The 114,155-nt window shown below is 58.5% G+C and carries 107 protein-coding genes, 1 tRNA gene, 1 other RNA gene and 1 pseudogene (1 of these 110 cut by a window edge); 74 read left to right on the forward strand and 36 right to left on the reverse strand.

All coding sequences use genetic code 11. The features are described 5' to 3' along the window. Positions 1–701 carry the 3' portion of a cache domain-containing protein gene (locus ACB040_RS06290; RefSeq protein WP_371153644.1) on the forward strand. 1,402 nt of this gene lie to the left of the window's left edge, so 701 of the gene's 2,103 nt are visible here — the last part of the coding sequence; its start codon lies off the left edge, out of view; it ends in the stop codon at positions 699–701. Between the two features lie 80 nt (positions 702–781). On the opposite strand, the gene ACB040_RS06295 is transcribed toward ACB040_RS06290, so the two are convergent. Beyond that, on the reverse strand, positions 782–1,648 hold the full coding sequence (locus ACB040_RS06295; RefSeq protein ID WP_371153777.1) for a substrate-binding domain-containing protein: 867 nt from the start codon (positions 1,646–1,648) through the stop codon (positions 782–784). Between the two features lie 15 nt (positions 1,649–1,663). Next, entirely contained in the window at positions 1,664–2,521 is an 858-nt protein-coding gene (locus ACB040_RS06300) for a formate dehydrogenase accessory sulfurtransferase FdhD (protein ID WP_371153646.1), read from the reverse strand. A gap of 292 nt (positions 2,522–2,813) precedes the next feature. Here ACB040_RS06300 and ACB040_RS06305 point away from each other — a divergent pair, with 292 nt between their 5' ends. The 10 genes from ACB040_RS06305 (at position 2,814) to ACB040_RS06350 (ending at position 13,522) form a co-directional block, all read left to right on the forward strand. Beyond that, complete coding sequence (locus ACB040_RS06305) at positions 2,814–4,094, forward strand: hypothetical protein (protein ID WP_371153648.1); 1,281 nt, start codon at positions 2,814–2,816, stop codon at positions 4,092–4,094. Positions 4,095–4,494: 400 nt separating this feature from the next. Continuing rightward, entirely contained in the window at positions 4,495–5,061 is a 567-nt protein-coding gene (locus ACB040_RS06310; protein ID WP_371153650.1) for a DUF3305 domain-containing protein, read from the forward strand. Beyond that, the gene (locus ACB040_RS06315; protein ID WP_371153652.1) at positions 5,054–5,653 is read left to right on the forward strand and encodes a DUF3306 domain-containing protein; all 600 of its coding nucleotides are present in this window, start codon (positions 5,054–5,056) and stop codon (positions 5,651–5,653) included. The genes ACB040_RS06310 and ACB040_RS06315 overlap by 8 nt, the downstream gene beginning before the upstream one ends. 103 nt (positions 5,654–5,756) lie before the next feature. Then, positions 5,757–7,520: a 4Fe-4S dicluster domain-containing protein gene (locus ACB040_RS06320; RefSeq protein WP_371153654.1), complete on the forward strand. Its 1,764-nt coding sequence runs from the start codon at positions 5,757–5,759 to the stop codon at positions 7,518–7,520. A gap of 10 nt (positions 7,521–7,530) precedes the next feature. Further along, positions 7,531–8,148 (forward strand): molecular chaperone, encoded by a 618-nt coding sequence (locus ACB040_RS06325; RefSeq protein WP_076491393.1) that lies wholly within the window; start codon positions 7,531–7,533, stop codon positions 8,146–8,148. Positions 8,149–8,249: 101 nt separating this feature from the next. Beyond that, entirely contained in the window at positions 8,250–8,453 is a 204-nt protein-coding gene (locus tag ACB040_RS06330) for a transcriptional initiation protein Tat (RefSeq protein WP_005347650.1), read from the forward strand. Positions 8,454–8,476: 23 nt separating this feature from the next. Then, complete coding sequence (locus tag ACB040_RS06335) at positions 8,477–11,353, forward strand: formate dehydrogenase subunit alpha (protein ID WP_042082515.1); 2,877 nt, start codon at positions 8,477–8,479, stop codon at positions 11,351–11,353. 4 nt (positions 11,354–11,357) lie between these two features. Then, positions 11,358–11,984 carry a formate dehydrogenase FDH3 subunit beta gene (gene fdh3B, locus ACB040_RS06340; RefSeq protein WP_005334799.1) on the forward strand — a complete coding sequence of 209 codons (627 nt, stop codon included), beginning with the start codon at positions 11,358–11,360 and terminating at the stop codon, positions 11,982–11,984. Further along, complete coding sequence (locus ACB040_RS06345) at positions 11,981–12,952, forward strand: formate dehydrogenase subunit gamma (protein ID WP_005334792.1); 972 nt, start codon at positions 11,981–11,983, stop codon at positions 12,950–12,952. Before fdh3B ends, ACB040_RS06345 begins: the two co-directional genes overlap by 4 nt. A 159-nt stretch (positions 12,953–13,111) precedes the next feature. After that, the gene (locus ACB040_RS06350) at positions 13,112–13,522 is read left to right on the forward strand and encodes a DNA breaking-rejoining protein (RefSeq protein WP_234920528.1); all 411 of its coding nucleotides are present in this window, start codon (positions 13,112–13,114) and stop codon (positions 13,520–13,522) included. Positions 13,523–13,609: 87 nt separating this feature from the next. Here the strand turns inward: ACB040_RS06350 and ACB040_RS06355 are convergent, their stop codons facing one another. Continuing rightward, positions 13,610–14,374: a substrate-binding periplasmic protein gene (locus ACB040_RS06355; RefSeq protein WP_371153658.1), complete on the reverse strand. Its 765-nt coding sequence runs from the start codon at positions 14,372–14,374 to the stop codon at positions 13,610–13,612. A 274-nt stretch (positions 14,375–14,648) separates the two neighbouring features. Here ACB040_RS06355 and ACB040_RS06360 point away from each other — a divergent pair, with 274 nt between their 5' ends. After that, on the forward strand, positions 14,649–16,364 hold the full coding sequence (locus ACB040_RS06360) for an NAD-dependent malic enzyme (protein ID WP_075114855.1): 1,716 nt from the start codon (positions 14,649–14,651) through the stop codon (positions 16,362–16,364). 87 nt (positions 16,365–16,451) lie between these two features. Here the strand turns inward: ACB040_RS06360 and ACB040_RS06365 are convergent, their stop codons facing one another. Further along, positions 16,452–16,793: an RT0821/Lpp0805 family surface protein gene (locus ACB040_RS06365; RefSeq protein ID WP_040065365.1), complete on the reverse strand. Its 342-nt coding sequence runs from the start codon at positions 16,791–16,793 to the stop codon at positions 16,452–16,454. Continuing rightward, a complete protein-coding gene (locus tag ACB040_RS06370) occupies positions 16,790–18,100 on the reverse strand; it encodes a hypothetical protein (RefSeq protein WP_371164848.1) in 1,311 nt (436 codons plus the stop codon). The genes ACB040_RS06365 and ACB040_RS06370 overlap by 4 nt, the downstream gene beginning before the upstream one ends. Before the next feature lie 305 nt (positions 18,101–18,405). Between ACB040_RS06370 and ACB040_RS06375 the strand changes: the two genes are divergently transcribed. The 5 genes from ACB040_RS06375 to ACB040_RS06395 all read left to right on the forward strand — a co-directional run bounded on the left by ACB040_RS06375 (position 18,406) and on the right by ACB040_RS06395 (position 24,215). After that, positions 18,406–19,644: a uracil-xanthine permease family protein gene (locus ACB040_RS06375; protein WP_005334784.1), complete on the forward strand. Its 1,239-nt coding sequence runs from the start codon at positions 18,406–18,408 to the stop codon at positions 19,642–19,644. 551 nt (positions 19,645–20,195) lie between these two features. Further along, positions 20,196–20,927, forward strand: a complete 732-nt coding sequence (locus ACB040_RS06380) for an ABC transporter substrate-binding protein (protein WP_005334783.1) — start codon at positions 20,196–20,198, stop codon at positions 20,925–20,927. Positions 20,928–20,991: 64 nt separating this feature from the next. Continuing rightward, entirely contained in the window at positions 20,992–22,518 is a 1,527-nt protein-coding gene (locus ACB040_RS06385; RefSeq protein WP_103422401.1) for a methyl-accepting chemotaxis protein, read from the forward strand. A 376-nt stretch (positions 22,519–22,894) separates the two neighbouring features. Continuing rightward, positions 22,895–23,686, forward strand: coding sequence for a winged helix-turn-helix domain-containing protein (locus tag ACB040_RS06390; protein WP_338772189.1), 792 nt, complete (start codon positions 22,895–22,897; stop codon positions 23,684–23,686). Between the two features lie 10 nt (positions 23,687–23,696). Further along, the gene (locus tag ACB040_RS06395; RefSeq protein ID WP_267528227.1) at positions 23,697–24,215 is read left to right on the forward strand and encodes a hypothetical protein; all 519 of its coding nucleotides are present in this window, start codon (positions 23,697–23,699) and stop codon (positions 24,213–24,215) included. On the opposite strand, the gene ACB040_RS06400 is transcribed toward ACB040_RS06395, so the two are convergent. Next, positions 24,205–24,624, reverse strand: a complete 420-nt coding sequence (locus ACB040_RS06400; protein ID WP_338772188.1) for a GNAT family N-acetyltransferase — start codon at positions 24,622–24,624, stop codon at positions 24,205–24,207. The genes ACB040_RS06395 and ACB040_RS06400 overlap by 11 nt on opposite strands. Before the next feature lie 160 nt (positions 24,625–24,784). Between ACB040_RS06400 and ACB040_RS06405 the strand changes: the two genes are divergently transcribed. Continuing rightward, positions 24,785–25,285 carry an SRPBCC domain-containing protein gene (locus ACB040_RS06405; protein WP_139741077.1) on the forward strand — a complete coding sequence of 167 codons (501 nt, stop codon included), beginning with the start codon at positions 24,785–24,787 and terminating at the stop codon, positions 25,283–25,285. A gap of 206 nt (positions 25,286–25,491) precedes the next feature. Here the strand turns inward: ACB040_RS06405 and glk are convergent. Next, positions 25,492–26,463, reverse strand: a pseudogene (glk, locus tag ACB040_RS06410) (glucokinase); the annotation flags it as partial. 344 nt (positions 26,464–26,807) lie between these two features. On the opposite strand from glk, the gene ACB040_RS06415 reads away from it, so the two are divergent. The 3 genes from ACB040_RS06415 to ACB040_RS06425 all read left to right on the forward strand — a co-directional run bounded on the left by ACB040_RS06415 (position 26,808) and on the right by ACB040_RS06425 (position 30,267). Continuing rightward, on the forward strand, positions 26,808–27,665 hold the full coding sequence (locus ACB040_RS06415) for a MurR/RpiR family transcriptional regulator (RefSeq protein WP_005347620.1): 858 nt from the start codon (positions 26,808–26,810) through the stop codon (positions 27,663–27,665). A 163-nt stretch (positions 27,666–27,828) separates the two neighbouring features. After that, positions 27,829–29,268: a pyruvate kinase gene (gene pyk, locus ACB040_RS06420; protein WP_021229874.1), complete on the forward strand. Its 1,440-nt coding sequence runs from the start codon at positions 27,829–27,831 to the stop codon at positions 29,266–29,268. A 213-nt stretch (positions 29,269–29,481) separates the two neighbouring features. Continuing rightward, entirely contained in the window at positions 29,482–30,267 is a 786-nt protein-coding gene (locus ACB040_RS06425; RefSeq protein ID WP_371153665.1) for a hypothetical protein, read from the forward strand. A 91-nt stretch (positions 30,268–30,358) separates the two neighbouring features. On the opposite strand, the gene ACB040_RS06430 is transcribed toward ACB040_RS06425, so the two are convergent. Further along, positions 30,359–32,110, reverse strand: a complete 1,752-nt coding sequence (locus ACB040_RS06430) for an amidohydrolase (RefSeq protein ID WP_371153667.1) — start codon at positions 32,108–32,110, stop codon at positions 30,359–30,361. 66 nt (positions 32,111–32,176) lie between these two features. Beyond that, complete coding sequence (locus ACB040_RS06435) at positions 32,177–33,088, reverse strand: GyrI-like domain-containing protein (protein ID WP_371153669.1); 912 nt, start codon at positions 33,086–33,088, stop codon at positions 32,177–32,179. A 154-nt stretch (positions 33,089–33,242) separates the two neighbouring features. Here ACB040_RS06435 and fliE point away from each other — a divergent pair, with 154 nt between their 5' ends. From fliE to ACB040_RS06630, 39 genes are all read left to right on the forward strand, one after another. Further along, positions 33,243–33,560 (forward strand): flagellar hook-basal body complex protein FliE, encoded by a 318-nt coding sequence (fliE, locus tag ACB040_RS06440; protein ID WP_005362062.1) that lies wholly within the window; start codon positions 33,243–33,245, stop codon positions 33,558–33,560. A gap of 62 nt (positions 33,561–33,622) precedes the next feature. Further along, on the forward strand, positions 33,623–35,332 hold the full coding sequence (fliF, locus tag ACB040_RS06445) for a flagellar basal-body MS-ring/collar protein FliF (RefSeq protein WP_005334750.1): 1,710 nt from the start codon (positions 33,623–33,625) through the stop codon (positions 35,330–35,332). Beyond that, complete coding sequence (gene fliG, locus ACB040_RS06450) at positions 35,325–36,386, forward strand: flagellar motor switch protein FliG (protein ID WP_005334749.1); 1,062 nt, start codon at positions 35,325–35,327, stop codon at positions 36,384–36,386. Before fliF ends, fliG begins: the two co-directional genes overlap by 8 nt. 68 nt (positions 36,387–36,454) lie before the next feature. Beyond that, entirely contained in the window at positions 36,455–37,279 is an 825-nt protein-coding gene (gene fliH, locus ACB040_RS06455) for a flagellar assembly protein FliH (protein WP_338772181.1), read from the forward strand. 52 nt (positions 37,280–37,331) lie between these two features. Further along, positions 37,332–38,663: a flagellar protein export ATPase FliI gene (gene fliI / locus ACB040_RS06460; RefSeq protein WP_005334747.1), complete on the forward strand. Its 1,332-nt coding sequence runs from the start codon at positions 37,332–37,334 to the stop codon at positions 38,661–38,663. A gap of 27 nt (positions 38,664–38,690) precedes the next feature. Next, complete coding sequence (fliJ, locus tag ACB040_RS06465; RefSeq protein ID WP_005334746.1) at positions 38,691–39,131, forward strand: flagellar export protein FliJ; 441 nt, start codon at positions 38,691–38,693, stop codon at positions 39,129–39,131. 67 nt (positions 39,132–39,198) lie between these two features. Further along, complete coding sequence (locus ACB040_RS06470) at positions 39,199–41,127, forward strand: flagellar hook-length control protein FliK (RefSeq protein ID WP_338772178.1); 1,929 nt, start codon at positions 39,199–39,201, stop codon at positions 41,125–41,127. A 57-nt stretch (positions 41,128–41,184) separates the two neighbouring features. Then, positions 41,185–41,700, forward strand: a complete 516-nt coding sequence (gene fliL, locus ACB040_RS06475; RefSeq protein WP_042054463.1) for a flagellar basal body-associated protein FliL — start codon at positions 41,185–41,187, stop codon at positions 41,698–41,700. Between the two features lie 7 nt (positions 41,701–41,707). Next, positions 41,708–42,778 carry a flagellar motor switch protein FliM gene (fliM, locus tag ACB040_RS06480; RefSeq protein ID WP_005334736.1) on the forward strand — a complete coding sequence of 357 codons (1,071 nt, stop codon included), beginning with the start codon at positions 41,708–41,710 and terminating at the stop codon, positions 42,776–42,778. A 49-nt stretch (positions 42,779–42,827) separates the two neighbouring features. Next, on the forward strand, positions 42,828–43,220 hold the full coding sequence (gene fliN / locus ACB040_RS06485) for a flagellar motor switch protein FliN (RefSeq protein ID WP_005298791.1): 393 nt from the start codon (positions 42,828–42,830) through the stop codon (positions 43,218–43,220). Further along, complete coding sequence (gene fliO, locus ACB040_RS06490; RefSeq protein WP_005362049.1) at positions 43,217–43,597, forward strand: flagellar biosynthetic protein FliO; 381 nt, start codon at positions 43,217–43,219, stop codon at positions 43,595–43,597. The genes fliN and fliO overlap by 4 nt, the downstream gene beginning before the upstream one ends. After that, positions 43,584–44,357: a flagellar type III secretion system pore protein FliP gene (gene fliP, locus ACB040_RS06495; protein ID WP_064340920.1), complete on the forward strand. Its 774-nt coding sequence runs from the start codon at positions 43,584–43,586 to the stop codon at positions 44,355–44,357. Before fliO ends, fliP begins: the two co-directional genes overlap by 14 nt. Positions 44,358–44,382: 25 nt before the next feature. Beyond that, positions 44,383–44,652, forward strand: a complete 270-nt coding sequence (fliQ, locus tag ACB040_RS06500) for a flagellar biosynthesis protein FliQ (protein ID WP_110302523.1) — start codon at positions 44,383–44,385, stop codon at positions 44,650–44,652. Beyond that, the gene (gene fliR / locus ACB040_RS06505) at positions 44,649–45,446 is read left to right on the forward strand and encodes a flagellar biosynthetic protein FliR (protein ID WP_224969678.1); all 798 of its coding nucleotides are present in this window, start codon (positions 44,649–44,651) and stop codon (positions 45,444–45,446) included. The genes fliQ and fliR overlap by 4 nt, the downstream gene beginning before the upstream one ends. Then, entirely contained in the window at positions 45,439–46,569 is a 1,131-nt protein-coding gene (gene flhB / locus ACB040_RS06510) for a flagellar biosynthesis protein FlhB (RefSeq protein ID WP_110302522.1), read from the forward strand. The genes fliR and flhB overlap by 8 nt, the downstream gene beginning before the upstream one ends. A gap of 107 nt (positions 46,570–46,676) precedes the next feature. After that, a complete protein-coding gene (gene flhA, locus ACB040_RS06515; protein ID WP_005353675.1) occupies positions 46,677–48,779 on the forward strand; it encodes a flagellar biosynthesis protein FlhA in 2,103 nt (700 codons plus the stop codon). A 16-nt stretch (positions 48,780–48,795) separates the two neighbouring features. After that, positions 48,796–50,220, forward strand: a complete 1,425-nt coding sequence (gene flhF / locus ACB040_RS06520) for a flagellar biosynthesis protein FlhF (protein WP_371153676.1) — start codon at positions 48,796–48,798, stop codon at positions 50,218–50,220. Positions 50,221–50,254: 34 nt separating this feature from the next. Continuing rightward, a complete protein-coding gene (locus tag ACB040_RS06525) occupies positions 50,255–51,097 on the forward strand; it encodes a MinD/ParA family protein (protein WP_370510289.1) in 843 nt (280 codons plus the stop codon). Continuing rightward, positions 51,090–51,809 (forward strand): RNA polymerase sigma factor FliA, encoded by a 720-nt coding sequence (locus tag ACB040_RS06530; RefSeq protein WP_019444723.1) that lies wholly within the window; start codon positions 51,090–51,092, stop codon positions 51,807–51,809. Before ACB040_RS06525 ends, ACB040_RS06530 begins: the two co-directional genes overlap by 8 nt. A gap of 111 nt (positions 51,810–51,920) precedes the next feature. Further along, a complete protein-coding gene (gene cheY, locus ACB040_RS06535) occupies positions 51,921–52,304 on the forward strand; it encodes a chemotaxis response regulator CheY (protein WP_013723552.1) in 384 nt (127 codons plus the stop codon). 12 nt (positions 52,305–52,316) lie between these two features. Further along, positions 52,317–53,057, forward strand: coding sequence for a protein phosphatase CheZ (locus ACB040_RS06540; RefSeq protein ID WP_005353668.1), 741 nt, complete (start codon positions 52,317–52,319; stop codon positions 53,055–53,057). An 11-nt stretch (positions 53,058–53,068) separates the two neighbouring features. After that, positions 53,069–55,243 carry a chemotaxis protein CheA gene (locus tag ACB040_RS06545; protein WP_338772174.1) on the forward strand — a complete coding sequence of 725 codons (2,175 nt, stop codon included), beginning with the start codon at positions 53,069–53,071 and terminating at the stop codon, positions 55,241–55,243. 32 nt (positions 55,244–55,275) lie between these two features. Beyond that, positions 55,276–56,391 (forward strand): chemotaxis response regulator protein-glutamate methylesterase, encoded by a 1,116-nt coding sequence (locus tag ACB040_RS06550; RefSeq protein WP_338772173.1) that lies wholly within the window; start codon positions 55,276–55,278, stop codon positions 56,389–56,391. Positions 56,392–56,393: 2 nt separating this feature from the next. Next, positions 56,394–57,131, forward strand: coding sequence for a flagellar motor protein (locus ACB040_RS06555; protein ID WP_005343988.1), 738 nt, complete (start codon positions 56,394–56,396; stop codon positions 57,129–57,131). 2 nt (positions 57,132–57,133) lie between these two features. Next, entirely contained in the window at positions 57,134–58,054 is a 921-nt protein-coding gene (locus tag ACB040_RS06560) for a flagellar motor protein MotB (RefSeq protein ID WP_338772172.1), read from the forward strand. Positions 58,055–58,058: 4 nt separating this feature from the next. Next, on the forward strand, positions 58,059–58,853 hold the full coding sequence (locus tag ACB040_RS06565; RefSeq protein WP_043820930.1) for a ParA family protein: 795 nt from the start codon (positions 58,059–58,061) through the stop codon (positions 58,851–58,853). Beyond that, positions 58,850–59,722, forward strand: coding sequence for a chemotaxis protein CheW (locus ACB040_RS06570; RefSeq protein WP_338772169.1), 873 nt, complete (start codon positions 58,850–58,852; stop codon positions 59,720–59,722). The genes ACB040_RS06565 and ACB040_RS06570 overlap by 4 nt, the downstream gene beginning before the upstream one ends. A 69-nt stretch (positions 59,723–59,791) precedes the next feature. Continuing rightward, on the forward strand, positions 59,792–60,280 hold the full coding sequence (locus tag ACB040_RS06575; RefSeq protein WP_005298836.1) for a chemotaxis protein CheW: 489 nt from the start codon (positions 59,792–59,794) through the stop codon (positions 60,278–60,280). A 28-nt stretch (positions 60,281–60,308) separates the two neighbouring features. Next, complete coding sequence (locus ACB040_RS06580) at positions 60,309–60,686, forward strand: DUF2802 domain-containing protein (protein ID WP_005353661.1); 378 nt, start codon at positions 60,309–60,311, stop codon at positions 60,684–60,686. Positions 60,687–60,884: 198 nt separating this feature from the next. Continuing rightward, the gene (gene ccmA / locus ACB040_RS06585) at positions 60,885–61,529 is read left to right on the forward strand and encodes a cytochrome c biogenesis heme-transporting ATPase CcmA (protein ID WP_113740466.1); all 645 of its coding nucleotides are present in this window, start codon (positions 60,885–60,887) and stop codon (positions 61,527–61,529) included. A 4-nt stretch (positions 61,530–61,533) separates the two neighbouring features. Then, positions 61,534–62,202 carry a heme exporter protein CcmB gene (gene ccmB / locus ACB040_RS06590; protein WP_103251228.1) on the forward strand — a complete coding sequence of 223 codons (669 nt, stop codon included), beginning with the start codon at positions 61,534–61,536 and terminating at the stop codon, positions 62,200–62,202. Between the two features lie 170 nt (positions 62,203–62,372). After that, entirely contained in the window at positions 62,373–63,113 is a 741-nt protein-coding gene (locus tag ACB040_RS06595) for a heme ABC transporter permease (RefSeq protein WP_371153681.1), read from the forward strand. Positions 63,114–63,115: 2 nt separating this feature from the next. Continuing rightward, positions 63,116–63,322, forward strand: coding sequence for a heme exporter protein CcmD (gene ccmD / locus ACB040_RS06600; protein ID WP_019444732.1), 207 nt, complete (start codon positions 63,116–63,118; stop codon positions 63,320–63,322). Further along, on the forward strand, positions 63,319–63,810 hold the full coding sequence (gene ccmE / locus ACB040_RS06605) for a cytochrome c maturation protein CcmE (protein ID WP_103251229.1): 492 nt from the start codon (positions 63,319–63,321) through the stop codon (positions 63,808–63,810). Before ccmD ends, ccmE begins: the two co-directional genes overlap by 4 nt. Positions 63,811–63,892: 82 nt before the next feature. Beyond that, positions 63,893–65,848, forward strand: a complete 1,956-nt coding sequence (locus tag ACB040_RS06610) for a heme lyase CcmF/NrfE family subunit (protein WP_371153684.1) — start codon at positions 63,893–63,895, stop codon at positions 65,846–65,848. Continuing rightward, on the forward strand, positions 65,845–66,375 hold the full coding sequence (locus ACB040_RS06615) for a DsbE family thiol:disulfide interchange protein (RefSeq protein WP_279488189.1): 531 nt from the start codon (positions 65,845–65,847) through the stop codon (positions 66,373–66,375). Before ACB040_RS06610 ends, ACB040_RS06615 begins: the two co-directional genes overlap by 4 nt. 11 nt (positions 66,376–66,386) lie before the next feature. Next, a complete protein-coding gene (locus ACB040_RS06620) occupies positions 66,387–66,866 on the forward strand; it encodes a cytochrome c-type biogenesis protein (RefSeq protein ID WP_040065315.1) in 480 nt (159 codons plus the stop codon). After that, a complete protein-coding gene (gene ccmI / locus ACB040_RS06625) occupies positions 66,863–68,131 on the forward strand; it encodes a c-type cytochrome biogenesis protein CcmI (RefSeq protein ID WP_371153686.1) in 1,269 nt (422 codons plus the stop codon). The genes ACB040_RS06620 and ccmI overlap by 4 nt, the downstream gene beginning before the upstream one ends. 85 nt (positions 68,132–68,216) lie before the next feature. Beyond that, positions 68,217–69,029: a VacJ family lipoprotein gene (locus ACB040_RS06630; RefSeq protein WP_371153688.1), complete on the forward strand. Its 813-nt coding sequence runs from the start codon at positions 68,217–68,219 to the stop codon at positions 69,027–69,029. 112 nt (positions 69,030–69,141) lie between these two features. On the opposite strand, the gene sodB is transcribed toward ACB040_RS06630, so the two are convergent. Beyond that, on the reverse strand, positions 69,142–69,726 hold the full coding sequence (gene sodB / locus ACB040_RS06635) for a superoxide dismutase [Fe] (protein ID WP_019444736.1): 585 nt from the start codon (positions 69,724–69,726) through the stop codon (positions 69,142–69,144). Between the two features lie 288 nt (positions 69,727–70,014). Between sodB and ACB040_RS06640 the strand changes: the two genes are divergently transcribed. Continuing rightward, the gene (locus tag ACB040_RS06640; RefSeq protein ID WP_069555635.1) at positions 70,015–70,359 is read left to right on the forward strand and encodes a Grx4 family monothiol glutaredoxin; all 345 of its coding nucleotides are present in this window, start codon (positions 70,015–70,017) and stop codon (positions 70,357–70,359) included. A gap of 163 nt (positions 70,360–70,522) precedes the next feature. Here ACB040_RS06640 and ACB040_RS06645 read toward each other — a convergent pair whose 3' ends face one another. Next, positions 70,523–71,734: an RsmB/NOP family class I SAM-dependent RNA methyltransferase gene (locus ACB040_RS06645; protein ID WP_005344030.1), complete on the reverse strand. Its 1,212-nt coding sequence runs from the start codon at positions 71,732–71,734 to the stop codon at positions 70,523–70,525. A gap of 293 nt (positions 71,735–72,027) precedes the next feature. On the opposite strand from ACB040_RS06645, the gene pdxH reads away from it, so the two are divergent. The 4 genes from pdxH to ACB040_RS06665 are packed head-to-tail and all read left to right on the forward strand — an operon-like array spanning position 72,028 to position 75,503. Next, positions 72,028–72,666 carry a pyridoxamine 5'-phosphate oxidase gene (gene pdxH / locus ACB040_RS06650; RefSeq protein ID WP_371153691.1) on the forward strand — a complete coding sequence of 213 codons (639 nt, stop codon included), beginning with the start codon at positions 72,028–72,030 and terminating at the stop codon, positions 72,664–72,666. Positions 72,667–72,702: 36 nt separating this feature from the next. Beyond that, positions 72,703–73,317, forward strand: a complete 615-nt coding sequence (locus ACB040_RS06655) for a glutathione S-transferase family protein (protein ID WP_245147579.1) — start codon at positions 72,703–72,705, stop codon at positions 73,315–73,317. Then, positions 73,317–74,957 carry a GNAT family N-acetyltransferase gene (locus tag ACB040_RS06660; protein WP_371153693.1) on the forward strand — a complete coding sequence of 547 codons (1,641 nt, stop codon included), beginning with the start codon at positions 73,317–73,319 and terminating at the stop codon, positions 74,955–74,957. Before ACB040_RS06655 ends, ACB040_RS06660 begins: the two co-directional genes overlap by 1 nt. Before the next feature lie 6 nt (positions 74,958–74,963). Further along, positions 74,964–75,503 carry a GNAT family N-acetyltransferase gene (locus ACB040_RS06665; RefSeq protein ID WP_005353625.1) on the forward strand — a complete coding sequence of 180 codons (540 nt, stop codon included), beginning with the start codon at positions 74,964–74,966 and terminating at the stop codon, positions 75,501–75,503. 96 nt (positions 75,504–75,599) lie between these two features. Here the strand turns inward: ACB040_RS06665 and ACB040_RS06670 are convergent, their stop codons facing one another. From ACB040_RS06670 to ACB040_RS06740, 15 genes are all read right to left on the reverse strand, one after another. Beyond that, positions 75,600–76,013: a hypothetical protein gene (locus ACB040_RS06670; RefSeq protein WP_371153695.1), complete on the reverse strand. Its 414-nt coding sequence runs from the start codon at positions 76,011–76,013 to the stop codon at positions 75,600–75,602. Positions 76,014–76,196: 183 nt separating this feature from the next. Then, positions 76,197–77,327, reverse strand: coding sequence for a JmjC domain-containing protein (locus tag ACB040_RS06675; RefSeq protein WP_371153697.1), 1,131 nt, complete (start codon positions 77,325–77,327; stop codon positions 76,197–76,199). A 139-nt stretch (positions 77,328–77,466) separates the two neighbouring features. Continuing rightward, positions 77,467–78,837, reverse strand: coding sequence for an adenylosuccinate lyase (gene purB / locus ACB040_RS06680; RefSeq protein ID WP_371153699.1), 1,371 nt, complete (start codon positions 78,835–78,837; stop codon positions 77,467–77,469). Between the two features lie 129 nt (positions 78,838–78,966). After that, on the reverse strand, positions 78,967–79,581 hold the full coding sequence (hflD, locus tag ACB040_RS06685; RefSeq protein WP_257702990.1) for a high frequency lysogenization protein HflD: 615 nt from the start codon (positions 79,579–79,581) through the stop codon (positions 78,967–78,969). A 23-nt stretch (positions 79,582–79,604) separates the two neighbouring features. After that, the gene (gene mnmA, locus ACB040_RS06690; RefSeq protein ID WP_005353619.1) at positions 79,605–80,711 is read right to left on the reverse strand and encodes a tRNA 2-thiouridine(34) synthase MnmA; all 1,107 of its coding nucleotides are present in this window, start codon (positions 80,709–80,711) and stop codon (positions 79,605–79,607) included. A 303-nt stretch (positions 80,712–81,014) separates the two neighbouring features. Further along, positions 81,015–81,506: an NUDIX hydrolase gene (locus ACB040_RS06695; RefSeq protein ID WP_371153702.1), complete on the reverse strand. Its 492-nt coding sequence runs from the start codon at positions 81,504–81,506 to the stop codon at positions 81,015–81,017. Further along, on the reverse strand, positions 81,506–82,393 hold the full coding sequence (rluE, locus tag ACB040_RS06700; protein ID WP_371153704.1) for a 23S rRNA pseudouridine(2457) synthase RluE: 888 nt from the start codon (positions 82,391–82,393) through the stop codon (positions 81,506–81,508). The genes ACB040_RS06695 and rluE overlap by 1 nt, the downstream gene beginning before the upstream one ends. Positions 82,394–82,497: 104 nt before the next feature. Continuing rightward, positions 82,498–83,265: a PTS sugar transporter subunit IIA gene (locus ACB040_RS06705; RefSeq protein ID WP_371153706.1), complete on the reverse strand. Its 768-nt coding sequence runs from the start codon at positions 83,263–83,265 to the stop codon at positions 82,498–82,500. Next, on the reverse strand, positions 83,265–83,570 hold the full coding sequence (locus ACB040_RS06710) for a PTS fructose transporter subunit IIB (RefSeq protein WP_005334611.1): 306 nt from the start codon (positions 83,568–83,570) through the stop codon (positions 83,265–83,267). The genes ACB040_RS06705 and ACB040_RS06710 overlap by 1 nt, the downstream gene beginning before the upstream one ends. A gap of 219 nt (positions 83,571–83,789) precedes the next feature. Then, on the reverse strand, positions 83,790–85,196 hold the full coding sequence (uhpT, locus tag ACB040_RS06715; RefSeq protein ID WP_005353611.1) for a hexose-6-phosphate:phosphate antiporter: 1,407 nt from the start codon (positions 85,194–85,196) through the stop codon (positions 83,790–83,792). Between the two features lie 580 nt (positions 85,197–85,776). Then, on the reverse strand, positions 85,777–87,684 hold the full coding sequence (locus tag ACB040_RS06720; RefSeq protein WP_371153708.1) for a fructose-specific PTS transporter subunit EIIC: 1,908 nt from the start codon (positions 87,682–87,684) through the stop codon (positions 85,777–85,779). A 902-nt stretch (positions 87,685–88,586) separates the two neighbouring features. Continuing rightward, positions 88,587–89,315 carry an adenylate/guanylate cyclase domain-containing protein gene (locus ACB040_RS06725; RefSeq protein ID WP_201986596.1) on the reverse strand — a complete coding sequence of 243 codons (729 nt, stop codon included), beginning with the start codon at positions 89,313–89,315 and terminating at the stop codon, positions 88,587–88,589. After that, a complete protein-coding gene (locus ACB040_RS06730) occupies positions 89,315–89,833 on the reverse strand; it encodes a Pycsar system effector family protein (RefSeq protein WP_201986594.1) in 519 nt (172 codons plus the stop codon). Before ACB040_RS06730 ends, ACB040_RS06725 begins: the two co-directional genes overlap by 1 nt. Before the next feature lie 431 nt (positions 89,834–90,264). Next, the gene (locus ACB040_RS06735; RefSeq protein ID WP_201986593.1) at positions 90,265–90,528 is read right to left on the reverse strand and encodes a hypothetical protein; all 264 of its coding nucleotides are present in this window, start codon (positions 90,526–90,528) and stop codon (positions 90,265–90,267) included. Between the two features lie 236 nt (positions 90,529–90,764). After that, positions 90,765–91,802, reverse strand: coding sequence for a Mal regulon transcriptional regulator MalI (locus ACB040_RS06740; RefSeq protein WP_139708798.1), 1,038 nt, complete (start codon positions 91,800–91,802; stop codon positions 90,765–90,767). Between the two features lie 290 nt (positions 91,803–92,092). Between ACB040_RS06740 and malX the strand changes: the two genes are divergently transcribed. Continuing rightward, on the forward strand, positions 92,093–93,664 hold the full coding sequence (malX, locus tag ACB040_RS06745; protein ID WP_065017917.1) for a maltose/glucose-specific PTS transporter subunit IIBC: 1,572 nt from the start codon (positions 92,093–92,095) through the stop codon (positions 93,662–93,664). Positions 93,665–93,751: 87 nt separating this feature from the next. Then, positions 93,752–94,942 (forward strand): MalY/PatB family protein, encoded by a 1,191-nt coding sequence (locus ACB040_RS06750; RefSeq protein ID WP_371153712.1) that lies wholly within the window; start codon positions 93,752–93,754, stop codon positions 94,940–94,942. Between the two features lie 141 nt (positions 94,943–95,083). On the opposite strand, the gene ruvC is transcribed toward ACB040_RS06750, so the two are convergent. The 5 genes from ruvC to ACB040_RS06775 all read right to left on the reverse strand — a co-directional run bounded on the left by ruvC (position 95,084) and on the right by ACB040_RS06775 (position 103,057). Continuing rightward, positions 95,084–95,605: a crossover junction endodeoxyribonuclease RuvC gene (gene ruvC, locus ACB040_RS06755; protein WP_005334512.1), complete on the reverse strand. Its 522-nt coding sequence runs from the start codon at positions 95,603–95,605 to the stop codon at positions 95,084–95,086. A 115-nt stretch (positions 95,606–95,720) separates the two neighbouring features. Next, positions 95,721–96,770: an efflux RND transporter periplasmic adaptor subunit gene (locus tag ACB040_RS06760; protein ID WP_371153714.1), complete on the reverse strand. Its 1,050-nt coding sequence runs from the start codon at positions 96,768–96,770 to the stop codon at positions 95,721–95,723. Positions 96,771–96,785: 15 nt separating this feature from the next. Further along, on the reverse strand, positions 96,786–99,848 hold the full coding sequence (locus tag ACB040_RS06765; protein WP_371153716.1) for an efflux RND transporter permease subunit: 3,063 nt from the start codon (positions 99,846–99,848) through the stop codon (positions 96,786–96,788). A 167-nt stretch (positions 99,849–100,015) separates the two neighbouring features. Next, positions 100,016–102,355: an acyl-CoA dehydrogenase gene (locus ACB040_RS06770; RefSeq protein WP_371153718.1), complete on the reverse strand. Its 2,340-nt coding sequence runs from the start codon at positions 102,353–102,355 to the stop codon at positions 100,016–100,018. 48 nt (positions 102,356–102,403) lie between these two features. Next, positions 102,404–103,057 (reverse strand): TetR/AcrR family transcriptional regulator, encoded by a 654-nt coding sequence (locus ACB040_RS06775; protein WP_005334507.1) that lies wholly within the window; start codon positions 103,055–103,057, stop codon positions 102,404–102,406. A 468-nt stretch (positions 103,058–103,525) separates the two neighbouring features. Here ACB040_RS06775 and ACB040_RS06780 point away from each other — a divergent pair, with 468 nt between their 5' ends. After that, positions 103,526–104,266, forward strand: a complete 741-nt coding sequence (locus ACB040_RS06780) for a phosphatase (protein WP_201998000.1) — start codon at positions 103,526–103,528, stop codon at positions 104,264–104,266. Positions 104,267–104,355: 89 nt separating this feature from the next. After that, positions 104,356–104,431: transfer RNA gene (locus ACB040_RS06785), tRNA-Thr, on the forward strand. 325 nt (positions 104,432–104,756) lie between these two features. On the opposite strand, the gene ssrA is transcribed toward ACB040_RS06785, so the two are convergent. Both ssrA and smpB read right to left on the reverse strand, forming a co-directional pair. Then, positions 104,757–105,116, reverse strand: a transfer-messenger RNA (tmRNA) gene (gene ssrA / locus ACB040_RS06790). Positions 105,117–105,282: 166 nt separating this feature from the next. Continuing rightward, positions 105,283–105,771, reverse strand: a complete 489-nt coding sequence (smpB, locus tag ACB040_RS06795) for an SsrA-binding protein SmpB (protein WP_005334498.1) — start codon at positions 105,769–105,771, stop codon at positions 105,283–105,285. A 169-nt stretch (positions 105,772–105,940) separates the two neighbouring features. Between smpB and ACB040_RS06800 the strand changes: the two genes are divergently transcribed. Both ACB040_RS06800 and ACB040_RS06805 read left to right on the forward strand, forming a co-directional pair. Then, positions 105,941–106,375, forward strand: coding sequence for an SRPBCC family protein (locus tag ACB040_RS06800; protein WP_005334496.1), 435 nt, complete (start codon positions 105,941–105,943; stop codon positions 106,373–106,375). Further along, positions 106,368–106,715 (forward strand): RnfH family protein, encoded by a 348-nt coding sequence (locus tag ACB040_RS06805; RefSeq protein WP_042054648.1) that lies wholly within the window; start codon positions 106,368–106,370, stop codon positions 106,713–106,715. Before ACB040_RS06800 ends, ACB040_RS06805 begins: the two co-directional genes overlap by 8 nt. An 81-nt stretch (positions 106,716–106,796) precedes the next feature. Here ACB040_RS06805 and ACB040_RS06810 read toward each other — a convergent pair whose 3' ends face one another. After that, positions 106,797–108,071, reverse strand: coding sequence for an amidohydrolase (locus ACB040_RS06810; protein ID WP_338771906.1), 1,275 nt, complete (start codon positions 108,069–108,071; stop codon positions 106,797–106,799). A gap of 179 nt (positions 108,072–108,250) precedes the next feature. Then, positions 108,251–110,707, reverse strand: coding sequence for an acyl-CoA dehydrogenase FadE (gene fadE / locus ACB040_RS06815; protein ID WP_338771904.1), 2,457 nt, complete (start codon positions 110,705–110,707; stop codon positions 108,251–108,253). Between the two features lie 256 nt (positions 110,708–110,963). On the opposite strand from fadE, the gene lpcA reads away from it, so the two are divergent. The 3 genes from lpcA to ACB040_RS06830 all read left to right on the forward strand — a co-directional run bounded on the left by lpcA (position 110,964) and on the right by ACB040_RS06830 (position 113,143). Then, the gene (gene lpcA / locus ACB040_RS06820) at positions 110,964–111,542 is read left to right on the forward strand and encodes a D-sedoheptulose 7-phosphate isomerase (RefSeq protein ID WP_005334485.1); all 579 of its coding nucleotides are present in this window, start codon (positions 110,964–110,966) and stop codon (positions 111,540–111,542) included. Between the two features lie 164 nt (positions 111,543–111,706). Continuing rightward, the gene (locus tag ACB040_RS06825; RefSeq protein ID WP_236562085.1) at positions 111,707–112,516 is read left to right on the forward strand and encodes a class II glutamine amidotransferase; all 810 of its coding nucleotides are present in this window, start codon (positions 111,707–111,709) and stop codon (positions 112,514–112,516) included. Positions 112,517–112,807: 291 nt separating this feature from the next. Further along, a complete protein-coding gene (locus ACB040_RS06830; RefSeq protein WP_371153724.1) occupies positions 112,808–113,143 on the forward strand; it encodes an Hpt domain-containing protein in 336 nt (111 codons plus the stop codon). Positions 113,144–113,182: 39 nt separating this feature from the next. Here ACB040_RS06830 and yvcK read toward each other — a convergent pair whose 3' ends face one another. Then, positions 113,183–114,097: a uridine diphosphate-N-acetylglucosamine-binding protein YvcK gene (gene yvcK / locus ACB040_RS06835; RefSeq protein WP_005334480.1), complete on the reverse strand. Its 915-nt coding sequence runs from the start codon at positions 114,095–114,097 to the stop codon at positions 113,183–113,185. Between the last annotated feature and the right edge of the window lie 58 nt (positions 114,098–114,155).

The raw sequence follows: 114,155 nt of genomic DNA on the forward strand, positions 1-114,155 counted from the left end.
CGGTGATCCTCGGCAATGTGGAGCTGATGAAGCTGGAGCTGGGGGAGGCGGCCGAGCCGGTCAGCGAGGAGCTGGCGCTGGTGCTGGCCCAGATCGAGCGCATTCGTGCCATCACCCGCAGTCTGCTGCAATACTCTCGCCCCGGCGACTATGAGACGGCGCCTGTGTGGCAGCACCTCAACCCCATCATCGAGGAGAGCCTGACTCTGGTGCGCTCCGCCCTGCGCCAGCAGCAGGTGGAGCTGGTGGCCGATCTCAAGGCCCAGCAGCCCATCGAGGCTGATCGCCAGCAGCTGTTGCAGGTGCTGATAAACCTCCTAGTCAACGCCAGCCACGCGCTGGGGGAGCAGGGGGAGATCCGGGTCGAGAGCCGCGACTGGGTCGATGAACTGGGTCAGCTGCGCGGGGCCGAGGTGCGGGTGATCGACAACGGCAGCGGCATCGAGGCGGCCATTATCGACAAGATCTTCGACCCCTTCTTCACCACCCGCGCTACCGGCACCGGGCTGGGGCTGGCCCTGAGCCACCGCATTATCAGCCGCTGGGGTGGGGAGCTTTTGGTGGACTCCACCCCGGGGCAGGGGAGCTGCTTTACCGTGCGGCTGCGCAGCCACGCCCTGCTGCCCAGCGGCAGCGAGCCCGCGAAACTGGAAGGGTGGCGCATCGCCCTCAATGCCGAGGGGCGTGAGACAAGCGATTGATGCTGCTTAAAAAAGGCCCGTGATAAAAACAGCCCGTCAACATGGTTGACGGGCTGTTTTGTCGGTAGGTGAGTGGTTATTTACTGCGGGCTCCACACCAGCTTGCCGCTTTGGGTCAGGTCATAGCCGCCGAGGCGGGCCGCCAGCTCGCGCCCCTCGGGGGATTGCAGCCAGCCGATCAGCTGTTGTAGCAGGGTGCGAAAGAAGACCCCCTGCGGCATCACCAGATCGAAGCACTCCTGCGACAGCGGCATAAAGCCGAGGCCAAACTCGGTGGCGGTGCTCTGGGCACCGGGCCCGACATCCGCATCGCTACGGCTGATGGCGGCGGCCAGCTCCCGCTCGCTGTTGACCTCAATGGTGCGCTCCAGCCGGGTCAGCGACTCCCCTTGCGTTTGCAGCCACTCCTGCAGGGCGCGCTGGCTGCCAGCCCCCTCCTGACGCATGGCCCAGCGCCAGTCGAGCGCCTCTTTCGCCTCCTTGGGTTGCAGCCCTTGCCGCAGCACCAGCCCCTGCACCCGCCTGAATCCATGAACGATCACCCATTGCCGGTGGCCCTGATACTGCTGCACCAGCGCCGGGTGGCGCAGGTGCGCCTCCTCGGCCTGCCCCCAGTGGATGGCGCACAGATCCACATGGCCGCGCGCCAGCATCGCCAGCCCCTGACGGGTGCCGCACGGGGTGTAGCCCACCAGTGCCTGGGTGCCGAGCTGCTGGGCCAAGCGGCTGCTGGCGTAGTGGAGCAGCACATCGTCCGAGCCTGCCAGCAGCAGCCGGTCGTTCATCACCCCCTCGTGGCAGCTGCCGAGCAGCCAGCGATCGAGCAGGGATCGCGGAAACAACCACTTGCCGGTCGCCTTGGTGGCGGGGATGCGCGCCTCGTTGGCGAGCTGGTAGACCTTCTTCTCGTTGAGATCGAGGTATTCCGCCACCTGCTTGACGTTCATAAACTCGTTCATGGTTTAATCCCGCATCCCGCGACCGGCCGGACTGGGCGCCAGCACCGGCGGCTTCTCGTCCAGCACCATATGGTCGTGACCGCTGAATACCTCGAAATGGCGCCCCTTGGCACGGGCAATCATGGTGATGCCGAGCTGGCGGGCCAGATCCAGCCCCATCTGGGTTACGCCGGAGCGCGACAGCAGCACTGGAATGCCCATCTGCGCCACCTTGATCACCATCTCCGAGGTGAGCCGCCCTGTGGTGTAGAAGATCTTGTCGTGGCCGCTCTCGCCGCGCATCCACAGCTCGCCCGCCAGGGTATCAACCGCATTGTGGCGCCCCACATCCTCGACAAAGGAGAGGATCTCCGCGCCGCGACAGATGGCGCAGCCATGGACGGCACCGGCCATCTTGTAGGTTTCGTTATGGGCCGACAGCGCCTTGAGCAGTGCGTAGAAGGTGCTCTGTTTAAGCTCGGGCGCCGCCAAGACCACCCCTTCGAGCTTCTTCATCACGCTGCCATACATGGTGCCCTGACCGCAGCCGGAGGTGACCGTCTTCTTCTCCAGGGATTTGTCGAGATCGGCGGCCTGCTGGCTGCTCACCACGGCGGCGGCCTCGCTCTCCCAGTCGACGATCACCGACTCGATGGCCGAAATATCCTCGATAAAGCCCTGATTTTTCAGATAACCCAGCACCAGCGCCTCGGGGCGGGCACCCAGCGTCATCAGGGTTACTATCTCCTTCCAGTTGAGGTAGACCGTCAGTGGCCGCTCACAGGCGATTTGGCGGGTGTTCATCGTGCCCTGCTCATCCATCACCTCGACGGCCATGGTGAGCTGGGCTGCGGCATTGCTTTTGATAAAGGTCGGTGTCATGGGCCCCTCGCGACCGGTTGCCGGGATCTAAGGGGAGGGATACAGCAAGTTTTGTTCCAGATTAATGAGACGGACAAAATGTCAGAGTGATGGTACGCAAAGCATAATTATGTTGTCTTAATAAAAGCGAGCAGGCTCCCATTCTGACAAAGAAATAAGTAGCCATGCTTTTCTTTGAAAACACAGATGGTTAGACTTATGAAAAACTAATTTTTAGGTGTGAAAATTAGCATTTAAATGGATATGCTGTTGTAGTTTTTTTGCCTCTCGACGCTAATAATCTGGATTAAGTATGAACGAAGAAATTGAGAACTTATGTAATGCGTTGGATAGCCTCGGTGAGGCTGTGCAGAATGGATGGAGCGATAATCGAACACTCAATGAGGCTTTTGGGTGGCATCATCCGGTCTTAGATAGAAAGGAATTAGCTTATTTACCCATATCTCTTGCCGATAAAATTAGACGTGTAAAGTTAGAAACTGATGATGAGAAATTCCTCCAAATAATCGATGGCATTCCTGAGAAACTTGAGAGATTAAAATCTTATACATTGCCATATTTTTATAATGGCAATGGACATCAAGCAATTCCTGCCTATATCGACACTTTAAATTGGATATCCAGTGTTGTTGAACCTTATATATCATGGGTTGTATCCAACGATCCAAATTCAATGCCACCAGCCATATCGCGTCGTTTAAAAGGGTTGCAAGCCAAAATTCAGCAAATTGATGTCGACCAAGATAGGCTATATAAACAAATTAAATTAATTAACGAAGCAACGGAAGCAGCAGAGTCATTACCATCAGACCTGGAAGACTTGAAAGCTGCGAGAAAAAAGGTTGAGTCCATAGGACAAGATGTTTTGAAGACATCTTCAAAAGTTTCTATGGCCAAAGAAGAGGTTGAAGGACTTTTAAATTTAATCACAGAAAATAAATTAACATCTGACCAGCTAGTAAGTAATTGTGAGGATGCATATCGCATTACAACCAGCAAAGGACTGGCTGGGGCGTTTGACCAGCGAGCTAAACAACTAGCCAAGTCAATGTGGGTATGGGTTTTTGGTCTGCTATGTTCATTAGGCGCAGCATGGTATGTAGGTGCTCAGCGTATTGAAATTCTCACAAGTTCATTATCTACTCCAGACCCCAAATGGGGTATGGTATCGATGCATTTTATGCTGGCTGTGGTTAGCCTTGGGGCACCACTCTGGTTTGCTTGGTTGTCAACAAAACAAATAGGTCAGAGATTTAAGCTTGCAGAGGATTATGGCTTTAAAGCTTCTGTCGCAAAAGCTTATGAGGGTTATCGAAAAGAAGCTTCAAGAATTGATCAAAAACTAGAGGCTCGCTTATTTGAGTCTGCCTTAACAAGGGTTGAAGAGGCTCCATTACGACTTGTTGAAGGTACATCACATGGCACTCCATGGCATGAGCTTGCTGAATCAAGTGGCTTTAGAGAAGCATTAAAAAATATACCTGAGTTTCGAGATAAGGTTTTTTCGTTAGCGCAATCAATGGTTGATAAACCCGGACGAAGTCAGCCCAAGGATGAGAGTAACGCTGCATAAATATTGGCCATCCGATATAACGTATGTTGGATAAAATTGTAGGTTGGTGCTGAACGAAGTGAAGCCCAACGTTTACCGCGAACAGCCTTATTAAGGCAATAATCGGATAATTCAGCGTTATTCGATTATTGCCATTCCCTCGATCAGATACACAGGCTGATTGGTTTTACGCCGCATGTTGGGCTTCGCTGCGCTCTGCACCAACCTACGCCCGCGCCAACCCATACTCCGCATGACAGGCCAACCCGCAGCAAAGCCCCCATCAACCACCAAACCGGCCTTGGCCCCACTCTTGCTAAGTCTTATCCCATTGATGGCCGTGGCCGCCATAAATCTCCTGCTCTGATCCGCCCCGAACGGGGTGGTTAAAGGGGGAGGGTGGCCCGGCAGAGACCTTCTGATGGGAGCCGTGACAGTGCAAGAGACAACCAATACCTTGCCCCCGCAGCGCTGGCTGCAACTGGAGTTAAAGGCCATCGACAGCCAGGTTGGCCGCTGGCAGAGCCGCCGTTTCGAGATTGCGGCGCTCCACCCCGCCGAGCCCGAGGCAGCCGGTGCCTTGCCCCTTACCCTGTTTCGCGATGAGCGGGGGGATTATCGCTTCAATTTGAGCTCCGGCTCGCCCCGCCTTTTTGTTACCGGAAGTGTCACCGGAAGCTGCGTGGACAATGGCTTTGTGGCCGATGGTCTGACCCTGAGCCAGACCGTGGCAGCTGCCTATATGGATGGCGAGCGGCAGGTGCTCTCCTGCCCGCTGCCCGAGGCGCTGCAAGCCTGGGTAGAGGCCTTTATCGGCCGCCACGGCGAGCTGCTGGAGGCCCGCCGCAAGGGCAAAAAGGGCAAGGGACGGGCGCAGGATCAGCTGGGTGTCGATACGGTAGATCAAGCCAGCTGTGGCGCCGTGAAAGCCACCGGCCCCGATGGCCGCGAGCGTGGCAGTGACAGCGGAAATCGCGCCCATGAGTGAGTTCCTCAAACGCTGGTCGTCTCGCAAGAGTGAGGCGCGCAAGCATCAGGCATTGCAGCCACGGGAAGAGGTTATCCCCGAGGCATTTGCCGCCCCTATCGAAGGCAGTGGCGAAGGTGAAACACCAGATGCTGCGATGGATAGCCCCGTAGTCAGCACTGACAAGGGGAGCAGTGACCCCCTTGCCGTTGAAGGGGCCGAGAGTGGCGAACCGCCGCTGAAAACGGCCCAGCCGGGCAAGGCCAAACTCCCCGACAGGGAGGCGCTGCGGGCCATGTTTCGCAGCCATAAACCGGATGGGCTCGACGACTACACCCAGGATTTCAGCCAGCCCGAATTGCTGCCCGCAGCCCTGACTGCCGGGCTGCGCAACTGGCTGGTGGATCAGGTAACCGCCCCGGAGAGCGAATCGGTCAATCCGGCCAGCGGATCCGCTGAACCGGTGGCGCTTGCCAGCGAACCTGCCGCCGAGCCGCCCGCGCTGGCTGATAATCATTCTCAAACCCACACCGATGATCGGGACATTTTGGTTTCCTCTGGTGGACAAAATGTCCCAACCAAAGGTGGGGAAATGGAACCCTCAGGATCCTGACTCCCTGTCAGTCACTTTTTTTCCGGGGGAGTTGGCTCGCCTCTTGCTCTCTCGGCTTACCAACAAGCGCCCATCCCATGAGGTGGCGCGCGCAGGAGTGTATGTGAGCACTGAACAAACATTGCCAAATCTGAGCCCAAATCTGGCCCCAAATCTAGCCCGCGAGGCGGGGGCAGCCGAGCATAACGCGCGCGCTCGCGCCTATGCCCTGCAGCACACGGTCAAGACCGACAACCTGATCCCGGCCACTGTCTCTTACCAGAGTCAGGGGCGCCTGCTGCTGGTCGGCCCGGAAGATCGCATTCGCCGCGCTGCCAGCCTGCTGCCCGCCGGGGTGAAGCCCACTCTGCTGGTGACCGAAGCGGTCCATGACGCCGAGGCAGCAGATCTCGAAGCCATTTTTGATGCCACCGCATCCCTCGCGGCCCTGACCCTGCGCGAACCGGGCCTGACAGGGTATCTGGGGCAGTTCCAGCTCACCGGCCTCAATGGGCAGGGCGAGCGGGTTAATCTGGCTGGGCTTTGCTTCCCACAACAAGGCTTTCCACAACAAGCGGCTGCTGTCAGTGAACAGCCACGCTTTGATCTGGTGGCCGATCTGGGCCGCGCTCCGCTGTTTGCGCTGGAGCGCCCACCGGTCGGCTATCTGCATCTGGCCGATGACCAAGGGCTGGCCGAACGGCTCGCCGAGCTCTGTGCGCTGACCGGTATCTTCGACAAGCCACGCTATTTTCGCCTCGACCCCGAGGCGTGCGCCTTTACCGCCCGCGGCGTACCCGGTTGCAGCCGCTGCCTCGATGTTTGCCCGACCGATGCCCTCAAGCCCATCAATGGTCGCATCCAGATCGATCCCCATCTCTGTCAGGGCTTTGGCAGCTGCGCCTCTGCCTGCCCAACCGGCGCCATCGCCTATCACCAGCCCGACGCCAACACCAGCGGCGACTACCTGTTCCGATTGCTCAAGCACTACCGGGAGGCGGGTGGCGAAGCGCCCCAACTGCTGATCGCCGGTGAAAACGAGCGCGAATGGGTGGAAACGGAACTCACCCGCCAGCCTGCCAACTGGCTGCCAGTCTGGGTGGAGGAGAGCGCGAGTTTAGGCATCGAGAGCTGGTTCGCCGCCCTTGCCTATGGCGCCAGCGCGGTGCGCATTGTGCTGGGTGACGATGCCCCCGAAAGCGTGCGGGCATTGGTTGAGCGGGAACTGGCCAGCGCCGCCGTGCTGTTGGCGGGCGCGGGTCTTGCTGCCGATCGCATCGCCCTGTTTAACCCGGATGCCGAACAAGATAAGCCGATCTCCTGCGAGCCAGCCATTACCCTGCTGGAGAGGCCGCTGAAAGGGGACAAACGGGAGAACCTGTTTGCCGCCTTCGATGCCCTCTGGCAGGCCAATGAGGGGAGCCGCGAGCCGCTGGCGGTGCCTCACGGCGCCCCATACGGCAGTGTGGAGCTGAAAGAATCTGACTGCACCCTCTGCATGGGCTGCGTGGCGGTTTGCCCGAGCCGCGCCCTGCATGCGGTTGGGCACACGCCCGGCCTCAACTTTATCGAGCAGGATTGCATCCAGTGCGGCATGTGCGAAAAGGCGTGCCCCGAGCAGGCCATCGTACTGATGCCCCGCCTGCAACCCGTGCCCGAGGCGCGCCGCGCCGTGCAGAGCCTCAAAGCCGAAGAGGCGGCCTGCTGCATTCGCTGCTCCAAGCCGTTCGCGCCCGCCTCGATGATCCGCCGCATCCAGCAAAAACTGGCCGGTCACTCCCACTTCCAGAACGAGGCCGCCCAGCGGCTGCTGATGTGCGAGGACTGTCGGGTCAAGGATGTGTTTGCGGCGCTGGCGGCGGATCCCGTCTCCCAGCTCAAGGTATGAGGGGCCAGTGATGAGTGAACAACATAACGAAAAGGCTGGCGAACTGACCATGACCGAACTGGAACAGAGCAGCGCCGATCTCTACGCCCTGCTGGCGAGTCTCTGGCGCGCCGCTCCCCGTGGTGAACAGCTCGCCTGGCTGCAAGGGTTGCAGGCTATGCCGGGCCCCTTTGCCAGAGGGCTCGGGCTGGTGCAGCTGGCAGCCAGTAGCCACCACGAAAACGAGCTTGCCGAGGAGTATCAGGATCTCTTTATCGGGCTGGGGCGCGGGGAGATTGTGCCGTTTGCCTCCTGGTATCTCACCGGCTCTTTGATGGAGCTGCCGCTGGCGGTACTGCGCGCAGATCTGCAGTCCCTCGGTTTCGAGCGCCAGAGCGGAGTGTGCGAGCCGGAAGATCATCTGGCCGCCCTCTGTGAGGTGATGGCGGTACTGATTGGCGAGCAACACCCGGAGCGCAACCGCTTCTATGAGCGCCACCTTGCCCCCTGGGTACTTGCCTGCTGCCGCGATCAGCAACAGGCGAAGGGGGGCAGCTTCTACCGGGCGGTCGGGGCCCTTGCCGAAGATTTCTTCAAGCTGGAAAACGAATTGCGCCTGCCGTTTGGCGCCTGCGTGGTGCCGGGCTGAATGCCTCTATCCACTCACAACAAAACGAACAGACGAGATATCCCATTGGACGCGAAGCTGGCGCGCAGGCGCCGGACATTACAAAAACAGAGGTCACAAGAATGAGCGATGAACAGCTGAAAGACCCGTCCCGCCGCAATCTGATCAAGGGAGTTGGCGTGGTCGCCACCATAGGCGTACTGGCCGGTGCTGCCGGTCGGGTGGTGAGCAAAGAGGCGCTGACCCACGATACCAAGCCTGATCAGGGCTATCGGGAGACCCCCCATGTTCACGACTTTTATCGCACCCTGCGCGGCACCGACTGAGCCGGATCAGTGAAGGAGAACTCATGAAACTGACAAAACGTGCCGAGCAGCCCCAGGCGGGCGAGCAGGGCAATGAGGCCATTCGCGGTCAGGGGCTGACCCGTCGCGCCTTTATGGTCAATTCCGGTCTGGTGGCCGGTGGCGCAGTGGCCGCCGGTTGGCTGGCGCCAGCCATGATGCAGCGGGCCGAGGCCAAAACCGTGGCGGCCGAGGTGCCGGTCGAGGTGAAGCGCACCATCTGCTCCCACTGCTCGGTGGGCTGCGGCGTCTATGCCGAGGTACAAAACGGCGTCTGGACCGGTCAGGAGCCAGCGTTTGATCACCCCTTCAACCTTGGCGGTCACTGCGCCAAGGGGGCGGCCCTGCGCGAGCACGGCCACGGTGAGCGTCGCCTCAAGTACCCGATGAAGCTGGTGGGCGGCAAGTGGCAGCGCATCAGCTGGGATCAGGCCATCGAAGAGGTGGGCAACGAGGTGCTACGCCTGCGCAAGGAGTCCGGCCCCGACAGCGTCTACTGGCTCGGCTCGGCCAAGCACTCCAACGAGCAGGCCTACCTGTTTCGCAAGATGGCGTCCCTGTGGGGCACCAACAACGTGGATCATCAGGCGCGGATCTGCCACTCCACCACGGTCGCAGGTGTAGCCAACACCTGGGGCTACGGCGCCATGACCAACAGCCTGAACGACATGCACAACAGCAAGTCGATCATGTTTATCGGCTCCAACCCCGCGGAGGCCCACCCGGTCGCCATGCAGCACATCCTGCTGGCGAAAGAGCGCAACGGCTGCAAGATCCTGGTGGTTGACCCGCGCCGCACCCGCACCGCTGCCAAGGCAGACATGTACCTCTCATTGCGTCCGGGCACCGACGTCGCCTTTATCTGGGGCATGCTCTGGCACATCTTCAAGAACGGCTGGGAAGACAAGGAGTTCATCCGCACCCGCGTCTACGGCATGGACGAGGTGCAAAAAGAGGTGGCGCGCTGGACTCCGGCGGAAGTTGAGCGGGTGACCGGCCTCAACGAACAGCAGGTCTATGGCGCCGCCAAGCTGCTGGCCGATAACCGTCCCGGCTGCGTGGTCTGGTGCATGGGGGGGACCCAGCACACCACCGGCAATAACAACACCCGCGCTTACTGCATCCTCGAACTGGCCCTCGGTAACGTGGGCAAGAGCGGGGCGGGCACCAACATCTTCCGTGGTCACGACAACGTGCAAGGTGCCACCGACTTTGGCGTCACCTCCGATTCCTTGCCCGGTTACTACGGGCTGGAAGAGGGCTCCTGGAAGCACTGGGCCCGGGTGTGGGATGTGGATTACGAGTGGATCAAGGCGCGCTTTGACAACAAGGCCTACAACGGCAAGCTGCCGATGAACAACAACGGCATTCCGGTCTCCCGCTGGGTGGACGGGGTGCTGGAGAACGCCGATCTGATCGAGCAGGGCTCCAACATCCGCGCCATGTTCTACTGGGGCCATGCGGTCAACTCCCAGACTCGCGGCCCCGAGATGAAGAAGGCGATGCAAAAGCTCGACATGATGGTGATTGTCGACCCGTACCCCACCGTCGCCTCGGTGATGAACGATCGCACCGACGGCGTCTACCTGCTGCCGGCCACCACCCAGTTCGAGACCTATGGTTCCGTGACCGCCACCAACCGCTCCATGCAGTGGCGCGACAAGGTGATAGAACCCCTGTTCGAATCCAAGGTCGACCACGAGATCATGTATCTGCTGAGCAAGAAGCTCGGCTTTGCCGACCAGTTGTTCAAGCACATCAAGGTAGAGAACAACCAGCCACTGTTGGAAGACATCACCCGCGAATATAACCGCGGCATGTGGAGTGTGGGCTACACCGGCCAGAGCCCGGAGCGGCTCAAGGCGCACCAGCAGAACTGGCACACCTTCCACAAGACCAACCTCAAGGCCGAGGGCGGCCCGGTCAGTGGCGAAGTGTACGGTCTGCCCTGGCCCTGCTGGGGCACCCCTGAGATGAAGCACCCCGGCAGCCATATCCTCTACGACACCAGTATTCCGGTGTCGGAAGGGGGTGGCGGTTTCCGCGCCCGCTTCGGCATCGAGTATCAGGGCGTCTCGCTGCTCGCCGAAGACTCCTGGCCGAAAGGGAGCGAGGTGGAAGACGGTTATCCCGAGATCACTGCCGACCTGATGAAGCAGCTCGGCTGGTGGGATGAGCTGACCGAGGCCGAGAAGAAAGAGGCCGAGGGCAAGAACTGGAAGACCGATCTCTCCGGCGGCATCCAGCGGGTCGCCATCAAGCACGGCTTTGTGCCGTATGGCAACGCCAAGGCGCGCTGCGTGGTGTGGACCTTCCCGGATCAGGTGCCCAAGCACCGCGAGCCGCTCTACACCCCGCGCCGGGATCTGCTGGCCGACTACGCCACCTGGCCTGATTCGAAAAGCCTGTGGCGCCTGCCGACCCAGTACGCCTCGGTGCAGGAGAAGGATGTCAGCAAGGAGTTCCCCATCATCCTCACCTCCGGCCGTCTGGTGGAGTACGAAGGGGGCGGTGATGAGACCCGCTCCAACCCTTGGCTGGCCGAGTTGCAGCAGGAGATGTTCGTCGAGATGAACCCGGCGGATGCCAACGACGTCGGCGTGCGCGACGGTCAGGATGTGTGGGTCGAGGGGCCGGAAGGGGGCCGGGTCAAGGTGAAGGCGTTGGTGACCCCGCGGGTCAAGCCGGGGCTCGCCTTTATGCCGTTCCACTTCGGCGGCCACTTCGAGGGCAAGGATCTGCGATCCAAATATCCGGAAGGGTCTGACCCCTATGTGCTGGGGGAGTCGGTCAACATAGTCACCACCTATGGTTATGACCCGGTCACCCAGATGCAGGAGACCAAGGTCACCCTGTGCCGTTTTCGCAAAGTAGGAGCCTGATCCCATGGCCAGAATGAAATTCATGTGTGACACCAAGCGCTGCATCGAGTGCAACGGCTGTGTGACGGCGTGCAAGAACGAGAACGACGATGCCCTCGAGTGGGGCATCCAGCGCCGTCGGGTGGTGACCCTCAACGACGGCCTGCCGGGGGAGACCTCCATCTCGGTCGCCTGCATGCACTGCACCGACGCCCCCTGCATGGCGGTCTGCCCGGCCGACTGCTTCTATCACACCGACGACGGCATCGTGCTGCACAACAAGGATCTCTGTATCGGTTGCGGCTACTGCCTGTTTGCCTGCCCGTTCGGGGCGCCCCAGTTCCCGAAGACCGCCGCCTTCGGCGATCGGGGCAAGATGGACAAGTGCACCTTCTGTGCCGGCGGCCCGGAAGAGGATCACAGCGAGGCTGAGCGTCAGAAGTACGGTGCCAACCGCATCGCCGAGGGCAAGCTGCCGATGTGTGCCGAGCTCTGCTCCACCAAGGCACTGCTGGCAGGGGATGCGCAGGTGATCTCCGATATCTTCCGCGAGCGGGTTGCCTATCGCGGTGCCAAGGATGCGGCTTGGGGTAATGGCGATGAGCTGTTTCACGATGCCAGCAAGCTGAACAAGCAGGGAGGGGCGGCATGAAAACCTGGCTAATGGCCCTGTTTGCTGCCCTGCTGCTGGTGAGTACCGCAAGTTTCGCCGATGCCGAGAAAGAGGCGGTCGGCTTTGCCGGCGCCGATTACTGGCGGGCGGTGAAGGATGGGCAGGAGGGGGTGACCACCTCCCGCTCGCCGGAGCACGGGGTACTTATCTCGGTGCCGGGCCAGCTCTGGTTTGAGGTGAAGACCAAGTGGGTGTCGCCGCTCGGTGCCATCGCCATCTTCGGATCGCTCGCCATGTGTGGCCTGATGTACCTGGTGGTGGGGCAGACCAAGCTCTCCAAACCGCGCACCGGGCGCAAGCTCAAGCGCTGGAGCAGGCTGGATCGGGCGCTGCACTGGACCACGGCGGCCATGTTTCTGACCCTGTCCGGGTCGGGGCTGGCCATCATCTACGGCAAGTACTTCATCAAGCCGGTGGTGAGCCTCGGGGTGTGGGAGAACTGGATCTGGTTTGCCAAGGTGTTCCACAACTACGTGGGGCCGCTCTTCTTCCTCTGCCTGATGGGGGTGCTCATCAAGTGGTTCCGCCACAACATCGTCAACATGGTGGATGTGCAGTGGTTCATGAAGTTTGGCGGCATGCTCGGCAAGCACAAGGGAAGTCACCCCTCGGCGGGCTTCTCCAACGGTGGCGAGAAGGCGATCTTCTGGTTGCTGATCTGGTTTGGCGGCATTGTGGTGGCGACCGGGTTGTTCCTCGACTTCCCCATCTTCGGCCAGCTGCGCCGCCAGATGGAGTGGGCCAGCTTTATCCATATCGTCGGCGCCTTGATCCTTATCTGCGGCTTTATCTTCCATATCTACATGGGCCTGTTCCAGCTGGAAGGGGCGCTGGAGGGGATGGTGACCGGCGAGGTGGACGAGACCTGGGCCAAGGAGCACCACGACCTCTGGTATGAAGAGGTGAAGCACACCCTCGATGAGCCCAAGGCGGGCAAATCAAGCTGATGGTCGACAAAGAGTAAAGAGAAGGGGCGCTGCGGCGCCCCTTTTGATGGCGGGTCGATCGTGATGGCAAATTGATTGAGCGATGCCGCGAACGGCGATGGTTTTTTGGGCCACCTTGAGCAACAGTAACAGGGGTTCCATTCACACAAGGGATGACAAATGATGAGAAAAACATGGCTGGCAGCGGTATGTGCATCTGCGCTCTTCGGTGGTATTGCGGGCGTGGCGCAGGCGGCTGACGGGATCAAGACCCAGCAGGTACAGTTCAAAAAAGGGGAGTCAGGGGCAACCATCAACGGCACCATTCAGGGTAGCCAGACCCTCGATTACAAGCTGACGGCCAACAAGGGCCAGAGCATGGTGGTGATCCTGACCGGCAAGCCCTACTTCAATATTCTGCCGCCGGGCAGCAAGGGGGAGGCGATGTTTATCGGCTCTACGGAAGGGAACAACTTTGAGGCAACCCTGCCCGCCAAGGGCACTTATACCATTCGGGTCTACCAGATGGGGGCGGCCGAGAGCAGCAAGGCCAAGACGCCGTTCAAGCTGGAGGTGGGCATCAGCGGCTAATGCCAGCCGCTGACAAGCATCACAGAGGTGGCGGCCACAAAGGGCCGCCACCGTTGTTTTATCCCCTCTGTTTTTGCCTCGCCAAGGTTAATAGCCCCCCCGGGCCAGCCGTTCGAAGTAGCGCTGATAACGTCCGCTGGCGATGGCCTGCTGCAACTGCTGATTGAACTGATCCCGCAGTTTGGCTGAATCCGGCATCTTGCGCGGGAACATCACGAAGCTGTCGTTGCGCAGAAAAGGGGTCTGACTGTGGGTGATGAGTGCCGCGCTGGCGGGGTCGAGCTGGCTCTGCAACTCGGCCAGACCGACTCGCAGCTCTTGTGGATAGAGGTCGATCCGCCCACGCAGCAGCTTGCCGAAATTCTGCTTCACGTCGGTGACTTTCTGTTGGGTTACCTTGCCATCGGCCACCATCTTGTCCAGCTCGGGCCCGTAGCTATAGGCGATATCGCCCCCCAACCGCATGCCGATGATCTGCTCAAGGCGCTCGGCTTGCAGCTGCCGTGATTTGAGGGAGAAGAAGACAAACTGCTCCTGCAGCACCGCTTCGCTGAACAGAAAATCCTGCTCCCGCTCCGTTTTGTGCATCCAGACGGCGGTGGCATCGTAGAGTTGGCTGTTGGCCGCCAGCGAATAGACCCGACCCCAGGGGGCGAAGTGGAACTTCACCTCATAGCCCGCCTCCTTGAACAGATCGCTGATGAGGTGGGCCACTGGCCCGTGCTGTTTTGACTGCTCGGAGACGAAAGGGGGCCATTCACCCACGATGATGTTGAGTATCCGGCCCGGTGCGGCGAGAGCCGACTGGCAGGTCAGAAACAACCACAGAGCAAGCAGCGGGATCAGGCGCATGGCTGAAAGAAGGGGGCACAGGCTGGCAGAGGTGAGGGCATCAGATCACTCCCGGCTGTGATGCGGTGAAAGGGGCTGGGTTGCCCGCAATGCTAACATGAGTCTCATTCCTTGCCGTGGATATTTGTCTCGCCGGGGTCGCCGGGCGCCTATTTTGGCCGCAGGGTATGCCCAAGCTCACAAAACCGATCGAGTAAACGTCATATGATTGATTTCATTATGAGTCTTGCTCTCCTGCCGAACGGCAATTTCACGTAAATCAAAGAGAATGACTATGGCTACCGGACAATATCTGCTGTGGAAAGATGCACAGGGACAGGATTTTCGCCCCGTTGCACTGACCGGCACTGATCTGCTTAACAATCGATACCTCAACAAGGGCACAGCCTTTACCGAACAGGAGCGGGCCGATTTTGATCTCGATGGTTTGCTGCCGCCTCAGGTGCAAACTTTTGAAGCCCAGCTCGAGCGAGTGTATGAGGGGTTCAAGAGCGCTTGCAGCGATATCGAGAAGTACCAGAACCTGCGTGCTCTGCAGGATCGCAACGAAACCCTGTTTTATGCCCTGTTGTCACGCCATGTGGAGGAGATGACTCCCTATATCTATACCCCGACCGTGGGCAAGGCGTGTCAGGAGTTCAGCCACCGCTTCCAGAAGCCGCGCGGCCTCTACATCACCCCGGACAACGTGGATGACATGGGCAGTCAGGCCCGTCACTTCGATGCCAAATCGATCCGCATCATAGTCGTCACCGACAGCCAGGGCATTCTGGGGATCGGCGACCAGGGTGTTGGCGGCATGGGCATCCCCATCGGCAAGCTGGCGCTCTATACCCTGGGTGCCGGTATTCACCCCGCCTGCTGCATGCCCATCGCGCTGGATGTGGGCACCGACAATCAGAAACTGCTCGATGACCCCATGTATCTGGGCCGCCCCCACAAGCGTATTCGCGGCAAGGAGTATGAAGAGTTCATCGACAAGTTCGTGCAGGGGGTCAAGCGCCACTTCCCCAATGCGGTGCTGCAGTGGGAAGACTTCAGCAAATCCAACGCCTTCAACAATCTGGCCCGCTACCAGCAGGCACTGCCGTCATTCAACGATGATATTCAGGGCACCGGTGCCGTGGTGCTGGCCGGTATCATAGGCGCGGTCAAGGTCAAGGGGGAGACCCTGGGCCAGCAGAACTATCTGGTGTATGGCGCTGGCGCCGGCGGGGTTGGTGTCGCGGATCAGATCTGCGCGGGGATGATCCGCGAGGGGATGGATCCGCAGGCGGCCCGCGATCGCATCTACATTCTGGATACCCAGGGGCTGGTGTGCGACAACCGGGACGGGCTTGATGAGTACAAGCGTCGCTACGCCAAACCGGGGCTGCTGCTGGCCGGTTGGGACACCGAGGTGCCCGGCAAGGCTAATCTGGCCGATGTGCTGCGTCATGTGCCCATTACCGTGCTGCTGGGTACCAGTGGCTCGGGCGGTGCCTTCCAGGAAGAACACATCCAGCTGATGCTGCAGCATTGCGAGCGCCCCATGGTGTTCCCGCTCTCCAACCCGACCGCCAACTGTGAAGCACTGCCGGAAGATATCTACCGCTGGAGCAAGGGCAAAGCCATTGTCGCGACTGGCAGCCCGTTCAAGGATGTGAGCTACGAGGGGCAGGAGTTCCGAGTCGGGCAGGGCAATAACGTCTTTATCTTCCCCGGTGTAGGTCTGGCGGCCATCGTCAGCCAGCTCCGCGAGATCACACCCGATGTCTTCACTACAGCCGCCTTTGCGCTGGCCGAGTGCGTGAGTGAGGTGGACCTGGCGAAAGGGGCCGTCTATCCCCGCATTCGCGAGCTGCGCAGCATCTCGGTGCATGTGGCGACCGCCGTGCTCAAGGATATCGTGCGCCGGGATCCCTCCCACCCGCTGATCGGTCAGGATCTACAGCAGCATATCCTCAACCACATGTGGGAGCCGGTTTACCTGCCCTATCGTCGGGTATAACCGCATATTCACCGCTCGGATAACGGGTCGGTAAAGATGACAAGGGGGTAGCACTGCTACCCCCTTTCGTTTACCCCGTGGCATTCACTAAGTTCGCAATGGCCGCCAGCGCCCTTGCTGATTGCGACAGGCGGTATCCTGCCACTGCTGGCTCGCCTTGCCGATATAGAGTTGCTCGCGATAGTCGCGGCACCACTCCCCGCTGGTATGGCGGAAGGTGCGTAGCGGGGTGACGCTACCCGAGTGACGGTTGGCTGGATTGAACCAGGTGAGGCTCTGCCCTTTGGTGCGGGTTTCCAGCGCCTTGGCAAGGGCCTGATTGGCCAGTTGAACATCTGCCTTATCCATCTGATGGTAAAGCGGCGGAGTGTCGACCGTGGCGCAGCCAGCGAGGCCGAGTAGGAGGAGTGTTAGCAGATATCGCATTATGGTTGCCCCTGTTGGCGAAAACCGTTGTTGAGCAGCGCCCGCTCCTGCTCATCGGTAAGCACTTGCTGGCGATCATCGACCGTGCCATCACCTCTTAGTTTGTTGCCGTTGGCATCGACAGCATCCACACCGTTGTCATCGACCGTGCCATCGCCCCTGAGCTTGTTGCCATTGGCATCGACGGCATCTACGCCGTTGTCATCGACTGTACCATCGCCTCTGAGCTTGTTGCCATTGGCATCGACGGCATCTACGCCGTTGTCATCGACTGTACCATCGCCTCTGAGCTTGTTGCCATTGGCATCGACGGCATCCACGCCGTTGTCATCGACCGTGCCATCGCCTCTGAGCTTGTTGCCATTGGCATCGACGGCATCCACGCCGTTGTCATCGACTGTGCCATCGCCTCTGAGCTTGTTGCCATTGGCATCGACGGCATCCACGCCGTTGTCATCAACGCCATTGCCAAACCCGCGGCCACCCCCATGGCGTTCTCCCCCTGCATGTTTTTCTCCACCAGCATGCTGCTCTCCGCCAGCATGCTCGCCTTGGCCGCCACTGTCATCGCTGCCCCCATCGCTGTCGCTGCCCCCATCGCTGTTGCTGCCTCCGCCGTTGTCGCTGCCGCCGCTGTTGCTGCCTCCACCGCCGCTGTTGCCACCACCACTGCTGCTGCCCCCACTGCCACCATCGCCATCTTTGTTGTGAACGATCAGCTCATTGGCGATGTAGCTGTGGCTGCCATCGAGCAGCAGATTGAAGAGTGCGGTAGTGGGAGGCGCCTCGATCCAGCAGAGTGACTCAACCAGCAGTAATTCCGGCTGGGGTTGCAGGGCCAGATTGCCCGTCACCATGACAGGTGCCGGGCGACACATTATCTGCATGCCGGTAAATAGCGGCAGCACCGCCAGTTGCGGGTTTTCGGTTCGTGTCATGGCCGGTGAGATGGCTGCCCAGCCCCGAGTGGTCAGCAGAGGGTGCTCTGCGGTAAAGAACGGGGGCAGATCATTGATCCCGTAGAGTCTGCGCTTGCCCAGTATGACCCGTTCGATCACCAGGATCCGGTTACTGCCGCCGTGCTGATCCAGCACCCGTTCACCGACCCGGAGCGTCTCTATGGGGCGGGTGGAGCCATCGGCCATCGTGATGCGAGTGCCAGCGATAAAGCAGGACTTGGCATAGGCCTGATTCATTTGCCACTCATTGTGGGCGAAATCATAACTGAACGGGTTTGCAAACAGGGCGAGAGCGATGGCCGAGCCGATCAGCAATCTGCGCTGGCTGGCCTTGAATGGGGGCTGTGACATGGGGACTCCTTGTCCATCTTGATTCACAGGATCCATTATAGAGCGCCCCTTGGTGGCGGCATTTTTGACCATGAACACAATAAACATGATGGAAAAACGATTGGCGTTCGTCACAATAATGCGTAAAATCGCATACTCGATGCTTGTAGCAACGAATCCCGCCTAAAAAGCCAGTTTCATGCCCTTCCCAAGCAGTAAAAGGTAACAAGTGACGCATTTGTGTTCATTTTGTGCCTTGAAAAAGTCTTGTGATGACTGAAAAGTGATAAATATCCCCATCAGTTATCAAAAAATTAAGGACATCCATGTTTTCCTTAGTCAAGCAAAGTGTCGCCGGGCTGCAAATCCTGTTTGTCGCCTTCGGTGCCATGGTTCTGGTGCCCCTGCTCACCGGATTGAACCCCTCCATGGCCCTGCTTGGCGCCGGTGTGGGCACCCTGTTGTTCCAGCTCTGCACCCGCCGCCAGGTCCCGATTTTCCTCGGTTCCAGCTTTGCCTTCATCGCCCCCATCATCTACGCCACCCAGACCTGGGGATTGCCATCCACCATGTTTGGCCTGTTTGCCGCCGGTTTCATGTATTTCATTCTGGCTGCGCTGATCCGGGCAAAAGGGATGGGTTTTGTGCACAAATTGCTGCCCCCGGTGGTGATTGGCCCGGTGATCATGGTCATCGGTCTTTCTGTGGCGCAGGTTGCCTGCAACATGGCGATGGGCCGTGCCGGTAGTGAGCAGGTGGTACCTGCGGGGACTGCGCTGACGCTGGCCGGTATCTCGCTGGCGGTCACCCTGATTGCAGCTGTGTTCTGCAAGGGGTGGATCAAGCTGATCCCCATCCTGTGCGGCGTGATTGCCGGTTATGTCTCGGCGGTGTTCATGGGCCAGGTGAGTTTCGATGGCATGGTGAACGCCCCCTGGCTGGCGCTGCCCCACTTCGAAACCCCGGAGATCAACTGGGCTGCTGCGTTGTTCATGTTGCCGGTAGCCATCGCCCCCTGTATCGAGCATATCGGTGGCGTGTTGGCGATTGGTGGCGTAACTGGCAAGGATTACACCAAGGATCCGGGTTTGCACCGTACGCTGGCCGGTGACGGCATCGGCGTCTGCTTCGCCGGTTTCATCGGTGGCCCACCCGTGACCACCTACGCCGAAGTGACCGGTGCCGTGATGATCACTCGCAACTTCAATCCGGTCACCATGACCTGGGCAGCCGTGTTTGCCATCATTCTGGCCTTCTTCGGCAAGTTCAATGCGCTGCTCACCTCCATCCCGATGCCGGTGATGGGCGGTATCATGCTGCTGCTGTTCGGATCCATCGCTGCCATCGGTCTCAAGACGCTGGTGGAATCCAAGGTGGATCTGGGACTGTCACGCAATATCGCCATCGTCGCCGTGACTCTGACCGTCGGTGTCGGTGCGCTGGAGATGAAGATTGGCGACTTCGCGCTGGCCGGCGTTGGCCTGGCCTCTGTTGCCGCCATCCTGCTCAACCTGATCCTGCCTGCGCACTCCGAAGAGGGTGTGATGGACGCGGCCAAGGACTGAGTTCCACCAGACGTTCATCGTTGATTTGGAGAAGGCCACCTCGCGGTGGCCTTCTGTTTTTCGGGTATCTCGCGCCACTTTGTGGCTCGGCGGAGCTCATCTGGAATCTAATTTGGAAGCAGATGAGGGGGTTAGCATTCTCATTTGACGTATCTCTTTTCGTGACCTTAGCTAAAGGGCAGGTTTGGCTCTGAGGTCTCCTCGAGCAGTATGGGAAAATGGATGTTGGCGTTTTCTATCATTTCTCTCCCAGACCCCTGTCATAAAACGATGCGCTTTTTCTTTGCCACGGCGCTGTTCTATGGCAGAGGCTTATCCGCCCCACTCCGCACTCCCCTTATGCTGCCTTGGCATTTTTCCACCTCGATTTGTTGTGAGCCTCCCTCGCCGGTTGCGTTTCGTTGCGCACAGGCAAAATCCGGATCTGTTTGCTGCTGCACATGGGTGGGCGGCGAGCCGTGAAAGCCGGCATGACCCCAGCGGGTCAGACGTGCACCGCCATCGGTAACGGCGGATGTTCAGGGATGAATGGCAAGCAAAGCGAGGTTGCAATGAACTATCAACTGCTGTGGAAAAGTGCAATTTTTTCAGTCTCTTCCATGATGGCGATAAGCGCTGTTCAGGCTGCGCCACTGAACGTGATGACCGAGGATTACCCGCCATTCAACATGCAGGGGGAGGGGGGCAAGATTGTCGGGCTGTCGACCGAGGTGGTCGAAGAACTGTTCAAGCGTGCCGGGGTCGAATACAAGCTGACCCTGATGCCCTGGAAACGGGCGTACGAAGATACCCTCGGTACTCCCAATACCGCCCTCTACTCCACGACCCGCACTCCGGAGCGGGAAGCACTGTTCAAGTGGGTAGGGCCGCTGGTCAATAACAACTGGGTGTTTTTCTCCAGTTCGACCGCCAATATCACGGTCAAGTCGCTGGAAGATGCCAAGCAGTATTCGGTGGGTGGCTATAACGGCGATGCGGCCGCCGAGTATCTCAAAGCCCAGGGATTTGCCAAGTTGCAGCTGGCGGCCAACGACACCGCCAACGTGAAGAAACTGGAGGCGGGCCGCATCGATCTCTGGGCTACCGGCCAGTATCTGGCCCCCTATCTGGCCAGCAAGGAGAAGGTGGCCTCACCCAAGCCGGTCTTCGTGTTCAAGGAAACCCAGATGAGCTTGGCGTTTAACAAGGACACGCCCGATGAGCTCATCACCAAGCTCAACGAGATCCTCGCTGCCATGAAGGCGGATGGCACCATCGACAAGATCAATGCCAAGTACCAGTAACAGTACCAATAGCAAGTGCCGCTTAATGGCACTGCGCCGGCTGCCGTAAAACCGGGAGGAAACCATGGATTGGAAAAGTCTGACGTTCAGGATTGCCGTGTTGACCTCCCTGTCGGTGAGTCTGCTACTGGTGTTGTTTGGCGCTTACAACTACAACGCGGTCAGGGCGGAGAGCTACAGCAAACAGAGTGCGCTGGTCGAACAGGCCATCGGCCGGCTGCAGCTCTCCCTGCCCGGCCCGCTGTGGAATTATGAATCCGCTTTCATCGAGGCATCGCTCAAGTCCGAGCTGGCGGCCGATATCCTGAGTGCTTTGCTGGTGGTCAACAAGGACAAGCTGGTAGCCGGGTTTGCCCGTGACTCGGCGGGGGACATTGCCCCCGTGACAGCCATGCCTGCCGATGTGTCTGCCTACGGAGGGTATGATCTGGTCTATGACGACAGCGGTCAGAAAAACACAGTGGCCCGATTGCTGGTGCAAACCAGTGATGCCGCCATTCAGGCCCAACTGCGCCAGCAGTTGATCACCACCGTCTGGCAGATCCTGGTGCTCGATCTCTGCATCATCGCGTTGCTGATGGTGCTGATTCATCGCAATGTGCTGAGACCACTTCATCAGATGAATCAGGCGGTGTTTGATCTGGCCAAAGGAGAGGGGGATCTGACCCGGCGTCTGAAGATCAGCCGTCAGGATGAGATGGGCGCGCTGGCCACCAACATCAACCACTTTATTGCCAAGTTGCAGGAGATGGTGGCGGAGATCAACGAGCTCTCTGCCGGTGTGTTGCAAACCGCTGAACTCTGTGACTCCCTCTCGGCAGATACCCGGGTAGGCAGTGACGCCCAGCAATCCGAGCTGGATCAGGTCGCTACCGCCATTACCGAAATGAGTCAGGCAGTGCAGGAAGTGGCTGGTAACGCGGTGAAAACCTCTGGCGCTACCGATGAGGCCAACCTCTATGTGGAGCAGGGTTACAATCTGGCGGGCCATGCCAATGAGGCCATCCATCAACTGGTGGGGGAGGTGGAGCGAGTCGCCACTCTGATGCGCACCCTTTCGACCGAAAGCAGCAGCATTGGCACCATCATCGAAGTGATCAACGGCATTGCCGAGCAGACCAATTTGCTTGCCCTCAACGCGGCCATCGAGGCGGCGCGGGCGGGTGATCAGGGGCGCGGTTTTGCGGTGGTGGCGGATGAGGTGCGCACCTTGTCGGGCCGTACTCGCCAGTCGACGGAGGAGATCAGCGCCAGTATCAAGCGGTTGCAGCAAGCGACCCAGAATGTCGGGGCCGGCATGCAACAGAGTCAGGAGAAGGCATCCCGCGCCGGCATCGAGGCGGCAGATGTGCAGATATCGGTAGAGAAAATTAAAAATCAGGTCAGCCTGATCCGCGAGATGAACATGTATATAGCCCAGGCATCGGAAGAACAACACTCGGTGGCGGAGGCGGTCAGCCACAGCGTCAACCGGATTGCGACCCTCAACAGCGAGAGTGCGGCCAGAGTGGCAAAGGTTGCCGAGGCCAGCAGCGATCTGCGGCAGCTGTCGGCCCAACTCGACACCCTGCTCAAGCAGTTTCGGGTCTAGTCAGTTCACTTCGCCCCGTTGGATCATCCTGCGGGGCAGGCCGGTTCCCATTATTTTGAGGCGCGGCGAGATGTAGTGAGGGGCAAGGGGCCTTGTCCTGCAGCGCTTTTCGTCATGCCCATGTCACTGTTCAGCTGAGATTGGCGTGATCGTGATACGCGAAACTCGCAGCATCATGCTTTGCCCGATATGCAGTCCGACAGCGCTGGACGCATATTTTCATTTTCCCCGCTCATGCCTGCCTGCATCTATTGTGCCGCTGATCTCGACCCTTTAGAATTTCGTTTAATTACAGCGAGTCCTGAGCCGCCATCTGGCTTTATCAGGTGTGGAATCCCATCTTCTTCATGATGAATGCAAATAACAGGTGGTTGGTATGACGGGGGTTGCGCCAGGCAATAACATATCAGCCTATCACTTCGGTGATTATGTCTTTGATGTCAAAAGGCGAGAGCTGATCTTCTGTGCCGACAAGGACAACTTGCAAAGCGCCCGGGTGGTGCGTTTGTCATCGGCAGAGAGCCTCATTTTCAGCTATCTGCTCGATCACCATGACGAGGTGTGCGACAAGGATCTGTTGCTCGATATCGGCTGGTTGGGTCGCCCCATCAGCCCCAACTCCCTGAACGTGGCCATCGCCAATATTCGCCGCCACTTCGCCTCATCCCCCCAGACGCTGGATATCAGAAGTACCCCGAAAAAAGGGTACTCCCTGCATCTTAACTGCAAGATGAAGAGCTATTACGGCAAGGCACTGCCAGCAGAGAGTGAGCCCTTGCCCGAGCCGATGAGCGAGCCCACGCCTGCAGCGGCTGCGCAGCCACCGTCGACATCACCAAGCTCCGACCACGAGGTCATCAAAGAGCCTGCAGCTCCCCGTTCTTTTGGTGAGCGCGCCAAACTTGCCTTTCTCAGCGGTATCGGGCGGCCAATGCTTGCAAGGGGCCTGATATACGTCAATCTGCTACTGGTTGTGCTGGTGGCGTTTGTCGCCAGCTATCTCCATTTCGAGTGGCTCCATGTGCACTGTACCGACTCGCCGACCGGCGTTGTTTGCCAGATGGAGGCACGGAGCGACGTGCCACCAGTCAAACCGGCATCGCTGGTGCTGGTCTCCGGCCACCAGGTTCGCGTGCTCTCCTATAAAGAGCTCGAAAAAACGCTGTAAGGGATCTCTGATGAAACGAACGCTGAAAAATACCTTGCTGCTGTTGCCACTGCTTGTCGTGCTGCTGTTTGTAGTCGGGATGTTTATCAACAGTCTGGGCTGCCATTACGACCTGAAAATGTCGGCCAATGGAGTCAACTATCACGGGGTGTGCCGCTGGGGCAAAATCACCGTGATCGAAGAGGAGGAGGCGACCAGGGAGAAGTGGCGAGTGACCGGTTTTCAACTGACCTTTTTCAACCAGCTTGTTTACCTCATCGACAGTCGTACCCAACTGCACGAATCGGGTAACGATGACTCCTATCTCAATGAGTACAACCTGATCCAGTCGCAATATGCGCTGGTCAACTATGCCTGGGTGCCGCTGACTGAAAACAAGGTGGCGATCTTCCAGCGCGATCCGGTGCACGAGGTCGTGATTGCCCAGCGAGATGGCTGGTTCGATCTCTACCGCTGGTTCTTCCCCCCGGCACCGCTGGTGCCTGTTCAGCCGCAAAGCACAAGTGCCGGGCGTCCCGCTAGCTTCTAAGCAACTTGCACCAGGGGCCGGTGATATCGCAGTGGCCTGTCTCATCACTGTTTTGCCAGCCCAGCCGATGGTAGAAGGCTACTGCCGCCGTGTTGCGGGTTGCAACCTTGAGCGAGCCGCGCGGCGAATCAGCAAGGCCCCGCTCCAGCAGGGCGCGCCCTATCCCCTGACCGTGCCAGTCGCTTGACACATAGAGGTGATGGACGAAGTGATCGGGCTGCCAGATGGCGATAAAGCCGCAGATATTGCCCCCCTGTTCGGCTACCCACACCTGTTCACCTTTGGTCTGTTTCTCGAAATCCTCGAGTTGGAAACGGGCGGGATCGACCCAGTGAAAGGTGTGGCGGCGACTCTTTAAAAACAGCCGGGCCAGTTGGGGAATGTCGTGTTCTTCCATGAGCCGGATCATGATGCCCTCCCGGATCAAGCCAATGTTCATTGAGGCAGCTGCACAGCGGCAGGTTAATCGATGCAAATGACAAGGGTGTGATTAAGCACTGTCCATTGTATTTGTCATGGGGCTATACTGCCGGAGTCCCTTGTATGGATGGCTTGAGGATCGCTGATTTATGGACAATAAACTGATTGAAGGCAACATTTTTGTTCCGGCGCATATAGACGATGTCTGGCACGCCTGGACTACCGAAAGCGGTCTGCGCAGTTTTCTGGCTCCCGAATGTTTGATGGTGGCCGAACCGAATGGTCCTTTCGAGATCTACTTCAGGCCTGATGCCCCGCTGGGTGAACGTGGCAGCGAAGGGTGCCGGGTCATGGCCGTCATGCCCTATGACTTGCTCAGTTTCAGCTGGAATTTCCCGCCCACCCTACCCCATATCCGCCAGCAAAAGACCCAGGTTTGCCTGCGCTTTGTGCCGGAAGGACAGGGTACTCGCCTCTACTTCCTGCAGAGTGGTTGGGCCAATGATCCGGATTGGGATCAGGGTTATGCCTATTTTCGGGAAGAGTGGCTGGAGACCAGCCTGCCACGGTTGCAGTACCGTTTTACCCACGGTCCCATCGACTGGAACAATCCCCCCGACAAGGCGCAGCTGAAGGCGTTGGCCCAGTAATCCCGGATATTCAGACATAAAAAAAACCGGCCAAAAGGCCGGTTGAAACAGTTCAGGCTTGTCAGGTGACAAACGTATCCAGCGGATGAGAGTCGCTTTCCACTCCTTGTGAAGCACAACACTCTTGGTTACGTGCGGCTACTTTATGCCATTCACACTGAATCGAGGCTGAACCATGGATGATCCCGCCTCGTTCCCCTCTTCAATCAGATAGTGATCCCCATTGACTGGCGCAAGTAAGCGCCCGCACCGAGTAGCCCCGGCCCTTCATGGGTGATCAGAAACACCGGGATCTCCTTGAGGTAGGACTTGAAGCGCCCCTTGTCTTCAAAGGCGACCCGGAAACCGGAACCGGTAAAGAACTCCTGGAAGCGCGGCACTATGCCACCTGCGATATAGACGCCGCCAAAGGTGCCCATATTGAGGGCCAGATTGCCGGCAAAGCGGCCCATCAGCACGCAGAACAGGCTCAGGGTGCGACGGCAATCGAGGCACTCCCCGGCCAGTGCGCGCTCGGTAATGTCTTTGGGGGCAAACGGCTCTGGCTCACGGCCATCGGATTTCACCAGCCCGCGATAGAGATTGACCAGACCCGGGCCGGAGAGGAAACGCTCTGCCGAGACATGGCCCAATTCGCCTCGCATTACTTGCAGTACCGCATCTTCCTCTTCGGTGTTGGCAGCAAAATCCACATGACCACCTTCACCCGGCAGGCTCAGCCACTGCTCACCCGCCTTGACCAGATGGGCGACCCCAAGGCCGGTGCCCGCACCATAGATGGCGATGGGCTTGCCCGCTACCGGCGCGGCGCCGCCAAGCTGGATGCGATCCGATTCAGCCAATACCGGCACCGCCATCGAGACGGCGGTAAAGTCGTTGATCACTTGCAGGCGTGCCAGCCCTAGATTGCTCTGCATCTCGCTGATGGAGAACTCCCAGCTGTGGTTGGTCATGGCAACCCAGTCACCGTTGATGGGGCAGGCGATGGCGATGCAGGCTTCAGCCACCTGTACCTTGTGTTCCTCCAGATAGAGGCGTACCACGGCTTCAAGGCTGGGATGGGCCAGACCTGAGTAGGTCTTTGCCTGAGAGATAGTACCGGTGGCCAGCTCACACAGGGCCAGACGCGCATTGGTGCCGCCGACATCGCCGACCAGCGCATGGGTATGCTGCATAACAACTCCTTCGTTACAGGATGGGGACGACTCTGGTGTCCCGAGATTATTGTTGGATTATGACGGCCCATTCTATCCGAGCTCAGGCTTGCTCACCCGCCGGATCGATACAAACGTGCGCCTGCTCACAGTGTTGTTGCTTTGCAACATTTGTAAGCGCTTTCATGGCTAGGTGACGTTTTGTAACGAAAAGTACGAAATAATTAGAGATGAGTCATACTTTGTATGGCAGGCGTTAGTTGCGATAACCGCTTGTCTTGTATAGTCCTTAGCTTGAATGGAAACTTGCTTAGCCGTAGATTGAGTGCAAAGACACTGAAGCTAAATTACAAAAACGCCTGGTGGTGATGATGAATACCCTTGATAAAATTACGAACAACTTGGAAAGTTTCAGTAAATCAGAACGCAAGGTTGCCGAGGTGATCCTGGCGTCTCCCCAGACCGCCATCCACTCCAGCATCGCCGCTCTGGCCAAGATGGCCGATGTCAGTGAACCGACCGTCAACCGCTTTTGCCGCCGTCTCGATACCAAGGGCTTTCCTGATTTCAAACTCCATCTGGCCCAGAGCCTGGCCAATGGCACCCCTTACGTAAATCGTCATGTGGAAGCGGAAGATGGGCCCGATACCTACACCGCCAAGATCTTCGAATCCACCATGGCTTGTCTGGATGCCGCCAAAAACAGCCTGGATATCTCTGCCATCAACCGCTGCGTCGATATCCTGACCCAGTCCAAGAAGATCAGCTTCTTCGGCCTTGGTGCCTCCTCCGCCGTTGCCCGCGATGCCCAGAACAAATTCTTTCGCTTCAACATTCCGGTAGTGAGCTTTGACGATATCGTCATGATGCGCATGAGCTGCATCAACAGCAGCGAAGGGGATGTAGTGGTGCTGATCTCCCACACCGGTCGCACCAAGGCGCTGGTCGAAATCGCCGCGCTGGCCCGCGAGAACGACGCCACCGTGATCGGCATGACCGCCAAGGACTCCCCGCTGGCCCGCGAGTGCAATCTGGTGCTCTCCATGGATGTGCCGGAAGATACCGATGTCTATATGCCGATGGCATCCCGCATCGCCCAGCTGGCGCTGGTGGATGTGCTGGCGACCGGTTTTACCCTGCGCCGGGGGATGAAATTTCGCGAAAATCTGAAGAAAGTAAAAGAGGGATTGCGCGAATCCCGCTTCGAAACCCCGCACTCTTCCTGAACCGTCGGGGGCTCCGGCCCCCGACTGTCTATGCCACCCGCCTTGGTGTAGTATTGTAATTTAATAACAAAAACCACCCAGATGGTTTGCAAACGGGTGCATCGAGCCATGGGCTTGATGGGGCAGAATCTCAAGTCATATCAACTTCATATTGGAGTCTTTCATGCCTAGACGTACAAAGATTGTAACCACACTCGGTCCGGCTACCGACCGCGAAGGGATCCTCGAAGGGATCATCCGCGCCGGGGCCGACATGGTGCGGATGAACTTCTCTCACGGCACTGCTGAAGACCATATCCTGCGCGCCAATCAGGTGCGTGACATTGCTGCCAAGCTCGGTCGTCACGTCGCCATCATGGGTGATCTGCAAGGCCCGAAAATCCGTGTTTCCACTTTCAAGGATGGCAAAATTTATCTGGCCATCGGTGACAAGTTTATTCTCGACGCTGCACTCGGCAAGGGTGAAGGTTGTCAGGAGCAGGTCGGTATCGACTACAAGAGCCTGCCAGACGATGTGGTACAGGGCGACATCCTGCTGCTGGACGATGGCCGTGTGCAGCTGAAGGTCGAGCAGGTTGAAGGCACCCGCATTCACACCACGGTGACCGTGGCCGGGCCGCTCTCCAACAACAAGGGCATCAACAAGAAAGGGGGCGGTCTCTCCGCTCCGGCCCTGACCGAGAAAGACAAGGAAGACATCAAGACTGCTGCCCGCATGAATGTGGACTATCTGGCGGTCTCTTTCCCTCGCTGTGGCGATGATCTGCGCTACGCCCGCGAGCTGGCCCGCGAAGCCGGTTCCAATGCCAAGATCGTGGCTAAAGTTGAGCGTGCCGAAACCGTCGCTACCGATGAGGCGATGGAAGACATTATCCTCGGTTCCGATGCTGTGATGGTCGCCCGTGGCGATCTGGGTGTTGAGATCGGTGACCCCGAGCTGGTTGGTGTACAGAAGAAGTTGATCCGCCACTCCCGTCGTTTGAACCGTGTGGTGATCACCGCTACCCAGATGATGGAGTCGATGATCAACGCGCCGCTGCCGACTCGTGCAGAAGTTATGGACGTGGCCAACGCCGTGCTGGATGGTACTGATGCGGTGATGCTCTCCGCCGAGACTGCTGCCGGTCAGTTCCCCATCGAGACAGTGACCTCCATGGCGAGCGTCTGTGTCGGTGCCGAGAAGCACCCGAGCCTGAACGTCTCCAACCACCGCATGAGCTACACCTTCACTTCCGTTGAAGAAGCGGTAGCCATGTCCACCATGTATGCGGCCAACCACCTGGAAGGGGTGAAGGCGATCGTGGCACTGACCGAGTCCGGCACCACCCCGCTGCTGATGTCCCGTATCAGTTCCGGTCTGCCGATCTTCGCTATGTCTCCCCACAACAAGACCCTGTCCTGGACCAACCTTTACCGTGGAGTTACCCCGGTGATGTTTGACGGTGACGAGACCAAACCGGTCTACGAAGTGTGCCGCGACGCGCTGGCCGTGCTCAAGGAGAAGGGGCTGCTGCAGAGCGGCGACATGGTGCTGCTGACTCACGGTGACAAGATGGAAACCGTGGGTAGTACCAACACCTGCAAGGTGATGATGGTCGAATAAGCCCGTCCGGTTTTACTGTGCTTAACAAGGCTGCTCCTCTTTGATGAGCAGCCTTTTTGTTAACCGCAGTCGGGCTGTGGCGGTATAAACAGGACTCAATGATTGCTTAACCGGATTCCCCTTCCGATAATGCGGGAGTGATTTTCAGCGGGTAGCCTGTTGTAGGTGATCGTCTCAGGTAACCCAGACACTCGACAATACGGGAGTGAAAAAATGAACAAGCGTAACTGGTTGCTGGCCTTGTCACTGAGTCTGGCCTTCTCACCCTGTTATGCCGACTGGGCCAAGCTCAAGGCCGCAGCGTCCGATCTGGGAGCGGCAGTGAGCGAGACCAGCAAGGAGGTGTGGCAGGATGTTAGCGATTTTTCCAAGAAGAGCTGGGCCTCCATCTCTGCATGGGGTGAAGAGGCGTTCAATACCGCCGGGGTCTGGACCGACAAGAGCATCGCGACCGGCAAGGAGTGGCTGAAGGCAGCCGACAAGGAGCTCAACGAGATGCTCAACCCCAAGACGGCGAAAGAGGCGAGGATCGCGCTCAATACCATGGCCGACACTGCGCTGATCCGGTTGTTCAACGAGCAGCCATCAGTCAAGTTGTTGTTTGACAAGGCTTATGGCTATGCGGTGTTCGATTCGCGCAAGTTCTCCCTGATGCTGCATACCAATCAGGGGGCCGGGGTGGCGGTCAATCGCAAAACCGGCAAGCACACCTATATGAAGATGTTTGGTGCGGGTCTGGCGGCCGGGATTGGCGGCAAGTTTTATCAGCAGGTGATCCTGTTTGAAGACAAGGCCAGATTCGATACCTTCGTGACCCAGGGGTGGGAAGCTACCTCCGAAGTGGGTGTGGTGGCCGGCAAGGAGAGCGCCGAGCTGACCGCCAAATACAATGGCGGCATGGCCATCTACCAGATTGGCGAGAAGGGCTTGCTGCTCGATGCCAATATCTCCGGCTCCAAATACTGGATTGACAAGGACTTGACTGAAACGGGCCGCTAATCCCGCCGTTATCGGTTGCTCACGGCACGCCATACGCTTGTCGTGATCTTGCCAACAGGCCCGCAGTGCGGGCCTGTTTGTTCTCTCGGTGTCAGTGGGCTGAATAGACCTGCTTGCCCTTGAACATGGTCCAGAGCACCTTGGTCTCCTTGAGCTCTTCGCTTGCTACCTGTTCCAGATTGCGATCCAGCAAGATCAGGTCAGCACTCTTGCCCGCGCTGATGGAGCCAATCTCCTTCTCCCGCCCAATTACCTTGGCGGCGTTGAGGGTATAGGCCTGCAAGATGGCCTGACGGCTGATCTGCTCGCTGGCGGGGGGCAGCAAGCCAAGCTCCCCTTGACGGGTGATCGCGGTATACATGGCGAGGAAAGGGTTGGGGCTGGAGACCGGCCAGTCACTGGCACCGGCGATAATGGCGCCGCTTTGCAGCAAGCTGCCTGCCGGATAGAGGCGGGCTAGCAGTGCCGGGGGCACTTTTCCTTCAAGCAGCAGGGTGGTCGCCACGTTTTTACCGGCCCACAACAGTTGCATCGATGCGGCCACATTGAGCGGTTTGAAACGGGCAATGCTGGCCGGGCTCACCACCTCCAGATGGGTGATGCTGTGCAGCAAGCGGTGATCCTGATTGTGGGCCCGGGCATAGGCGATGGCATCGAGGGATTCTCGGACGGCCCGATCGCCGATGGCATGAAAGTGAGCGATAAGTTGATGGGCATCCGCGGTGCGGATCAGCTCGTTGAAACGCCGCTTATCCAAATCGTCCTTGCCGCTGTAACCGGGACGGTTGAGGTAGGGCTCGCTCAACTTGGCGGTCTGGGATGGATACTCGATGACACCATCTTGCAGGATCTTGATCCCCACCAGTTTAACGTCCGGGGCATCTTGAAACTGCTGTTGCAGCGCCAATACGTCATCAATGATGGCGGGTGATGCATGTATCCCCACCAGTGCCAGTGCGGACACATGTCCGGTCAGCTTGCCTTCCCGGGAGAGCATGCTGTACGCGGGCAGCAGGCCGGTATCGCGGCGATCCGGCTCTGTGTTGAAGATGGGGGCGAGGGGGCGAATGTTGCTGATAGGGTCCATCCAGGCGGTAATGCCCACCTGATTGAGTTGTTTGGCGGCAGTCATGATGGCACTGGTAATCGTCTCGTTGCTGACGGGGGGCAGCGCCTTGAGGATGGCATCCCAGCCGCCTTCCGAGGCAAAGCCATTGAGCTTGCCGGATGAGGTGAGGCCAAAATTGCCTTTCAGCGGAGCATAACGACCGTCAAGGGTGTCGGCATCAATGCCAGCCTTGCGCAGCATGGCCTGATTGGCCCAACCGGTGTGGGCATCCGAACCGGCCAGTACTACCGGGATCTGCCGGTATTGCGGGCCATTGAACACCTGATCGAGCAGGGGAAGCTGATGCCAGTAGTCGAGGGATACATTGCTGTATAGCTCTACATCGCCCAGTGTCAGGCGGGGATCATCCTTGCTGCGGGTCAGAAATTGCTGCACCTGCTCAACCTCACTCATGGCGTCAGGAAAGTTAACCGTCATCCCCTGAAAACCGGCAAATGCCGCATGAACATGGCTGTCGATGAGCCCCGGCATCAGGTACTTTCCTTTCAGATCAAGACGCTTGGCATGGTTGCCGAGGCGGGCGCTGACCTCCTGATAGCTGCCGACTGCCACTATCTTTTTACCTTCAATGCCGACCGCTTCCGGGTGAGGGTTCGCCGGATCACCACTGTAGATGGTGCCGCCAAAGATCAGCGTCTGGCTCTGTGACTGGGCATTGGCGGCAGCGGGAAGCGTCACCAGCAGGCTGGCGAGAAACAGCGTTTTGATATTCATGGGCATGACTCCGTCGCTTCGGAGTCCGAAGACTTCGAAGTGGGTAAATGGAAATGAGGTATCGGCTTATCGGTTGATCAGCGGGATACAGATATCAAACACGTAATGCTCTCGGTCGGGGTCCGTGCCTGCGTGGTATTGCTCGTAACACGGGCGATCGTCGCAGTTCAGCCCTTGGCCCACTATCCAGCGAAACGCCGTTTCCCAGCAAGCGACCAGTTGATCGCCGCGAGCGATAAACTGACAAACCGCATAGGGGCCCGCTGCGATGGTCTGGGTGGTTAACTGGCGCCCAGCGGGGATCTCTGGCCCCAGCTCGATGCAGACGTCAGTACGGCAACGGGTCTCATCGGTGATATCGGGGATATCCCAATAGAGACTCAGGGTACCCGCCGGTGTCATCGCCTCGTCTGAGGCGAACAGCGCGAGCAAATCCCGATGAGCTTGCTCGCAGGTCTCTTTGCCATAGGGACCCAGGCGGCGCATGTACGCCACGCGCCTAGCGGGCATCTGCCTGACGCTTGCCCCCTGCAACAGACCCGGGTGTTCGGTGACCGGGTGCATGACCAGGCCATCATAGGTGTCAAAGGGAAGGGGATCGTTTCCAATCTTGCTTTTCCAGTTTCCCCCCTGCTGCTGGCGGTATTCCGAAGGGCTCATGGCGAAGTGCAGGCGAAAGGCCTTGGCGAAATTCTGCGAGCTGGAGAACCCGGCGGCCAGTGCGAGGGTGGTGATGTCGCTCTGGGGGGAGGCGAGCAAGCGACGGGCAGCGCGTTCCATACGCAGGCGCCGGGTAAATCCGGCAATGGTCTCGCCGACCATCGTCTTGAAAATACGGTGGAAGTGGAAGGTGGAGATGGCCGCCGCTGCTGCGACCTCATCCAGGCCCGGATTGTCATCCAGATGGTGGCTGATGTAGTCCATCGCCTTGAACACGGGTTTGCGATAATCCAGAGCGGACTCCTTGCCAGCCAGCAAAAGTGGGCGTCAGAGTCGGATTTAATCAGAGCCACCTGCCGTTGTCGAACCCGCCCAACCTGGTCTGGCCACTCATCCTCGTCGCGTTTTTAACGCATTGGCACTCTAATTGCTTGTTGCATGCCAGCGTCAATGATTTGTCTGGGGATGGAAAATGGAAATTAGTGCAAGCAGCCTGATGCAAGAGATGCAGGCGCTCAAGATCGAAGCAGGCGCAACGCCGCTGGCACAACCCGGTCGTCAGGTAACCTCCGACTTTGGTCAGCTGCTGCAACAGGCGCTTGGCAACGTCAACGAGCTGCAAGGGGCCGCCAATGATCTGCGTACCCGTTTCGACATGGGCGACAAGTCGGTGGATCTGGCCGAGGTGATGATCGCGGGCCAAAAATCGTCCATCGCCTTTGAAGCCACGGTACAGGTACGCAACAAGATGGTCGATGCCTACAAAACCATCATGAACATGCCGGTATAAGCGACGCCAATAAACCATGACGACTGAACATCATGAACATGTCAGCAATAAGGACATAAATCGTGGCTACTGACCAAAACGGCGATCTGCTGATAAACGATGAGGGCACCGCCGCCCTCGATGAAAATGAGCAGAAGAGTTCGGCGCTGGGCTTCCTGTCCAACACCGATGTGCTGCGGCAAATCACCCTGATCCTGGGGCTTGCCATCTGTCTGGCCATTGCGGTGTTTATCCTGCTGTGGGGCAAGGAGCCGGACATGCGTCCGCTCGGCACCTACACCACCCAGGAGCTGGTGAAGACTCTCGATTTCCTCGATCAGCAGAAGATCCCCTATGAAGTGGATGGCAAGAGCGTGCTGGTCAACGCCGAAAGTTACCCCACTATCCAGTTGGCCCTGACCCGTGCCGGTCTTGCCAATGCCACCGATAGCAACATCGGTGGTGAAGATATCCTGCTGAAAGATTCCAGTTTCGGCGTCAGCCAGCGGATGGAGAGTGAACGTCTGAAGCTGAGCCGCGAGCGCCAGCTGGCGAGCGCCATCGAGCAGTTCCAGAATGTGGCCAAGGCCCAGGTGCTGTTGGCTATCCCGAAAGACAACGTGTTTGCCCGCAACGAACGCAAACCCAGTGCCACCGTGGTGCTCAACCTGAAGGGGGCGGCGCTGGGGCAGGGGGAGGTGGACTCCATCGTCGATATGGTGGCCTCTGCCGTGCACGGTCTCGAGCCGACCCGCGTCACCGTCACCGACCAGAATGGCCGCCTGCTCAACTCCGGCTCGCAAGACCCGATCTCGGCCCAGACTCGCAAAGAGTTTGCCATGCAGCAGAAGCAGGAGCTGGAGTACAAACAAAAAATTGACGCCATCCTGATCCCGGTGCTGGGGGCCGACAACTATACGGCGGAAGTGGATCTCTCCCTCGACTTCTCCCAGCAGGAGCAGACCCGCAAGACTTACAACCCTGACTTGCCTGCTGTGCGCTCCGAAATGACCATGGAAGAGAACAGCGCCAGCGGCAGCAACGGTGGTGTGCCTGGTGCACTCTCCAACCAGCCCCCTGCCGCCTCCAATATTCCCGAGGAGGCGACCGGTGGTGATGGTGCCAGCGCTGCCGCTTCTGGCCGTTCCCGCAAAGAGGCAACCCGCAACTTCGAGCTGGATACCACCGTCAGCCATACCCGTCGCCAGATGGGTGGCATTCGCCGCATGACCGTCTCGGTTGCCGTGGATTACAAGGCGGTGCCCGGTGCCGATGGGGCAGTGACTCGTGAGGCGCGCACCCAGGCAGAACTCGATACATTGCGTCGTTTGCTGAGCGGTGGCCTTGGCTTTGATGTGACCCGTGGTGATACCCTTGAGGTGGTCGCGATTCCGTTCAATCGCCCAGAGCTGGATACCGTGGCCGAGGTGCCGCTCTACGATCAGCCCTGGTTCTGGCGTGCGGTGCGGATTGCCGCCTCGGTACTGGTGATCATCGTCTTGATCGTCACCGTGGTTCGCCCCATGCTCAAGCGACTGCTCTATCCGGATGCCAAACCGGAAGGGGAAGTGGATTTCGACAACCACACCGTACTGGGTGGCGACGACGAGTTGAGCCTGCTGTCAGCACAAGTCGAGAACGATCAGGTATTTGGTGTACGCGATGGCCAGCTGAAACTGCCGGATCTGCACCGTGATGAAGACTTGCTCAAGGCGGTGCGTGCGCTGGTAGCGAACGAGCCGGATCTGGCCGCTCAGGTCATTAAAGAATGGGTAACGAACAAAGATGCCTGAAGAAAAGAAGAGTCAAGTCACCGGCAATGACATCACTGACAGTCAGCGCCAGATCCTCGACCAGATGTCGGGGATGGAGATGGCTGCGGTGTTGATGCTGAGCCTCAATGAAGAGGATGCCGCCCAGATCTTCCGTCATCTCGAGCCCAAGCAGGTGCAGCGGCTCGGTATGTCGATGGCCTCCATGTCCGACTTCAGTCACGATCGGGTGGCGGCGGTGCACCGTCAATTCATCGACGATATCCAGAAGTACACCAACATCGGTATCGGCAGCGAAGACTTCGTGCGCAAGGCACTGGTGGCGGCCCTTGGCGAGGACAAGGCGAGCAACCTGGTGGACCAGATCATTCTCGGTTCCGGCGCCCGCGGTCTCGATTCGCTCAAGTGGATGGATGCCCGTCAGGTGGCCAGCATCATCCAGAACGAACACCCGCAGATCCAGACTATCGTGCTCTCCTATCTGGAGCCTGAGCAGTCCGCCGAGATCCTGAGCCAGTTCCCGGAGCAGGTGCGCCTCGATCTGGTGATGCGTATCGCCAACCTCGAAGAGGTACAACCGGCGGCACTGCAAGAGTTGAACGACATCATGGAGAAACAGTTCGCCGGTGCGGCCGGTGCCCAGGCTGCCAAGATGGGCGGCCTGAAGGCAGCCGCCAACATCATGAACTATCTGGATACCAATATCGAAGGCCAGCTGATGGACTCCATCCGCGAGTCGGACGAAGAGATGAGCCAGCAGATCCAGGATTTGATGTTCGTGTTCGAAAACCTCATCGATGTGGACGATCGCGGCATCCAGACCATGCTGCGGGAAGTGCCTGGGGATCTGCTGCAACGTGCCCTCAAGGGCTCCGACGATCAGATGCGCGAGAAGATCTTCAAGAACATGTCCAAACGGGCGGCCGAAATGCTGGCGGACGATCTGGAGGCCATGGGGCCGATCCGGGTCTCCGAAGTGGAAGCGGCCCAGAAAGAGATCCTCTCCATCGCCCGTCGTCTGGCGGATGCCGGCGAAATCATGCTGGGCGCCGGTGGCGGCGAGGAGTTCCTCTAAGCCATGGCCCATAAACCGAATTGCGATGCCAAACCCGCATCAGGCAGTGGTGAGGAGCCGCGCAAAGCATGAACAACAAACTGCGTGGTTATGTGCGTCCCGAGGGCGATGATGCCCGGGTTGAGACCTGGGGCTGGCCCGAGATGGAGGTCGAGATAGAGGCGGGAGCGCCTACCAATGCTCTTGGCCTGGCCCCTGACTGGTATCAGCAGGAAGAGGAGGTGGTGGAGCCGGAGCCCGAACAGGAGCCCGCCCCCAGCATCACCGCCGAAGAGCTTGAAGCGATCCGTCAGGCCGCCTGGGAAGAGGGGATGGCCGAGGGGCGCGAGTCCGGTTATGCCAAGGGGATGGAAGAGGGCAAGCTGGAAGGATTGCAACAGGGCCACTCTGCCGGTCTCGAACAGGGGCGCGAGGAGGGGCTGGCCATGGGCCGCGAGCTGGTGGAGCAGGAGATCGCCCACTGGCAGGGGCTCGCCGCGCGCCTTGCCAATCCGCTTAACGAGCTGGATCTGGCGGTGGAGCAGCAGCTGGTCTCGCTGGTGATGCAACTGGCCCGCGCGCTTATTCGTCACGAAGCGGAGACCTCTCCTCGCATTTTGCTGGAGGCGCTTAAAGAGGGGTTGGCCTTGCTGCCCGCCGCCGAACAGGGGGTAACTCTGATGCTGCATCCCGACGATATCGCGCGAATCGAACAGGCATTTGGTGCCGAAGAGTGCGCCAAGCGCCACTGGCGATTGCAAAGCGATCCCACCCTCTCCCCCGGCGATCTGCAACTGGCGACCGAGCTCTCCAGCATCGATTTGACCCTCTCCGGGCGCATCGATCAGTTGCTGCGCAACTTCTTGCGGGACAATGCGTCGCAGAAACCGGCTTCGCAGGACTCACGCCCATAACCGATACCGGACGTTGCCGTCCGGCTGCACTTTTTAGCTCTCAGGAGGCCAGATGAGCGGCTCGCTACTGAACCGGTTGCAAGGGTACAAGGTACGCGACAGCGCCCCCAAACCGCCGGTCGCCGGTAAATTGACCCGGGTGGTGGGGCTGACCCTCGAAGCCATCGGCTGCCGTGCCGCCATCGGTGCCCTCTGCCGCATCGATACCCTTGATGGAACTTTGGAAGCTGAAGTGGTCGGTTTTTCTGGCGATCGCCTCTATCTGATGCCGAGCGAGCAGCTCAAGGGGGTGATCCCCGGTGCCCGAGTGGTGCCCATCACCGAAGAGCACGGCATTCCGGTCGGCATGAACCTGCTAGGTCGAGTCATCGACGGCATCGGCCAGCCACTCGATGGGCTCGGCCCCATTCTCTCCTCCCAGACCGTGCAGTTTGCCCAGCACCGCATCAACCCGCTCTCTCGCCGCCCGATCCATCAGCCGATGGACGTGGGGGTACGCGCCATCAACGCCGTGCTGACGGTGGGGCAGGGCCAGCGGATGGGGCTGTTTGCCGGTTCCGGTGTCGGCAAATCGGTGCTGCTGGGCATGATGACCCGCGGCTCGGTGGCAGATGTGGTGGTGGTCGGCCTCATCGGTGAACGGGGCCGGGAAGTGAAAGAGTTTATTGAAGACATTCTGGGGGAGGAGGGGCGTGCCCGCTCCGTGGTGGTAGCGGCTCCCGCTGATGCCTCGCCGCTGATGCGGCTCAAGGGGTGTGAAACGGCGCTGGCCATTGCAGAATATTTCCGCGATCAGGGGCTTAATGTGCTGCTCTTGATGGATTCGCTGACCCGTTATGCCCAGGCCCAGCGTGAGATCGCGCTGGCGGTGGGCGAGCCGCCGGCGACCAAGGGTTATCCGCCCTCGGTATTTGCCAAATTACCGGCGCTGGTGGAGCGGGCGGGTAACGGCAGTGACGGCCAGGGCTCCATCACCGCCTTCTTCACCGTCCTGACCGAGGGGGATGACCTGCAAGATCCCATTGCCGATGCGGCGCGGGCGATCCTCGATGGCCACATAGTGCTGTCGCGCGAGCTGGCCGATGCGGGCCACTATCCGGCTATCGATATCGAGAAGTCCATCAGCCGGGTTATGCCCATGGTCACCTCGCCGGAACATATGGATCTGGCGCGCACCCTCAAGCAGTTCTACTCCCTCTATCAGCAGAACCGGGATCTCATCACCATCGGTGCCTACAGTCAGGGTTCCGATCCGCGCATCGACCGCGCCATCATTCAAAAACCCTATCTGGATCAGTTCTTGCAGCAGGGGATGCGTGAGGTCATTCACTACGATGATGGCCTGCAAGCCTTGCAGATGGTGGCGATGCCATTGATGCGCTGATGATGGTCGGTAACAGAGAGGTCGACGATGAGTAAAGGGTTGGTATTGTTGGCCGATCGGCTGGTGGAGGCGGAGCAGCAGTGTGCGCTGGCGCTGGTGAAGGCGCAGCAGGATCTCAAGCTGTTCATGGATCAGCAAAATGCCCTCAATCAGTATCGCCAGATCTATCACCAGCAGTGGACCGATCGCGGCCTGCAGGGGATTTCGCCCCAGCAAAACACCCAGTATCACGCCTTTATCAACAAGCTCGAACAGGCTGCGACCCAGCAGTACGAAGGGGTGTTGCAGGTGCGTCAGGCGCTGGAGCAACGCCGTGAAGAGTGGCTGGCGGCCCAGCAGCGGCGCAAGGCGGTGGAGCTGTTGCTGGAGAAGCAAGCGAGCCGCGAGCAGCAGAAAGCCCAGCGTCAGGAGCAGAAGATGCTGGATGAGTACGCCATGTTGCGACGTTTTCATCAATCTGGCCTGTAACTTGCTTTGATATGGACATTGTCGGCGGCCATCTCTTTGGGGGCCACCAGAATTCAGGGATCCCATCATGATGCAGACACTGTTGACACAAACGCCTTCGGCTCCGGCCAACGGGTTGGACAAAGCGCCTCTGAGCGGTTCCGTCGAGAGCAAAAGTATCGATGGGGGAACCGGTAGCGACAGCAAGGGTGATTTCGCCACCCTGATTGCCAAGGCCCGGAACAGCGAACAGGGCGCCGCCGAGGCCACTCAGGGCGGTAATCATGTCCGATCAGCCAAATCTTTGGCGACCGAGAGCGCCTCTCCCAAAGAGGAGACCGGCAAGGAGCAGGATCCTGACGCCGACAACAAGGTGGAGGAGGTCCCTGCCACCGACTTTCTGCTCCGTCTGCAAGACTCCCTCAAGCTCGATACCTCGCTAGTGACACCCCAGCTGGCGGTGGCAGCCCAACAGAGCGCCACTATGGTAGACGGCAATCCGTTGCCGCAAGAGGGTGAGCAGGAGGGGATTGCGCTTGATGACGGCGAGCAGACTCCTGCCGCTGCCAGAATTGCCAGCCAGCTTGCCGGTCAGACCGGGGCGCAGTCGCCGCTGGCGACGACCGCCAATTCGACTCCAGAAACCACCGTATCCTCCTCAGCGGCGCGAGTGGTGGCGAAGGGCGATGCCTCTGCTGCCGTTCTCTCCTCTGAAGGTGAAGATGCCGCCACTACTGCGGATGGGCAGACCGGGGAGAAAGCCTCTGCCAAGGGCGAAATCCTCGGGGCTGATGGCAAGCAGACCAAGCCCCTCACGGGGGCTGAGCGAATGGCCCAGCTGGCCAAGGTGCTGCCGGTCGATGAGTCGGCAAGCACTGCCAAATCCGCTGAGTCTCTCGCTGCAAAAGAGGCTGGCGACAGCAAATCCGATCCCGCCGCCAGCAATGCTTTGACTAACAAGGGGCAGGCGACGCAAGCCGCGACTCAGGGGGCTGCGCTCAAGGCCTTCAGTGAGGGGCTCAAGCAGCCTGAAGCTGGCGCTGCAACCACCTCAGCAACTGCGGATGGAAGTGGGGTAGCTGGCAAGGGGGCAGAAAAGGGTGTCGCCGAAGGCAGCCAGCAACCAGCCACCGCCGCCAATCAAGGTTCGGCGCCCGTGAGGACGGCGCAAAGTGCCGCAGAAAGTGCCTCAGCCCAGAGCAGCGTGACGGCAAATGCGACGGCTCAGAGCGATAGCGCTGCCGCCCCCGTGATGGTGGCGCCGCAGCAGGTGTTGGCACAGGCTGAATCTCAGGGGCCGCAAGCGCCGTTGTCGACCATTTCAGCCGGCATCAAACAGATGGAAGTGACGGGCACCGACGAGGTGCGCAAAGCGGTTTCGCTTGAAGTAAAACCGAAGGCCGGTGAGGCGGAGAAGAGCCTGGTTGCGACGACATCTAGCAGTGAGAGCAGCCCGAGCCAGACCGTTCAGCATGGCCAGAACAGCCAGACTCAGCCACAGGTGGCCGATAGCCGGGCGCCAGCCGCTGAGACGACGCTGCGCCGTGAGCCGCAGAATTTACCCCATTTGAAACTGGCCAGTCAGGAAGCACCTGCCGAATTGCACCAGAAGGTCAATGTGATGCTGGCCGAAAAACTGCAACAGGCGGAAATTCAGCTCGACCCCCTTGGCCTTGGCAAGATGAAGATCCAGATTCAGATGGGGGCCGACAGCCAGGCCAACGTTCATTTTGTGGTACAACATGGACAGACCCGCGAGATGCTGGAGCAGGCGATGCCCCGGCTGCGTGACATGCTGGCAGGGCAGGGGATCCAGCTTGGTCAGACGCAGGTGCAGCAGCAGTCGCAACAACAGCAGCAACAGGGCCAGCCCACCTTTAACGGGCAGGGGCAGCAGGGTCAGAGTAGTGGTCAGCAGCGGTCCGGTAACGGGCTGGTTGAAGGGGAACTCACCACTTCCAACCCCAGTTTGCTGGTGGAATCGACAAACGGTTCCGGAATTGATTTCTATGCTTGATGCAATCCCGAGTAAGTTTATGATATCGAACAAGTTTGAGACTAGGGTGGACAAGGGATGGCTGACGATAACGAGTTGACGCTAAAAGACCCGGCTGCGGGCAAGAAAAAGAAGCTGATCATTATCATTGCCCTGGCGGTAATTTTGCTGGGCGGTGGTGGTGTTGGCGCCTTCCTGATGCTCTCCGGCTCCGATAAACCGCCCGCTGAAGCGGCGGAAGGTGCCGAGGCCGCACCCAAGGAGGAAGCGCCTAAACCTTCCCTCTATGTCGGTATGCCACGCCCCTTTGTCTTCAACGTCGCAGGTGCCCAGCGAGATCGACTGGTGCAGATCAAGATCCAGCTGATGGTGCGCGGTACCGCCGACGAGACGCTGGCCAAACAGAATATCCCCCTGATTGAAGGCACCTTGTTGCGGGTATTCAGTGCAGCCAGTGCCGAACAGCTGATGACCTTTGAAGGCAAGGAGAAGCTGCGCAAGGATTCACTGGAAGAGTGCCGTCGGGTGCTCAAGGACCTGGTCTCTTCCCCCGTTATCGAACAAGTGCTGTTTACCGGCTTTGTAATGCAGTAGGTGAAGCGTGAGCGATCTGTTAAGTCAGGACGAAATTGATGCCCTCTTGCACGGTGTCGATGATGTCGAAGAGGAAGAGATAGGCGGCGCTGGAGACCCCGGCGTAGCCCAGTTTGACTTCTCCTCCCAAGACCGCATCGTCCGTGGTCGCATGCCGACGCTGGAGCTGGTGAATGAACGTTTCGCCCGCCATATGCGGATCAGCCTGTTCAACATGATGCGTCGTACCGCTGAGGTCTCCATCAACGGCGTGCAGATGCTCAAGTTTGGCGAGTATGTTCATACCCTGTTTGTGCCGACCAGTCTCAACATGGTGCGCTTCCGCCCGCTCAAGGGGACGGCACTCATCACCATGGAGGCTCGACTGGTCTTCATCCTGGTAGAGAACTTCTTCGGTGGCGATGGCCGTTATCACGCCAAGATTGAAGGGCGCGAATTTACCCCGACCGAACGGCGCATTATCCAGATGCTGCTCAAACTGGTGTTTGAGGATTACAAGGATGCCTGGGCGCCGGTGATGGACGTGGGGTTCGAGTATCTCGACTCCGAAGTGAACCCGGCGATGGCCAACATCGTCAGCCCGACCGAGGTGATCGTGGTCAGCTCGTTCCACATCGAGCTCGATGGTGGCGGCGGCGACTTCCACGTGGCGATGCCCTACTCCATGCTGGAGCCGATCCGTGAGCTGCTGGATGCCGGTGTGCAGAGTGACAAGGGGGATACCGACGTACGTTGGAGCAAGGCGCTGCGTGACGAGATCATGGACGTCAAGGTGGAGCTGCGCGCCAAGCTGCTGGAGACCGAACTCACTTTGCGTGAGCTGATGGAGCTGCGACCTGGCGATATCATTCCGGTCGATATGCCGGAAAATCTGCTGGTTTTTGTCGAGGACTTGCCCACTTTCCACGCCAAGATGGGCCGCACCAAGGATAATGTGGCGCTCAAGATCACCGACAAGCTCAAACGTCCGGAAGGGGTCAAGACGGAGATGCATCTGGTGACCCGGGGCGGGGTACGAATTGATGGCGAGGCCGAGCTGGAAGAGCTCGAACGCAGTATCGAAGATCAACAGCGATAATTGACGGTTTATTACGGTAAACGGTCACGAAGTAGCATAAGGAAACAAGATGAGCGGAACTGAGGAAGAGGATCTGATGGCTGATGCCTGGGCTGCGGCTCTGGAGGAGCAGGTGACGGCGGAAGCCAAGCCAGCCCCGCTGGAAGAGTTGAAAGATGATGCCCCCATCAGTGCCGAGGAGCGTCGCAAGCTCGACACCATTCTCGATATTCCGGTCACTATCGCCATGGAGGTGGGCCGCAGCCAGATCAGCATCCGCAACCTGTTGCAGCTGAACCAGGGCTCGGTGGTGGAGCTGGATCGTGTTGCAGGCGAGCCGCTGGACGTATTGGTCAACGGTACCCTGATCGCTCACGGCGAGGTGGTTGTGGTGAACGACAAGTTCGGTATCCGCCTGACTGACGTCATCAGCCAGATTGAACGGATCAAGAAGCTCAAATGATGCGCCTCCTGTTGTTATTGCTGCCTGTTCCGGCCTTTGCCGAGACAGCGGCATCTGCCAACGTGCCTAGTCTGAGCTCCTGGTTGCTCTCCAGTCTGATGGTGATTGGTCTCATTCTGGTGCTGGGCTTTCTGCTCAAGAAGAGCAAGCTGGCGACCGCCATGGGGGGCGGCCAGATGCGGGTCATCGCCTCGTTGCCGGTGGGTTACAAAGAGAAGCTGCTGGTGGTCAAGGTGGGCGAACAGCAACTACTGGTCGGCGTAACACCGCAGCAGGTCAATTTTCTCTACCGGCTGGAGGAGCCGCTGGACGAAAACCAGCCGCAGGCGTTTTCTCAGCAGCTTGGCAAATTGATGGGCAAGCATGAAAAAAGCTAACGGCTTATGGCTGAAAACGGGGCTGCTGGTCAGCCTGCTGATACCACTGTTTTGCTCATGGCCTACGCTGGCACAGGACGCCATGTCGGCGGTGACCGTCAAGACCATGGGGGATGGCTCTCAGGAGTACAGCCTGACCCTGCAAGTGCTGGCGCTGATGACCGCGCTCTCCTTCTTGCCGGCCATGGTGATCATGATGACCTCGTTTACCCGCATCATTGTGGTGTTGGGTATCTTGCGCCAGGCGATCGGTCTGCAACAGAGTCCCTCCAACCAGGTGTTGATCGGCATCGCCCTGTTTATGTCGTTCTTCATCATGTCGCCGGTGCTGGATCGCATCAATGATGAGGCGTTGCAGCCCTATCTGGCCGAAACCATTCAGGCAAAAGAGGCGCTGGAGCGGGCCGAGTTGCCCATCCACCAGTTCATGTTGGCCCAGACCCGGATCAAGGATCTCAACACCTTTATGGAGATCGCCAACGTGCAGGTGGAGAAACCGGCCGATGTGCCGCTACGGGTGCTGATCCCGGCGTTTGTCACCAGCGAGCTGAAAACCGCCTTCCAGATTGGTTTTATGCTGTTCTTGCCATTTCTGGTCATCGATCTGGTGGTGGCCAGTATTCTGATGGCGATGGGGATGATGATGCTCTCGCCGATGATCGTCTCGCTGCCCTTCAAGTTGATGCTGTTTGTGATGGTGGATGGCTGGAATCTCATTCTGGGGTCGCTGGCCAACAGTTTCGGACTGGGTGCCGGTTAGCCGGTCGAGCGCAAGGAGCCCGAACATGAGTCCTGAAACCTTTGTCGACGTCTTTCGCGAGGCGCTCTGGCTGGTCAATATCATGGTCAGCGCCGTGATCCTGCCCAGCCTCGCTATCGGGCTGGTGGTAGCCATTTTTCAGGCGGCCACCTCCATCAACGAACAGACTCTGAGCTTTCTGCCCCGTCTTATCGTGACCCTGCTAGCCTTGGGAATTGGTGCTCATTGGGGAATGCAGAGTCTGATGGACTTCTTTGTACTGATGGTCAATCAAATCCCCGAGGTGGTGGGATGACCTACACAACCGCTCTGATCATGGAGTGGTTGTCTTCCATCCTCTGGCCGCTGGCGCGGGTGAGCAGCCTGCTGATGGTGATGGCGGTGTTCGGCAGCCGCCTTGCTCCTGCGCGGGTACGGATGGGGCTGGCTTTGGCCATCACCTTTCTGATTGCCCCGCTGCTTCCGAAAATGCCCCCCATTGAACTCTTCTCGGTCGGCAGCTTTCTGGTATTGGGCCAGCAGCTGCTCATCGGTATTGCCCTCGGCCTGATGACCCAGTTTCTGATGGAGAGCTTCGTGATGGCCGGTCAGGTCATCGCCATGCAAACCAGCCTCGGCTTTGCCACCCTGGTGGATCCGATGAATGGCCAGTCGGCCCCCGTGGTGGGTCAGTTTTATCTGATGCTGGCGACCCTTGTGTTTCTGGCGCTGGATGGTCATCTGGTGATGCTGCGGCTGGTCATTCTTAGTTTCGAGACACTGCCTGTCTCCGAGCACGGCCTCTCGGTTTCATCCATGAAAACCCTGAGTGCGTTTCTGGGTGTGATGTATCAGGCTGCTTTGGTGATGTCGCTCTCAGCCATCGTCGCCTTGCTCTTAATCAACTTCGCCTTTGGTGTCATGACCCGGGCGGCGCCGCAACTCAACATTTTCAGTATCGGTTTTGCGGTCAGCATGATGTCGGGTCTGCTCATCCTCTGGCTCACTATCGGCGGGTTCCTCGGTCACTTCGACATGATGTGGGAGCGGGTGCAGGAGGTCAGCTGCGAGCTGATCAACACCCAGTGCTTCGGGGGCGCTCATGGCTGATACCGACCAGGAACGTACCGAACAACCCACGGGCAAACGACTGCAACAGGCCCGTGAAAAGGGGCAGATTGCACGTTCAAAAGAGTTGGGGACCGCCAGCGTTCTGCTCTCGGCGGTCTTTGGCCTGTTGATGCTCAAGGGCTCGCTGGCGACCGCCATGGTCAAGGTTGTCACCATGGGCTTTACCCTGGATCGGGAGCAGGCCTTCGATCCCAATGCCATGATCGCTATGGTGCCGGCGCTGCTGGGGGAACTGGTGCTTCCGCTGGGACTCTTGTTTGCACTGGTGGCGATTGCCGCTTTTATCGGCAACACCCTGATGGGGGGGATGAACTTCTCCACTGAAGCCATGATGCCCAAGATGAGCAAGCTGAGTCCACTCAGCGGCATCAAGCGAATGTTCGGGGTGCAGTCACTGATTGAGCTGGTCAAATCCATCGCCAAGGTGGTGTTCATCACCCTGTTTGCCTGGTGGATGTTATCCAGCCAGTTCAATCACCTGCTCAATCTCTCCATGGAGGGTTTCCCCGGCGGTATTATCGATGCGCTGGAGTTGTTTCTCTGGATGTTGATCATCCTCTGCTGCGCCCTGCTTCCCATCGTTGCCATCGACGTGCCGTTCCAGCAGTGGAACCACATGCGTCAGCTCAAGATGACCAAGCAGGAGGTCAAGGACGAGTTCAAGGACAGCGAAGGCAAGCCCGAGGTAAAGGGCAAGATCCGCCAGTTGCAGATGCAGATGGCGATGCGTCGAATGATGGGGGATGTACCCAAGGCTGATGTGGTGATCACCAACCCGACCCACTACTCGGTAGCGCTCAAGTATGATGCGGGCAAACCCGGTGCCGCGCCCAAGGTCGTGGCCAAGGGCACAGATGAAATTGCAATGAAGATCAGGGAGATCGCCAGAGAGTACGAGATCCCCATCATGCCGTCACCAGCCTTGACCCGGGCTATTTACCACTCAACCGAGCTGGGCCACGAGATCCCGGAAGGGCTGTTTGCGGCGGTTGCCCAGGTGCTCGCCTATGTCTTCCAGCTCAAGAAATTCCGCCGTGGTCAGGGGCGCCGTCCCCAGCCGCTGGCTAAAGATCTGCCCATTCCGACCGAATATCGAAAATGACAAAGTTCTGACGTAGTCAAAATAAATCCATTGCATTTCAATGTCTTGTATTATTGGCTTGATGTTTGCTTTAATTTGGCACCAGCAGGTTGAAATTGAGAAGCGCGATGGAATTCAAGGCAGTATTGGGCCAGTTCAAAGAGTACCGGGGTGTATTGGGCAAAGGCCTTGGCACCCCTCTGCTGGTATTGGCCGCGCTCGGTATGGTGGTGTTACCCATCCCGCCGCTGATGCTGGACGTGCTCTTCTCCTTTAACATTGCCCTCTCCATCGTGGTGCTGCTGGTATCCGTCTATACCCGCCGCCCCCTCGAATTTGCGGCCTTCCCGACCGTACTGCTGCTCGCTACCTTGCTGCGGTTGGCGTTGAACGTTGCCTCGACCCGGGTGGTGTTACTGGAAGGTCATAATGGCAGTGCGGCGGCCGGCCATGTGATCGAGGCATTCGGTAACGTGGTGATCGGCGGCAACTATGCGGTCGGCATCATCGTTTTTACCATCCTGATGATCATCAACTTTGTGGTGATCACCAAGGGTGCCGGGCGGATCGCGGAAGTGAGTGCCCGTTTTACACTTGATGCGATGCCGGGCAAACAGATGGCCATCGATGCCGATTTGAACGCCGGTCTCATCAATCAGGAAGAGGCGAAGAAGCGTCGTCAGGATGTAACCCAGGAAGCTGACTTCTACGGCTCCATGGATGGTGCCTCCAAGTTCGTCAAAGGGGATGCCATTGCGGGCATCATGATCCTCTTTATCAACATCATCGGCGGCTTCATCATCGGGATGATGCAGCACCAGCTGACCTTCAGCGAATCTGCCGAGATCTATACCCTGTTGGCCATCGGTGACGGTCTGGTGGCGCAGATCCCCTCCCTGCTGCTCTCCATCGCTGCCGCCATCATAGTGACCCGTCAGAATACCGATCAGGACATGGGTACCGCAGTACTAGGCCAGCTGTTTGACAATCCCAAGGCGCTGATCATCTCGGCCGGGATTCTGCTGATGATGGGGCTGGTGCCGGGGATGCCGCATTTCGCCTTCCTGAGTCTGGGGGCTCTCGCCGCCGCCGGCGCCTGGTGGTTGCTGCGCCGCGAGAAACTGGCGGCTGCCAAAGCAGCCAAGGGCGAGCTGCTGCCTGCTACAGCTGAGCAGCCTCATGAGCAGAAAGAGCTGAGCTGGGACGATGTGATGCCGGTGGACATCATCGGGCTGGAAGTGGGTTATCAGCTGATCCCGCTGGTAGATCGCAATCAGGGTGGCGAACTGCTCAACCGGATCAAAGGGGTGCGCAAGAAACTCTCGCAAGAGCTGGGCTTTCTGGTCCCGGCCGTCCACATTCGCGACAACCTGGATCTGGCGCCAAACCAATACCGCATCACCTTGATGGGGGTCAGTACCGGCGAGGCCAATGTCTACCATGATAAGGAGATGGCCATCAATCCGGGGCAGGTGTTCGGCCAGATCCAGGGGATAGCGACCCGGGATCCCGCCTTCGGGCTGGAAGCGGTCTGGGTTGCCAAGGAGATGGTCTCTCAGGCACAGACGCTGGGGTATACGGTAGTGGATACCGCGACCGTGGTGGCTACCCATCTGAGCCAGATCCTGACCAACCATGCGGCTCTGTTGCTGGGTCATGACGAGGTACAACAGCTGCTCGACATGATTGGCAAACATCAGAGCAAGCTGGTCGAAGGGCTGGTGCCGGAAGTGATCAGCATGGGTAACCTTGTGAAGGTATTGCAGAATTTGCTCAATGAAGGCGTGCCAATCCGCGATATGCGCACTATCCTGCAGACCCTGGTTGAATACGCGCCGCGCAGTCCGGATCCGGAAGTGCTAACGGCCGCTTGCCGGATTGCCCTGCGTCGCCTGATTGTGCAGGAGATTGCAGGCCCGGATCCCGAGTTGCCGGTGATTACCTTGGCGCCGGAATTGGAACGTATATTGCATCAATCCTTGCAGGCAGGTGGTGGTGATGGTGCCGGTATTGAACCGGGTCTGGCTGAGCGGATGCAGCGTTCGCTGGTGGAAGCCACTCAACGACAAGAATTGGAAGGCCAACCGGCCGTGCTTCTGACATCGGGGATCTTGCGCAATACCCTGGCGAAATTTGTCAAGAATGCCATTCCTGGATTGCGCGTTCTGTCTTATCAGGAAGTGCCCGACGACAAGCAGATCCGCATCGTCAGTGCGGTAGGGCAGAACTAGTTAGCGGAGACGACGGGTGAAGATTAAGCGGTTTTTTGCCAAGGATATGCGAACGGCTCTGGCCGAGGTCAAGGAGACTCTCGGGCCTGACGCCGTCATCATGTCCAACAAGAAGGTCACCGGAGGGGTAGAGATAGTCGCCGCAGTCGATTATCAATCCCAGGTTCCGGGGCCCAAAGATGCGCCGGTTCGCCGTCAGCTGAACGATGAGAGCGTCAATATTTCGTCTGCTGCACGGCAGATGATCCGCCCCGAGCCGACGCCGGTGAAGGAGCAGAACGAACATTATGCCGATACCCTGGCCGCCTTGCTGGCGCGCCAGCAGAAGCTCAAGCCGGGCAATGGGGTGCCAATGGGCAATACCCAATCGGCCGGGCTGGCCGCTGCCAATGCTGCGCCCAGAACATTGGCCGAGCAGGGACAGTGGGGCGCAGCCCCGGAACCTGCCAAGCCCAAGGCCCGGGTTGCCTCAGGCCAGCGCCCCCCTCAACCTGCCCAGCGGGATCAGGAGATGGAGGGGATGCGTAAGGAGATGGCCAGCATCCGCAAATTGCTGGAGCACCAGATCTCCGGGCTGATGTGGCAAGAGGTGGAGCGCCGCGAACCGATGCGGGCCCTGCTGATCAAGGAGCTCAAGAAGCTCGGCTTTGACGATGCGTTTGCCGATCAACTGGCGGGACTGATCCCCGAAGATATGTCCATCCATCAGGCGATGGCCCAGTTGGCCGAGGTGCTGACGGCCCAGCTCAAGATCAGCGAGGACGAGATCATGCGTCAGGGCGGCGCGGTTGCGCTGCTTGGTCCGACCGGGGTGGGCAAAACCACCACCATCGCCAAGCTGGCTGCCCGTTTTGCCATGAAGTATGGCGCCGAGCAGGTGGCGCTGATCACCACCGACAACTACCGGATTGGTGCCCATGAACAACTGCAGACCTATGGTCGCATCATGGGGTGTCCGGTGCGGCAGGTGCGTGATGCAGAAGAGCTGGCCAATGCCCTTTATCAGTTCCGCCACCGTCGGCTGGTACTTATCGATACGGCCGGGGTTGGCCAACGGGATATCCGGCTGACCGAGCAGCTCGATACCTTGGTCAAGAATGCCAAGGTGCGGATCCGCAGTTATCTGGTGATGTCGGCAACTTCCCAGCGTCGGGTGATGCAGGAGGCGGTTGACCATTTCCGGCGTATTCCATTAAGCGGCTGCATACTTACCAAATTGGATGAAAGTCTGAATCTGGGCGAAGTGATTAACGTGTGTATCCAGAATTCATTGCCCATCAGCTATATCACTGACGGACAAAGGGTTCCGGAAGATATTCAGGTTGCCAATGCGGCGCAGCTCGTCGGGGCTGCCATGGGCTCGCTGGAGCGAGAAACAGAGGAGCCCTATTTCTGGGGCGCAGGCTTTGGCGAGGCCGAAGATTCGGAGTTTTATGAGTAACATGTATATGGATCAGGCGAGTGGTCTGCGCAAAATGCGTCAAAACAATCGAGTAAAAGTAATCGCCGTTTCCGGTGGTAAAGGTGGCGTGGGCAAGACCAACGTGACCCTGAACGTGGCCGGAGCCATGGCCGCCCAAGGCAAGCGGGTGATGGTGCTGGATGCCGACCTAGGTCTGGCCAACGTCGACGTCATGTTGGGGCTGCGGGTTCATCGCAACCTCTCTCATGTCCTGGCGGGTGAATGCACCATCGACGATATCATCGTCGAAGGCCCTTACGGCATGATGATCGTGCCTGCGACCTCGGGCACCCAGTCCATGGTCGAGCTTTCTCCGGTACAGCATGCCGAGCTTATCCGTGCCTTCAGCGAGATGAAGACCCAGGTCGACATCCTGTTGGTGGATACGGCTGCGGGGATCTCCGACATGGTGCTGAGCTTCACCCGTGCCGCTCAAGACATCATGGTGGTGGTCTGTGATGAGCCGACCTCCATCACCGATGCCTACGCCCTCATCAAGATCCTCTCCAAGGATCACGGCGTGTTTCGTTTCAAGGTGGTGGCCAATATGGTGCGCAGTCTGCGTGAAGGGCAGGAGCTCTTTGCCAAACTGACCCGGGTCACGGATCGTTTCCTCGATACCTCGCTGGAGCTGGTCGCCTGTGTACCTTATGACACCAATCTGCGTGCCGCCGTGCGCAAGCAGAAGCTGATTGTCGAGGCGTTTCCCAAGTCGCCGGCCGCACTGGCGTTCCGGGCCCTTGCCAACAAGGCTGCGAGCTGGCCGGTTCCCAACCAGCCAGGCGGCCATCTGGAGTTTTTCCTGGAAAATTTGTTGCAGAAACCGGCCACAACACAGGAAGGTTCCCGTGAATAAAGCCCAAGCGTACTTGCGTCATCAGGATTCCTACGTGCTGGTGGAGCGTCATGCTCCCCTGGTCAAGCGAATTGCCCAGCATTTGTTGGCTCGCCTGCCCAGCAGTGTCTTGCTGGATGACCTGATCCAGGCAGGTATGATTGGGCTGCTTGAAGCCTCCCGCAACTTTGACGGTAGCAAGGGAGCAAGCTTCGAGACGTATGCCGGGATCCGCATCCGTGGCGCCATGCTGGATGAGATCCGGCGTGGTGACTGGGTGCCCCGTTCAGTGCATCGCAACAGCAGGGCTATTGCAGAAGCGATCGAGAATGTCGAGCAGACCCACGGGCGTGACGCGCGAGATACCGAGGTTGCTGCCGAGATGGGGGTTTCCATCGCTGATTACCATGCGATGCTGCAAGACGTCTCCTGCGGCAAAATTATCGGCATCGAAGATCTGGGGGTCAGCGAGGATGTGATCGGCAACCCCGATGATGCCCCTTCAGGCTCCGGATTCGATGAATTGGCTGCCGAGCGATTTCAGATTCAATTATCCGAGCAAATTGGTCGTCTACCAGAGAGAGAAGCTTTGGTTCTCTCTCTTTACTACGATGAAGAGCTGAATTTGCGTGAAATTGGCGAGGTTTTGAATGTCAGCGAGTCGCGTGTGAGCCAGATCCACAGTCAGGCAATGCACAGATTGCGTGCTCGTTTGAGAGATTGGCATCTATAAGTGTTTGTACTGGCTACACTGAGATGAAACTCTAAGGCATAATCCGCACGACACAACCCGTTTTTAGCATCATGTAAGTGAGCCACTCTGGTGGCTATTTAGGAGGGAATTTTGGACAAGAACATGAAAATCCTCATTGTTGACGATTTTTCAACGATGCGCCGGATTATCAAGAACTTGCTGCGCGACTTGGGATTCAACAATACCCATGAGGCGGATGACGGCAATACAGCGCTGCCGATGCTGAAAAATGGTGATTTTCAGTTTGTAGTTACCGACTGGAACATGCCTGGCATGCAAGGTATTGACCTGCTTAAAGCCATCCGTGTCGATGAGAAGCTCAAGCATCTGCCGGTACTGATGGTAACTGCTGAAGCCAAACGTGAGCAGATCATTGAAGCCGCCCAAGCTGGCGTCAACGGTTACATCGTCAAGCCCTTCACCGCAGCAACGCTCAAAGAAAAACTCGACAAAATTTTCGAACGAATTGGCTAAGGAGCTGCAGGGATGATGGCCAAAACGAGAGCAATGATTTCGCTCGACCAGGCAAGGATGCTTGTTGCTCATCTGGAGCAAGGCGAATTTGAGCTGGCCGATGAACTGCTTGCCGAAGTGTGTGCCCCCAACGCAGCCGATCTGTTTGAAAAAGTAGGTCAGCTGACCCGACAACTGCATGATTCACTTCAAGAATTTCGCCTCGATCCCCGTATTCCTGATTTGGCTACTCATGACATTCCAGATGCTCGGGAACGTTTGAGCTACGTTATCGATATGACTGACAAAGCGGCCAATCGCACAATGGATGCGGTGGAAGCCAGTTTGCCGATAGCGGATCGCCTGAATGACAATATCCAGCTGGTAATGCCGAACTGGAATGCCCTGATGTCTCGTGACATGAGCGTGGGGCAGTTCAAATCCTTATGTCACCAACTTGATGATTTTATTAAGGCTTCAGAGTCTGATGCCGATAAATTACGGCAACTGCTGACAGAAATCCTGATGGCACAAGATTTTCAGGATTTGACAGGTCAGATGATCCGCAAGGTCATCAAGCTTGTTCAGGAAGTTGAAACAAAATTAATAGAAATGCTGACCATGTTTGGTGAGGCTTCTGCTGAGCATTCAACTCGTAGTATTCCTGTCAATGGGATTGAAGCAGAGGGCCCTATCATGAACCCCGAGGCTCGTGCCGATGTGGTCAATGGTCAGGATGATGTGGACGATCTGCTGTCTAGCTTGGGATTCTAATGGAGTGACGCATGGCCTTCGAAGTTGATGAAGACATACTGCAAGACTTTCTGGTCGAAGCATCCGAAATATTGGAACAGTTGTCTGAACAACTGGTCGACTTGGAAAAGCGGCCCGATGACAAGAACCTGTTGAATGCTATCTTTCGCGGTTTCCATACCGTGAAAGGGGGGGCTGGTTTTCTGTCGCTCGGTGAACTGGTTGATGTATGCCACGGTGCGGAAAACGTGTTCGATATCTTGCGTAATGGCAAGCGAACTGTTACTGCGGAGCTGATGGATGTAATCCTGCAAGCGCTGGATGCCATCAATGTCATGTTCGCCCAGGTTCAAAATCGCGAAGCACCCAGCCCTGCGTCAGATGATTTGCTTCATGACCTCCATGAATTGTGCAAGCCAGAAGGGGAAGAGCAACTGCGCACTGCTACCAGTGTGGCTGCGGCTGTAGAATCTGAACCTGCAGCACCGGTAGTTGTTGAAGAAGTTGCTCCAGAAGTTGTTGAACCCGCAGCCATCAGCAGCGAGCCTGCTCCTGTCAATGGCGGCGGCTCGATCGATGAAATTTCTGCAGACGAATTTGAACGTCTGCTGGACGAGCTCCACGGCGTGGGGGGGGCTCCGACCAAGACGGCTGCAGCAGCCCCAATAGCGGCTGGCTCTGGCGATATCACCGATGATGAGTTTGAGGCCTTGCTGGATCAGCTCCATGGTCAGGGACAGCACATGGGGGCGCCAGAGGTAAATCCTCTGAAGTCGGTGCAAAAAGAGGTGGACGAGCTTATCGATGATGATGAGTTTGAGCGTCTGCTCGATGAATTGCATGGTCGTGGTCAAGGGCCTCAGAGTACTATGGCACCGGCCGCACCGGCCGCACCTGCTGCGGTGACTCCGCCCAAACCGGCCACTCCTGTTGCCAAACCAGCACCGGCAGCCCCCGCAAAACCCGCTGAAGCAGCCAAGGCTCCAGCGCCTGCCGCCAAGGCTGCGCCTGCGCCAGCAGAAAACAGTGCCGTGCAAAGCGATACGACGGTGCGGGTGGATACCAAGACCCTCGATGTCATCATGAACATGGTAGGTGAGTTGGTACTGGTTCGTAACCGGCTGGTGAGCCTGGGTATTGCCAGTAATGATGAAGAGATGTCAAAGGCGGTTGCCAATCTGGATGTGGTAACGGCTGACCTGCAAGGGGCGGTGATGAAAACCCGCATGCAGCCAATCAAGAAGGTATTTGGTCGTTTCCCGCGCGTGGTACGTGATCTGGCCAGAACCCTCAAGAAAGAGATTGAGCTGGTGATGGTGGGCGAAGAGACAGATCTGGATAAAAACCTGGTGGAGGCGCTCGCCGATCCTCTGGTTCACCTCGTTCGCAACTCATGCGATCACGGGGTCGAAATGCCGGATGTTCGTGAGAAAGCGGGCAAACCGCGGCAAGGGACGATCACCCTTAGCGCCTCCCAGCAAGGCGATCATATCCTGCTTTGCATCGAGGATGATGGGGCTGGGATGGATCCGGAGAAACTCAAGTCCATCGCAATCAGTCGCGGTGTTCTGGATGCAGAGACTGCCGCTCGCATGAGCGACAACGATGCCTATAACCTGATCTTTGCCCCGGGTTTTTCAACCAAGGCCGAGATCTCCGATATATCTGGCCGTGGTGTCGGAATGGACGTGGTTAAAACCAGCATTGTCAGCCTCAATGGGTCAGTGCACATAGATTCCACTTGGGGGAAAGGTACCCGTCTCGAAATCAAGGTTCCGTTGACGCTGGCCATTCTGCCGACTCTGATGGTTGAAGTGGGGGAGCAGACCTTCGCGCTTCCCCTTGGTTGTGTGAACGAGATTTTCCATCTGGACCTGAAAAAAGCCAACATGGTTGATGGCCAGCTCACCATCATTGTGCGCGAGAAGGCGATACCGCTCTTCTATCTGCACAAATGGTTGATTCGTGGCGCCAACAAGCGTTCACGTCAGGATACCGGACATGTGGTGATCGTGCAGATTGGCACTCAGCAAATCGGGTTTGTGGTAGATAGCCTGATAGGTCAGGAAGAGGTGGTGATCAAGCCACTCGATAATCTGCTGCAAGGCACCCCTGGCATGGCCGGGGCGACCATTACCAGTGATGGCGGAATTGCCCTTATTTTGGATGTGCCGAGTCTGCTCAAAGCATATGCGCGTAGACATTAATAGCTCAGGCCCAAGGAGTTAGAAAAACAACAATGGCAGTCAAGGTATTAGTTGTCGACGATTCGAGCTTCTTTCGCCGTCGGGTGAGCGAGATCATCAATCAGGATCCCATGCTGACGGTGATTGATACGGCCCAGAATGGACGTGAGGCGGTGGACAAGGCGATGTCGCTGCGCCCTGATGTGATCACCATGGACATCGAGATGCCCGTGATGGATGGCATCAGTGCGGTGCGGGAGATCATGGCCAAGTGCCCAACCCCCATTCTGATGTTCTCCTCCCTGACCCATGAAGGGGCCAAGGCTACGCTGGATGCGCTGGACGCCGGTGCACTCGACTTCTTGCCCAAGAAGTTTGAGGACATTGCCAGAGACAAAGATGAAGCGGTCAGACTGTTGCAACAACGAGTGAAGGAGATCTCCCGCAAGCGCTTCCTGATGACATCCGCTGCTCGTCCCAAAACACCTGAACCGGTTGCTCGTGCTCCTCTGGGCAGCACAGTGCCCAGAATTCCTGATCGTCAGCCTGACCTGCAACGCACTGTACCAAGTGCTTCATTCAAGCGCAGTGGCAAGAGTTATCAGTTGGTGGCGATCGGTACTTCTACCGGCGGACCTGTTGCTTTGCAAAATGTGCTGACCAAGTTGCCGGGGGATTTTCCCCATCCCATCCTGCTTATCCAGCATATGCCAGCCACTTTTACTGCCGCGTTTGCTGCCCGTCTCAACGGGTTATGCCAGATTGGCGTCAAGGAAGCGGAAGATGGCGATGTGCTTAAACCAGGGCATGCCTACCTTGCTCCCGGTGGCAAACAGATGCTGCTGGAAGGTCGTGGTGCAGGGGCCCGCATTCGCATCGTGGATGGCAACGACAAGGTCAATTACAAGCCTTGTGTGGACATTACCTTTGCCTCTGCGGCCAAGACCTATGCCGACAAGGTATTGGCGATTGTGCTGACCGGTATGGGCGCAGATGGCCGTGATGGCGCCAGACTGCTGAAAGAGCAGGGGTCAACCATCTGGGCTCAGGATGAGGCTTCCTGCGTGGTATATGGTATGCCCCAAGCAGTAGCTAAAGCGGGGATTGCCAGCGAATCACTCCCTCTGGACAAGGTGGCCCAGCGTATTCTGGTTGAGTTGGGGCGCTAATCATGGGCTTGCTCGGTCTGCTCCTGGCATTGGGGGCTATTGCCATTGCCCAACTGTGGCATGGCGGCTCCCTGTTGACGCTGGTGGACGGCCCTGCTTTTTTGATCGTGCTGGGTGGTACCGTTGGTGCAGTCACGTTGCAGACTCCAGCCAAGTACATCCTGCTGGCGTTGCGCCAGCTGTTATGGATTTTTACCCCTCCCCGCCAAGATCTTGCGACGCAGGCCGAACGATTGCAGTCATGGGCCGTCTTTGCGCGCCAGCAAGGGCTGCTGGCCCTTGAAAATCAGGCCGAGCAGGAGGAGGACAACTTTACCCGTCAAGGGCTCGGCATGATTGTCGATGGGGTCTCCACAGAGGATATCCGTATGCTGCTGGAAGCGGACATCGATATCGAGCAGGAGCGTAATGAACATGCCGCCAGGGTATTTGAAGCCATGGGGGGGTACAGTCCGACCATCGGGATCATCGGTGCCGTGCTGGGCCTGATCCAGGCCATGTTTCATCTTGAAGACCCGTCAGCGCTGGGGGCGGGTATCGCAGTGGCATTTGTGGCGACCATCTATGGAGTGGGGTTTGCCAACCTCATCTACCTGCCTATCGCCAATCGGCTACGCGCATTTCACTACCACTATGCACTCTTTCAGGAGATGACCCTGGAAGGGCTGCTGGCTATCGCTCATGGTGAAAACGGCTTGCAGGTTGAACGCCGGCTCAGGGCCTATTTGAAAGGAGAGTAGCCATGCGCAAGCGCTATCGGTTGCACTTGCAGGGTCGCGAGCATCTTGACCGCTGGCTGGTCTCCTATGCCGATTATATGACGCTGATCTTTGCCTTGTTCGTGGTGCTCTACTCTGTTGCGCTGGTGAACAAGGACAAGTATCGCGCGGTGATTGATGGTATGAGCCAGGCGTTCAGTGTCATGCAGTCTGGCGGCAATGGCTTGCTTGAAGGGCAGGGTAATTCCCTGCTGGATAACCCGGTATCTGCCTCTCCATCGTTGCTGGAAAGCCCTGCATCCCCCTCTCCTTCACTTGCTCCTATTTCTGGTGTGCCAGTGCTGCAAGATGGCGCGACACTTGCAAAACTCGATATGCAGTTGCAACAGAGCATGGGCTCGCTGGTGGATGCCGGTATCGTCAAACTGACGCAAGATGAGAACTGGCTGACGGTTGAACTCAGTTCCGGCTTGTTGTTTGGCAGCGGCAGTGCCTTTTTGGGACCAAACGCTGCACCGGTCATTAATACTCTTTCAAGTATTCTCAAACCGGTCGATAACTATGTAAGGGTTCGGGGTTATACCGATAACCAACAGATAAATAATGAAATTTATCGTTCTAACTGGGCGCTTTCTGCTGCTCGGGCCGAGGCGGTACTCAATGGCTTGATTACCGATGGGATCGCCCCTCAGCGTCTGGCGTTCGAGGCATATGGCGAGTTTTCCCCCTTTGCTGACAACGGCAGCGAGCAGGGCAGACTGCAGAATCGCAAGGTTGTGGTCGCTATCTCCAAGTTTGCCTGGGTGCCGCCAGCACCTGTGGTTGCAACGCCTACGGTAGTTGCCGAACCGGTTCCTGCTGTACAACAGGCGGTGGATGCAGGAGAGATAAAGGTGATCGCCTTGCCCGGTGGTGGCATACGCATAACAACAAGGCAGGATTGATACAGTGATTGTTTGGACGGTTGCCAACCAGAAAGGTGGTGTGGGTAAAACCACCACAGTGGTCTCGCTTGCGGGGATCCTGGCCCAGCGTGGCCAGCGGGTGCTGTTGATTGATACCGACCCCCATGCTTCGCTGACTGCATATCTTGATTTTGATTCAGATCGCCTGGATGGAACCCTCTATGAGTTGTTTCAAGCTGTCAAACCGACAGCCGAGCTTGTCAATAAACTGACGCTCAAGACCAAATTCGAAAATATCAACTTGCTGCCAGCATCTATTACCTTGGCGACCCTTGATCGGGTGATGGGCAATCGTGAGGGGATGGGACTGGTACTGAAGCGGGCACTGCTGCGCATTCAGGATCAATATGATTACGTGTTGATCGATTGCCCACCAGTGCTGGGGGTGATGATGGTCAACGCGTTAGCTGCCTGCGATCGCATTCTGGTGCCTGTCCAGACCGAATTTCTGGCCCTCAAGGGGTTGGAGCGGATGATGAAAACATTCGAGATCATGCAGCGTTCCAAGCGTGACAAGTTCCGTTATACCGTGATCCCGACCATGTTCGACAAGCGCACTCGTGCCTCTCTGATGACCTTGAAGTCGATCAAGGATCAATATGGAGATTCAGTGTGGAATGCGGTGATCCCTATTGATACCAAGTTTCGTGATGCCAGCTTGCTGCATATCCCCCCGTCTATCTATTCTCCCGGGAGTCGTGGAACCTATGCATATGAAACGCTGCTCAACCATCTTGATGCCCTTGAGCGGCAACGGGTTCATGAGGTGACGGTATGAGAGATACCATTCAAGTTCGGGCGATGGATGACTATTTCCACTCCCTGCTGCTCGATGAGCCACTGGTGCTGGATGAGGTGGAAGAGGTTCAATCTGCCCCTGTTTTACAGTTGCAACGTCAGCCCCAAAGCGTCCCAGAGGTAGTCGCCGCACCTTACCTTGAAAGCGATCCACGGCTTGCCCAGCTCGGTGAGCTATTGGCTCAGGTGGGACAAGTCCAGTTTGAGAATGACGCCTTCCCCCAGGAAGCGACTCTCACTGCACAGCTGGAGATTGTGGCAGAGGAATCACTGCTGCCGGTGGAGCCTGAGTGGCCTGCGGAGGTGCTGCTCCCCGAGGTTGCGGAGCCCCATGCTACTATCCTGACCGAGACAGCGCTGGAGGTTGCTCCGGTAGAGGCCAGTGAACCGGTTACTTGGGAAAATATCGATACCGGCAAAGAGTTTCAGGCCCTTTTCTTTGAAGTCGCGGGCGTGACGTTTGCGGTGCCGTTGACCGAGCTGGGTGGTATTCATCAGCTGGGCGAGATCACCTCTCTGTTTGGCCAGCCTGGCTGGTACAAGGGGATCATGACATCTCGCGAGCAGAAGATGAATGTGGTCGATACTGCCCAGTGGGTCATGCCGGGTCAGCATCTCGAGATGGATGATTACAAGTATTTGATTATGCTTGGTGAATCGCCGTGGGGATTAGCCTGCCACCATCTCAAAGGGACTGAATTGTTACACCGTGACCAAGTTAAATGGCGCCATCAGGAGGGCAAGCGCCCCTGGTTGGCGGGCATGGTCAAAGAAAAAATGTGTGCCCTGTTACACGTTCGCGAACTGCTCCTGTTGCTGGAGCGTGGGGTTAACATAGAAGGTCGCTGATAACTTCTGCAATCGAGCTGTTTTATTGCTAGTTTTAGCAGTAGACGTTTTCATAAAAGGAATAAAAACATGACAGAAAAGCGCAATATTGCACAGAATCTGGCCGAAGATGAAGTGCTGCAATGGGTAACCTTCCAACTGGAAAACGAAACCTACGGCATCAATGTGATGCAGGTTCAGGAGGTGTTGCGCTACACCGAAATTGCACCGGTGCCGGGTGCGCCTGAGTACGTACTGGGGATCATCAACCTGCGTGGCAATGTGGTGACTGTCATCGATACCCGTTCCCGTTTCGGTCTGCCTTCCGGTGATGTGAGTGAAAACTCCCGGATCGTGATCATCGAGGCCGAGAAACAGGTGATCGGCATCATGGTCGACAGCGTGGCAGAAGTGGTTTATCTGCGCTCTTCCGAGATCGATGCGGCACCAGCGGTCGGTACTGAAGAGAGCGCCAAGTTTATTCAGGGGGTGAGCAACCGCGATGGGCAACTGCTGATCCTGGTTGACTTGAACAAGCTGCTCTCCGATGAAGAGTGGGAAGATATTGGTTCCCTCTGATAAGTAAGGTGATGTTTTGATAATCGAGATGGTTGCCTTGGGGGTGTCCCTGATTGCCTTGGCGTTTGCCTCTTATATCTGGTTCAAGAGCAAGCGCAGCAAGCAGGAGTCCGAGGCCAGTGTGGCAACGCTGCAAGGTCAGTTGGAAAGCTTGCGCAAGCAGATGATGGAGCTCCATACCGGTGCCATTGGCATGGGGCAGCGTCTGCAGTCGGTGGAAGGGGCGATGCAGCAGGTCAATGAGCGCCAGCAAGAACTGACCATGCAGGATCCCGAGCGCAGGCTCTACAGCCGAGCGGCAAAGATGGTCGAACTGGGCGCCGATCTTGATGAAGTTATGAGTGAGTGCGAGTTGCCAAAGGCAGAGGCTGAGCTCTTGATATCGTTGCGAAAAGGTCGCTCTTGATGATTCAGGAAGGCAATTGCCTTCCTGAATTTTATGGCGTGCAGCCGCTTGTCTCCCAGCTGCGTTGAGCAGGCGGTTTCTACCGTATTTTCTTTGTGATCCCGGTCGCCAGTCAGTTCAATTGTTGCATCTTTGAAAAGACGTATTCCAATACTGTGTTAAGATGCAGACCGCTTCATTTTCTCTGAAAAAATCCCCATGCTGCTTCAAGTTAACAATCTGAGCTGCGTGCGTGAAGATCGCACTCTGTTTGAACACCTCTCTTTCTCTGTTGCGCCCGGCGATCTGGTGCAAATTGAAGGGCCCAACGGGGTTGGCAAGACAAGCCTGTTGCGGTTGTTGACCGGGCTGTCGCAGCCGTTTGCCGGTGAGGTGTGCTGGAATGGGGAGAATATTCGTCACTGTCGTGATGAGTATCATGCCAATCTGCTCTATCTCGGCCATCAGCCCGGTGTCAAAGCGGCGCTGACCCCTTTTGAAAACCTGAAATTCTACCAGCAGTTACATCACCCGCAGCAAACAGAGACTGACTTGTGGCAGATATTGGCCCGGGTTGGGCTGGCCGGATTTGAAGAGAACCCGACCGGGCAACTCTCTGCCGGTCAGCAACGCCGGGTGGCCCTGGCCAGACTCTGGCTGTCACAGAAACCGGCACTCTGGATCCTCGATGAGCCCTTTACCGCCATCGACAAGCAAGGGGTCAAGGTGCTCGAGCAGCTCTTTCTGGAACACGCCGAGCGGGGCGGCATGGTGATCCTCACCACCCATCAGGATCTGACCCTGATGCAGGGACGGCTGAAGACTATCTCGTTGACCCCCTTCGCCTCGACATTGCAGGAGTAACGCCATGTTGCGCGCTGTTATGCACCTTATTCACCGTGAACTGCTGATGGCTCTGCGCCAGCGTTCCGATATTCTCAATCCGCTCTGGTTTTTCCTCATCGTCATCACCCTGTTTCCGTTAGGCATTGGCCCGGAGCCCAAACTGCTGGCCCGTATTGCCCCGGGGATTATCTGGGTGGCGGCGCTATTGGCGGCCATGTTGTCGTTGGAGCGGCTGTTTCGCGACGACTTTGTCGATGGCGCGCTGGAGCAGATGATGCTGATGCCGCACCCGCTGGGCTTGCTGGCGCTGGCGAAAGTGGTCGCTCACTGGCTGCTGACCGGCTTGCCGCTGCTGCTGATCTCTCCCTTGTTGGCGATTTTGCTGTCGCTGGATATGAACACCTATCTGGCTGTCGTCGCGACGCTGGCACTGGGCACTCCGGTATTGAGTCTGCTCGGCGCGGTCGGGGTCGCGTTGACGGTGGGACTGCGCAAAGGCGGGGTGCTGCTTAGTCTGCTGATCCTGCCGCTCTATATTCCGGTATTGATTTTTGCCACCTCAGCCATCGATGCCGCGGGGATGAGCTTGCCCTATGGCGGGCAGCTTGCCATTCTGGCCGCCATGCTGGTGGGGGCTTTGACACTGACGCCGCTGGCTGTGTCGGCGGCGTTGCGGGTCAGCCTCAACTGATGGCCGTGAGCTGAACCGAATTTGGCTCCGAATGGGGTCTTTTTGCAAAAAATAATGTTGCGATGGATCAAGGAGAGTGCCGCTTATTGCTTTCGGGGTATTTGATGCTGCCCTGTGGTCGGTATGGTAGGCCTCGCCAAACGATTAATAACAAAAAGGTTTTGTGAGCTATGTGGAAATGGTTGCACCCTTATGCCAAACCGGAGCGTGCCTATCAGCTGGCAGGCACGCTGTTGCCCTGGTTTGCGGTGATTAGTCTGCTCTCGTTTGTGATCGGTACTGTCTGGGGCCTCGCGTTTGCGCCAGCGGATTACCAGCAGGGAGATTCGTTCCGGATCATCTATATCCACGTGCCTTCCGCCATTTTCTCCATGGGGGCCTACTCCACCATGGCGGTGGCCGCCTTTATCGGCCTGGTGTGGCAATTGCGGATGGCGGACATGACGGTTGCAGCCATTGCGCCGGTCGGCGCCGTATTTACCTTTATTGCCCTCTTTACCGGTGCCGCCTGGGGCAAACCGATGTGGGGTACCTGGTGGGTGTGGGATGCGCGGCTCACCTCTGAACTGATCCTGCTGTTTCTCTACCTCGGCGTGATAGCCCTCTACAACGCCTTCAGCGACAAGGTGGTCGCTGGCCGTGCGGCCGGCATTCTGGCACTGGTTGGGGTGATCAACCTGCCGATCATTCACTACTCGGTGGAGTGGTGGAACACCCTGCATCAGGGGGCCACCATCACCAAATTTGACAAACCCTCCATTTCACCCGAGATGCTCTGGCCGCTGCTCATCATGATCCTGGCATTTGCCGCGTTTCTCGGTGCCCTGACCCTGATGCGTTTTCGCAATGAACTCCTGATGCGGGAGTGGCATCGCCCCTGGGTCAAAGAGATTGCAGAGCAGGAGAAGTAAGCATGCACTTTGCCTCTTTCAGTGATTTTATGGCGATGGGCGGTTACGCCTTCTATGTCTGGCTCTCTTTTGGCCTGACGCTGGTGTGTCTGGTCGGCATCATCATTTCTACTCGCATGAAAACCCGCAGCCTGCTCGGTGAGTTGCGCAGCAAACAGGCGCGTGAGGCCCGTCGCAAGGCGGCCCAGCAGATGGAGAACACCCTATGAATCCGAGACGCAAAAAACGCCTCACCATCATTCTTGCCATCACCCTGGGTCTGGCGACCGTCAGCGGGCTGGTGCTCTACGCCCTCAGTCAGAATATCGACCTCTTCTATACCCCGAGCGAGCTGGTGGAGGGGAAGGGGCCGGACAAGATCAAGCCGGAAGAGGGGCAGCGCCTGCGCATCGGTGGATTGGTCGTGCCGGGATCGGTACAGCGGGATCCCCAGAGCCTCAAGGTTGCCTTCAAGCTGGTGGATAACGGCGGTCATCTGGTGACGGTCGAGTTTGACGGCATCCTGCCGGACTTGTTCCGTGAAGGGCAGGGGATTGTTGCCCAGGGCACCCTCAAGGATGCCACGACCGTAGAGGCGTTCGAGGTGCTGGCCAAGCACGATGAGAACTACATGCCGCCGGAAGTGGCCGATGCCACCAACGGTATGCACTTCAAGCCGGAGTATACCGAGGCGCAGTTGAAGGGAGCCAAGCAGTGATCCCTGTGGTGTTTGCCTTTTTCGCTTTGCCTGCCGTGCGTGGTGCGGCTGTTGTCACCGTTCAATTGAAAGGAATGCTTTCATGATCCCGGAATTAGGTCAGTTTGCGCTGATCCTGGCCTTTGCCACTGCCCTGCTGCTGGGCAGCTACCCGCTGCTTGGCGCCAGCTGGGGGCGTCTTGGCATGATGTCGGCGGCCCGTCCGCTCGCCTATGCCCAGTTTTTGTTGCTGCTGCTGTCGTTTCTCTGCCTGACCTGGGCCTTTATCGATAACGACTTCACCGTGCAGTATGTGGCCACTAACTCTAACAGCCTGCTGCCGCTCGCCTATCGCATTTCCGCCGTATGGGGCGCCCACGAAGGTTCCCTGCTGCTGTGGGTTCTGACCTTAGGGGGCTGGACTGCGGCGGTGGCCATGTTCAGCCGCCGTCTGCCGCTCGATGCTGTCGCGCGGGTACTTGGTGTGCTGGGGCTGATCTCGGTCGGCTTCACTGCTTTCGTGCTGTTCACCTCCGATCCCTTCACCCGCACCTTGCCCTATTTTCCGGTCGATGGTCGTGACCTCAATCCGCTGCTGCAGGATCCGGGTCTCATCTTTCATCCGCCGATGCTCTACATGGGTTATGTGGGCTTCTCGGTGGCGTTTGCCTTTGCCATTGCTTCGCTGATGACCGGTCGTCTCGATGCGACTTGGGCCCGCTGGTCGCGCCCCTGGACCATGGCGGCCTGGGTATTCCTGACCCTGGGCATAGTGCTCGGCTCCTGGTGGGCCTACTACGAGCTCGGCTGGGGCGGTTGGTGGTTCTGGGATCCGGTAGAAAACGCCTCGTTTATGCCTTGGCTCGCGGGTACCGCTCTGCTGCACTCGCTGGCGGTGAGCGAGAAGCGCGCCACCTTCAAGGCGTGGACCGTGCTGCTGGCCCTCTCTGCCTTCTCGCTGAGCCTGCTGGGTACCTTCCTGGTACGCTCCGGCGTGTTGGTGTCGGTCCATGCGTTTGCCTCCGATCCGACCCGCGGCCTGTTTATTCTCGGCTTCCTGCTGGCGGTGATCGGTTCATCCTTGCTGCTGTTTGCCTTTAAAGGCTCGCAGGTGAAGAGCCACGGCAAACACGAGCTGTGGAGCCGCGAGACCCTGCTGCTTTGCAACAACATCATGCTGGTGGCGGGTCTGCTGACCGTGCTGCTCGGTACCTTACTGCCGCTGGTGCACAAGGAGCTGGGGCTGGGGAGCATTTCCATCGGTACTCCCTTCTTCAACCACATCTACAGCTGGCTGATCATCCCGTTTGCCCTGCTGCTGGGGATTGGCCCGTTGTTTCGCTGGCGTCGTCAGGAGCTGGGGGAACTCAAAAGCAAGGTGGTCGTGGCACTGGTGCTGAGTCTGGCCGCAGCCTTGCTGTTGCCGCTGCTCTTGGCCGAAACCTTCAAGCCGTGGGCGGCGGTAGGGATTGGTCTGGGCGCCTGGATCATCGTCACCAGCGTGCAGGAGACCTGGGCGCGGGCTACCCACAAGCACAGCTTTGCAGTCGGTGTGCGCAAGCTTGGCAACAGCCACTGGGCGATGATCCTTGGCCATGTGGGGCTGGCAGTCAGCATCATAGGTATTGCCTGCACCCAGAATTACAGCATCGAAAAGGATCTGCGGATGCAGGCGGGTGATCGGGTGCACTTTGCCGATTACGAATTCGTCTTTGCCGGGATCAAGGAGAAGAACGGCCCCAACTACGATGGCTTCAAGGGCGTGCTGGAAGTGCACCGCAATGGCAAGCAGGTCGCCCTGCTCAAGCCCGAGAAGCGGATGTACAAGGTGAGCCGGATGCCGATGACCGAAGCGGCCATCGATGCAGGTATCACCCGCGATCTCTATGCGGCGCTGGGGGAACAGCTCGACAACGGTGCTTGGGCGGTGAGGATCTACTACAAGCCGTTCGTGCGCTGGATCTGGTTTGGCGGCGTCTTTATGGCCATCGGTGGTGTGCTGGCGATGCTCGACAAGCGTTACCGTTTCGGCCGTCGTGAGGAGGAGGCCAAGGCATGAACAAAAAGACCTGGTTGTTTTTAATCCCCTTTATCGTCTTTTTGCTGGGGGCGGTGTTCCTGTTCAAGGGGCTCTACTCAGATCCCACCAAGCTTGAGTCCGTGATGGTGGGCAAAGAGGTGCCGGTGTTCACCCTGCAGGACATTTACGATCTGAACAAACAGCACGATCGCAGTATCCTGACCGGTCGCCCCATGCTGCTCAACGTCTGGGCTACCTGGTGCCCGACCTGCTACGGCGAGCACACCTACCTCAAGCAACTGGCGGGGCTGGGTATTCCCATCATCGGCATGAACTACAAGGATGAGCGCGACAAGGCGATCAAATGGCTGGCGGAGCTGGGCAACCCCTATCAGGTCAACCTCTATGATCCGGACGGCATGCTGGGGCTGGATCTCGGGGTATATGGCGCGCCGGAGACATTCTTTATCGACAGTAAGGGGATCATCCGGTATCGCCACGTGGGGGATATCAACCCCGAGAACTGGGCGTCGACCCTCAAACCCATCTTTGATGCCATGAAGTGAGGGGAGTCCTGATGAGAGTATTTATTGCTTCCCTGCTGCTGTTGCTGGGATGGGTGGTGCAAGCGCCGGCCATGGCCGCTATCGATGTCTACACCTTCGACAACGACAATCAGGAGCAGGTCTTTCGCGAACTGACCAAGGAGCTGCGTTGCCCCAAGTGCCAGAACCAGGATATCGCCGACTCCAATGCGGGGCTGGCCAAGGACTTGCGCGACAAGACCTACCAGATGGTGCGCGAGGGCAAGGATAAAGAGGAGATAGTGGATTACATGGTGGCCCGCTACGGCAACTTTATCCTCTATAACCCGCCCCTGATGGCCTCCACCCTGATCCTCTGGCTCGGCCCGCTGCTGGTGATCCTGATCGGTGGCGCCGTGGTCGTGATGCGCAGCCGCCGGCCCCCTGCGGTGAAAATACAACTGGATAACGCCTTGAGCGAGGAGGAGCAGCGCCGACTGGCCGAGCTGCTCAAAGAGGAAGAGAAACAATGACCGCTTTTTGGATAGTTATTGCGGGCTTGCTGGTGCTGGTGAGTCTGGCGCTCGTCGTGCCGCTGTGGCGTGGTGAAGGCAAACAGAGCATCAGTCGCTCGGCGCTCAACAAACAGCTCTATCGCCAGCGATTGCTGGAGATTGGCGAAGAGCGCGAGCAGGGTGTCCTGGCTGAGGAGTCCGACTCGCTGGTCGAGCTGCAACGAAGTCTCTTGGATGATATCCCTGATGTGGAACAGACTGCCCGCAGTGGCAAGAGTCTGATCTGGATCCCGGGTGTACTGGTGCTGTTGGTGGTGAGTCTGGGGCTCTACTACAAGTTGGGCTCCTGGCAAGAGGTGAGTCGCTGGCAAGATGCCAGCAGCCGTCTTGGCGAGCTGAGCAACCGCATTCTGGTGGAGCGGGATGCCAAGGTGACCGAGCAGGATCTGCTGGATTTCACGCTGGCACTGCGTACCCGCCTCAAGGATGAACCGAACGACTACCGCGGTTGGCTGCTGCTGGGACGCTTGGCGCTGGATGGCAATGATCCCGAGATGGCCAGCGAGGCGCTGGAGCGGGCCTACACGCTTGCCCCCCAGAAATCGCTGGTGGCGGTGCCCTATGCGCAGGCGCTGATGATGACGGGTGATGAGGCGCAAGCGGATGCCCTGTTGCAGGCTGCTATCGCGCAGGATCCGGACAATATCGAAGCACGCTCCGTCTATGCTTTTATGGCGCTGCAAAAAGAGGACTTCCAGACCGCGCTGTCTCGCTGGCAGGCGATGTTGCCACTGATGGAGAAAGGCACTCCCCGTTATGTGATGGTTGAGCGCTCCATGGAGTATGCCCGCGCGCAGCTCAAGCAGCGCGGCATCGAGGTGACGAATTCAGGCGCAGCCAAAGCGGGCGTAGTTGAGGGACAACCGCTCGCGGTGAAGGAGGGGGAATTCCCCATCCACGTCACGTTGGCGGCGGGCATTCAGATGCCGGAAGATGCCCATCTCTTCGTCTTTGCCGTGGTGCCCAACGGGCCGCCTATGCCCATCGCCGTGAAGCGTATCGCAGGGCCAACCTTGCCTGTTACCCTGTCACTCGGGGATGGCGATGCCATGATGGAAGGTAGCAAACTGGCGGCCTATCCGGAGCTGCAGTTCAAGGCGCGTCTCTCGCGCGGTGGCAATGTGATGAACAAGGAAGGAGCCTTCGAAGGGGTATCCGTGCCGGTCAAGACGGCCGAGATCCCTGCTGCTCCGATTGACATCCGCATCGATCACGCCCTCTAATATGCCTTTGGATAACCCGGCCCCTGGATAGGGGCCGGGTTATCTATACTTCTGATAAATCAAAATAAAACGTCAGGACAATCATATGTATCTTCGTTCAGGGGCCATACTGGCAGCCCTCTTGCTGGCTGGCTGTGCCGGTGGCCCACCCAAGCCTGGCCCAGAGAGTCTGGATCTCAATCCCGGCATGAATAATCCGGGGGCCACCAGTACGGCGGCCGATCCCCGCGATCCCTTCCAGGGGGCCAACCGGGCCATGTGGGCGGTCAACTATGATGTGCTGGAACCCTATGTGGCACGTCCTGTGGTACATGCCTATGCCCGCTACATTCCGGTCGGGGTGAAGGATGGCATTGCCAACTTTGTTGCCAACTTTGATGAGCCAAGCAGCATGGTGAACCATCTGATCACCGGTGATTTGAAGGGGGCGGGCACCAACCTGGGGCGCTTTACCCTCAACACCACGGTCGGTCTGCTGGGTATCTTCGATGTGGCCAAACATGCCGGCCTTGAGCGCAACAAGCTGGAGATGGATACCGTGCTGGGCAGGGCCGATATCGGTGACGGTGCCTACATCATGGTGCCTGTTTACGGCCCGACCACCACCCGTGAGCTGGTTGGCGATACCATTGATACCATCTATTTCCCCTATGCCTTGCTGACAATCCCGCTAAGGGTTACCCATTGGGTGCTGGATGGCTTGGGCACACGTGCCAAGCTGATCGAGCAGGAGCGGATCATCGACAACTCCCTCGATCCTTATGCGCTGACCAAGGACTTCTACCTGCAATATAACCAGGGCAAGGTGACGGGCAAGCAGACCGAGCTGAAAGCGTCTCAGCAAGAGCAGGCCGACGATGCCAATCTGGATGAATATATGGACGAGTTGGACCAGTAAACGGGCTATCTCGATATGTAAAAGGCGCCTGCGGGCGCCTTATTCATTTACGTAGCCATATCGAGATAAAAAAACGCCCCGCAGTGCGGGGCGTTTTGGCAAGCGAGGCTGTTTAGGCAGCCAGATTCTTGGCCACGAATTCCCAGTTAACCAGAGCCCAGAAGGTTTCCATGTATTTCGGACGCAGGTTGCGGAAGTCGATGTAGTAGGCGTGCTCCCACAGGTCAACGGTCAGCAGCGGGGTGGTACCGGCTTCAGTCAGCGGGCAGCCAGCGTTGGAGGTGTTGACGATAGCCAGAGAGCCGTCAGCTTTCTTCACCAGCCAAGTCCAGCTGGAACCGAAGTTGCCGATGGCAGATTTGGTGAAGGCATCTTTGAACTCGGCGAAGGAGCCGAATGCCTTGTTGATGGCCTCAGCCAGGGCGCCAGTCGGCTCGCCACCGCCATTCGGGGAGAGGCAGTGCCAGTAGAAGGTGTGGTTCCAGATCTGGGCGGCGTTGTTAAAGATGCCGCCGTTGGAGGTCTTGATGATCTCTTCCAGAGACTTGCCTTCAAACTCGGTACCCGGCACCAGATTGTTCAGGTTGACCACGTAGGTATTGTGGTGCTTGCCGTGGTGATATTCCAGAGTTTCCTGGGAGATGTGCGGTTCCAGAGCGTTGATTGCATAGGGCAGAGCGGGAAGTTCGAATGCCATTTTCTACTCTCCATTGGCTGGACCGTGCGAAGGCGACGGTTGCAAGACATTGCGTACTCTTTTCTATATGTGAAAAGAGTTGTTTTTAAAATGATGGGGCTGGGTAGCCCAAAGCCAAGGGATTGTAGCAGTATCAAAGATGGCCTAACAACTCTTGATTGGCGCCATGATCGCGATCAATCCTGTGTGGGTTCTTTGCACAATTCGAGCCGGGTCACCCCTTTGTCAGTTTGTGCTCGGGCAAGATTGCAGTAGAATGGCCGCCGAAATCGCTCTAGTGAGGCACCTATGGAAACTATTGAAAAGATTAAGCAGCAGCTGGCTGACAACCCCATCATCATCTACATGAAGGGCTCCCCCAAGCTACCCAGCTGTGGTTTCTCTGCCCAGGCCTCCCAGGCTCTGATGTCCTGCGGCGAGCCGTTTGCATACGTTGATATCCTGCAAAATCCGGATATCCGCGCCGAATTGCCAAAATTCGCCAACTGGCCGACCTTCCCCCAACTGTGGGTTGAAGGTGAGCTGATCGGTGGCTGTGACATCATGATCGAGATGTTCCAGGCTGGCGAGTTGCAGGCTCTGATCAAAGAGACTGCTGCCAAGTACAAGCAGGATGACGCTGCTGCTGAATAAGCGGGTGTTCACATCGCTAAAAAGGGAGCCATAATGGCTCCCTTTTTTATTTGCTGGCGATGCAAGCCGCACACACTGTAACCCCCATCGGGAGTGTGTCAGCAAGCCAAAACAAAGCGGCTGCCAATGGCAGCCGCTTTTGTCTATATGGTCATCGGGCAGATCAGGCGATCCGTTCGATACGAGCCATGTAGAAACCGTCGAAGCCGGTCTCGGACGGGCTCACGGTGTGATCGTCACGCAGACGGAAGTTTTCGTTGGCGGCGAGGAACTTGTCCACCTGCAGGCGGTTCTCCTCGGGCAGGATGGAGCAGGTTGCATAAACCAGCAGACCACCCACTTTCACCATCTGGCTGTAACGCTGCAGGATCTCTTCTTGCAGCGCGACCAGCACCGGCAGACGCTCGGCGGTATCACGCCACTTGGCATCCGGATTGCGCTTGAGTACGCCAAGACCTGAGCAGGGCACGTCCAGCAGTACACGGTCGGCGCTCTCTTTGAGGCGCTTGACGGTCTTGCTGCTGGTGATGACTCGGGTCTCCACGTTGTGGGCACCGGCGCGACGAGCGCGTTGCTTGAGGTTCTCCAGCTTCCACTCTTCCACATCCATTGCCAGCAAACGGCCTTTGCCTTGCATCATGGCGGCGATATGCAGGGTCTTGCCACCGGCACCGGCGCAGGCGTCGATAACGCGCATGCCTGGGGCAACTTCCAAAGCGGCAGCAACCAGCTGGGAGCCAGCGTCCTGCTGTTCGAAGCAACCATCGGCAAAGGCCTTGGTACGGAACAGGGCGGCGTCAGAGGTGACCTGTAGGGCAGTCTCCACACCTTCAACCGGAATGGTGGTGACCTGCTCTTTGGCCAGCATGGCTTGCAGTTCATCACGGGTGCACTTGAGGGTGTTGACCCGCAGGTAGCGCTTGGGCATCCAGGCCAGGGCGGCACGCTCGGCAGGCCAGGCTTCACCCAGCTGCTCGCTGCCCAGTTTCTCCAGCCAGCTCGGGCAACCATCCATCAATACCGGGTTCTTCTTCGCCTCGGTCAGACGGCGGCGGAATGCCTCTTCATTGAAGCGATCCAGGGTCGGGTGGTTGGGCTGGGCAATTTTGTGGAAGGCGTGCCAGCTGTGCAGCAGTGGCCAGACATTCTTTTCGGCCTGACGCACCTGAATACCAGTGAGGAAACAATAGAGGCTGAGACGGCGCAGCAGGTCGCCGGTGACCAGGGCAATCCTTGCCTGTTCTTGCGGTTTGAGTTCGATGCCTGAGAAGTGACGGGCATAAGCGCGGTCGAGGGTAAGACCCTGACCGAGCACATCGTCAACAATGGCAACGACCAGATCCCCGAAACGGGGCAACAGTGGGGATTTGAGCATGAGATTAACCTTGGCCAGATAAAGATGAACCATCCGAGTACCTATGGATGATTCTAAAACAGATAAACCGGCGCAATGATAGGTGTAAGGGTCATGCGGTGCAAGGTGGATATATAAGGTGTTGACTGTTACTACGCCTGAAATTGGCAAGAGCAATTGCCGAAGTGTTATCTGTTCTGCGGTGGAGCAGCTCGGCTGTGTTATGGCTTGTCACTGACAGATGAGCGGAGCACAATGCCTGCGTCACTCTCTTGATGGTCGTGGAACCATTATTTATTTGAAGGAAAATCAAGATGATGGATGTTGCTGATCTGCGCCGTGAATACTCCCGTGGCGGGCTGCACCGGGCCGATCTGCCGGCCGAGCCGCTGGCGCTGTTCGAGAAGTGGTTGGCGCAGGCTTGTGAGGCCAAACTGACCGATCCCACCGCCATGGTGGTGGCGACGGTGGATGCCGATGGTCAGCCCTGGCAGCGCACTGTGCTGCTCAAGCACTACGACGCCCAGGGGATGGTCTTTTACACCAACATGGGCAGTCGCAAGGCGCAGCAGCTGGAAGGCAATCCACGTATCAGCCTGCTCTTCCCCTGGCACACGCTGGACAGACAGGTTCATGTGACTGGCCGGGTGGAGAAGATGAGCACCTTCGAGGTGATGAAGTATTTCCATAGCCGCCCCAAGGATAGCCAGATCGCTGCCTGGGTCTCCAAGCAATCGACCCGCATATCGGCCCGCGGCGTGCTGGAGGCCAAGTTCCTCGAGCTCAAGCAGAAGTTTGCCAATGGCGAAGTGCCGCTGCCGAGCTTCTGGGGCGGATTCCGGGTGGTGATCGAGACGGTGGAGTTCTGGCAGGGGGGCGAGCACCGGCTGCACGACCGCTTCTACTACACCCTCGACGGGGATGGCTGGCATATCGAGCGTCTGGCGCCCTGATCGCGCTGTTCAAATCTGTTTTCACAAGGAGTGTGTATGCGTCTGTATGGTGATCTGCGTTCCGGCAACTGTTACAAGGTGTGGCTGCTGGCCCGCTGGCTGGAGCTTCCCCTTGAGTGGGTAGAGGTGGATATTCAGGCGGGGGATACCCGTACCCCCGCATTTCTGGCCATGAACCCCAACGGCAAGATCCCGGTGCTGGAGATTGGCCAGGGCGATGCGCTGGCGGAATCCAACGCCATCCTCTTCTATCTGGGGCAAGGCAGTGCCTTGTGGCCAACCGATCCGCGCCAGCAGGCCGAGGTGCTCAAATGGATGTTCTTCGAGCAGTACAGCCATGAGCCCTACATCGCGGTGGCCCGCTTTATCGTTCACTATCTCGGCCGACCCGAGTCCCAGGAGGCGCGTCTCGACGGGCTGAAAGCCGGTGGCGAGAAGGCGCTGGCGGTAATGGAGCAGCAGCTGAAACAGAGCCCCTACCTGTGCGGTGATGCGCCGACCATCGCCGATATCGCCCTTTATGCCTACACCCATGTGGCAGAGGAGGGGATCTTCTCCCTGCAGGGGTGGCCCGCTATCCGTAGCTGGATCGCCCGTATCGAAGCCCATCCCCGCCATCTGACGCTGCCAGTGGCCTGTCAGGCCAGCTGATGGAATTGCTGATCGAGGCCAGTCTGTGGCAACCGCAGTGGGCTGCGCTGTTGCAGGTCTGGCAGCTGCAGGGTCATCGCTGGCAGCTGCTACTGGGCAAAGAGGCGGCCGCCGCCCTCGATCAAACCGATGCCCCCTGGGCGAGCAGTCCTCCAGACGGGGTGCTCTGCCCGGGGGCCCTGCTGGCTGCCTGGCTCGATGGGGATCTGCTGACGGATTTTCATGTTGATCCCAGCCGCCAGATCCTGATCAGTGCCTCTACCTCCCTATTGACCCTCGCCAGGGAGCAGGGAGTGCTCACCCTTGGCCCTGTGGGGGCCGATCTGCCGCTCCCCCCCGAGGCCGATTTGGGTGCCGTGCTTAATCGCCTGCTGGCGCGCCGCGTGACGGTGCCGACCTTGGCTGAGGGGCATTCGCTATCAGGCGTCGTGCTGCGACCACTGCAGGCCGACGATGAGCGCGAGATAGTGCGCTACTGCAGCGACGAGGCGCTGGCGCGCTACACCCTCAATATTCCTCACCCCTATCCGCCGGAGGGGGCCCGCGACTGGCTGGCGCTCAGCTGGCGCAAGGCGGCGCTTGGCCTTGGCTGGAGCTGGGCCATCACCTTGCCAGAGGAGCAAGGTGCGGCGTTGCTTGGGGTGATCTCCCTGCACTGGAATGGCGAGCTCGCTTGGTGGGTGGGCGTGCCCTGGCAAAATCGCGGTCTGGCGACCCGGGCAGCAAGCTTGGTCAAAGCGTTCGCCCTTGACCAACTGCAACTGCCAGCGCTGACGGCTCGCCATATGCCGGACAATCTTGCCTCCGGCCGGGTGATGGCAAAAGTGGGCATGCACTATCGCGGGCGGCGCCATATCAGCGGTCGCCAGCCGTGTGAGGTGAGTTACTGGCGACTGGATCGCGCACCCTCCTTACCCAATTCCTTGGCCGAGGAGATTGCCTGCTGGCTTGCTGATGAGCGGATCGCCGTGGTGATCCTGTGGGATCCCGCCACGACCAATCGGCAGAGTGCCAATGGCAAGCTGGCCATCTCGCTTTTTGTGGATGAGAAGGGCGTGGGGGAGGAGCCCTGCTGTCTGTGCTGCCCGCCGCAACTTGAGCGGTTGCTGGCGCTACACTGTTACCCCGTCGATCTGCTGGAGCAGGCCGAACCGGAGCAGTTGTCCCATCTTGGCGGCGTCTTGCTGAAAGACAGGGATGAACAGGGGCTGGCGTGGTTGCTGCAACTGGCCGCGCTGCAGCGTCAGGGGCCCGATCTGCTCAGCCGCGAGGAGCGCGCATCACGGCTCCACTGGTTCAACCAATTGATGGCGCAGGCGCTGGGCGGCAACGGTGACTCGCCGCAGATACGCTATCAGCAGTTACGGCTGCTGGTGGAGCTGCCGGAGCTGGTTGATGAGCTGGATGGCTGTTGGCATCAAACGCCCGAACTGACCTTTGAGCGGTTGGCGCGGGAGGCTCCCGCCCTCTGGCTGGCCTACCGCGAGGCGATGAACAGGGTCACCCCGGCTACGCTAACCGCCTTGCAGCTGCAGTTTGCTGCTCGTTTTCCTGAGTTCACCCTCCCATTTTTGGACAAAGGTACTCAGAATGACCAGCCGTTGTGTGGAATAATGCCCGCTCTGCTGTACGAGGAGTAATACCTGATGTTGAGAACCGAGCGCCCCGGTGACATGCTGCCGGTCTATGAGCTGCTGAGTGCCGCCTTCGGTCGTTCCGATGAGGCCGAACTGGTCAACCGCCTGCGCGAATGTGGTGCTGCCGTAGTGACCATGGTCGAAGAGGAAGAGTACGAGTTCATGGGGCACCTGATGCTAAGCCCGATCACCATTAACGGCATGGAAGGGCCCTGGCTTGGTCTGGCGCCGGTTGCGGTTCATCCCGACTGGCAAGGCCAGGGGATTGGCTCGGATCTTATCCGTGAAGGGCTTGATACGGCGCTCGAGATGGACTGGAAAGGGGTGGTAGTACTCGGGGATCCGGCCTATTACAGCCGTTTCGGTTTCCGCCCGGCCAGCGAGTTTGGCCTCCACTGCATCTATGAGGTGCCTGCCGACTGCTTTATGGCGATGGAGCTGCAGGAGCGCGGTTTTGCGGGTGTGCAGGGTGAGGTGCTCTATCACCCCCTGTTTGATGAACTCCCCGACGAGCTGCCGGACGCGCAGGCAGAAGAGTCCCATTTATAGCGAGACGTCGCAGCGACAAGCTATAACGAAAAAGCCCTCAGCGAGGGCTTTTTCAGTTTATATCAGTCCCTGCCGGGATTATTCGAGCAAATTGACTCAGGCAATGATATCGAGCTGGGTGCCCTTGCGATTATCTTCGCCCACCATGTCACCCATCTGCTGGGCGAGCGGGCTCTGCTGGAATTGCATGTAGTCACTCAGATTCTGCTGGCGCTGGTAGCGATTGGCCGCCTGATAGAGTTCAGCCGTGCTCGGGCCCGACTTGCTGTCGGTCTTCTGACCGCTGGCTTCCAGGTAGCGCTCCACCACGGCTTTATCTTGCTGGTTAGCCGTATAAGAGACCGCCATGGTTCTGCGAGCCGTTGCTTTCTCTTCGCTCTGTGCCTGCAATTCATCCTTATTGGTCAGTGCTTCGTTACGGGCCTGACTGACCTGCTCGGGTGTGACAGCCGGAGAGGAGGGGTATTTGCCGTAATCAGGCAGCGGCATGGGCCTGGAGGTGATTTGCATGGTGGCGCTTCTCTTGTGAACAGGAACGGACGCATGATACCCATCCATGTTAGCTCAATAAATCACCACTTGTCGGTTCATCAAGAGTGGGTTCAGTTTCGCGCATCGATTGTTAATTGAACTGCCTCTGAGTGACAAAAAAGGCGCCATAAGGCGCCTTTTTATCCTTCGGTTACCGCCGGATCAGTTGAAGAACCAGTACCCTCGGTTGACCAGACGGGTCAGCAGTTGCAGGAAGCCAGCCTGATCGGCCAGCTCCACCATATCGGCCTGAGTGATGATGTCCTTGTCACACAACAGGGAAATGGCGGCCGGATCGATGCTCTGCAGCGTCCAGGCTTCGCCGTCGATGAAGCACTGCTGGCTCTCGCCGCTAAACCAGACGGTGCGCAGACCCGGCACCTTGATGGCGGGCTCGCCTTGGGTCAGCAGGTCGGCTACCTCCTCGGCGCTGTAGTCCGGCTCGACCGGATTGACGTCCAGATCGTGCTTGGCCTCGGAGATCATGGTGCCGAACCACTCCTTGAACAGGGTCTCGTCATCGAGGACCTGCTGCATCAGCTCGCGCAGACGGTGCAGCTCGTGGGGTTGGATCTCGCCGTGGCGGGCACGGGGCTTGAGATCGGCATCGCCGTAACGCTCGGTACGCACCTCGTTGTCGATCAGGTGATCGGCAAAGGAGGAGATAAGCGCCTTGGCATCTGGTGCGCGAAAGCCCACCGAGAAGTTCATGGAGGGCTCGATGGCGTAGCCTTCGTGGGGGAATCCGGGCGGAATGTAGAGGATATCGCCCGGCTCCATGATGACGTCGATGATCGCCTCGAACGGCTCGCAGTGGAGCAGGGCGGCGTGGGCGGCAAACTCGTTGAGCGGCTTGGCATCGCCAACCCGCCAGTGACGCTTGCCCAGACCCTGGGTGATAAACACATCGTAATTGTCGATGTGGGGGCCGACACCCGCATGGGGGGTGGAGAAGCTCACCATCACATCGTCAAAGCGCCAGCCCGGGATGAACTGGAACGGCACCGCCAGCTCGTTCACCTCGGGAGCCCAGTGGTTGCAAGCCTGTACCAGAATGGTCCAGTTCTCTTCGCCCAGATGGTCGTAGGATTCGAAGGGGCCGTGGGCGGCATCCCACTTGCCGTCGAAACGGGTGACGAGGCGGGACTCGACCACCTCTTCCATGGCCAGACCGGCCAGCTCGTCCGGGCTGATGGGATCCTGAAAGTCCTTGAAGCCACCCTTGATAAGGAGCGGGCGCTTCTGCCAGTAGTGCTCGAGGAAGTGAGCGATATCCAGATTGAGTTCGTACATGCTGTTTCTCGTGTCTCGCAAAGAGGTTTTGCCCAAGGCAGGCTTGGGAAAAGCCACTCGGGATCCTGCCGTGGCAGGGAAAATAACAGGGGCCCTGTGGCGTATCGTGCACAGGGCCCCTTCGTCACTGCCGGTTGGCTTACTTCAGCAGATCAACCAGACGCCGGGCGTCACCGATGTAGTTGGCCGGGGTCAGCTTCTTCAGCTCAACCTTGACCGCTTCCGGCAACTCCAGGGTGTCGATAAAGGTACGCATCCCTTCGGCATCGACGCGGCGACCACGGGTCAGCTCCTTGAGCTTCTCGTAGGGCTTCTCGATACCGTAGCGGCGCATCACGGTCTGGATCGGCTCGGCCAGCACTTCCCAGTTGGCATCCAGATCGGCGGCCATGGCGGCGTCGTTGGCTTCCAGCTTGGAGATGCCCTTCAGGGTCGCCTGATAGGCAATCAGGGAGTAACCCACCGCCACACCCAGGTTGCGCAGTACGGTAGAGTCGGTCAGATCACGCTGCCAGCGGGAGATGGGCAGTTTGCTCGCCAGATGCTGGAACACGGCGTTGGCCAGACCCAGATTGCCTTCGGAGTTCTCGAAGTCGATGGGGTTGACCTTGTGCGGCATGGTGGAGGAGCCAATTTCACCCGCGATGGTGCGCTGCTTGAAGTGACCCAGGGAGATGTAACCCCACACATCGCGGTCGAAGTCGATCAGGATGGTGTTGAAGCGGGCCATGGCGTCGAACAGCTCGGCGATATAGTCGTGTGGCTCGATCTGGGTGGTGTAGGGGTTCCAGGTCAGACCCAGGGAGGTAACAAACTCCTCGGAGAACTGGTGCCAGTCCACATCCGGGTAGGCGCTGAGGTGGGCGTTGTAGTTGCCGACCGCACCGTTGATCTTGCCGAGGATCTCCACCGCCATGATCTGCTTGAACTGGCGCTCAAGACGGTAGGCGACGTTGGCCATCTCCTTGCCCATGGTGCTCGGGGTCGCCGGCTGACCGTGGGTACGGGAGAGCAGCGGCATGTCACGGTACTCGTGGGCCAGACGCTTGAGCTCGCTGATCAGCTTTTCGCAATAAGGCTTGATGACCTCTTCGCGGGCAGTTTTCAGCATCAGACCGTGGGAGTTGTTGTTGATGTCTTCCGAGGTGCAGGCGAAGTGGATGAACTCGCTGACAGCCGCCAGCTCCGGGTTCACTTCGACTTTCTCTTTGAGGAAGTACTCCACCGCTTTCACATCATGGTTGGTGGTGCGCTCGATCTGTTTGATGCGGGCGGCGTCACTCTCGTTGAAGTTGCTGACGATGCCGTCGAGCAGGGCGTTGGCGGCCGCGCTCAAGGCAGGGACTTCCGGGATCCCGGCGTGGCTGGCCAGTTTTTGCAACCAGCGCACCTCGACTTCGACGCGAAAACGCAGCAGGCCGAATTCGGAGAAGATAGGGCGCAGGGCATCGGCCTTGTCGCCATAACGACCGTCAATCGGGGAAACAGCAGTCAGCGCGGACAGCTCCATGGGGTGAACTCCTGATGATTTGTGTGGGGGATCCGTATCCACTCGCGCGTGGGGCTGAGTCGTCATCAAGGCGGATGTGCGGCTGTTCACCCTGATGTTGACCTCGCTTGCCCGCGCGCGAGCCGATGATTAGTAACGTTTGGCCAGCTCCACCATCTTCTTGCGAGCGAAGATGATCTGGGTGCGGCTGCCACCGAGCTGGCGCCACAGCACGCAGGCACGAATACCTGCCAGCAGCAGGGCGCGCACCTTGTGCTGCACCAGCGGTTGCTGCAGGAACAGCGGGGTACCCGCCACCTGGATGCGTGGCCCGATGGGGCTGATAAGATCGCTGTAGATGCTCGCCATGTTGGCCAAAATCTGCTCGTCGAGCAGATCGAAGTGCTGTTGCTGGCGGTCAATCTGGCTGATCCGCTCACCCAGCATATTGAGAATGTCCTTGCGCTTGGCCAGCTTGCGCTCCAGCGCAATCAGGCTCACCACGTAGCGGGTCAGCTCGGCATTTTTCTGGCTGCCGTCGGCACCCAGCTGTTCGACCAGCGCACGGTAGCCGTCGCGAATGGCCAGATGGGTGTTGTTGAACACCTCGAGCGGCTGGCTCGGGTTGGTCACCAGAATGCTGGAGAGGCTCTCGCGCAGGGCGGCCTCGTCACAGCTGCCGTCTCGGGCCACCTTCTGCACCAGATACGCGGCCTGGCAGATGCCGGCAAAGGCCATTGTTCTGTCTTGGAATTTATCGCTCACGTCTGCTGCCTTCTGTTAAGGATTCAAACCGGATGGCTGAAACGTTGTTCGATGATGCCGCCGCCCAGACACACTTCCCCGTCGTAGAAGACGGCGGACTGGCCCGGGGTCACCGCAGCCTGTTTCTCGTCGAAGATGACCCGGATGGTCTCGTCGTCGATGGGCTGGATCAGGCAGGGGATATCCTGCTGACGGTAGCGGGTCTTGACGGTGCAGCGACGCGGCTCGCGGATCGGAGTGCGATCCACCCAGTGCAACTGGCTGGCGATGAGGCCGTCGGAGTAGAGGCGAGGATGCTCGCCCTGCGCCACCACCAGCACGTTGCGCTCGACCTCTTTGTCGACCACATACCAGGCCTCTTCGGTGGCATCTTTGCGACCACCGATGCCGAGCCCCTTGCGCTGGCCCAGGGTGTGATACATCAGACCCTGATGCTCGCCGATCACCTTGCCATCCACGGTCTCGATTTTACCGGGCTGGGCGGGCAGGAACTTGGCCAGGAAGTCCTTGAACTTGCGCTCGCCGATAAAGCAGATGCCGGTGGAGTCTTTCTTCTTGGCGGTAATGAGATCGAGCTGCTCGGCGATGCGGCGCACCTCGGGCTTTTCCAGGTCGCCAACCGGGAACAGGCTCTGACCCACTTGCTTCTCGCTCAGGGTATAGAGGAAGTAGCTCTGATCCTTGTTGGTATCGAGACCGCGCAGCAGGCGCGGGCGGCCGGTGCTGTCGTCACGGCGCACATAGTGGCCGGTGGCGATGTAGGTGGCACCCAGCTCTTCGGCGGCAAATTCGAGGAACGCCTTGAACTTGATCTCCTTGTTGCACAGGATATCCGGGTTCGGCGTGCGGCCAGCCTTGTACTCTTCGAGGAAGTGCTCGAACACATTGTCCCAGTACTCGGCCGCGAAGTTGATAGTGTGGAGTTTCATCCCCAGCTTGTCGCAGACGGCCTTGGCATCAGCCAAATCCTGGGCGGCAGAGCAGTACTCGTCCGTGTCGTCTTCTTCCCAGTTCTTCATGAACAAGCCTTCGACCTGATAGCCCTGCTGCTGGAGCAGGTAGGCCGAGACGGAAGAATCCACGCCGCCGGACATGCCGACGATCACCTTGATTTGGCTGTTGTCTGTCATTAGTCGAAGTTACCAGTTCGTTTAAACGGGGCGTATTCTACCAGAGTTTTGCGCCCCCGGTCACATATCCATGCCGCAGTTCCCATCAGGAGCCTGATAGCAGGAAATCGTTTTTCTGTTTGTCAGCACCATGATGAAAAAATGGTGCCAAACGATATCGGATAGCCTGTTCACGATCTGTCACGAGAGGCCGTCAGCAAGGTAAAGAGCAGCGCAGGAACCGGAGCGTATATATATACGTGAGGATTCCGAGCAGCACATGAGCCTTGATCACGGCCTCGCAGTAAGAGCGTGGGCAGGTTCTCAAATAAAGGCCTTGAGTGCCGACAGTGGCAGCCGTGTCCCCGCCAGATAGTCCTGAATGCACTGCCACACCAAGGGGCTGCGCAGGGCCGGTTTGCATTCCACTATTTCTTCAAGAGTGAGCCAGTGGCAAGCCAGCACATCACCGTCAGGATCCTCTGGATGGTGCTGACCGGGCGCTTTTTCAAGGTCGAAGATGATGGCGGTGCGCACATAGGTGGCCTCGCTGTCGACCGGTTTGAACAGATAGGTACCAAGCCAGGCGGTCGGCGTGGCGGTCAGACCCGTCTCCTCTTTCAGCTCACGACAGGCCGCTTCAAGCAGGTTTTCCCCCGGCTCCACATGGCCGGCGGGTTGGTTGAAGCGGCGCTGGCCTTTTATCTCCTCTTCCACCACCAGAAAGCGCCCCTGCCACTGCACCAGGGCGGCGACCGTCAGGCGTGCCTCCATGCGGGCGTGGCTGGTGGCCGATTGCTCTGCCTGATTGCTCATCATGACTCCTTGTCGTTGCTATCGGGATTGCCCGCTCGGGCGGGTCTGCGTGCCGTTCCTCGCCCGCTGCTGCGGGGTTTGCCGCCGGTTGGGTGAGTGCTGCGGGGGCGCTCGTCCCGTCTCGGCTGGCTGGCCCGCCGTGGCGCATCTCCTGCCGGTTTGGCGTTACCGCCTGAACGAGATGAGGAGGGACGCGGGCGGCTGCTGGAGCTCGGCGCCAGCTCGGGGGCGGGCAGGCTGCGGCTCTCGCCAGGGGCCAGTCCATCCAGGGTCCAGTCACCGATGGCGTAGCGAATAAGGCGCAGGGTGGGGTGGCCGATATGGGCGGTCATTCGCCGTACCTGGCGGTTGCGCCCCTCGATAATCTTGATCTCCAGCCAGCTGGTGGGGATCTCTTTGCGCTCGCGAATGGGCGGATTGCGCTGCCACACCGCAGGTTCATCCATGATGCGCGCCCCGGCGGGCAGGGTCATGCCGTCATTGAGCTCCACACCGGCGCGCAGGGCGGCCAGTTTCTCCTCGCTCGGGATGCCTTCCACCTGCACCCAGTAGGTCTTGGGGGTCTTTTCCCCAGGCTGGGTGAGACGCGCCTGCAGCTTGCCATCGTTGGTGAGCAGCAGCAGCCCCTCGCTGTCGCGATCGAGCCGCCCTGCGGCATAGATGCCGGGCTCTTTGATGTAATCCTTGAGGGTCTCGCGGCCCGCCTCGTCGGTGAACTGGCAGAGCACCATATAGGGCTTGTTCAGCAGGAGCAATTTGCGATCCTCTGGGGCCAGCTCCGGTTTGCGAGGGGATGCATGGCGGGGAGCTGCTGGTTTGGTAGTCGTGCGCGGGGCGTTATCGCGCGGCGCACGGCTGACAGAGAGACGGGAGCGGGGAGATTTCATCGGATACACACTTCAGACAGACGATGGCAGCGAGTGTACCACAGGGTGCTGAGGGCTGGATGAATGGCTGGCGTTACAGCAAGCAGCGCCCGGAGCCAATTCGCCTAGCTTAACAGGCTCTCGATCACGATAGCCTGACGGGCGGGGGCCGAGCCCGCCAACAGCAGGGCGTGGCAGACCACATCGTCGATCATCGCCTGCGCCAGTCGGGTGAGGGGGCGCAGGGTCTCCCGTCCGCTACCAACCGGCACCGCCAGCAGAATAATGGTCTGCACCGGCCCGATTTGAGAGCCCCACTCGATGGGCTCCTTGCAATTGAGCAGGGTCAGCGCTGGCTGGCTGATCCCTTCGCTCAATACATGAGGCATGGCAAGGCCGGGGCGGATGATGGTGGCCGAGACCTGCTCGCGCCGCTCTACCGCGGCGGTCAGTGTGGCGCGGTCGGTGATCAGCTCGGCGGGCAGCAGATCGATCAGATGCTCGAGCGCTTCGGCCTTAGTTAGCTGCACTGGGCTGTAGGCCAGCTGGCGCAGGGCAAAATGGTAGTCGGGCAGGACGTTGGCCAGTCGCAACTCCGCCAGCGCGGCGGTGCGCGGGCGCACCAGCGGTTGACCCAGTTCGCCGCACCAGCAGGTGAAGGCCATGTGGGCGAGCTCGGCATCGCACCCTTCAATCTGCAACTGGCAGAGATCGCCGGGCTGGGTGGCGAGGGTCAACAGGGAGAGCTGGTTGCTGGCGGCAACGGTCTGACGCCGGGTGAGGTTGGCGCAGCGGATGGTGGATTTGAACATCCCCGCCAGCCGGTTCAACTGCTTGGCCTGGGTGATGCTCAACCCCTGCTGGCAGTAAAAGGTGATTTCGCGGGTCAGCATCAGGCCGGGATCGGCAGGGCCTTGAGTACGGCGTTGGCATCCAGCAGCACGGTTTCCAGTCTCACCTGATGGATGGTGCAGCCGAGGAAGCGCTCTTTCTGCTCAATCTCGATATCGGAGGCAATCAGCACCAGGTCGGCGCTGGCAATATCGCGGGCGGTCAGCATGTTCTCCATGCCCATGGCACCCTGTGTCTCGACCTTGATCTTGAGTCCCAGCCCTGTGGCGGCTTTTTGCAGGGCATCGGCAGCCATATAGGTATGGGCGATACCGGTCGGGCAAGCGGTGACGGCGACGATCTTCATCTGCTCTCTGTGATGCTGACAAGGGGGAGCAACAAGATAGCGCCAGTGGGGGGCTTTTACCAAAAGTCCATATGAAAAGTGGGATCTTGATGGGGATATGCCCGTCCCTTGAACGGCAGTGCAGGCTCATGCCGGGCTAGTCGGGTGTCTGGTTGCTCTAAACAACAAGGGCCACCCCTGTGGGTGGCCCTGAACAATCTGCGTCTGTTGTTATGGCTATCAGGCGGTCTGGGCGGCCAGCTCGGCGGCTTTCAGTTCGCGCTTGATGCGGCGGATCTTGCGCTCCTCGGCGACCGCGACACAACCCATCAGTACCAGACAGGCGGCGGCTGCGATATCCAGCGCCGCGAAGGTGCCGGTCCAGCCGGTCAGACCGAAGATGGGGGTGCCATCGGCGATCATGCCCAGACCCAGTTTGGCGAAGCTGTCACCGATGAGGTAGGCAAAGGTACCCTTGACGCCATCGGCCACGCTTATGCCCTGCTTGGGCACGAAGCCCACGGCGGCGACGCCGATCAGCAGTTGCGGGCCAAACACCAGGAAGCCCAGGGTGAACAGGGAACCCAGGAACATAAACTGGGTGGTCGCATGCTGGTAGAGACCCAGAGTCGCGATGATCAGCGCCAGTGCCACACAGGCAACCAGACCACGACGGCCGTTGGCCAGATCGGAGAGGTAACCCCACATCAGGGTGCCGACCAGTGCGCCCACTTCGAAGAAGGTAAAGCCCTGAATAGCCACGTCTTTGGAGAAGCCCAGCTCCTGGTGTGCATAGACGGTGGACCACTGGTCGATACCGATACGCACCACGTAGAGGAAGATGTTGGCAAAGCAGAGCAGCCAGATCACCTTGTTCAGCAGCACGTACTTCACGAAGATCTGCCACTTGGTCAGCTGCTGCTCTTCGGTGGCGATATCCTCTTCGCTCGCCACTTCGTCAAACAGCTCTTCCACCTTGCCAAGGCCATAGGCTTCCGGCGAATCGCTACCAAAGCGCAGGCCGATAAAACCGACGATCAGCGCGATGATGGAGGGGAAGATAAACATGCCGAGCACGTTGCCATCAAACAGGTAGTTGGCACCGAACAGTGCCACACCGGCCGCACCGGCACCGCCCACGTTGTGAGAGAGGTTCCACATACCCAGATAGGTGCCGCGCTTGTTGCGAGGGGTCCACTTGGTGATGGTGGAGTAGCTGCAGGAACCGCCACAGCTCTGGAAGAAACCGCTCAGGGCGTAGAAGAAGATCATGAAGTAGAGGCTGAAACCGGTGCCGCCCATGCTGGCACTGAAGCCCAGCATGCAGAGCGCGGAGAGGATCAGCATCAGCGGCAGGAACTGCTTGGTGTTCTTGCCGTCGGCATAGTAGGAGACGATGGTCTTGCCCACCCCGTAGGTGATGGAGAAGCCAAGGCCGATCATGCCAAGCTCGGTCATGGAGAGACCGTACTCCTGGATCATGTCATTTTGCGCAATGTTGAAGTTCTTGCGGATCAGGTACATGGTCAAATAGCCAATAAATACAACCAGATAAGATTGCATAAACGGCTTGAACCAGAGCTTGCGCCGGGCTTCGACCGGCAGGTCCAGGGTGGGGACCCGGACCTGTTGGAGCAATTTCAACATCTTCGTTCATCCTCTGCGAGATAGACGGTATTTCCGCCGTGCCCCTCATTTGTAGATAGGTTGTTCGAGGTCACGCCACGGAAGGGGGAACGGAACGTCGGGGCTGTCAGCCGTTGCTGCGCTCGACGCTCCATCCATATAAACCCGGGCCCGGCACGGGATAACGGGGCATATTGCCCGTCGCGGTGCGGGTCACGACATCAGGTGGGGTGACTCTAATAAGAGGGGCAAAAAATGGCTTGAGAGCCATCCCTAGTGGGGCTAGGAAATTTTCCTAGTTTTTGCGCTTTCGCGGACAAAGCGTGAGAAACATCACACCGCTGACGCCGGATTGCTGCCATTTCAGCCAGTTTGGCGCTCTGTGTGAGTGCTGGGCTGAGGAGGGGAGAGGCCAGAAGGGAGCCACAGGGAAAGGCAAGGAGAGAGGTGAAGGGAGAGACGAGGAAGAGTGCTTGTTGACCACCATTTCTCGGGGGGCGATTTTGGGAAATACGGCCCGCCAGCTATCCACAAAAAACAAGAGGCCACCCCGTGGGGTGGCCTCTTTTATGGTTTAGGTGCCTCGATGGTGAGGGGGGACTCAGGCCGCCTTGGCCAGAGTTACCTCATCACTCTTTTTGACCCGCAGTTTTTTCAGGGCAACCGCCACCACACCGGTGACGATGGCACCGCAGATCATGCAGAGCAGGGCCAGCAGCGGCTTGTTGACGGCACCCAGCAGGGCCACGATGGGGCCACCGTGGGCAACGCTGTTGGTGATGCCAAACAGGAAGGCCATCACAGCTGCGGTCATGCTGCCCAGAATGTTGGCCGGGATAACGGCCAGCGGGTCACGGGCGGCGAATGGAATCGCCCCTTCGGAGATACCCACCAGACCCATGGCACCGGCGGCTTTGCCCGCTTCGATTTCAGAAGCATCGAAGATTCCCAGCTTGCGACCCAGCACGGTCGCCAGCGACATGCCAAGGGGCGCAGCCGGGATGGCGCAAGCCATGGCACCCATAAACTGGGTCTGACCGGAGGCAATCATGCCGACGGAGAAGAGGAAGGCCACCTTGTTGACCGGGCCACCCATATCAAAGCCCGCCATACCACCCAGCACGATACCCAGCAGCACCAGACTACCACCGCTCATGGAGAGCAGCATGGCGTTGAGGCCGGTCATCATGTCGGCAATGGGAGCGCCGATGATGAAGATGAATACCGCAGCGATAAACAGGGAACCTACGATAGGGGCGATCAGGATCGGCACTAGCGGTTGCACCATCTTGTGGTACTGACGGGTGGCAATCCAACGCACCAGATAGCCGACCAGGAGGCCCGCGATGATGGCACCGATAAAGCCGGTACCTGCGTCAGCGCCGTAGAAGCTGCCGTTGTTGGCGATCCAGCCACCGATAAAGCCCGGTGCCAGCGCCGGACGATCACCGATGGCGTAGGCGATATAACCCGCCAGAATGGGGATCATCAGGGTGAAGGCGGCCACGCCCACGTTGAGGATCTGGTTCCACATGCTCCCTTCCGGGATCTGCATGCCGCTCGGAGTCGGGTTGCCGCCGATGGCCAGTGACAGGGCGATAAGCAGACCACCGGTCACCACGAACGGGATCATGTGCGATACGCCGTTCATCAGGTAGCGATAGAGATCGGAACTGCCGCCCGCGCTCTTCTCTTCACCCTTTTTATCTTCTTTGCCAGCCACATAGGCGGGGGCTTTCAGGGCTTGTTCGATCAGACCCTTGCCATCCTTGATGGGGGCTTTGACGCCGGTCTTGATCAGCGGCTTGCTAGCGAAGCGCGCCATGTCCACCTGCTTGTCACAGGCGACCACGATGGCGCTGGCGCGAGCGATCTCGTCCGCGGTCGGGCTGTTCTTGACGCCGATGGAGCCGTTGGTCTCCACCTTCACCTCATAACCCAGCTCCTTGGCGGCGCGCTCCAGCGACTCGGCAGCCAGATAGGTGTGGGCGATACCGGCCGGGCAGCCGGTGACACCGATGATAAAGCCCTTGCTGGTGGTCGGGGCCGCGCTCTGCTCCTCTTTCTTGGCCAGCAGCAGCGCCAGCGCATCGGCCGGAGTTTTCGCCGCCAGCAGTTTGGCGATAAAGCCCTCTTCGATCAGCTTGCCGGAGAGCTCGGCCAGCACCTCGATATGGTGGTTGGCGCCGCCATCGGGGGAGGCGATCATAAAGAAAATATGGGACGGCTTGCCATCTTCGGCGCCGTACTCGATGCCGTTGCGGCTGATGCCGATGGCGACCGCCGGGTTGCAGACCGCCGCACTCTTGGCGTGGGGCAGGGCTACGCCCTCTTCAAAGCCGGTGTTGCCCAGCTCTTCGCGGGCCCACAGATCCTTGATAAAGGCCTGCTCGTCGCTGACCTTGCCTTGCGACGCCAGCAGGCGGGCCATCTCGGTGAAGACCTCTTCCTTACGCGTCGCTTTCAAATCGAGGTTGATCAGATGTTCATTGATCAAGGTGGTTATCATGGCGCTCTCCCCGCTCCGTTGCCGGAGCCTGTTGGCATGCCGCCCTTGCAGGTTGGCATGCAGACAAAATTGACCCGACTATTATCGCGCCGAGGGAGAGGTCACCCTATCGGACAAATGTGCGAATAACTGGATTTTTGTGCGCCATCACTTTGAGTGTGACCCTGATCGCAAAGCTGAACAGCTGCTGAAATGGGGGCGGATTGAATCACTCATATTTTTATTGATGATTAAAATCAATTAGTTGTGTTTGTGAGTGGTTCAGCGCTTTGGCCGTGTGGTGAGTTTGTACGCAGTGAATGGGAGCGCTCTTTCTATAAATTTGTGAGGTGAAAAACAGCGGCGGGATGTGAGCCAACGCACAGAAATGGCCCCGCTGGCGGGAAGCAAGGGGTAGGCGCAGGGGAGTCGTGAGCAGAGCAAGCTGGAGAAATGAGTTGGGCCATAGGTGCCAGAGAGCTCACTACTACGGGCAAGAAAAACCACAGCTATAGACGCACCGTAGGGTGCAATGAACAAAGTGAATTGCACCGCTTGTTTCGGCAGGGAGGGTGGTGGCAAGAGAGGGGATGGCCGAAAAGATAGAGGTGATAACGCGAACGTTCGAATACGCTCCGCTATTCGAACCTACGGGCTCCTGCCACGAGAGCAAATCCATATGAAAATCCTGCCGGATAAATTCCGGGATCAGGCCGATGCGCGCGGTAATAGGCAGATAGGATATAAATTTTTTGAAAAACAGATTGTCAGGTTTTGGCGTCTGTTTGTGTTGGGTAATTATATAGAATTTTGTTTTCTAGTTCAGGACCAATATTTTGCTTCCATAAATTCAGCCCCTACCCACCCTGTCTGTAGATGGAGGCTGACTGTTGAATACAGGTATAGGATATAAAAGAGTCTTTTTAAGTAACAATCCAATGATATGTCGTGGTGTAAAAAGAATGAGTTTTATCGTTATAAGTAAAAGACTCTTCAGACCACATGTCACGCTTCACCTTGTTGCCAAAAGCATCGTTTTCGGTGACGTATTTTACATCATCAAGTAAATTGTTATAAACAAAGGATGATATACCTATTTTTCCGTGGAGTTGATCTCCAATTTTGACCGACTTATTAACGGCATTACCTATCCAAACGAGATCTCTGTTGTTTATGCCGGAGATGCCGACTTTTGCACATAGAATCTTTCCATCATCGATACCAATTCCAAAGTCAACGGTAGAATATTTTTCCATTTTCTTTTTAACGACAGAATCTGATGAAGCAAGCATCCACTTCATTTTCATTGCAGCTTTCACCGCATTGCTTAAACTCTGTTTAGTTGTTCCTTGGAAAAAAACTAACATTCCATCACCGTTAAAACTTCTAACTTCACCTCCTAAGCTCTTGGCGATCGTTACAATCGTATGAAAGTACGCTTTATGTAATTTAGCTACAGTAGTTTTGTTATGATTATTCAGAACTTTCGTTGAGCCTCTCATATCAATGAATAAGGTTGTGGCTTCAAATCGTAACCCCTTGTTACCAAATGTTAGGCTTGTATTATCGATATCAGGCACATAAGTAATATCGGTGACCTCAAATTCATCATCAATTATATTTTTAACCTTCTCATCGATACCTGATTTCATTATCTACACCTCCATATTAACAACAACACTCCCAAAGGAGATATAAGTGCTGCAACAGTAAATAAAATTGCGACTTTGAAAAACTCATATTTTTTGCATGCAATTGTAGAATTAATTATTATCTGCTTTGCTAGATCTTTTTGATATCCTGAAAAATCACAAGCGGTGATGTTTAATCGGCTAGACAGCTTTTTAAGAAAGTTTATCGGTGTATATTTTGAAATGTCTTGGAAGTACAACAAATTGTCGGTCTCTTTTACTGAATGTAGTTTACTTTCCCAAGGCATTGATAATGATGGGACAACTGACAATAAACATATAATCATAGAGATGAGGCATAGAGTCATTGACATGTAACTGTAGTATTCAATTGACTTAGGTATATCAGAATCTTTAATTGTCTCTGTCATTCCAAAAATTAAAGCTCCGTTTCCTGCAATTAAAGTTGCTGATTTAGCCTCTGCGTATTTTAACCAATCATTGATATTTGCAAATATATCTTTTAATTTTTCATCCATATCATCAACTCTTCATGGAAACGACGATTAACTTAAATTTTAATTGTCCGCATTCTTTATACTGAAAGGTAAATAGTAGATTCTTGTTTCAAAAAATGACGCCTAATTTTCATCACTACATCTCTTTTTAATTCTGGTATGTCCATTTGTTAAATATTCCTGAAAGTTCCACGCTACCGCACGTGGATTACAGCCTCCAGCCTGCTGCGGTTATCCGGCGATGTGGTGGATGGCGAAACGGCTGCACAGGGTTATCTCTGCAAGAGTGGTTGCCAAGTGGGGCATATTAATCGAGAGAGGGGCAGGGTAAAACCGCAGTCGGGCAAAAACCTGCCAAAGATCAATAAATTGCTTATTAAGTGGCTGCTATTCGCCCACTTGGGACAGTGACCACAGACAGAGCTTCACCTCATGCCGGATACAACCGCCACTCAATACTCCAGAAACTTCTCCCCGCAGCGTTCGCAGATCAGATGTTTTACATGGGTGGCCTGATAGGCGAGGGTCTGGCCGAATACCGCATTGGTCAGGCTGCTGGAGCGAAAGGCTTGCCAGAAGGCTTTGTGCGGATCCTTGGGCATGATGTCCTGGCTGTGATCGCGGGCGACCAGCACCACGAGATGGCGGGTACGCTCGCCACATTTGTCACAGTGATGGATTTCACTCGGCGGATTCTGGTCGTGCGGGTTGCTCATAAATGGGCTCGTGAAGAGAGTGGACGCCCATCATATTCCTCTCCACTTGGCTCTCAATCTCTCCTTGCCGGCGCAGTGAGCAGGCTCACATTTTGCGCCCCCTCTTTGTTATTTGCCCGCGCGCCGCAGCCGTGTGCTTCTGGCCGATGCCCGCTTCTGCGGTTTGCTGGTGAGCGGTGATGATATGGCGGTTGGGGGTGAGCTCGGGTTGCTGCAGATGGGTCAGCCTTGCCAACTCAAGCCGACTCCCGCTTTTGCAGATTGGGGGTGATGATATGGCGGTTGGGGGCGAGTTCGGGCTGCTGCATCCGGGTCAGCAGCCGCCTTGCCGCCTGACGGCCGATTTCGCGGGCCGGTGAGCTGACGAAAGTGAGGGCGGGGGAGGTGAGTTCGGCCTCTGCCACATCGTCAAAACCGAGCAGGGCTACCTGCTGGCCGATGTAGTTGTCCTTGCCCACGGTGCGGCCGCTCGCCTCGACGCCATAGATGGCGCCGAGTGCCACCTCGGGGTAGTGGCAGAGCACGGCGGTCACCTTGGGGTGCTGGTGCAGCAGCTGGGTGATGGTGTCGGCAGCGCTGCGCTGGGTGCGCTCGCACTCCAGTACCCACTCCGGTTTGAAGGGCAGGCCATATTGCAGCAGGCTGGCGCAGTAGCCGCCGATCCGCTCGGCACGGGTGAGGGAGTCGGCTCGCCCGCCGACGTAGGCGATATGGCGGTGGCCCTGCTCGATAAGGTAGGTGGTGGCCTGCTTGGCGGCGTGGGTGTTGTCGGGGCCGATAAAATCCACGTCATCCCGATAGTAGGAACGGGCGGCGCACACCACCGGCAGTTCGGAATCGAGCAGGGTCTCCAGCGTCTTGGCCGCCGCGCCGCGCACCGGATTGAAAATGATGCCCGCCACCCCCTGCCGTGACAGGGAGTGGATGCTCTGCTGCAGCCGCTCCGGGCTGTGGCCGCACTGGGTCAGAAACAGCAGATAGCCCTGCTGCTCCAGCACCTCGCTCACCCCGGCGGTCACCTCGGTATAGAAGGGGTCGGTGATGTCGCGCAGGATCAGCCCCACCAGATTGGACTGCTGGCTGCGCAGGTTGGCGGCGGCGCTGTTGGGCACGTAGTCGAGCTCTTTTATCGCCTGCTGCACCCGCTCGGCGGTGGCCGGGGAGATGCGCCCCTTGCCGTTGAGCACCATGGAGACGGTGGTGACCGACACACCCGCCCGCTGGGCGACATCAGTGATCTTGGTGGCTTTGGCAGAGAGGGATTTGGGCGACATAGGGTGAACGGACGATGGCATGTTGAGAGCGAGGCCCCAGCATACCTGCTTGGGTTGCCAAGTGAAACGTTACATCACCATTGGGCTGATCCGGCTCACAGATTTGGATCCTTCTGCCAGCCTGCCCCCTTATTCTGTGATCCTGTCGGCACTTGTAAGTTGATAAAACGTTTTATCATCCGGCAAAACCTGATGCTGACCCGCGCCTTTGTTTAGAGATTGCTTCGAGATTGCCTCGAGCGGGGGAGGGCAGCCGCAGATATTGCTGTCTATTCACAAGGAGCCGTTTCATGGCCAAGCCTCAAGCCAAATCCACCATCTGGGAGTTCCTGCAGAGCCTCGGCAAGACCTTTATGTTGCCGGTCGCCCTGCTGGCCTTCTCGGGCATCCTGCTCGGTGTCGGCAGCTCGCTCACCAGCGATGCGGTCAAGCAGAGCATGCCCTTCCTCGACAATACCGTGCTGCAACTGCTGTTCCTCTGGATGACCAAGGTAGGGCTGGTGGCTTTTATCTACCTGCCGGTGATGTTTGCGGTGGCTATTCCGCTCGGGCTGGCGCGAGAAGAGAAGGGGGTCGCGGCCTTTGCCGGTTTCGTCGGCTATGCGGCGCTCAACCTCTCCATCAACTTCTACCTCACCGTGGCTAACGTCATCGGTGACGCGGCGGCGGAGAAGGCCTACGGGGTGAAATCGATCCTCGGCATCAGCTCCATCGACACCGGGATTCTGGGGGCCATCATCGTCGGGGTGATCGTCGCGAAGCTCCACGCCCGTTTCTACACCTACAAGATGCCCGATGCGCTCGCCTTCTTCGGCGGTGCCCGCTTCGTGCCAATCATCACCGCGCTGGTGCTGGGTGTGGTCGGCTTGGTCGTGCCATTTGTCTGGCCCTGGTTTGCCGCCGGTATCAACGGCATCGGGGCGCTCATCTCCCACGCCGGTCCCTTCGGCCCCTTCCTGTTTGGTACCGGTGAGCGTCTGCTGCTGCCGCTCGGCCTGCACCACATTCTGGTGGCGCTGATCCGCTTTACCGAAGCGGGCGGCACCCAGCTGGTATGCGGTCACGAGGTGAGCGGCGCCCTCAATATCTTCTACGCCGAGCTCTCCTGCGCCGACACCACCGGCTTCTCGGTCTCTGCCACCTCCTTCCTCTCGCAGGGCAAGATGCCTGCCTTCCTCGGCGGCCTGCCGGGCGCGGCACTCGCCATGTATCACTGCGCCCGCCCGGAAAATCGCGGCAAGATCAAGGCGCTGCTGGTCTCCGGCGTGGTGGCCTGCGTCATCGGCGGCATCACAGAGCCACTGGAGTTCCTGTTCCTGTTCGTGGCGCCGGTGCTCTACGTTATTCACGCCATCCTGACGGGGCTGGGCTTCATGACCATGGGGCTGCTCGGCGTCACCATCGGCAACACCGACGGCAACCTCATCGATTTTCTGGTGTTCGGCGTGCTGCAAGGCACCGCCACCAAGTGGTATCTGGTGCCGGTCGCGGCCGCCATCTGGTTTGCCATCTACTACAGCGTGTTCCGCTTCGCCATCGTGCGCTTTAACCTGAAAACGCCGGGTCGCGAAATCGAGACCAGCGAGGCTGCCCAGCCCGCAGGCAAGAAGGCTGGCAACAGCGGTTACAACGGTGAAATCATCCTCAACGCCCTGGGCGGCGCCGATAACATTCTGGCGCTCGATAACTGCATCACCCGCCTGCGGATGTCGGTGCAGGACATGAGCCGGGTCGATGACAAGGTATTGAAAGCAAACGGCGCCATCGGGGTGATCAAGCTCGACGAGCACAACCTGCAGGTGGTGATCGGCCCGCAGGTGCATCTGGTGAAAAACCAGCTGCAGAGCCTGATGGGGGCCTGAACCGGCCAATAAGATCCGAACGGGGGGCGCAAGCCCCCCTTGTTTGCCTCTCCCAATATGTCTCCTGTTTATGGAGGGAGAAACTTCATGCACGATATTTATGATTTCGACCGCGTGGTCGACCGCCACGGCACCTACTGCACCCAGTGGGACTATGTAGCCGACCGTTTTGGCCATGCCGATCTGCTCCCCTTTACCATCTCCGACATGGATTTCGAGACCGCCCCCTGCATTCGCCAGACCCTGGCAGCCCGCCTTGAGCACGGGGTATTTGGCTACAGCCGCTGGAATCACGACGACTTCAAGGGGGCGGTAAGCAACTGGTTTGCCAGCCGTTACGGGGCAACCCTCGACCCGGATACGCTGGTCTACGGCCCCTCGGTCATTTATGTGATTGCCCAGCTGGTGAGCCTCTGGTCGGCTCCGGGCGAAGGGGTGCTGGTGCACACCCCCGCCTACGACGCCTTCGGCAATATGCTGGCCGCCAACGACCGGGTGCTGCTGCCCTGTCCGCTCAAAAAATCAGAGGGGAGTTACCAGATCGACTGGGCCTGCTTCGAGCAACAGGCAGCCCGCCCCGATTGCCGGATTTTGCTGCTCTGCAGCCCCCACAACCCCACCGGCCGGGTCTGGACGCGGGATGAACTCGGCCGGATGGCCGCCATCTGCCAGCGTCACGGGGTCAAGGTCATCTCGGACGACATCCATATGGATGTGAGCTTTGCCCGCTATCTGCCGTGGAGCGAGGTGGCGCCGGACGATGGCTGGGCGCTGGTGAGTTCGGGCTCGAAATCCTTCAATATTCCCGCCCTTGGCGGCGCCTACGCCTTTATCGCCAACGCAGAAGCGCGGGCCGCCTATCTGCAGCGGCTCAAGGCGGCCCATGGCCTCTCATCGCCGCCCATTCTCGGGGTGCTAGCCCATATCAGCGCCTATCGGGACGGCGCTGCCTGGCTCGATGCGCTCAAATCCTACCTGCACGGCAATCTCGCCCATGTGGCGGCGCGGCTCAACGCGGTTTTCCCCGCCATCGACTATCGGGTGCCCGAGGGAACCTATCTCGCCTGGATTGACCTGCGCGGCCTTGGCATCGACTCCACCGAACGGATGGATGCGCTGCAAACCTTGCTGGTGGAGAAATACCGGGTCGCCATCATGCGCGGTGACACCTATGGCCCGGAAGGCACAGGCTATATCCGCCTCAATGTCGGCTGCCCGCGCTCGAAAGTAGATCAAGGACTCGACGCCCTGATCGGTGCGCTGGGGGAGGTGGTGTAGAGCAAATCCATTCAACATGAGAAACATAACGGGGCCATCAGTGATGGCCCCGTTATGTGGGGAAATATAAAAAACCGCCCCGGATATCCGGGGCGGTTTTTATTTGGTGATACCGAGATGAGTCGTGGACGACACAAGGGCTCAGCGATAGCGGCCACGTACCGAGCTGCTGGCGCGGCCGGCCATCTTGATCAGGCTCTGGCGGGTGTGCAGGTGGCAGAGCGCGACGCCGAGGGCATCTGCCGCATCCGCCTGCGGGGTGGCGGAGAGTTTCAGCAGATGGGTAACCATATGCTGCACCTGCTCCTTGGCGGCGCCACCGGTGCCGACTACCGCCTGCTTGATCTGGGTGGCGGAGTACTCGCTCACCGGCAGGTAGGCATTGACTGCTGCGACGATGGCGCTGCCCCGGGCCTGTCCCAGTTTCAGGGCCGAGTCGGCGTTGCGGGCCATAAAGACCCGCTCGATGGCAAATTCGGTGGGTTTGAACTGGGTGATGATCTCGCATACCCCGTCATAGACCTGCTTGAGGCGCTCCGGCAGCTCGCCGCAATCGGTGCGGATGCAGCCAGAGCCAAGATATTCGGCCTTGCCGCCCACGACCCGGATAACCCCGTAGCCGGTGATCCGCGAACCCGGATCGATGCCCAAAATAATGCTCATGGGTGTTGATTGCTCTAAACGCGAGTGATGGCCGCCAAGATAGCAAACTGTGGCCCGTTTGGCTGTATGTCCCGGGTCAAGCGGGCAAAGATTGGCCAGCCTGCGTCGGGCCTGGTTAGCCCTTGAACAATTCTATGGTGTCGCCATCCTGCAGGCTGCCCGCGCCCCGCACCACCACCCTATCCCCCTGCTTGAGGGCGCCGCTCACCGCCACCTGCTGGCTGTCGCCAAACAGCACGGTGACCGGCACCCGATTCACCTTGAGCGCCTTGCCGCTTCTCGCCACCTGATAGACCACGCTGCCATCGGTGCCGAGCACCAGAGCGTCACGGGGCAGCAGCATGCTCTGCTGATCCCCCAGTGGCAGGGCAACCCGCACCGGCGAGCCGATGATGAAGGTGCCCGCTTCCGGTTTGAGGCGCAGCTCGATGAGGCGCGACTTGGGGTCGGCGCTGGCGGCCCGCTGGTAATAGACGCCGTGACCGCTCAGCTGCTCTCCCTCCACTCGCAACCGGGTTTGCGGTGCCAACTGCTGGGCCCAGAGAATGGGGGCCTGCAGGCGGATATCCGGCTGATCAGGGTTGACCAGCTCCAGCGCCTGCTCGCCCGCGTCCACATGCTCGCCGGGTTGGATGAAGTGGTTGTTCACCACGCCGTCGAACGGGGCATAGATGTGGCTGCGGCGCAGCTGTTCCTCAATCTGGTTCACCTGTATGGCGGCCAGCCGCTCGGCCAGCGCGGCCTGCTCCACATCGTAGCTGGCCTTGTCGTACTGGCTTTGGGAGGCGCTCTTTTGCTGGTGTAGTCGGGTGATCCGCTGGGATTCGGCGCGAGCGAAGCGCAAGTTGCTCTGCCATTTCGCCTGCTCGGCGCGGGCCTGATCCAGCGAGAGGCGCAGCGCCGCGCTGTCGAGGCGCAGCAGCTCGTCCCCTTTTTTGACCCGGCTGCCAAATTCGGCGATCCATTCCACCCGGCCGCTCACTTCGGCACTGAGCGCCGCCTGCTGGCGACTCGCCACCGTGCCGCTGACCCAGATATTGGCGGCCGCATCCCCTTGGGTCACATCCGCCAGGGTCACCATCTTGCCCTGATCGGCCAATACCGGTAGCGCACTGCCTGCTATCAGCACAGCGCCAGCCAACATTCGGGTAATCATATGTGTCATCGATGAGCTCCTTGCTCAGGCCCGCTGGCGCAGGGGTTGTGGGATCGCCACCTGCTCCCCGAGACGCAGGAAGGCAGGCAACAGGATCAGGGTAAACAGAGTGCTGCAGCTCATGCCGCCAACAATGACGGTGGCGAGCCCGCGGTAAATTTCGCTCCCCTCGCTCGGGCTCAGCATCAGCGGCAGCATGCCGAAGATGCTGGTGAGACTGGTCATGGCGATGGGACGCATCCGGCTTTGCAGGGCATCGGCCACCGCCAGCTGGCGGCTCATGCCGTCCCGCTCGGCGGTGCGGGTCTGATGCACCAGCAGGATGGCGTTGTTGACCACCAGTCCCAGCAGGATGACAAAGCCGATGATGGTGAGCAGGTCCATCGGCAGCGGCACCAGCAGCCCGCTCAGTTGCAGCGCCAGCACGCCGCCAACCGAGGCAAGGGGCAGGGTGAGCAGCACCAGCATGGCATCCTTGAGGGAGGCAAACACCCCCCACAGCAGCACCAGCAGGATCACCACGGCGAACAGGAAGATGGTCCCCAGATTGTCGAGCGCCTGTTGCAGGCTGTCGGCATTGCCGGCAATGCGCAGCTCGCCACCAGCGGGCAGCAGGGGGCGGATGGCGGCAAAACTGCGGTTTTTCAGGGTGTCGATCACCTGCTCCATTGTCATGCCCGCCGGGGGGGCTATCTGCAGGATGATGCTGCGCCGCCCATCGGCCCGGAAGATGCTGGCCGGGCCCATGTCATGCTCCACCCGCAGCAGCTCGCCAAGGGGGACGATGCGCCCGGAGGGGGTGGCCAGCGGCACTGCCTTCAGTTCGTCCGGATTGGCGGAGCTCTGCCCCATCAGCATGATGTCGAGCCGATCCTCGCCGTCGAAATACTCGCCAACCCGCAAGCCGTCGCCAAAGGTCTGGATGATGGTGGGCAAGGGCGTGCGATCCCAACCCACTTCGGCGAGACGCCGATCTTGCGGCACCAGTTTGAGCTCGGGGGCGGTGAAGTCGAGACTCGGCTCGGGCCGGATCTGTGCTCCCGGCAGGTCCTTGCTGAGGATCCCCATGCTGGCACGGGCTGCCTGGTAGAGCTCGGGCAGGTTGCCCCCCTGCAGCAGCAGGGAGACGCCGTTCTCGCTGTCAAAGCCGCCAAACAGCGACCCCTGACCGCCGAACACCCGGGTGTCGGGAATGCCTACCAGCAGCTGTTTCATCAACAGGCTCTCCAGCTCCTTGATGCGGTTTTCGTCTTTGGGGCGCACGCCAATCTGGGCGCCTCCCGGGTAGCGCAAGATGTAGTAGTTCTTGAGGGCAGGCTCTTTCTCCCCCTTCATGTAGGGGGCGAGGCGGGCGATCAGGGTATCGATCACCTCTTCGCGCTGGGCCTTGAGGTTGACCCCGGGGGTGAAGTTCATCCAGACATCCACCGCGTCCCGTTTCACGTCCGGCAGATAGTCCATCTTGGGCAGCAGCGCCCAGGTGGCCAGTGCCGGCAGACTCATCATCAGGGTGATGACCGTCCAGCGCTGGCGTGAGGTCGAGGTCCAGCGGATCACGTGACGGGTAGTGCGCTGCCACAGCGACTCATAGGGGTCGGTCAGCGTTTCATGTCCCATCCAGCGCGCCGCCACCGCAGGCAGCACGATGACGGCGACCAGCATGGAGACCGTCACGGCGCAGGCGATGGTGAGCGCCAGATCGGCAAACAGCTGACCCTCCACATCGTTGAGCAGCAGCACCGGCAGGAAGATGGCGACCGTGGTCAGGGTGGAGGCGACCAGCGCCGTCCACACCTGACGGGTACCTTCGAGCGCCGCCTCCGCCTTGCTCAAATCCCCCCGCTCGTGGCGCCGGTAGATGCTCTCCAGCACCACGATGGCGGCATCGAGCACCATGCCGACGGCAAAGGCGATGCCCGCCAGCGAGATGATGTTGAGGGTGCGATCCATCACCTTGAGCAGGCAGAAGGTGAGCATGATGCTGATGGGGATGGCGAGGGCAATCATCAGGGTCGCCTTGAGCTGGCGCAGGAAGAGCCAGAGGATGGCACAGGAGAGCAGCACCCCGAGCCCCAGGTTGGCAGTGACCATGCTGACGGCGCGATTGATGTAGAGGGAGGCATCGAACGACTGCTCCATGTGCAGCCCGACCGGCTCCAGCACCTCGCGGTTGAGCTCGTTCACCCGGGCCTTGATCGCCTCAAGGGATGCCAGGGCATTGGCGCCGCTCTCCTTGAAGATCTGGGCGGCGATGGCGGTATTGCCGTTCTGGATCCGCAGCACCGGGTTCTCTTCCCGGGCCACCCTTACTTCCGCCACATCCCGCAGATAGATGGGCAGGCCATTGCGCCAGTCCACCACCTTGTCCCCCAGCGTCTCGACATCGTAGCGACCGGCGAAGCGCAGCTTGTACTCCCAGCGACCGATGTCGAGGGTGCCGGCCGACACGTCCCAGCCGGTGGTGGCCCGGCTGGCCAGCACCGGGATCTCCACCCCCAGCTCGGCGGCGCGATAGGGGTCGAAGCGGATCTGGATCTGGCGCTCGTTGATCCCCTCGACTGCGACTGTCGAGACCCCTTCAATGCGCTCCAGCTCGGGTTTGACCCGCGCCTCGATCAGCGCCTGATGATCATCGATCACCCCTTTGGCACCGGGCAACTGCTGGATGAAGAAGAAGGTGAGGGTATCGTTGCTGCTGTAGTTGTTGACGTAGGGGCCGCCGATCTTGTCCGGCAATCCCGAGACCCGGTTCAGTCGCGAAATCACATCGAGTTGGGCCCGTTGCATGTCGGTGCCGAGGGCAAACTCCATGTCGATTTCGGTAAAGCCGGGATAGCTGTTGCTGACAAGGCTCTTGAGTCCCTGAACCCCCTGCATCTCCTGCTCGATGGGGTCGGTGATCTCCGACTCCATCTCTTGGGGCGAGGCTGAACGCCAGCTCACCGAAATGTTGAGGTGTGGACGGTCGATGTCGGGGAACAGCTGGATCGGCAGTCCCCGGATGCTGAGCAGGCCCAGCAGGAAAATCAGCACGATCGAGACCGCCACCCAGATGGGGCGTTCGATCGCCGTTTTGGCGAGGTTCATTCACTCTTCCTGAGTTGTTGTTATTGGCCATTCCGCTGGCCTTGCTTCCAAAGCCCCTGCAACAGGGACTCAAGCATTTAACTGGAATTCTCCCGGCTTGTAAATGCATGGTTAACAAACAAAAAAACCGGCCACGAGGGCCGGTTTGGTACTGGTTTGCCAGGGGATCAGGCGGCGTGCTCGACCTTGTTTGGCTGCTTGTTTGCTTGCTGGGAGAAGCCTTCCAGCTCGCCCGGGGCGAAGTTGTCTACCTGAATGGCTTCGTAGCGCAGGGCATCGGCGGCCAGCAGTTTGTCCGCTTCGTCCTTGCTCAGGATGGAACCGGCAAGCGCGGCGGCAACCAGCTCCGGCAGCGCCAGTTTGCGGGGCAGTTTGCCCTCTTTCTGGGCCTGTACCAGCTTCTTCTCGTAGGGCTGCACAGCGACCATGGCCTGGAAGGCGCGCTCCATCAGACCGACCGGATCTGCCTCGTCTTTGCCGACATAGCAGAGAGCGGTCAGACGGTCGCGGAATTCGCCCGGCTTCATCATGGCCAGACAGATGGCGTGGCAGCGATCGTCTGCCGGCATCTTGTAACCGACGCCGAACGGGAACACCACCCGCTTGAGTACGGCACCCACTACCTTGTTCGGGAAGTTCTGGAAGAAGCCCTCGAACGCCTTGCCAATCAGGTAGAGGTTGCGCTCCACCGCGTACTGCACGAACGGCAGGTCGGAGACCATGCGGCCCTGATCCTCGTAATGCTTGAGGGTAGCGGAGGCCAGATAGAGGTGGCTCAGCACGTCACCCAGACGGGCGGAGATCATCTCCTTGCGTTTGAGATCGCCACCCAGCATCAGCATGGAGACGTCGGCGCACAGGGCCAGCCCTTTACTCATACGGGACAGCTGTTTGTAGTAGCGGGCGGTTTCGCCAGCTACCGGCGCGCTGTTGAACTGGCCCAGAGTCAGCCCCTGGAACAGGGAACCGAAGAAGTTGCCAGCGCCGAAGGCGATGTGCTTCATCAGCAGGGCGTCAAACTTCTCGAGACCGCGTTCCACGTCGGTGTCGGCCGCCGCTTCCAGCTCGGCAAACACGTACGGGTGGCAGCGGGTAGCTCCTTGCCCGAAGATCATCAGGTTGCGGGTCAGGATGTTGGCCCCTTCCACCGTGATGGCGACCGGAATACCCATGTAGGCGTAGCCGGTGTAGTTTTTCGGGCCCAGCTGGATGGCACGACCGGCGTGGATGTCCATGGAGTCATCCATGATCTGACGCGCCATTTCGGTCATGTGGTACTTGGAAATCGCGGTGACGATGGCCGGTGCCTGACCCAAATCCAGCGAACCGGCGGTCATGCGACGGGCCCCTTCCAGCTGATAGGTGAGGCCGCCGATGCGAGCCAGCGCCTCTTGCACCCCTTCAAACTTGCCGATGGACATGCCGAACTGTTTACGCACGTAGGAGTAGGCGCCCACGGTGCGGCTTGCCATGTGACCACAGGCGGTGCCAAGGGCAGGCAGCGAGATGCCGCGACCGGCGGAGAGGCACTCCACCAGCATGCGCCAGCCGCGACCGGCGTAATCCGGGCCGCCGATGATCCAGTCGAGCGGAATGAACACATCCTTGCCGAAGGTCGGGCCGTTCATGAACGCCAGACCCATGGGGTAGTGGCGATCGCCGACGCGCACGCCCGGGTGGTTGGTGGGGATGAGTGCGCAGGTGATGCCGAGCTCTTCCTTGTCACCCAGCAGTTTTTCCGGGTCATAGAGTTTGAACGCCAGTCCCAGCACGGTGGCGCGGGGCGCCAGGGTGATGTAGCGCTTGTTCCAGTTGAGGCGAATACCCAGCACCTCTTCACCCTTGTGCATCCCTTTGCAGATGATTCCCTTGTCAGGAATGGCACCGGCATCGGAGCCCGCCTCCGGCCCGGTCAGGGCGAAGCAGGGCACCTCTTTGCCATTGGCCAGCCCCGGCAGCCAGAAATCTTTCTGGGCCTGGGTGCCATAGTGCATCAGCAGCTCGCCCGGGCCGAGGGAGTTCGGCACCATGACGGTGACCGCCACGCTCAGGCTCTTGGTGGCGATGCGGGTGACGATGGTGGAGTTGGCAATCGCAGAGAATTCGCGGCCGCCGTAGGATTTCGGGATGATCAGGGAGAAGAAGCCTTCCTTCTTCAGATAGTCCCACACCGGCTCTGGCAGGTCTTTGGTTTCGTTGACGATCTTGAAGTCATCAACCATGGCGAGCAGGGTTTCGACCTGATTGTCGATAAAGGCCTGCTCCTCTGCGGTCAGCTCGGCCTTGCCGTAGCCGTGCAGTTTTTTCCAGTCGGGGTTGCCGCGAAACAACTCGCCATCCCACCAGACGGAGCCGGCTTCCATGGCCTCCCGCTCGGTAGCTGACAAGGGCGGCAGTATCTTTTTGAAGATGCCGAACACCGGACGGGTTACCACCTTTTTACGGATGGAGGGTACGCCGAGCACAACGGCTATCGCCAGCACCAGCAGGACAAGCAATGTGATCATACCGAAGTTCCTTCTATTTCACTGTTTCCGTTGATTTATTGTTGGTTGTTACACGGCCAGGGATAGCCTGGTCGACTCCACGGGCGCCCCGACTCCGGACGCCAGATAAGGAATAACGTTGCGCACCAGCCCTTCCACATCGAGTTGCTGGCCAAAGTCGGCTAGGGCGATGTCGCGCAGGGCATCGGCAGAGGCCATGGTGAATACGACGGTGCCCAGGGTGAAGTGCAGGCGCCAGAAGAGATCCGCGGGCGACAGGGCCGGATTGGCCTTGGAGATCGCCTGGGTGATCCGCTGCAAAATGGGGCCATAGTGGGCGGTGATAAAGCGGCGCAGGTGGCCCTGGCTGTCGATATAGCCGCGCCCCAGCAGCTGCATAAAGATGGCCGGGCCGTTGGCTCGCACTGCCGAGAGCTTCATCAGTGGCTCTACAAAACTTTCAAACAGTTGCAGCAGGGTCAGCTGCTCTTGCTCCATCAGTACCCGCAGGCGGGCATCGAGATCGGGCATAAACAGGCTCAGATAGCGGTCGAGCACCGCCTGGATCAGCTCCTTCTTGGAGCCGAAGTGATAGTTCACCGATGCCAGATTGACATCGGCCTCACTGGTGATCAGACGCAAAGAGGTATCGGCGAATCCCCGCTCGGCAAACAGCACTTCAGCGGCGTCGAGAATACGGTTTTTGGTATCGATTTTACTCACTGGACACCTCACTTAAACGAATGTTTAAAAAGTACGTTTCATAACGTGAAGTGTCAAGAGAATGTGAATGAGTGTTAGCGGAATGTTTTTCGATGAAAAAAGCAAAGTGGGCGGAACTTAGTCAAAAAGCAGGACTCTATATCTATGCCACTGCAATTAAACATTAAGTCTCGCCCAACCTGCTCCATGCTAGTTGGGCCTTTTTTTGCGCGTTTGTTACCGGTTTGCGGTTTGCAGGCAAAAAAAACCGCCGCAGGGCGCGACGGTGGGGAAAGTGAGTTCGCGTCATCCTGACGGCAAACTGTCGATGCGAGTTCAGGCATGTATCGACGGGGGCAGTATGCCAGCCAGAGCCCCTCAGACTATGTCAGCTTCGCGGTATTTTGTGACAAAGTGTGGCAAGCACTGGCGTGGCCCAAGCTACCGCTCTTTGCTATGCTGCCCTTTCAAAATATGAGGGGAGAGAAGATGAAGTACCCGGTCGATACCCACACTCACACCATTGCCAGCACCCATGCCTACAGCACCATCCACGACTATCTGCCGATAGCCAGGGCCAAGGGGATCAAGCTGTTCGCTACCACGGATCACGGGCCCGAGATGGCCGATGCCCCTCATGTCTGGCACTTTGCCAACTTGCCGATATTGCCAAGAGTGGTGGATGGGGTAGGGATCCTGCGGGGTATCGAGGCAAACATCAAAAACCTGGAGGGGGAGATCGATTTTCCCGAGCGCTATGAGTCGCGCCTCGACATGATCATGGCGGGTTTTCATGAGCAGGTATTCCCTCCCTGCGATCAGGCAACCCACACCCAGGCGATGATCAACGCCATCAAGAGTGGTCGGGTCGACATGATCAGCCACCCGGGCAACCCCGCATTTCCCATCGACATTCAGGCGGTGGTCAAGGCGGCTGCCGACTATCGGGTGGCGCTGGAGGTCAACAACTCCTCCTTCATTCATTCCCGCCCGGGGAGCGAAGGCAACTGCCGTGCCATAGTCGAAGCTGCGCGAGATCTGGGGGCCTATCTCACCTTCGGCTCCGATTCCCACGTGGCATTTACTCTTGGCGATTTTGACCACTGCCACCGTCTGGTGACCGAAGCGGGCTTCCCGCAAGAGCGGATCCTGGTGCGCTCTCCCCGCGCCCTGCTCGATTTCCTCGAGAGCCGCGGCCGCGCCCATATACCCGAGTTTGTCGATCTATAAATCGTGCTCTAACACCATGAGCCAACTCATAAAATCGAGCTGGCTCAATTGACTTGCCGGTCATTTTTTATGAATGTCGAGAGCAACAAGCCGGTATAGCTCAGTTGGTAGAGCAGCGCATTCGTAATGCGAAGGTCAGGAGTTCGATTCCCCTTATCGGCACCATATAAAACAAAGGGTTAGCTTCTAGGTGAAGTTAACCCTTTGTGCTTTTAGGCTGGTGGCGCCCTCTCATTCCCCTCTTTAAATGCGCTCGCAAAGCCAAGGGGGGAAGGGTTGGCAGGCCAGACACCCAGTAGGTGGCCACTCAGGTGTTACCTGTCAAACGTAACACCAAAGACGGTGTTACCAGGGGGGGGGTTACCACAGATGTTACCTTTAGAGCTGGATTAAATCGACGTCCTTGGATTTCTACAGACAACAAAAAACCCGCAAAGCCTTACGCTGTACGGGTTTCTTGGACTTCGTTGGTCACTGTTGGACCGGTATTTGGTGGAGCTGGGGGGATTTGAACCCCCGTCCAAAATTACTACATCCTTGGCACTACATGCTTAGTCACTCTTTACATTCGCCAACCCGCTGCGGAGAGACACGCCACGAATTGACTAGCTCGTTTGGTTTTAATGCTTCCGCCCCGAGCAGGACTTCCACACGATCCTGTGAAGGATGACCTTCCGATTCCCTAGGACACAGGCAAGCTAGGGTAGAAGGGCTCTATGCAGGTTATTAAGCTGCTAGTGCGTAGTTTTCGTCGTTTGCGACTATTTTTTTGCGGTTTATTAACGAGGCCTACCGCACCTCGGCATGCACCTTGGGTTTCGTGAATCTTGTCGAATCCAGAATCAGCCCCAAGTTGTTAATTGCGATTGTACGCAAAAATGCTGTCATAGCAAGGCGTTGATACCCATTCCCTCTGGCAACCAGTCTGTTTGCCGATTTATTGTACGCAGCTGAGCCTGAAGAGCCAGCTGCGCCGGGGGAAGGTGAACTGACGTCCTGATCCTGCCAGTCGCAGGTTAGCCGCGATGCTTGTTCTTCATGATGCGAGCTTTTTCCCGATCCCATTCGCGGGCCTTGGTATCTTCGCGCTTGTCGTGCTCTTTCTTGCCCTTCACCAGGCCGATCTCGACCTTGACCCAGCACTGTTTCCAGTAGAGGGCGAGGGGAACTATGGTGTAGCCCTGACGGGCAATCAGGCTTTCGAGCTTGTCGAGTTCACGACGGCTCAGCAGCAGTTTGCGGGTGCGGGTCGGGTCACATACCACATGGCTGGAGGCCGCTTGCAGTGGCAGGAAGCTGGAGCCGAACAGATAGGCCTCGCCATCGCGGAAGATGACATAGGCTTCGCTGATGTTGGCCTTGCCCGCCCGCAGGGATTTGACTTCCCACCCTTGCAGGGACAGACCCGCTTCGATCTTCTCTTCGATGAAGTATTCGTGGCGCGCGGTTCTGTTGAGTGCAATGGTGCTGGACCCGGCTTTGTTTTTACTGTTTTTTTTGCTCATGACGGGCGATTTCCGGCAATGACTAGGAGGCTCGTATTATACGTAGGCAGGGGCGGCTGTAAAACGCGCAGCAGGTCAAGTGGTGGCTTTATGAGCGGTTTGGCTGAGGTTTTACCTCCACAACCCCAAACATGGTGATAAAATCGCGCCGATTGGATGAGGAAAAGCCATGCCCCGAATTACGCGCAGTGCCCTGGTGATGTTCAGTGCAGAACAGATGTTCAAGTTGGTTAACGATGTGGATGCCTATCCGCAGTTTTTGCCCGGCTGTGTCGGCAGCCGTGTCCACGAGGCTGGCGATGACTACATGATGGCGTCGGTCGATGTGGCCAAGGCGGGGATTGCCAAGACCTTTACTACCCGCAATCAGCTGGATGTGAACCGTCAGATCAGGATGGAGCTGGTGGATGGCCCGTTCCGCAAGCTGGCGGGCTGGTGGACCTTTACCCCGCTTGATGTGGATGCCTGCAAGGTGGAGTTTGATCTCGATTTCGAGTTTACCTCCAAGCTTATCGAGGTGGCCTTTGGTCAGGTATTCCGTGATCTGGTGAGCTCCATGGTCTCCGCCTTCTCCAACCGGGCGAAGGAGGTCTACGGTGTCTGACCAGCTCAACATCGAGGTTGTCTATGCCTTGCCGCAGCAGCAGACGGTGATTGCCCTGCGGGTTGCGCCCGAGACCTGCGTGCTGGCGGCCATCGAGCAGTCCGGCATCGTACAAAAACACCCCGAGATCGATCTGGCGGTCAACAAGTTCGGTATCTACAGCCGCCCGGTGAAAGGGAGCGAGCCGCTGCACGACGGCGATCGTATCGAGATCTACCGCCCGCTCATCGCCGATCCCCGCGAGATGCGCAAAAAGCGGGCCGAGAAGGCCAAAGAGGAGGGGAGAGCCGATAGCGTGACCGGTGGTCGCCCCGATGTACATCGCAAGCTCCGCGAGTAGTGCTCAGGTTTTTCTTGCAGAAAAAAGGCGCCGAGGCGCCTTTTTTTGATCCCGTTAGCCGGTGAGCTTGCCGAGGGGATATCAAGATAGGGCTGCTTCTGCCACACTCAGCCGGGCGCGTGCCCAGGTGGCCAGCAGCTCGACCCCGCTTTGCATCACCCGCTCATCGAAATCGAATTCGTTGTGATGGTGCGGCGCCGCCAGATCGGCCCCCAGGATGAGGTAAGCCGCTTCGCCCCCCTGCTTTTGCACCCGCTCCATCAGAAAACCGGCATCTTCGCTGGCGCCAAAGCGGCGAGTCTGGATAGTGGCGAGCCCCTGCTTGCGGGCCAGCGCCGCCAGCTCGGCTTGCAGGGCCGGGCTGTTGTCGAGGGCAATGGCCTCACCCTGCTTGATGATGCGATAGGTGACACCGTGGGCGAGGGCAGTCCCTTCGACGATGCGCTGTACCTGACTGAACATGTAGTCGTTGAGCGCGCTGTCGGCGCCGCGGGTCTCACCGCGCAGCTCGGCATGATCGGGGATGACGTTGCGGCCGCTGCCGGCGTGAAGCTGGCCGACGTTGATGCGGGTCATGCCGTCGCGGTGGCGGGGAATGCCGAGCATGGCGGTGGTGGCCATGCAGGCGGCTGCCAGCGCATTGCTGCCGGCGTTGGGCTCGAGCCCTGCATGGGCGGCGGTGCCCATAAAGTGGACGTCGAACTTGGTGGAGCAGAGAAACTCGGTGGGGTTGATCACCAGCTCGCCGCTGCCAGCGTTAATACCGATATGGAGCGAAAGCAGGGCATCCACGTCATCGAGCGCACCACCGGCGGCTAGCGCCTTGCCACCGCGACACCCCTCTTCGGCGGGTTGGAAGAAGAGCTTGATGCGACCGCACAGTTGCTCTTTCATCGCCATCAACTGGCTGGCCAGCCCCATGCCGATGGCGGTGTGGCCATCGTGGGCACAGGCGTGCATCCACCCCTTGTTGTGGGAGGCAAAGCCCTCTTGCTGCGGTTGGTGCTGTTCGGCGTCGGACTCTTCTACTTCCACCGCGTCGATATCGAAGCGAAAGGCCAGGGTCGGGCCGGGACGGCCGGTATCCAGCTCCCCCATCAGCCCAGTGACATCGCCGATCCGCTCCAGCCAGTCGGGATGGGCTCCCTGACGGCGGGCGCGAGCCTTCTCGGCCGCCACATCCACATCACGGCCCATCATCAGATTGCTGGCCAGCAGTTTGTCGCCAAGCACAATGCGATAACCGAGCTCGCTCAGGTGGTGGGCAATCAGGCTGGTGGTGCGAAACTCTTTCCAGGCGGCTTCCGGCAGGCGGTGCAGGTCGCGGCGCCACAGGATCAGGTGCTCAAGGGTCATCTTGGCTTCCTTGGTGATTCGATTTGTCGGCTATTGTGCCTTTTTTCCCGGCTGACCACACGGGGGCTGCAGCTGGTCGGGGGAGCTGTGCGTGCGAGTGGTGGCTGTTCGGGCCGTGAATAGTGGTGAGCGCCCATAAAAAACGCCTCCACAAGGGAGGCGTTGTCGATAGCTGGTTATCAGGCCGCGTGATGGTAAGCGGAGGCTTCAAACAGCTTCTTGTTGGCCACCAGATCGATGGGGTCAAAATCATCGACGTTGATGGTGCGCAGGCGACTTACCTCGGCGCGGCGCAGCAGATCGGCTTCGCTCTGGGTCAGTACACCAGCGGCCAGGCCGATGTCGGCCACCTTGTCCAGCGCCATGAAGGGACGCTTGATACCATCGCTCTTGCAGACTTTCTCGAACAGCGGCTCGGCGGCCAGCACGTCATCGAGCGCCTGCTCCAGCAGACCGAAGGGGTTGCCTTCTTCGCGAGTCAGGTATTGGCCCTTGGCCAGGCGGCTGCGGGTCTCGCTCGGGGTTTGCAGCAGACGGGCCACTTGCTGGTCCAGCTTGTCGCACGGACGGTTCAGGTCACGACCCAGCGGAAGCACCACGGCGCGCAGGGCAAGGCCAATCCAGCGGTTCGGGAAGTTGCGCAGCAGCTCGTCGATCGCCTCTTGTGCCTTGAACATGGCATCTTGCAGTGCCCAGTGCAGCAGCGGCAGGTCGGCCTGCTGGCGTCCCTCGTCCTGATAGCGCTTGAGGGCGCTGGAGGCGAGATAGAGCTGGCTCAGCACGTCGCCAAGACGGGCTGAGACCCGCTCCTTGCGTTTGAGCTCGCCACCCAGGGTGCCCATCGCCATGTCTGACAGGAACGCCAGGTTGGCCGAGAGGCGGGAGAGCTGCTGGTAGTAGCCCTTGGTCTGATCCTTGTACGGTGCAGAAGCAAAGCGGGCGCCGGTGATACCGAGCCAGAAGCTGCGCACTAGGTTGCTGATGGCAAAGCCGACGTGGCTGAATACCGCCTTGTCGAAATCCTTCAGCGCCTGCTCCTTGTCGGGGTGGCTGGCGGCCAGCATCTCCGGCAGTACATACGGGTGGCAGCGGATAGCGCCCTGACCATAGATGATCATGCTGCGGGTCAGGATGTTGGCCCCTTCCACCGTAACGGCGATGGGGGCACCCTGATAGCCACGGGCCAGATAGTTGTTGGGGCCCATGCAGATGGCCTTGCCACCGTGGATGTCCATGGCATCGATGATGCACTTCTGAGCACGGTCGGTGAGGTGGTATTTGACGATGGCGGAGATGACCGAGGGCTTCTCGCCAAGGTCGATACCGGTCACGGTCAGGTTGGCTGCAGCGCCCATGATGTAGGCGTTGCCACCGATGCGGGCCAGCGGCTCTTCAATCCCTTCCATCTTGCCGATGGGCAGCTTGAACTGGCGACGGATGCGGCTGTAGGCACCGCTCGCCAGGGCCAGCATCTTGACGCCACCTGTGCTGTTGGAGGGCAAGGTGATGCCGCGACCGACCGACAGACACTCGACCAGCATGCGCCAGCCCTGACCGGCCATGGCCGGGCCACCGATGATGAAATCGAGCGGGACGAACACATCCTTGCCCTGGGTCGGGCCGTTCTGGAACGGCACGTTGAGCGGGAAGTGGCGACGGCCAATGCCGACCCCCTTGATGTGAGTGGGAATGAGGGCGCAGGTGATGCCGAGCTCTTCCTCTTCACCCAGCAGGTGCTCGGGGTCACGCAGTTTGAAGGCGAGACCCAAGACGGTAGCGATAGGGGCGAGCGTGATGTAGCGCTTGTTCCAGGTGAGGCGCATACCGAGCACCTCTTTGCCTTCCCACTCGCCCTTGCAGACGATACCGAAGTCGGGGATGGAGCCGGCATCAGAACCCGCTTCCGGGCTGGTCAGGGCGAAGCAGGGGATCTCTTTACCTACCGCCAGGCGGGGCAGGTAGTAATCTTTCTGCTCGTCAGTGCCATAGTGTTGCAGCAGTTCGCCCGGGCCCAGCGAGTTGGGTACGCCAACGGTGGAGGCGAGCACGGCGCTGGCACCGCACAGCTTTTGCAGGACACAGGACTGGGCGTAGGCCGAGAACTCCAGACCGCCATATTTCTTCTTGATGATCATGGCGAAGAACTTGTTGTCCTTCAGGTATTGCCACACCTCGGGGGAGAGGTCCGCGCGCTCGTGGGTCACTTCCCAGTCGCTCACCATGCGGCATACTTCCTCGACCGGGCCATCCATAAAGGCCTGCTCTTCGGCAGAGAGGGTGCTGACCGGAATGGCGTGCAGCTTTTTCCAGTCCGGGTTGCCCGCGAACAAATCGGCTTCCCACCAGGTGGTGCCCGCTTCGATAGCCTCTTTCTCGGTGCGGGACATCTCTGGCATGATCGATTTGTAGATCTTGAACAGCGGCTTGGTTATTTGATTGCGGCGAAATTCCACCAGATTGAGCGGGATGGCGATCACCGCGAACAGCGCCCATACCAGCAAGGGCACATGACCATAGAGGGCGCCAAGCACCAGGGCGGCGCCGGTGACCAGGGTGGAGATGAACAGGGATGCCCGGCGATAGGCCAGGGCTCCGATAACCAGGATCACCCCGAGCAGAGTGAGGGTCGTCGTCATTGCTTGCTCCTTGCGTGTATAAATGTGCCAACGTGGTGTAACTCATCCAGAGGTCTGACCTGTTGGATATGGCCCCTGTTGTAATTCATACGCACAAAGTTATCAAGCTGTTTACATCTTCATTACCTTCTCTCTGTGATCCCCATAACGCTCACGCGCCGCCAGCGCTGTGGCTCGCAGGGGGGCGACTGTGCGATTCGCTTGTGCGAGAATAGCCGCGATCTACACGCACACTAAAAACAGTGGAAGAGACATCATGTACCAAGAATTGATCCGCAATGAACTGACCGAAGCTGCCAGCGTGCTGCAGGCCTTCCTGGCTGATGAGCAGAACCTGAAAAACATCGAAGCGGCCGCCAAACTGCTGGCAGACTCTTTCAAAGAAGAGGGCAAGGTGCTCTCCTGTGGCAACGGTGGTTCCCACTGTGACGCCATGCACTTTGCCGAAGAGCTGACCGGTCGTTACCGCGAGAACCGCCCGGGTTATGCCGGTATCGCCATCTCCGATCCGAGCCACCTCTCCTGCGTCTCCAACGACTTTGGCTATGACTATGTCTTCTCTCGCTACGTAGAAGCGGTCGGCCGTCGTGGCGACGTGCTGCTTGGCATCTCTACCAGCGGCAACTCCGGCAATATCCTGAAAGCCATCGAGGCGGCCCGCGCCAAAGGGATGAAAGTGATCGCCCTGACCGGCAAGGATGGCGGCAAGATGGCAGGTCTGGCGGATGTCGAGATCCGGGTTCCGCACTTTGGCTATGCCGACCGTATTCAGGAAGTGCACATCAAGGTGATCCACATCCTGATCCAGCTGGTCGAAAAAGAGATGGCCAAGTAATCAGGCCATCGTCACCAGACAAGGGCAACGCCGGAAGCATGCTTCGCCATCTGCCGGTTGTTGCCAGTCACAGGGGAAGGGATTGCGCCTTCCCCTGCTGTCTGTCGAACCAGCGTGCTGGTCGAACATGACACAAGCCAAATCATGAAAGGAGTCTGCCGGATATGTGCGAACTGCTCGGCATGAGTGCCAATGTGCCGACCGATATCTGCTTCAGCTTTACCGGGTTGATGCTGCGCGGCGGCAAGACCGGGCCCCACAAGGATGGCTGGGGGATCACCTTCTACGAGGGGAAGGGCTTTCGCACCTTCAAGGATCCCGAGCCCAGCGCCCAATCTCCCATCGCCAGACTGGTACAGGCGCTGCCCATCAAGAGCTGCGCTGTGGTCAGCCACATTCGGCAGGCCAACCGTGGCTGCGTGTCACTAGAAAATACCCACCCCTTTACCCGTGAGCTGTGGGGCCGTTACTGGACCTTCGCCCACAACGGTCAGCTGACCGGCTACAAGAAGCTGCCAACCGGCCGCCACCGGCCGGTGGGGGATACCGACAGCGAACACGCCTTCTGCTGGCTGCTCGATCGGCTGGAGCAAAAATATCCCAAGCGTCCAGCCAACTTTCCCGCCATGTTTCGTTATCTCGCCACCTTGTGTGACGAGCTCAGAGCGTTCGGGGTATTCAACATGCTGCTCTCGGACGGGGAGTATGTGATGAGCTACTGCACCAACAACCTGCACTGGCTGACCCGCTGTGCGCCCTTTGGCGAGGCTAGTTTGCTGGATGAGGAGGTGGTGATCGACTTTCAAAGGGAGACCACCCCCAACGATGTGGTCACCCTGATCACTACCCGTCCGCTGACCGGCAATGAGAATTGGGTCAAAATGGCGCCCGGTGAATTCAATCTGTTTCGCATGGGGGAGCGGGTGGCGACCAACCAGGTCGCGCTTGAGCAAGATAAAAAAATACCAGGGTAGATACCTACCCTGGTTCTTCGCAGCAGCCATAAAAGGCAAAAGGGATGAGAGGTGTTGCTGAGCATCATCACTCTGATGGCATTGAGTGTTGATCAATTGTTAATTGGTGGCAATCAAGTTGTTGTCTTGACGGGCGTTTCAGCATCGCTATTTCGATACTGATCACATTTTTTGCCACTTTATTCCCTGAGCCATCCAATCTGGTGCTTCATCACAGCCTGGTCGTGAGCCACGACATCGAAAACTATCTATAGTATGGTCTGTTTGAATACCGTTCTGGAGGAGCCTCGCATGGAGTGGGTGGATCGCAAGGTGTTGCAGCAGCTGGCAGAGGATATCGGTCCGGATATGCTGCCCGTGGTCATCGCAGTTTTTATTGAAGAGGTGGGCGAGCAGCTGAGTCAGCTCAGACCCCTCTATGAACAGGGAGAGTGGGAGGCGCTGGCTCGGGTGGCGCACAGCATGAAATCATCCTGTGGCAGCTATGGCGCCATGCCGAGTTATCAGCAGGTGATGGCGCTGGAGATGGCCAGCAAGCAGGCCGATGTGGCCGAGGCAGAGCGCCAGTTGCAACAGCTGGAGGCCTCCTTGCCCCAGGTGCTAGCGTTTCTTGCCGATTATCAGTAACGGCGCCATGCAGGGATGCCGGGGCGCTGTGACCGTTGCCTAACGCTGGTTGAGCAGTTGCTGGATGATCCGGTCCAGCGCCAGTTTCAGCTTCAACCGATCGTGCCGATGGGGCAGCTCAAGCTCGCCCAGCTCGGCTTCGATCACACGCCCTTGCCAGTCCCCCGCATCACCCGCGCCCTGTGGGGCCAGGATGGCATCCAGCCGACCCTGGCCGACCCGGGATTCCAGCCAGCGACATTGACTCATCAGATCCAGCTGACTGGCAGGGCCGTTTTCCGCCACCAGATTGCAGACGAAAACCAGCATGGCGCTGCTCTCGTTGATGGCCTGGGCGATCTCGGCCAGCAGCAGTGGCGGCATGATGGAGGTGAGAAAACTGCCCGGCCCCAGAATGATCATGTCCGCCTGCTGCAGTGCCAGCACCGCTTCCCGGGTCGCTTGCACCTCCGGCATCAGGCCGAGGGATAGGGGCGGTGTTGCCAGTTGATCGATGGATACCTCTCCCAGGATCTGGGTGCCACACTCCATATGGGCGCAGAGATCGGTGGGAAATTCAGACATGGGTAGCAATTGTGACTCGATTTTGAGCATGTCACTGATCAGCTTGATAGCATCAAGAGGACGGACACAGAGATTATCGAGCGCCAGCAGCATCAGGTTGCCAAGGTTGTGGCCCGCCAGCTCGCCTTTGCCGGCGAAGCGGTATTCGAACAACAGGCTGCCGATACTGGGATCGGTCACCAGCTGGTTCAGGCAGTTGCGCAGATCGCCCCAGGCGATGCACTCCTGACTCTTGCGCAGGCGTCCGGTCGAGCCGCCATCATCTGTGGTGGTGACGATGCCGGTGAGCCGTTGACCGAGAAACGAGAGGGACGAAAGCACTCGTCCCATGCCGTGGCCACCACCGATGGCAACGACCCGATCGAAGTCATTGATGTTTTTTTGCCACATATGGGCGTCCTGTTATTGGTCTCAGTTGACCGCTATGTTAGCAAGCGAAGCGAGATAA

Origin of the sequence: Aeromonas sp. S11(2024) (assembly GCF_041402345.1) — a bacterium.
Lineage (GTDB): Bacteria > Pseudomonadota > Gammaproteobacteria > Enterobacterales > Aeromonadaceae > Aeromonas > Aeromonas veronii.

What these genes read in the sequence shown, in the direction of transcription:
- ACB040_RS06295 (WP_371153777.1), bottom strand. Translation starts at nt 1,648, where the DNA reads ATGAACGTCAAGCAGGTGGCGGAATACCTCGATCTCAACGAGAAGAAG.
- ACB040_RS06300 (WP_371153646.1), bottom strand. Translation starts at nt 2,521, where the DNA reads ATGACACCGACCTTTATCAAAAGCAATGCCGCAGCCCAGCTCACCATG.
- ACB040_RS06305 (WP_371153648.1), top strand. Translation starts at nt 2,814, where the DNA reads ATGAACGAAGAAATTGAGAACTTATGTAATGCGTTGGATAGCCTCGGT.
- ACB040_RS06310 (WP_371153650.1), top strand. Translation starts at nt 4,495, where the DNA reads ATGGGAGCCGTGACAGTGCAAGAGACAACCAATACCTTGCCCCCGCAG.
- ACB040_RS06315 (WP_371153652.1), top strand. Translation starts at nt 5,054, where the DNA reads ATGAGTGAGTTCCTCAAACGCTGGTCGTCTCGCAAGAGTGAGGCGCGC.
- ACB040_RS06325 (WP_076491393.1), top strand. Translation starts at nt 7,531, where the DNA reads ATGAGTGAACAACATAACGAAAAGGCTGGCGAACTGACCATGACCGAA.
- ACB040_RS06330 (WP_005347650.1), top strand. Translation starts at nt 8,250, where the DNA reads ATGAGCGATGAACAGCTGAAAGACCCGTCCCGCCGCAATCTGATCAAG.
- ACB040_RS06335 (WP_042082515.1), top strand. Translation starts at nt 8,477, where the DNA reads ATGAAACTGACAAAACGTGCCGAGCAGCCCCAGGCGGGCGAGCAGGGC.
- fdh3B (WP_005334799.1), top strand. Translation starts at nt 11,358, where the DNA reads ATGGCCAGAATGAAATTCATGTGTGACACCAAGCGCTGCATCGAGTGC.
- ACB040_RS06345 (WP_005334792.1), top strand. Translation starts at nt 11,981, where the DNA reads ATGAAAACCTGGCTAATGGCCCTGTTTGCTGCCCTGCTGCTGGTGAGT.
- ACB040_RS06350 (WP_234920528.1), top strand. Translation starts at nt 13,112, where the DNA reads ATGATGAGAAAAACATGGCTGGCAGCGGTATGTGCATCTGCGCTCTTC.
- ACB040_RS06355 (WP_371153658.1), bottom strand. Translation starts at nt 14,374, where the DNA reads ATGCGCCTGATCCCGCTGCTTGCTCTGTGGTTGTTTCTGACCTGCCAG.
- ACB040_RS06360 (WP_075114855.1), top strand. Translation starts at nt 14,649, where the DNA reads ATGGCTACCGGACAATATCTGCTGTGGAAAGATGCACAGGGACAGGAT.
- ACB040_RS06370 (WP_371164848.1), bottom strand. Translation starts at nt 18,100, where the DNA reads ATGTCACAGCCCCCATTCAAGGCCAGCCAGCGCAGATTGCTGATCGGC.
- ACB040_RS06375 (WP_005334784.1), top strand. Translation starts at nt 18,406, where the DNA reads ATGTTTTCCTTAGTCAAGCAAAGTGTCGCCGGGCTGCAAATCCTGTTT.
- ACB040_RS06380 (WP_005334783.1), top strand. Translation starts at nt 20,196, where the DNA reads ATGAACTATCAACTGCTGTGGAAAAGTGCAATTTTTTCAGTCTCTTCC.
- ACB040_RS06385 (WP_103422401.1), top strand. Translation starts at nt 20,992, where the DNA reads ATGGATTGGAAAAGTCTGACGTTCAGGATTGCCGTGTTGACCTCCCTG.
- ACB040_RS06390 (WP_338772189.1), top strand. Translation starts at nt 22,895, where the DNA reads ATGACGGGGGTTGCGCCAGGCAATAACATATCAGCCTATCACTTCGGT.
- ACB040_RS06395 (WP_267528227.1), top strand. Translation starts at nt 23,697, where the DNA reads ATGAAACGAACGCTGAAAAATACCTTGCTGCTGTTGCCACTGCTTGTC.
- ACB040_RS06400 (WP_338772188.1), bottom strand. Translation starts at nt 24,624, where the DNA reads ATGATCCGGCTCATGGAAGAACACGACATTCCCCAACTGGCCCGGCTG.
- ACB040_RS06405 (WP_139741077.1), top strand. Translation starts at nt 24,785, where the DNA reads ATGGACAATAAACTGATTGAAGGCAACATTTTTGTTCCGGCGCATATA.
- ACB040_RS06415 (WP_005347620.1), top strand. Translation starts at nt 26,808, where the DNA reads ATGATGAATACCCTTGATAAAATTACGAACAACTTGGAAAGTTTCAGT.
- pyk (WP_021229874.1), top strand. Translation starts at nt 27,829, where the DNA reads ATGCCTAGACGTACAAAGATTGTAACCACACTCGGTCCGGCTACCGAC.
- ACB040_RS06425 (WP_371153665.1), top strand. Translation starts at nt 29,482, where the DNA reads ATGAACAAGCGTAACTGGTTGCTGGCCTTGTCACTGAGTCTGGCCTTC.
- ACB040_RS06430 (WP_371153667.1), bottom strand. Translation starts at nt 32,110, where the DNA reads ATGAATATCAAAACGCTGTTTCTCGCCAGCCTGCTGGTGACGCTTCCC.
- fliE (WP_005362062.1), top strand. Translation starts at nt 33,243, where the DNA reads ATGGAAATTAGTGCAAGCAGCCTGATGCAAGAGATGCAGGCGCTCAAG.
- fliG (WP_005334749.1), top strand. Translation starts at nt 35,325, where the DNA reads ATGCCTGAAGAAAAGAAGAGTCAAGTCACCGGCAATGACATCACTGAC.
- fliH (WP_338772181.1), top strand. Translation starts at nt 36,455, where the DNA reads ATGAACAACAAACTGCGTGGTTATGTGCGTCCCGAGGGCGATGATGCC.
- fliI (WP_005334747.1), top strand. Translation starts at nt 37,332, where the DNA reads ATGAGCGGCTCGCTACTGAACCGGTTGCAAGGGTACAAGGTACGCGAC.
- fliJ (WP_005334746.1), top strand. Translation starts at nt 38,691, where the DNA reads ATGAGTAAAGGGTTGGTATTGTTGGCCGATCGGCTGGTGGAGGCGGAG.
- ACB040_RS06470 (WP_338772178.1), top strand. Translation starts at nt 39,199, where the DNA reads ATGATGCAGACACTGTTGACACAAACGCCTTCGGCTCCGGCCAACGGG.
- fliL (WP_042054463.1), top strand. Translation starts at nt 41,185, where the DNA reads ATGGCTGACGATAACGAGTTGACGCTAAAAGACCCGGCTGCGGGCAAG.
- fliN (WP_005298791.1), top strand. Translation starts at nt 42,828, where the DNA reads ATGAGCGGAACTGAGGAAGAGGATCTGATGGCTGATGCCTGGGCTGCG.
- fliO (WP_005362049.1), top strand. Translation starts at nt 43,217, where the DNA reads ATGATGCGCCTCCTGTTGTTATTGCTGCCTGTTCCGGCCTTTGCCGAG.
- fliP (WP_064340920.1), top strand. Translation starts at nt 43,584, where the DNA reads ATGAAAAAAGCTAACGGCTTATGGCTGAAAACGGGGCTGCTGGTCAGC.
- fliQ (WP_110302523.1), top strand. Translation starts at nt 44,383, where the DNA reads ATGAGTCCTGAAACCTTTGTCGACGTCTTTCGCGAGGCGCTCTGGCTG.
- fliR (WP_224969678.1), top strand. Translation starts at nt 44,649, where the DNA reads ATGACCTACACAACCGCTCTGATCATGGAGTGGTTGTCTTCCATCCTC.
- flhB (WP_110302522.1), top strand. Translation starts at nt 45,439, where the DNA reads ATGGCTGATACCGACCAGGAACGTACCGAACAACCCACGGGCAAACGA.
- flhA (WP_005353675.1), top strand. Translation starts at nt 46,677, where the DNA reads ATGGAATTCAAGGCAGTATTGGGCCAGTTCAAAGAGTACCGGGGTGTA.
- ACB040_RS06525 (WP_370510289.1), top strand. Translation starts at nt 50,255, where the DNA reads ATGCGTCAAAACAATCGAGTAAAAGTAATCGCCGTTTCCGGTGGTAAA.
- ACB040_RS06540 (WP_005353668.1), top strand. Translation starts at nt 52,317, where the DNA reads ATGATGGCCAAAACGAGAGCAATGATTTCGCTCGACCAGGCAAGGATG.
- ACB040_RS06545 (WP_338772174.1), top strand. Translation starts at nt 53,069, where the DNA reads ATGGCCTTCGAAGTTGATGAAGACATACTGCAAGACTTTCTGGTCGAA.
- ACB040_RS06550 (WP_338772173.1), top strand. Translation starts at nt 55,276, where the DNA reads ATGGCAGTCAAGGTATTAGTTGTCGACGATTCGAGCTTCTTTCGCCGT.
- ACB040_RS06555 (WP_005343988.1), top strand. Translation starts at nt 56,394, where the DNA reads ATGGGCTTGCTCGGTCTGCTCCTGGCATTGGGGGCTATTGCCATTGCC.
- ACB040_RS06560 (WP_338772172.1), top strand. Translation starts at nt 57,134, where the DNA reads ATGCGCAAGCGCTATCGGTTGCACTTGCAGGGTCGCGAGCATCTTGAC.
- ACB040_RS06570 (WP_338772169.1), top strand. Translation starts at nt 58,850, where the DNA reads ATGAGAGATACCATTCAAGTTCGGGCGATGGATGACTATTTCCACTCC.
- ACB040_RS06575 (WP_005298836.1), top strand. Translation starts at nt 59,792, where the DNA reads ATGACAGAAAAGCGCAATATTGCACAGAATCTGGCCGAAGATGAAGTG.
- ACB040_RS06580 (WP_005353661.1), top strand. Translation starts at nt 60,309, where the DNA reads ATGGTTGCCTTGGGGGTGTCCCTGATTGCCTTGGCGTTTGCCTCTTAT.
- ccmA (WP_113740466.1), top strand. Translation starts at nt 60,885, where the DNA reads ATGCTGCTTCAAGTTAACAATCTGAGCTGCGTGCGTGAAGATCGCACT.
- ccmB (WP_103251228.1), top strand. Translation starts at nt 61,534, where the DNA reads ATGTTGCGCGCTGTTATGCACCTTATTCACCGTGAACTGCTGATGGCT.
- ACB040_RS06595 (WP_371153681.1), top strand. Translation starts at nt 62,373, where the DNA reads ATGTGGAAATGGTTGCACCCTTATGCCAAACCGGAGCGTGCCTATCAG.
- ccmD (WP_019444732.1), top strand. Translation starts at nt 63,116, where the DNA reads ATGCACTTTGCCTCTTTCAGTGATTTTATGGCGATGGGCGGTTACGCC.
- ccmE (WP_103251229.1), top strand. Translation starts at nt 63,319, where the DNA reads ATGAATCCGAGACGCAAAAAACGCCTCACCATCATTCTTGCCATCACC.
- ACB040_RS06610 (WP_371153684.1), top strand. Translation starts at nt 63,893, where the DNA reads ATGATCCCGGAATTAGGTCAGTTTGCGCTGATCCTGGCCTTTGCCACT.
- ACB040_RS06615 (WP_279488189.1), top strand. Translation starts at nt 65,845, where the DNA reads ATGAACAAAAAGACCTGGTTGTTTTTAATCCCCTTTATCGTCTTTTTG.
- ACB040_RS06620 (WP_040065315.1), top strand. Translation starts at nt 66,387, where the DNA reads ATGAGAGTATTTATTGCTTCCCTGCTGCTGTTGCTGGGATGGGTGGTG.
- ccmI (WP_371153686.1), top strand. Translation starts at nt 66,863, where the DNA reads ATGACCGCTTTTTGGATAGTTATTGCGGGCTTGCTGGTGCTGGTGAGT.
- ACB040_RS06630 (WP_371153688.1), top strand. Translation starts at nt 68,217, where the DNA reads ATGTATCTTCGTTCAGGGGCCATACTGGCAGCCCTCTTGCTGGCTGGC.
- sodB (WP_019444736.1), bottom strand. Translation starts at nt 69,726, where the DNA reads ATGGCATTCGAACTTCCCGCTCTGCCCTATGCAATCAACGCTCTGGAA.
- ACB040_RS06640 (WP_069555635.1), top strand. Translation starts at nt 70,015, where the DNA reads ATGGAAACTATTGAAAAGATTAAGCAGCAGCTGGCTGACAACCCCATC.
- ACB040_RS06645 (WP_005344030.1), bottom strand. Translation starts at nt 71,734, where the DNA reads ATGCTCAAATCCCCACTGTTGCCCCGTTTCGGGGATCTGGTCGTTGCC.
- pdxH (WP_371153691.1), top strand. Translation starts at nt 72,028, where the DNA reads ATGATGGATGTTGCTGATCTGCGCCGTGAATACTCCCGTGGCGGGCTG.
- ACB040_RS06655 (WP_245147579.1), top strand. Translation starts at nt 72,703, where the DNA reads ATGCGTCTGTATGGTGATCTGCGTTCCGGCAACTGTTACAAGGTGTGG.
- ACB040_RS06660 (WP_371153693.1), top strand. Translation starts at nt 73,317, where the DNA reads ATGGAATTGCTGATCGAGGCCAGTCTGTGGCAACCGCAGTGGGCTGCG.
- ACB040_RS06665 (WP_005353625.1), top strand. Translation starts at nt 74,964, where the DNA reads ATGTTGAGAACCGAGCGCCCCGGTGACATGCTGCCGGTCTATGAGCTG.
- ACB040_RS06670 (WP_371153695.1), bottom strand. Translation starts at nt 76,013, where the DNA reads ATGCAAATCACCTCCAGGCCCATGCCGCTGCCTGATTACGGCAAATAC.
- ACB040_RS06675 (WP_371153697.1), bottom strand. Translation starts at nt 77,327, where the DNA reads ATGTACGAACTCAATCTGGATATCGCTCACTTCCTCGAGCACTACTGG.
- purB (WP_371153699.1), bottom strand. Translation starts at nt 78,837, where the DNA reads ATGGAGCTGTCCGCGCTGACTGCTGTTTCCCCGATTGACGGTCGTTAT.
- mnmA (WP_005353619.1), bottom strand. Translation starts at nt 80,711, where the DNA reads ATGACAGACAACAGCCAAATCAAGGTGATCGTCGGCATGTCCGGCGGC.
- ACB040_RS06695 (WP_371153702.1), bottom strand. Translation starts at nt 81,506, where the DNA reads ATGAGCAATCAGGCAGAGCAATCGGCCACCAGCCACGCCCGCATGGAG.
- rluE (WP_371153704.1), bottom strand. Translation starts at nt 82,393, where the DNA reads ATGAAATCTCCCCGCTCCCGTCTCTCTGTCAGCCGTGCGCCGCGCGAT.
- ACB040_RS06705 (WP_371153706.1), bottom strand. Translation starts at nt 83,265, where the DNA reads ATGCTGACCCGCGAAATCACCTTTTACTGCCAGCAGGGGTTGAGCATC.
- ACB040_RS06710 (WP_005334611.1), bottom strand. Translation starts at nt 83,570, where the DNA reads ATGAAGATCGTCGCCGTCACCGCTTGCCCGACCGGTATCGCCCATACC.
- uhpT (WP_005353611.1), bottom strand. Translation starts at nt 85,196, where the DNA reads ATGTTGAAATTGCTCCAACAGGTCCGGGTCCCCACCCTGGACCTGCCG.
- ACB040_RS06720 (WP_371153708.1), bottom strand. Translation starts at nt 87,684, where the DNA reads ATGATAACCACCTTGATCAATGAACATCTGATCAACCTCGATTTGAAA.
- ACB040_RS06725 (WP_201986596.1), bottom strand. Translation starts at nt 89,315, where the DNA reads ATGAAATCAGGTATCGATGAGAAGGTTAAAAATATAATTGATGATGAA.
- ACB040_RS06730 (WP_201986594.1), bottom strand. Translation starts at nt 89,833, where the DNA reads ATGGATGAAAAATTAAAAGATATATTTGCAAATATCAATGATTGGTTA.
- ACB040_RS06735 (WP_201986593.1), bottom strand. Translation starts at nt 90,528, where the DNA reads ATGAGCAACCCGCACGACCAGAATCCGCCGAGTGAAATCCATCACTGT.
- ACB040_RS06740 (WP_139708798.1), bottom strand. Translation starts at nt 91,802, where the DNA reads ATGTCGCCCAAATCCCTCTCTGCCAAAGCCACCAAGATCACTGATGTC.
- malX (WP_065017917.1), top strand. Translation starts at nt 92,093, where the DNA reads ATGGCCAAGCCTCAAGCCAAATCCACCATCTGGGAGTTCCTGCAGAGC.
- ACB040_RS06750 (WP_371153712.1), top strand. Translation starts at nt 93,752, where the DNA reads ATGCACGATATTTATGATTTCGACCGCGTGGTCGACCGCCACGGCACC.
- ruvC (WP_005334512.1), bottom strand. Translation starts at nt 95,605, where the DNA reads ATGAGCATTATTTTGGGCATCGATCCGGGTTCGCGGATCACCGGCTAC.
- ACB040_RS06760 (WP_371153714.1), bottom strand. Translation starts at nt 96,770, where the DNA reads ATGACACATATGATTACCCGAATGTTGGCTGGCGCTGTGCTGATAGCA.
- ACB040_RS06765 (WP_371153716.1), bottom strand. Translation starts at nt 99,848, where the DNA reads ATGAACCTCGCCAAAACGGCGATCGAACGCCCCATCTGGGTGGCGGTC.
- ACB040_RS06770 (WP_371153718.1), bottom strand. Translation starts at nt 102,355, where the DNA reads ATGATCACATTGCTTGTCCTGCTGGTGCTGGCGATAGCCGTTGTGCTC.
- ACB040_RS06780 (WP_201998000.1), top strand. Translation starts at nt 103,526, where the DNA reads ATGAAGTACCCGGTCGATACCCACACTCACACCATTGCCAGCACCCAT.
- smpB (WP_005334498.1), bottom strand. Translation starts at nt 105,771, where the DNA reads ATGAGCAAAAAAAACAGTAAAAACAAAGCCGGGTCCAGCACCATTGCA.
- ACB040_RS06800 (WP_005334496.1), top strand. Translation starts at nt 105,941, where the DNA reads ATGCCCCGAATTACGCGCAGTGCCCTGGTGATGTTCAGTGCAGAACAG.
- ACB040_RS06810 (WP_338771906.1), bottom strand. Translation starts at nt 108,071, where the DNA reads ATGACCCTTGAGCACCTGATCCTGTGGCGCCGCGACCTGCACCGCCTG.
- fadE (WP_338771904.1), bottom strand. Translation starts at nt 110,707, where the DNA reads ATGACGACGACCCTCACTCTGCTCGGGGTGATCCTGGTTATCGGAGCC.
- lpcA (WP_005334485.1), top strand. Translation starts at nt 110,964, where the DNA reads ATGTACCAAGAATTGATCCGCAATGAACTGACCGAAGCTGCCAGCGTG.
- ACB040_RS06825 (WP_236562085.1), top strand. Translation starts at nt 111,707, where the DNA reads ATGTGCGAACTGCTCGGCATGAGTGCCAATGTGCCGACCGATATCTGC.
- ACB040_RS06830 (WP_371153724.1), top strand. Translation starts at nt 112,808, where the DNA reads ATGGAGTGGGTGGATCGCAAGGTGTTGCAGCAGCTGGCAGAGGATATC.
- yvcK (WP_005334480.1), bottom strand. Translation starts at nt 114,097, where the DNA reads ATGTGGCAAAAAAACATCAATGACTTCGATCGGGTCGTTGCCATCGGT.